This window comes from Actinoplanes philippinensis (assembly GCF_900113015.1).
In the GTDB taxonomy this organism is placed as follows: domain Bacteria; phylum Actinomycetota; class Actinomycetes; order Mycobacteriales; family Micromonosporaceae; genus Actinoplanes; species Actinoplanes philippinensis.
This window is the reverse complement of sequence record NZ_FONV01000002.1, coordinates 684,874-789,403: the sequence shown is the minus strand read 5'-3', so window position 1 is coordinate 789,403 and position 104,530 is coordinate 684,874. Positions and strand designations below refer to the sequence as shown.

The 104,530-nt window shown below is 70.7% G+C and carries 89 protein-coding genes and 2 tRNA genes (1 of these 91 cut by a window edge); 51 read left to right on the top strand and 40 right to left on the bottom strand.

All coding sequences use genetic code 11. The annotated features are described in order from the left end of the window. Nucleotides 1–91: 91 nt before the first annotated feature. On the bottom strand, nucleotides 92–1,657 hold the full coding sequence (locus tag BM290_RS07015) for a methyl-accepting chemotaxis protein (RefSeq protein ID WP_093611137.1): 1,566 nt from the start codon (nucleotides 1,655–1,657) through the stop codon (nucleotides 92–94). Nucleotides 1,658–1,702: 45 nt separating this feature from the next. On the opposite strand from BM290_RS07015, the gene BM290_RS07010 reads away from it, so the two are divergent. The 8 genes from BM290_RS07010 to BM290_RS47140 all read left to right on the top strand — a co-directional run bounded on the left by BM290_RS07010 (nucleotide 1,703) and on the right by BM290_RS47140 (nucleotide 12,016). Next, nucleotides 1,703–2,932, top strand: a complete 1,230-nt coding sequence (locus BM290_RS07010; RefSeq protein WP_093611135.1) for a deoxyguanosinetriphosphate triphosphohydrolase — start codon at nucleotides 1,703–1,705, stop codon at nucleotides 2,930–2,932. A gap of 18 nt (nucleotides 2,933–2,950) precedes the next feature. Then, the gene (dnaG, locus tag BM290_RS07005) at nucleotides 2,951–4,816 is read left to right on the top strand and encodes a DNA primase (protein WP_093611133.1); all 1,866 of its coding nucleotides are present in this window, start codon (nucleotides 2,951–2,953) and stop codon (nucleotides 4,814–4,816) included. Further along, nucleotides 4,813–5,343, top strand: a complete 531-nt coding sequence (locus tag BM290_RS07000; RefSeq protein WP_093611131.1) for a hypothetical protein — start codon at nucleotides 4,813–4,815, stop codon at nucleotides 5,341–5,343. The genes dnaG and BM290_RS07000 overlap by 4 nt, the downstream gene beginning before the upstream one ends. Before the next feature lie 33 nt (nucleotides 5,344–5,376). Next, nucleotides 5,377–6,300: an ABC transporter ATP-binding protein gene (locus BM290_RS06995; RefSeq protein ID WP_093611129.1), complete on the top strand. Its 924-nt coding sequence runs from the start codon at nucleotides 5,377–5,379 to the stop codon at nucleotides 6,298–6,300. Further along, the gene (locus BM290_RS06990; protein ID WP_093611127.1) at nucleotides 6,300–7,058 is read left to right on the top strand and encodes an ABC transporter permease; all 759 of its coding nucleotides are present in this window, start codon (nucleotides 6,300–6,302) and stop codon (nucleotides 7,056–7,058) included. The genes BM290_RS06995 and BM290_RS06990 overlap by 1 nt, the downstream gene beginning before the upstream one ends. A gap of 41 nt (nucleotides 7,059–7,099) precedes the next feature. Beyond that, on the top strand, nucleotides 7,100–7,912 hold the full coding sequence (locus tag BM290_RS06985; protein ID WP_093611125.1) for an ABC transporter permease: 813 nt from the start codon (nucleotides 7,100–7,102) through the stop codon (nucleotides 7,910–7,912). Nucleotides 7,913–8,425: 513 nt separating this feature from the next. Further along, complete coding sequence (locus BM290_RS06980) at nucleotides 8,426–9,547, top strand: YihY/virulence factor BrkB family protein (protein ID WP_093611123.1); 1,122 nt, start codon at nucleotides 8,426–8,428, stop codon at nucleotides 9,545–9,547. Nucleotides 9,548–10,900: 1,353 nt separating this feature from the next. Continuing rightward, nucleotides 10,901–12,016 (top strand): hypothetical protein, encoded by a 1,116-nt coding sequence (locus tag BM290_RS47140; protein WP_143133641.1) that lies wholly within the window; start codon nucleotides 10,901–10,903, stop codon nucleotides 12,014–12,016. Nucleotides 12,017–12,069: 53 nt separating this feature from the next. Here the strand turns inward: BM290_RS47140 and BM290_RS06960 are convergent, their stop codons facing one another. After that, complete coding sequence (locus tag BM290_RS06960; protein ID WP_093611121.1) at nucleotides 12,070–12,411, bottom strand: hypothetical protein; 342 nt, start codon at nucleotides 12,409–12,411, stop codon at nucleotides 12,070–12,072. Between the two features lie 204 nt (nucleotides 12,412–12,615). Here BM290_RS06960 and BM290_RS06955 point away from each other — a divergent pair. From BM290_RS06955 to BM290_RS06930, 7 genes are all read left to right on the top strand, one after another. Then, nucleotides 12,616–12,691, top strand: a tRNA-Asn gene (locus BM290_RS06955). Nucleotides 12,692–13,335: 644 nt separating this feature from the next. After that, nucleotides 13,336–14,601, top strand: a complete 1,266-nt coding sequence (locus BM290_RS06950) for an NAD(P)/FAD-dependent oxidoreductase (protein WP_093611274.1) — start codon at nucleotides 13,336–13,338, stop codon at nucleotides 14,599–14,601. A gap of 21 nt (nucleotides 14,602–14,622) precedes the next feature. Then, entirely contained in the window at nucleotides 14,623–14,793 is a 171-nt protein-coding gene (locus BM290_RS48160) for a hypothetical protein (protein WP_177319608.1), read from the top strand. A gap of 50 nt (nucleotides 14,794–14,843) precedes the next feature. Next, nucleotides 14,844–14,917: transfer RNA gene (locus BM290_RS06945), tRNA-Ile, on the top strand. An 88-nt stretch (nucleotides 14,918–15,005) separates the two neighbouring features. Next, nucleotides 15,006–15,317 (top strand): hypothetical protein, encoded by a 312-nt coding sequence (locus tag BM290_RS06940; protein WP_093611119.1) that lies wholly within the window; start codon nucleotides 15,006–15,008, stop codon nucleotides 15,315–15,317. Further along, nucleotides 15,314–16,453: a hypothetical protein gene (locus tag BM290_RS06935; protein ID WP_093611272.1), complete on the top strand. Its 1,140-nt coding sequence runs from the start codon at nucleotides 15,314–15,316 to the stop codon at nucleotides 16,451–16,453. The genes BM290_RS06940 and BM290_RS06935 overlap by 4 nt, the downstream gene beginning before the upstream one ends. Before the next feature lie 44 nt (nucleotides 16,454–16,497). Continuing rightward, nucleotides 16,498–18,858 (top strand): DEAD/DEAH box helicase, encoded by a 2,361-nt coding sequence (locus tag BM290_RS06930; protein WP_239143418.1) that lies wholly within the window; start codon nucleotides 16,498–16,500, stop codon nucleotides 18,856–18,858. A 167-nt stretch (nucleotides 18,859–19,025) separates the two neighbouring features. Here BM290_RS06930 and BM290_RS47135 read toward each other — a convergent pair whose 3' ends face one another. Next, nucleotides 19,026–20,255, bottom strand: a complete 1,230-nt coding sequence (locus tag BM290_RS47135) for a helix-turn-helix domain-containing protein (RefSeq protein WP_342352034.1) — start codon at nucleotides 20,253–20,255, stop codon at nucleotides 19,026–19,028. A 361-nt stretch (nucleotides 20,256–20,616) separates the two neighbouring features. Between BM290_RS47135 and BM290_RS06920 the strand changes: the two genes are divergently transcribed. Together BM290_RS06920 and BM290_RS06915 are read left to right on the top strand one after the other, a co-directional pair. After that, nucleotides 20,617–20,892 carry a type II toxin-antitoxin system Phd/YefM family antitoxin gene (locus tag BM290_RS06920; protein WP_093611115.1) on the top strand — a complete coding sequence of 92 codons (276 nt, stop codon included), beginning with the start codon at nucleotides 20,617–20,619 and terminating at the stop codon, nucleotides 20,890–20,892. Next, nucleotides 20,889–21,146: a Txe/YoeB family addiction module toxin gene (locus BM290_RS06915; RefSeq protein WP_093611113.1), complete on the top strand. Its 258-nt coding sequence runs from the start codon at nucleotides 20,889–20,891 to the stop codon at nucleotides 21,144–21,146. The genes BM290_RS06920 and BM290_RS06915 overlap by 4 nt, the downstream gene beginning before the upstream one ends. Before the next feature lie 365 nt (nucleotides 21,147–21,511). Here the strand turns inward: BM290_RS06915 and BM290_RS06910 are convergent, their stop codons facing one another. Further along, nucleotides 21,512–22,525 (bottom strand): restriction endonuclease, encoded by a 1,014-nt coding sequence (locus BM290_RS06910; protein WP_143133639.1) that lies wholly within the window; start codon nucleotides 22,523–22,525, stop codon nucleotides 21,512–21,514. Between the two features lie 69 nt (nucleotides 22,526–22,594). Then, nucleotides 22,595–23,362, bottom strand: a complete 768-nt coding sequence (locus BM290_RS06905; protein WP_093611110.1) for a hypothetical protein — start codon at nucleotides 23,360–23,362, stop codon at nucleotides 22,595–22,597. A gap of 484 nt (nucleotides 23,363–23,846) precedes the next feature. Between BM290_RS06905 and BM290_RS06900 the strand changes: the two genes are divergently transcribed. The 7 genes from BM290_RS06900 (at nucleotide 23,847) to BM290_RS47130 (ending at nucleotide 32,045) form a co-directional block, all read left to right on the top strand. Further along, a complete protein-coding gene (locus BM290_RS06900) occupies nucleotides 23,847–26,705 on the top strand; it encodes a hypothetical protein (RefSeq protein ID WP_093611108.1) in 2,859 nt (952 codons plus the stop codon). 127 nt (nucleotides 26,706–26,832) lie between these two features. After that, complete coding sequence (locus BM290_RS06895) at nucleotides 26,833–29,376, top strand: CHAT domain-containing protein (protein WP_093611106.1); 2,544 nt, start codon at nucleotides 26,833–26,835, stop codon at nucleotides 29,374–29,376. Between the two features lie 13 nt (nucleotides 29,377–29,389). Then, entirely contained in the window at nucleotides 29,390–29,785 is a 396-nt protein-coding gene (locus BM290_RS06890) for a hypothetical protein (protein ID WP_143133638.1), read from the top strand. Nucleotides 29,786–29,804: 19 nt separating this feature from the next. Continuing rightward, nucleotides 29,805–30,185: a YbaB/EbfC family nucleoid-associated protein gene (locus BM290_RS06885; protein ID WP_093611101.1), complete on the top strand. Its 381-nt coding sequence runs from the start codon at nucleotides 29,805–29,807 to the stop codon at nucleotides 30,183–30,185. Beyond that, nucleotides 30,182–30,487: a type VII secretion target gene (locus BM290_RS06880; protein WP_093611099.1), complete on the top strand. Its 306-nt coding sequence runs from the start codon at nucleotides 30,182–30,184 to the stop codon at nucleotides 30,485–30,487. Before BM290_RS06885 ends, BM290_RS06880 begins: the two co-directional genes overlap by 4 nt. After that, on the top strand, nucleotides 30,484–31,707 hold the full coding sequence (locus BM290_RS06875; protein WP_093611097.1) for a WXG100 family type VII secretion target: 1,224 nt from the start codon (nucleotides 30,484–30,486) through the stop codon (nucleotides 31,705–31,707). The genes BM290_RS06880 and BM290_RS06875 overlap by 4 nt, the downstream gene beginning before the upstream one ends. A gap of 122 nt (nucleotides 31,708–31,829) precedes the next feature. Further along, a complete protein-coding gene (locus BM290_RS47130; RefSeq protein WP_143133637.1) occupies nucleotides 31,830–32,045 on the top strand; it encodes a hypothetical protein in 216 nt (71 codons plus the stop codon). Between the two features lie 205 nt (nucleotides 32,046–32,250). On the opposite strand, the gene BM290_RS06865 is transcribed toward BM290_RS47130, so the two are convergent. After that, nucleotides 32,251–33,438 carry a cytochrome P450 gene (locus BM290_RS06865; protein WP_093611093.1) on the bottom strand — a complete coding sequence of 396 codons (1,188 nt, stop codon included), beginning with the start codon at nucleotides 33,436–33,438 and terminating at the stop codon, nucleotides 32,251–32,253. Between the two features lie 119 nt (nucleotides 33,439–33,557). On the opposite strand from BM290_RS06865, the gene BM290_RS50565 reads away from it, so the two are divergent. From BM290_RS50565 to BM290_RS06850, 3 genes are all read left to right on the top strand, one after another. Then, the gene (locus BM290_RS50565) at nucleotides 33,558–35,933 is read left to right on the top strand and encodes a putative bifunctional diguanylate cyclase/phosphodiesterase (RefSeq protein ID WP_275413186.1); all 2,376 of its coding nucleotides are present in this window, start codon (nucleotides 33,558–33,560) and stop codon (nucleotides 35,931–35,933) included. Nucleotides 35,934–35,994: 61 nt separating this feature from the next. Further along, the gene (locus BM290_RS06855) at nucleotides 35,995–37,560 is read left to right on the top strand and encodes a helicase-associated domain-containing protein (protein WP_143133636.1); all 1,566 of its coding nucleotides are present in this window, start codon (nucleotides 35,995–35,997) and stop codon (nucleotides 37,558–37,560) included. Between the two features lie 67 nt (nucleotides 37,561–37,627). After that, nucleotides 37,628–38,191, top strand: coding sequence for a Uma2 family endonuclease (locus BM290_RS06850; protein WP_093611087.1), 564 nt, complete (start codon nucleotides 37,628–37,630; stop codon nucleotides 38,189–38,191). A 9-nt stretch (nucleotides 38,192–38,200) separates the two neighbouring features. Here the strand turns inward: BM290_RS06850 and BM290_RS06845 are convergent, their stop codons facing one another. The 3 genes from BM290_RS06845 to BM290_RS06835 form a co-directional block, all read right to left on the bottom strand. Beyond that, entirely contained in the window at nucleotides 38,201–39,262 is a 1,062-nt protein-coding gene (locus BM290_RS06845) for a DUF2293 domain-containing protein (RefSeq protein ID WP_093611085.1), read from the bottom strand. 191 nt (nucleotides 39,263–39,453) lie between these two features. Beyond that, nucleotides 39,454–40,377 (bottom strand): nucleoside hydrolase, encoded by a 924-nt coding sequence (locus BM290_RS06840; RefSeq protein WP_093611083.1) that lies wholly within the window; start codon nucleotides 40,375–40,377, stop codon nucleotides 39,454–39,456. Then, nucleotides 40,374–40,745: a VOC family protein gene (locus tag BM290_RS06835; RefSeq protein WP_093611081.1), complete on the bottom strand. Its 372-nt coding sequence runs from the start codon at nucleotides 40,743–40,745 to the stop codon at nucleotides 40,374–40,376. Before BM290_RS06835 ends, BM290_RS06840 begins: the two co-directional genes overlap by 4 nt. 45 nt (nucleotides 40,746–40,790) lie before the next feature. On the opposite strand from BM290_RS06835, the gene BM290_RS06830 reads away from it, so the two are divergent. Further along, the gene (locus tag BM290_RS06830) at nucleotides 40,791–43,970 is read left to right on the top strand and encodes a DUF4132 domain-containing protein (protein ID WP_093611079.1); all 3,180 of its coding nucleotides are present in this window, start codon (nucleotides 40,791–40,793) and stop codon (nucleotides 43,968–43,970) included. On the opposite strand, the gene BM290_RS48155 is transcribed toward BM290_RS06830, so the two are convergent. Continuing rightward, nucleotides 43,903–45,243: an NAD(P)/FAD-dependent oxidoreductase gene (locus BM290_RS48155; RefSeq protein WP_177319607.1), complete on the bottom strand. Its 1,341-nt coding sequence runs from the start codon at nucleotides 45,241–45,243 to the stop codon at nucleotides 43,903–43,905. The two genes, BM290_RS06830 and BM290_RS48155, sit on opposite strands and share 68 nt — an antisense overlap. 145 nt (nucleotides 45,244–45,388) lie before the next feature. Here BM290_RS48155 and BM290_RS06820 point away from each other — a divergent pair, with 145 nt between their 5' ends. The 4 genes from BM290_RS06820 to BM290_RS06805 are packed head-to-tail and all read left to right on the top strand — an operon-like array spanning nucleotide 45,389 to nucleotide 50,993. Continuing rightward, a complete protein-coding gene (locus BM290_RS06820; protein ID WP_093611075.1) occupies nucleotides 45,389–46,966 on the top strand; it encodes an SPFH domain-containing protein in 1,578 nt (525 codons plus the stop codon). Then, entirely contained in the window at nucleotides 46,963–48,252 is a 1,290-nt protein-coding gene (locus BM290_RS06815; RefSeq protein ID WP_093611073.1) for an SPFH domain-containing protein, read from the top strand. The genes BM290_RS06820 and BM290_RS06815 overlap by 4 nt, the downstream gene beginning before the upstream one ends. Before the next feature lie 15 nt (nucleotides 48,253–48,267). Then, nucleotides 48,268–50,259: a prolyl oligopeptidase family serine peptidase gene (locus BM290_RS06810; protein WP_093611071.1), complete on the top strand. Its 1,992-nt coding sequence runs from the start codon at nucleotides 48,268–48,270 to the stop codon at nucleotides 50,257–50,259. Between the two features lie 2 nt (nucleotides 50,260–50,261). Beyond that, nucleotides 50,262–50,993 (top strand): endonuclease/exonuclease/phosphatase family protein, encoded by a 732-nt coding sequence (locus BM290_RS06805; RefSeq protein ID WP_177319606.1) that lies wholly within the window; start codon nucleotides 50,262–50,264, stop codon nucleotides 50,991–50,993. On the opposite strand, the gene BM290_RS06800 is transcribed toward BM290_RS06805, so the two are convergent. Further along, nucleotides 50,983–51,771 carry a metallophosphoesterase family protein gene (locus BM290_RS06800; RefSeq protein WP_093611268.1) on the bottom strand — a complete coding sequence of 263 codons (789 nt, stop codon included), beginning with the start codon at nucleotides 51,769–51,771 and terminating at the stop codon, nucleotides 50,983–50,985. The genes BM290_RS06805 and BM290_RS06800 overlap by 11 nt on opposite strands. Nucleotides 51,772–52,145: 374 nt before the next feature. On the opposite strand from BM290_RS06800, the gene BM290_RS06795 reads away from it, so the two are divergent. Next, entirely contained in the window at nucleotides 52,146–53,606 is a 1,461-nt protein-coding gene (locus BM290_RS06795) for a glycoside hydrolase 5 family protein (protein WP_093611067.1), read from the top strand. Nucleotides 53,607–53,671: 65 nt separating this feature from the next. Beyond that, nucleotides 53,672–54,142, top strand: coding sequence for a hypothetical protein (locus BM290_RS48150; RefSeq protein WP_177319605.1), 471 nt, complete (start codon nucleotides 53,672–53,674; stop codon nucleotides 54,140–54,142). 415 nt (nucleotides 54,143–54,557) lie between these two features. On the opposite strand, the gene BM290_RS06785 is transcribed toward BM290_RS48150, so the two are convergent. Then, complete coding sequence (locus tag BM290_RS06785) at nucleotides 54,558–56,498, bottom strand: putative bifunctional diguanylate cyclase/phosphodiesterase (protein WP_177319604.1); 1,941 nt, start codon at nucleotides 56,496–56,498, stop codon at nucleotides 54,558–54,560. 136 nt (nucleotides 56,499–56,634) lie between these two features. Here BM290_RS06785 and BM290_RS06780 point away from each other — a divergent pair, with 136 nt between their 5' ends. The 3 genes from BM290_RS06780 to BM290_RS06770 all read left to right on the top strand — a co-directional run bounded on the left by BM290_RS06780 (nucleotide 56,635) and on the right by BM290_RS06770 (nucleotide 59,404). Beyond that, nucleotides 56,635–57,678, top strand: coding sequence for a sugar ABC transporter substrate-binding protein (locus tag BM290_RS06780; RefSeq protein ID WP_093611063.1), 1,044 nt, complete (start codon nucleotides 56,635–56,637; stop codon nucleotides 57,676–57,678). Between the two features lie 38 nt (nucleotides 57,679–57,716). Next, complete coding sequence (locus BM290_RS06775; RefSeq protein WP_093611061.1) at nucleotides 57,717–58,580, top strand: GDSL-type esterase/lipase family protein; 864 nt, start codon at nucleotides 57,717–57,719, stop codon at nucleotides 58,578–58,580. Nucleotides 58,581–58,696: 116 nt separating this feature from the next. Beyond that, entirely contained in the window at nucleotides 58,697–59,404 is a 708-nt protein-coding gene (locus BM290_RS06770; protein ID WP_093611059.1) for a hypothetical protein, read from the top strand. On the opposite strand, the gene BM290_RS06765 is transcribed toward BM290_RS06770, so the two are convergent. The 8 genes from BM290_RS06765 to urtA all read right to left on the bottom strand — a co-directional run bounded on the left by BM290_RS06765 (nucleotide 59,395) and on the right by urtA (nucleotide 67,216). Then, nucleotides 59,395–59,961 (bottom strand): TetR/AcrR family transcriptional regulator, encoded by a 567-nt coding sequence (locus tag BM290_RS06765; RefSeq protein ID WP_093611057.1) that lies wholly within the window; start codon nucleotides 59,959–59,961, stop codon nucleotides 59,395–59,397. The two genes, BM290_RS06770 and BM290_RS06765, sit on opposite strands and share 10 nt — an antisense overlap. Next, complete coding sequence (locus tag BM290_RS06760) at nucleotides 59,958–60,596, bottom strand: TetR/AcrR family transcriptional regulator (RefSeq protein WP_093611055.1); 639 nt, start codon at nucleotides 60,594–60,596, stop codon at nucleotides 59,958–59,960. The genes BM290_RS06765 and BM290_RS06760 overlap by 4 nt, the downstream gene beginning before the upstream one ends. Then, nucleotides 60,596–62,272 carry a purine-cytosine permease family protein gene (locus BM290_RS06755; protein ID WP_218163279.1) on the bottom strand — a complete coding sequence of 559 codons (1,677 nt, stop codon included), beginning with the start codon at nucleotides 62,270–62,272 and terminating at the stop codon, nucleotides 60,596–60,598. Before BM290_RS06755 ends, BM290_RS06760 begins: the two co-directional genes overlap by 1 nt. A 164-nt stretch (nucleotides 62,273–62,436) precedes the next feature. After that, nucleotides 62,437–63,120 carry an ATP-binding cassette domain-containing protein gene (locus BM290_RS06750; RefSeq protein ID WP_093611051.1) on the bottom strand — a complete coding sequence of 228 codons (684 nt, stop codon included), beginning with the start codon at nucleotides 63,118–63,120 and terminating at the stop codon, nucleotides 62,437–62,439. A 1-nt stretch (nucleotide 63,121) separates the two neighbouring features. Beyond that, complete coding sequence (urtD, locus tag BM290_RS06745) at nucleotides 63,122–63,871, bottom strand: urea ABC transporter ATP-binding protein UrtD (protein WP_093611049.1); 750 nt, start codon at nucleotides 63,869–63,871, stop codon at nucleotides 63,122–63,124. After that, nucleotides 63,868–64,959 (bottom strand): urea ABC transporter permease subunit UrtC, encoded by a 1,092-nt coding sequence (urtC, locus tag BM290_RS06740; RefSeq protein ID WP_093611047.1) that lies wholly within the window; start codon nucleotides 64,957–64,959, stop codon nucleotides 63,868–63,870. The genes urtD and urtC overlap by 4 nt, the downstream gene beginning before the upstream one ends. Beyond that, nucleotides 64,956–65,840 carry an urea ABC transporter permease subunit UrtB gene (gene urtB / locus BM290_RS06735; protein WP_093611266.1) on the bottom strand — a complete coding sequence of 295 codons (885 nt, stop codon included), beginning with the start codon at nucleotides 65,838–65,840 and terminating at the stop codon, nucleotides 64,956–64,958. The genes urtC and urtB overlap by 4 nt, the downstream gene beginning before the upstream one ends. A 77-nt stretch (nucleotides 65,841–65,917) precedes the next feature. Next, nucleotides 65,918–67,216, bottom strand: coding sequence for an urea ABC transporter substrate-binding protein (urtA, locus tag BM290_RS06730; protein ID WP_093611045.1), 1,299 nt, complete (start codon nucleotides 67,214–67,216; stop codon nucleotides 65,918–65,920). Nucleotides 67,217–67,442: 226 nt separating this feature from the next. On the opposite strand from urtA, the gene BM290_RS48145 reads away from it, so the two are divergent. Both BM290_RS48145 and BM290_RS51025 read left to right on the top strand, forming a co-directional pair. Then, complete coding sequence (locus tag BM290_RS48145; RefSeq protein WP_177319603.1) at nucleotides 67,443–67,892, top strand: rhamnogalacturonan lyase family protein; 450 nt, start codon at nucleotides 67,443–67,445, stop codon at nucleotides 67,890–67,892. Between the two features lie 22 nt (nucleotides 67,893–67,914). Beyond that, nucleotides 67,915–68,031 carry a DUF6250 domain-containing protein gene (locus BM290_RS51025; RefSeq protein WP_373871038.1) on the top strand — a complete coding sequence of 39 codons (117 nt, stop codon included), beginning with the start codon at nucleotides 67,915–67,917 and terminating at the stop codon, nucleotides 68,029–68,031. On the opposite strand, the gene BM290_RS06720 is transcribed toward BM290_RS51025, so the two are convergent. Next, nucleotides 68,003–68,458, bottom strand: coding sequence for a protein-tyrosine phosphatase family protein (locus BM290_RS06720; protein WP_203779181.1), 456 nt, complete (start codon nucleotides 68,456–68,458; stop codon nucleotides 68,003–68,005). The two genes, BM290_RS51025 and BM290_RS06720, sit on opposite strands and share 29 nt — an antisense overlap. 173 nt (nucleotides 68,459–68,631) lie before the next feature. Here BM290_RS06720 and argS point away from each other — a divergent pair, with 173 nt between their 5' ends. Next, the gene (gene argS / locus BM290_RS06715; RefSeq protein WP_093611041.1) at nucleotides 68,632–70,275 is read left to right on the top strand and encodes an arginine--tRNA ligase; all 1,644 of its coding nucleotides are present in this window, start codon (nucleotides 68,632–68,634) and stop codon (nucleotides 70,273–70,275) included. Between the two features lie 105 nt (nucleotides 70,276–70,380). Then, entirely contained in the window at nucleotides 70,381–72,162 is a 1,782-nt protein-coding gene (locus BM290_RS06710) for a bifunctional metallophosphatase/5'-nucleotidase (RefSeq protein ID WP_093611039.1), read from the top strand. Between the two features lie 38 nt (nucleotides 72,163–72,200). On the opposite strand, the gene BM290_RS06705 is transcribed toward BM290_RS06710, so the two are convergent. The 3 genes from BM290_RS06705 to BM290_RS06695 form a co-directional block, all read right to left on the bottom strand. Continuing rightward, nucleotides 72,201–73,091, bottom strand: coding sequence for a hypothetical protein (locus BM290_RS06705; protein ID WP_177319602.1), 891 nt, complete (start codon nucleotides 73,089–73,091; stop codon nucleotides 72,201–72,203). Nucleotides 73,092–73,186: 95 nt separating this feature from the next. After that, nucleotides 73,187–74,662, bottom strand: coding sequence for a serine/threonine-protein kinase (locus tag BM290_RS06700; protein WP_093611037.1), 1,476 nt, complete (start codon nucleotides 74,660–74,662; stop codon nucleotides 73,187–73,189). Between the two features lie 107 nt (nucleotides 74,663–74,769). Beyond that, on the bottom strand, nucleotides 74,770–75,147 hold the full coding sequence (locus BM290_RS06695; protein WP_093611035.1) for a hypothetical protein: 378 nt from the start codon (nucleotides 75,145–75,147) through the stop codon (nucleotides 74,770–74,772). 291 nt (nucleotides 75,148–75,438) lie between these two features. Between BM290_RS06695 and BM290_RS06690 the strand changes: the two genes are divergently transcribed. Then, a complete protein-coding gene (locus tag BM290_RS06690) occupies nucleotides 75,439–75,783 on the top strand; it encodes an STAS domain-containing protein (RefSeq protein WP_093611033.1) in 345 nt (114 codons plus the stop codon). A 6-nt stretch (nucleotides 75,784–75,789) separates the two neighbouring features. On the opposite strand, the gene surE is transcribed toward BM290_RS06690, so the two are convergent. From surE to BM290_RS06675, 3 genes are all read right to left on the bottom strand, one after another. Next, nucleotides 75,790–76,656, bottom strand: a complete 867-nt coding sequence (gene surE, locus BM290_RS06685; RefSeq protein ID WP_239143415.1) for a 5'/3'-nucleotidase SurE — start codon at nucleotides 76,654–76,656, stop codon at nucleotides 75,790–75,792. Beyond that, a complete protein-coding gene (locus tag BM290_RS06680) occupies nucleotides 76,653–77,597 on the bottom strand; it encodes a PfkB family carbohydrate kinase (RefSeq protein WP_239143414.1) in 945 nt (314 codons plus the stop codon). The genes surE and BM290_RS06680 overlap by 4 nt, the downstream gene beginning before the upstream one ends. 105 nt (nucleotides 77,598–77,702) lie before the next feature. Then, nucleotides 77,703–78,620, bottom strand: a complete 918-nt coding sequence (locus tag BM290_RS06675; protein WP_093611029.1) for a cation diffusion facilitator family transporter — start codon at nucleotides 78,618–78,620, stop codon at nucleotides 77,703–77,705. A 180-nt stretch (nucleotides 78,621–78,800) separates the two neighbouring features. Here BM290_RS06675 and BM290_RS06670 point away from each other — a divergent pair, with 180 nt between their 5' ends. Then, nucleotides 78,801–79,679 carry an SMP-30/gluconolactonase/LRE family protein gene (locus BM290_RS06670; protein ID WP_239143413.1) on the top strand — a complete coding sequence of 293 codons (879 nt, stop codon included), beginning with the start codon at nucleotides 78,801–78,803 and terminating at the stop codon, nucleotides 79,677–79,679. Here BM290_RS06670 and BM290_RS06665 read toward each other — a convergent pair. Both BM290_RS06665 and BM290_RS06660 read right to left on the bottom strand, forming a co-directional pair. Beyond that, nucleotides 79,676–81,802 carry a HelD family protein gene (locus tag BM290_RS06665; RefSeq protein WP_093611025.1) on the bottom strand — a complete coding sequence of 709 codons (2,127 nt, stop codon included), beginning with the start codon at nucleotides 81,800–81,802 and terminating at the stop codon, nucleotides 79,676–79,678. The genes BM290_RS06670 and BM290_RS06665 overlap by 4 nt on opposite strands. Nucleotides 81,803–81,985: 183 nt before the next feature. Continuing rightward, complete coding sequence (locus BM290_RS06660; RefSeq protein ID WP_093611023.1) at nucleotides 81,986–82,933, bottom strand: alpha/beta fold hydrolase; 948 nt, start codon at nucleotides 82,931–82,933, stop codon at nucleotides 81,986–81,988. 181 nt (nucleotides 82,934–83,114) lie between these two features. On the opposite strand from BM290_RS06660, the gene BM290_RS06655 reads away from it, so the two are divergent. After that, nucleotides 83,115–83,732: a carbonic anhydrase gene (locus BM290_RS06655; RefSeq protein WP_093611022.1), complete on the top strand. Its 618-nt coding sequence runs from the start codon at nucleotides 83,115–83,117 to the stop codon at nucleotides 83,730–83,732. A gap of 108 nt (nucleotides 83,733–83,840) precedes the next feature. Here BM290_RS06655 and BM290_RS06650 read toward each other — a convergent pair whose 3' ends face one another. Beyond that, the gene (locus BM290_RS06650; protein ID WP_093611020.1) at nucleotides 83,841–84,167 is read right to left on the bottom strand and encodes a hypothetical protein; all 327 of its coding nucleotides are present in this window, start codon (nucleotides 84,165–84,167) and stop codon (nucleotides 83,841–83,843) included. A gap of 244 nt (nucleotides 84,168–84,411) precedes the next feature. Here BM290_RS06650 and BM290_RS06645 point away from each other — a divergent pair, with 244 nt between their 5' ends. Beyond that, on the top strand, nucleotides 84,412–84,903 hold the full coding sequence (locus tag BM290_RS06645) for a DUF3145 domain-containing protein (RefSeq protein ID WP_093611019.1): 492 nt from the start codon (nucleotides 84,412–84,414) through the stop codon (nucleotides 84,901–84,903). Between the two features lie 95 nt (nucleotides 84,904–84,998). Next, nucleotides 84,999–86,732 (top strand): glycoside hydrolase family 3 protein, encoded by a 1,734-nt coding sequence (locus tag BM290_RS06640; protein ID WP_093611017.1) that lies wholly within the window; start codon nucleotides 84,999–85,001, stop codon nucleotides 86,730–86,732. A 409-nt stretch (nucleotides 86,733–87,141) separates the two neighbouring features. Here the strand turns inward: BM290_RS06640 and fabF are convergent, their stop codons facing one another. The 5 genes from fabF to BM290_RS06615 form a co-directional block, all read right to left on the bottom strand. Continuing rightward, the gene (gene fabF, locus BM290_RS06635) at nucleotides 87,142–88,368 is read right to left on the bottom strand and encodes a beta-ketoacyl-ACP synthase II (RefSeq protein WP_093611015.1); all 1,227 of its coding nucleotides are present in this window, start codon (nucleotides 88,366–88,368) and stop codon (nucleotides 87,142–87,144) included. Nucleotide 88,369: 1 nt separating this feature from the next. Further along, the gene (locus tag BM290_RS06630) at nucleotides 88,370–88,612 is read right to left on the bottom strand and encodes an acyl carrier protein (protein WP_092547088.1); all 243 of its coding nucleotides are present in this window, start codon (nucleotides 88,610–88,612) and stop codon (nucleotides 88,370–88,372) included. Between the two features lie 56 nt (nucleotides 88,613–88,668). Beyond that, nucleotides 88,669–89,619 carry a beta-ketoacyl-ACP synthase III gene (locus BM290_RS06625; protein WP_093611013.1) on the bottom strand — a complete coding sequence of 317 codons (951 nt, stop codon included), beginning with the start codon at nucleotides 89,617–89,619 and terminating at the stop codon, nucleotides 88,669–88,671. Next, complete coding sequence (locus tag BM290_RS06620; protein WP_093611011.1) at nucleotides 89,616–90,545, bottom strand: ACP S-malonyltransferase; 930 nt, start codon at nucleotides 90,543–90,545, stop codon at nucleotides 89,616–89,618. Before BM290_RS06620 ends, BM290_RS06625 begins: the two co-directional genes overlap by 4 nt. A gap of 159 nt (nucleotides 90,546–90,704) precedes the next feature. Further along, nucleotides 90,705–91,859, bottom strand: a complete 1,155-nt coding sequence (locus tag BM290_RS06615; protein ID WP_239143417.1) for a PucR family transcriptional regulator — start codon at nucleotides 91,857–91,859, stop codon at nucleotides 90,705–90,707. A 323-nt stretch (nucleotides 91,860–92,182) separates the two neighbouring features. Here BM290_RS06615 and BM290_RS06610 point away from each other — a divergent pair, with 323 nt between their 5' ends. Both BM290_RS06610 and BM290_RS06605 read left to right on the top strand, forming a co-directional pair. Next, nucleotides 92,183–92,407: a hypothetical protein gene (locus BM290_RS06610; protein ID WP_093611007.1), complete on the top strand. Its 225-nt coding sequence runs from the start codon at nucleotides 92,183–92,185 to the stop codon at nucleotides 92,405–92,407. A 72-nt stretch (nucleotides 92,408–92,479) separates the two neighbouring features. Then, complete coding sequence (locus BM290_RS06605) at nucleotides 92,480–93,082, top strand: TetR/AcrR family transcriptional regulator (protein ID WP_093611262.1); 603 nt, start codon at nucleotides 92,480–92,482, stop codon at nucleotides 93,080–93,082. On the opposite strand, the gene BM290_RS06600 is transcribed toward BM290_RS06605, so the two are convergent. The 3 genes from BM290_RS06600 to BM290_RS06590 all read right to left on the bottom strand — a co-directional run bounded on the left by BM290_RS06600 (nucleotide 93,063) and on the right by BM290_RS06590 (nucleotide 97,567). Beyond that, nucleotides 93,063–93,728: a hypothetical protein gene (locus tag BM290_RS06600; RefSeq protein ID WP_093611005.1), complete on the bottom strand. Its 666-nt coding sequence runs from the start codon at nucleotides 93,726–93,728 to the stop codon at nucleotides 93,063–93,065. The genes BM290_RS06605 and BM290_RS06600 overlap by 20 nt on opposite strands. A 301-nt stretch (nucleotides 93,729–94,029) precedes the next feature. Next, on the bottom strand, nucleotides 94,030–95,436 hold the full coding sequence (gltX, locus tag BM290_RS06595; RefSeq protein WP_093611003.1) for a glutamate--tRNA ligase: 1,407 nt from the start codon (nucleotides 95,434–95,436) through the stop codon (nucleotides 94,030–94,032). 25 nt (nucleotides 95,437–95,461) lie between these two features. After that, nucleotides 95,462–97,567: a methyl-accepting chemotaxis protein gene (locus BM290_RS06590; protein WP_239143412.1), complete on the bottom strand. Its 2,106-nt coding sequence runs from the start codon at nucleotides 97,565–97,567 to the stop codon at nucleotides 95,462–95,464. A gap of 95 nt (nucleotides 97,568–97,662) precedes the next feature. Between BM290_RS06590 and BM290_RS06585 the strand changes: the two genes are divergently transcribed. After that, nucleotides 97,663–98,196, top strand: a complete 534-nt coding sequence (locus BM290_RS06585; RefSeq protein ID WP_093610999.1) for a dihydrofolate reductase family protein — start codon at nucleotides 97,663–97,665, stop codon at nucleotides 98,194–98,196. Nucleotides 98,197–98,256: 60 nt separating this feature from the next. Here BM290_RS06585 and aceE read toward each other — a convergent pair whose 3' ends face one another. Together aceE and BM290_RS06575 are read right to left on the bottom strand one after the other, a co-directional pair. Then, complete coding sequence (aceE, locus tag BM290_RS06580) at nucleotides 98,257–100,995, bottom strand: pyruvate dehydrogenase (acetyl-transferring), homodimeric type (RefSeq protein ID WP_093610997.1); 2,739 nt, start codon at nucleotides 100,993–100,995, stop codon at nucleotides 98,257–98,259. A 170-nt stretch (nucleotides 100,996–101,165) separates the two neighbouring features. Continuing rightward, nucleotides 101,166–101,570, bottom strand: coding sequence for a secondary thiamine-phosphate synthase enzyme YjbQ (locus BM290_RS06575; protein ID WP_093610995.1), 405 nt, complete (start codon nucleotides 101,568–101,570; stop codon nucleotides 101,166–101,168). A gap of 187 nt (nucleotides 101,571–101,757) precedes the next feature. Between BM290_RS06575 and BM290_RS06570 the strand changes: the two genes are divergently transcribed. Both BM290_RS06570 and BM290_RS06565 read left to right on the top strand, forming a co-directional pair. After that, nucleotides 101,758–104,139 (top strand): transketolase C-terminal domain-containing protein, encoded by a 2,382-nt coding sequence (locus tag BM290_RS06570; protein WP_093610993.1) that lies wholly within the window; start codon nucleotides 101,758–101,760, stop codon nucleotides 104,137–104,139. Between the two features lie 99 nt (nucleotides 104,140–104,238). Then, nucleotides 104,239–104,530, top strand: partial view of a DUF3052 domain-containing protein gene (locus tag BM290_RS06565; RefSeq protein ID WP_043525386.1) — the 5' portion only. It continues 140 nt past the right edge of the window; 292 of the gene's 432 nt are visible here — the first part of the coding sequence; the start codon lies at nucleotides 104,239–104,241; its stop codon lies beyond the right edge, outside the window.

Here is a 104,530-nt window from a genome sequence, read left to right as displayed (position 1 = left end):
CGCCGCGATCTGGCACAACCGCGCCACCGGCCAGCCCTTGACCAGGTCCTTGATCGCCTACGACCACTGACCTGAGTTAGGACTTACTCGTCTAGTACCTGAACTGCCCGATCAGGCCCCGGATCTCGTCGGCGGCCGTGCTGACCAGGCCCGCCGAGTTGCGGGTGGTGTTCGCGCCCTCCGCGGTGAACGCGCTCGACGACGTGATGTGCGAGACCGTGCCGCTGATGTCCGAGGCCGCCGCCTGCACCGCGCCGACGTTACGGGCCAGCAGGTCGGTGGTGGCCGACTGCTGCTCGACGGCGGCGGCGATGGTCCGCTGACCGTCGTCGATGCGGGCGATGACCGCGGTGATCGCCTCGATCGCGTCCGCCGTGCTCGTCGTCATCTCCTGGATCGCGCTGATCTTCGCGGTGATCTCGCCGGTCGCCCGCGCGGTCTCCCCGGCCAGATCCTTGACCTCGGTCGCCACCACCGCGAATCCCTTGCCGGCCTGTCCGGCCCGGGCCGCCTCGATGCTCGCGTTCAGCGCCAGCAGGTTGGTCTGCTCGGCGATGTTCGTGATCATCCGGACGATGTCGCCGACCTCCTGGCTGGCGTCGTTCAGCCGGCCGACCGCCTCCGCTGTCCGGTTCGCGCTGGTGGTCGCCTCGTGCGTGGTCGACGCGGCGGTCGCCGTCTGCCGGGCGATCTCCCGGATCGACGCGGACAGTTCCTCGGTGGCGGCCATCATGTCGCCCACCGAGCCGGACACGTGCACCGCCGAGCTGTCGGCGTTGCGGGCCTCCGCCGACGTCCGCTCCGCCGACCCGTCCAGCTCTCCGGCCAGCTTCTGCAACTCCACGCTGGCCTCGCTGAGGCGGGTCACCCGCTCCGCGGTCGCCGCCACCGTGCCCTGGATCTCCGTCATCGCCTCGTTGAGGGCCTGCGCCATCTCGCCGAACTCGTCGCGGTGGACGATCGGCGCCCGTACCGTCAGATCCCTTCCGGCCAGCGTCCGCAACGTCTCGCGCATCCTCTGTAACGGCTGCCGCACCGCCCGCACGGTCATCGCGCACACGGCCAGCGTCAGCAGGATCGCGATGGCCGCCGCCCACTGGATGAAGGTGGAACTGGTGTCCCCGGTCTCCCGCCCGTGCGCGCTGGCCCCGTTGACCTCCGCCAGCACCGCCTCGTCGAGTGCGCCCAGGCGCTCCTCCAGCGCCGAGAACTGGGCGAGGAAATCGGTCAGCGACCGCTGCGCCGCGGCCCGGTCGGTCGCCGCGGTCTGCACCGCGGCCTTCGCCAGATCGCCGTACTTGATGATCTCCGGGCGGGTCGTCTCGTAGTCGCCGCGCAACGACGCCGGAACCAGGCCGGCCGCCTCGTCGAACTTGTCCAGCATCGTCTGCGCGTGCTCGGACACCGCCTCGACCTCGTACTGCTCCCGCTGCTGCGCGGTGGTCGCGAACATCGCCGACATCACGTCGGCCCGCAGCGCGTCGTGCATCATGTCGGCGTTCCACTGGCTGCTCATCGCCGAGCTGACCCGGGCGATCTCCTCGTTGGCGGCGCTCTGGTCGTCGGCGTTGCGCACGGCGAACCCGGTCACCAGCGCGACGGCGACGAGACCGGTGGCGCCCTGCGCCACGAGACGGCCGACAATGGAGATCCCCACGGTTGACCCATCGGCAACCTGGACATCCGGCTTAGTCTGGGGATCATGACGGCCGCCGACGCCCAGAGATGGGCAGCCGAGCCCGCCAAGGACAGCGGGTACGGACGTACCCCGTACCAGCGAGACCGGGCACGGGTGTTGCACTCCGCCGGGTTCCGTCGCCTGGCCGCCAAGACCCAGGTGCACACCGCGGGGTCCGACGACTTCCTGCGGACCCGGCTCACCCACTCGCTCGAGGTCGCCCAGATCTCCCGGGAGATGGGCGCCCGCCTCGGCTGCGATCCCGACATCGTCGACGTCGCCGGGCTCGCCCACGACCTCGGCCACCCGCCGTTCGGCCACAACGGCGAGGCCGCCCTCGACCTGGCCGCCCAGCCGTGCGGCGGCTTCGAGGGCAACGCCCAGACGCTGCGGGTGATCACCCGGCTGGAGGCCAAGGTCCCCGGCGCCGGCCTCAACCTGACCCGCGCCACCCTCGACGCCTGCTCCAAGTACCCGTGGTTCCGCAAGCCCGGCCACCGCAAGTTCGGCGTCTACGACGACGACCGGCCGGTCTTCGAGTGGCTCCGCGACGGCCACGACGACGAGCGCCGCTGCCTCGAGGCACAGGTGATGGACTGGGCCGACGACGTCGCGTACTCGGTGCACGACGTCGAGGACGGGGTGCACGGCGGCTACATCACGCTGCGGGCGCTGATCGACGACCCGGCCGAGCGGGCCGCGCTCTGCGCCGACGTGGCCGCCACCTACTCCGACGAGAGCCTCGACGACCTGAGCGCCGCCCTCGACCTGCTGCTGTCCGACCCGGCCGTGACCGGGGTCGCCGGGTACGACGGCGGGTACGACTCGCTGATCGCCCTCAAGCGCATGACCAGCGTGCTCACCGGCCGGTTCGTGGCCTCCGCGGTCGGCGCCACCCAGAGCCGCTACGGCACCGAGCCGCTGCGCCGGTACGCCGCCGACCTGATCGTCCCGCGGACCGTCCGCAACCAGTGCGCGCTGCTCAAAGGCATGGCGCTGCGCTATGTGATGCGCTTCCGGGCGGCCGAGGAGTGGTATGCGCAGCAGCGCACCCTGCTGACCGAGCTGGTGCACGCGCTGACGCGTACCCCGGAGAGGTTGGATCCGCTCTTCCGGCCCCTGCACGCGGCCGCCCCGGACGACGCGGCCGCCCTGCGGGTGGTGATCGACCAGGTGGCGTCGCTGACCGACCACGCCGCGGTGGCCTGGCATTCCTCGATCGTCGGGACACGACGGGACCCTGCTGGCGGCTGACGGGCCGGGCGAGGCAGGATGTATGCCGTGGCGGAACGGGTCAAGGACGAGGACATCGCACTGGTCCGCGACCGGACCTCGATCGTCGACGTGATCAGCGAGACGGTGACGCTACGGTCGGCGGGTGGCGGCAACCTGAAGGGGCTGTGCCCCTTCCACGACGAGAAGACCCCGTCGTTCAACGTCTCTCCTGCCCGAAATGTCTATTTCTGCCACGGCTGCGGCCAGGGCGGCGACGCGATCAAGTTCCTGATGGACGCGGAGCACCTGTCGTTCATCGAGTCGGTCGAGCGGCTGGCCGGCAAGGCCGGGCTTCAGCTGCGCTACGACACCGAGACCGGCGGGCCGGCCACCCCGCGGCCGCAGACCGGGCAGAAACAGCGGCTGATCGCGGCGCACGCGGCCGCCGTCGACTTCTACCGGGACCAGCTCGGCTCGCCCGGCGCGCGCAAGGCCCGCGAGTTCCTCGCCGAGCGCGGGTTCGGGCGTGACGCCGCGGAGAGATACGGGTGCGGTTTCGCTCCCGACAGCTGGGACGCGTTGAGCAAGCACCTGCGGCTCAAGGGCTTCACCGCGGAGGAGCTGACCGCGGCCGGGCTGTCCAAACCGGCCCGCTCCGGCTCGCTGATCGACAGGTTCCGGCGCCGCCTGCTCTGGCCGATCCGGGACCTGAGCGGCGACGTGATCGGGTTCGGCGCGCGGAAGCTGTTCGACGACGACGACGGCCCGAAATACCTGAACACGCCGGAGACGCCGATCTACAAGAAGTCGCATGTGCTCTACGGCATCGACCACGCGAAACGGGAGATCGCCAAGCGCGGGCGGGCGGTGATCGTCGAGGGCTACACCGACGTGATGGCCTGTCACGAGGCGGGCGAGCCGACCGCGGTGGCGACCTGTGGCACGGCGTTCGGCGTCGACCACATCCAGGTGCTGCGGCGGCTGCTGATGGACAGCGACAGCTTCACCGGCGAGATCATCTACACCTTCGACGGGGACGCGGCCGGGCAGAAAGCGGCGCTGCGGGCCTTCGAGGAGGATCAGCGCTTCGTCGGGCGTACCTTCATCGCCGTCTCGCCGGACAACATGGACCCCTGCGAGCTGCGGCTGGCCCGCGGCGACCTGGCGGTCCGCGACATGATCGCGGGCCGGGAGCCGCTTGTCGACTTCGCTCTGCGGCAGACCATCTCGCGCTTCGATCTGGACACGGTGGAGGGCCGGGTCGAGGCGATGCGCCGCGCCGCGCCCCTGGTCGCCAAGATCAAGGACCGGGAGAAACGTCCGGAGTACGCGCGGAAGCTCGCCGGCGACCTCGGCATGGACCTCGACCCCGTCCAGCGGGCGGTGAACAACGCTCTGCGCGGGGAGGCCGCCGAGCAGCAGCGCGCGCCCCGGTCCCCGGCGGCCGCCGACTCGCCGCAGCGGCTGGTCGAGCGGGAGGCGCTGAAACTGGCGCTGCAGGAGCCGGTGCTGGCCGGCCCGATGTTCGACGCGGTCGGCCCGGAGAACTACGGCGATCAGGTCCTCCAGTCGGTGCGCGAGGCGGTCGCCCAGGCGGGCGGGGTGTCCTCGGCGACCGGCGGCGTGGTGTGGATCGAGAAGGTCCGCGACGCGTGCGCCGACATGGGCGGCCAGATGCTGGTCGGCGAGCTGGCGGTGGAGCCGCTCTATGTCGACGGGCCGGTCGACCCGCGTTACGTGCAGGTCACCCTGGCCCGGTTGCAGGGCGGCGCGCTGGCCACCCGCATCCGTGACCTCAAGTCCAAGGTGCAGCGCCTGAACCCGGTGGCCAACAAGGACCAGTACCTGGCACTGGCCGGGGAGCTCTTCTCACTCGAACAGCAGGCACGGGCCCTGCGCGAGCAGGCGGCAGGTGAACTGTGAAGCTCTTCCGACGGCGTCCCTCTCTTCCGGCCGCGTCCCGGCCCCCGCTCGCGGCGGAGGAGCGCGTGGTGGCCTGGTGCCAGGTCGCCGAGTCGCCGGAGGACGTGGTGGTCGCCACCAACCACGGGCTCTGGCTGCCGTCGGCGGTCGATCGGCTCGGCTGGCACGAGATCCACAAGGCGGCCTGGTCCGGGCGGGAGCTGCGGATCACCCCGGCCGAGACGGCCGTCGAGCGCGACGGCTACACCGTGCTGGTGGACGGGCCGGTCGTGTCGTTCCTGCTGCTGGAGCCGGGGGAGCTGCCCGACCAGGTGCGGGCGCGGGTGACCCGCTCGGTGGCGTACACCTCGCACCACTCGCTGCCGGCGGGCGCGGTCCGGGTGGTGGGCCGGCGGGTCCCCGGGCGCAACGGGTTGAGCTGGGCGGTCCGCTACGACTCCGGCACCCCGGTGGACGCCGACGAGGTGCTCGCGGCGACCGACGAGCTGGTCGGGGCGGCGCGGTCGGCCACCGAAGCCGTCGACTGAAAAACTGTCGTACCCCTTCCGTAGGGTCGGGGCGTGAACTCCCTCATCCACGCGCGCGGGCTCGTCAAGCGGTTCGGTGACTTCACCGCTGTCGACGGCATCGATGTCGACGTGCGGGCCGGGGAGGCGTTCGGCTTCCTCGGGCCCAACGGCGCGGGCAAGAGCTCGACCATGCGCATGATCGGCTGTGTCTCCCCACCGTCCGGCGGGGAGCTGCGGATCCTCGGCATGGATCCGCGGCGCGACGGCCCGGCCATCCGCGCCCGGCTGGGCGTGTGCCCCCAGCTCGACAACCTCGATCCCGAGCTGACCGTCCTGGAAAATCTGGTGACGTATGCGCGGTTCTTCGGCATCCCGCGACGGGCGGCCCGGGAGCGCGCCGCCGAGCTGCTCGACTTCGTGCAGCTGGGGGAGCGGGCCGGCAGCAAGGTCGATCCGCTGTCCGGCGGCATGAAACGACGGCTCACCATCGCCCGGGCGATGATCAACCAGCCCGACCTGGTGCTGCTCGACGAGCCGACCACCGGGCTCGACCCGCAGGCGCGGCATCTGGTGTGGGAGCGGCTGTTCCGGCTCAAGCAGCAGGGCGTGACGCTGGTGCTGACCACCCACTACATGGACGAGGCGGAGCAGCTCTGCGACCGGCTCGTGGTGATGGACGGCGGCCGGATCGTCGCCGAGGGCTCACCCCGCGAGCTGATCGAGGCGCACTCCACCCGTGAGGTGGTCGAGCTGCGGTTCCCGACCGACGACCAGGGGACCTATGCGGGCAAGCTGGAGGGCATCGGCGAGCGCGTCGAGGTGCTGCCCGACCGGGTGCTGCTCTACGTGGGCGACGGCGACGGGGCGCTGACCGAGGTGCACCGGCGGTCGCTGAGCCCGTCCAGCTCACTGGTGCGCCGCAGCAGCCTGGAGGACGTGTTTCTCCGCCTCACCGGCCGGACCCTGGTGGACTGATGACGCCGTCGGTCTACGTCCTGGAGTATCACCTGGTCAACTATCGGCGCACCTGGCGGTCGAGCGCGTTCTCGTCGCTGGTGCTGCCGCTGCTCACCATGCTCGGTTTCGGCCTCGGTGTGGGCAGCTTCGTCACCGGCGGCGTCGAGGGCGTCCCCTACCTGCAGTGGATGGTGCCGGGCCTGATCGCCAGCACCGCGGCGCAGGTGGCGGTCGCCGAGTCCACCTGGCCGGTGATGAGCTGCTTCACCTGGGTGAAAAGCTACTTCGCGCAGGCGGCGGCGCCGCTGCGCCCGGCCGACATCCTCGGCGGCCACGTGGCGTTCATGCTGTTCCGGGTGCTGGCCAGCGCGGCGGCCTTCCTGATGGTGGCGTTCTGTTTCGGCGCGCTGCGGTCCGGCTGGTCGCTGCTGGTGCTGCCGATCGCGCTGCTGCTCGGGGCGGCGCTCGCGCCCCTCGTGGCGGCCTACACGGCCTCGGTGACCACCGATATGTATCTGGCGGTCCTGTTCCGTTTCGCGGTGCTGCCGATGTCGCTGTTCTCCGGCGTCTTCTTCCCGATCGAGTCGCTGCCCACCGGTCTGCGCTGGGTGGCGCTGGCGCTGCCGCTCTCCCACGGTGTCGACCTGAGCCGGGCCGCCACCCTCGGGCTCGATCCCGGCCCCGGCGCGGTGTGGCAGGTGCTCTACCTGCTGGCCTGGGCCGTGGCCGGCTGGTTCCTGGCCTCCTGGCGCTATCGGCGACGGCTGGTGATCTGACGTGTTGTCCCTGATGCTCCCCCAGCGGCTGGTGATCTGACGTGTTGTCCCTGATGCTGCCCCGGCTGCTGCCGGCTCTCGACGGGATGGCCCGGCGCTCGGCCGCCGTGGCCGGTCGCAACGTCGCCGCTCTCCGTACGGCGTATTGGCTCGTCCTGCTCGGTGGCCTGCTGGAGCCGGTGTTCTATCTCTTCTCGATCGGTGTCGGCGTGGGCGCGCTGGTCGGCGAGATCCCGTTGCCCGGCGGCCGGCTGGTCGGCTACGCCGAGTTCGTGGCGCCGGCGATGCTCGCGTCGTCGGCGATGAGCGGCGCGCTCACCGAGACCACCTTCAACTTCTTCGGCAAGATGAAATTCATGCGGCTGTACGAGGGGATGCTCGCCACCCCGGTCCGGCCGATCGAGATCGCCCTCGGTGAGCTGTCGTGGGCGATGCTGCGGGGCAGCCTCTACTCGGCGGCCTTCCTGGTGATCATGGTGGCGATGGATCTGACGACGCCGCTGCGGGCGCTGGCCGCGTTCCCGGCGAGTGTGCTGGTCGGGTTCGCCTTCGGGGCGCTCGGCATGACCGTCTCCACCCTGATCCGCGGCTGGCAGGATTTCGACATGATCAGCGCGGGCATGTTCGTGCTGTTCCTGTTCTCCGGCACGTTCATCCCGGCCACCGCCTACCCCGACGTGTTGCGCTGGATCGTCGAGGTCACCCCGCTGTACCGCTCGGTCGACCTGATCCGCGGCATCAGCCTGGGTTCCCTCGGATTCGTGCAGTTGCTCGACGTCCTCTACCTGCTCGCGATGCTCGTCGGGGGCCTGTTCGTGGCCGGTCGCCGGATGGAGCGGCTGCTGTGCCGATGAGCCACCCTGACCCGGACGGGACATCGCGGGTGGAAACGGGTTAGGGAAGCCGTTCCTGCGGGCAACAAAACCGCAGGTCGCCAGCGCGCACAGCGGGCGGCCGGCGCGATCCGTGCCGGGTGTGCCGGGCCGCGCCGTCCGTCACCGCGGTGCGTCGGCGCGGCCGGCCGTTCGGTCCGTCACGGCGGCCCGTTACGGCGGTTCGCCGTCGCGGTGTGCTGTTTCGGTCAGCGGCTCGTGTCGCTGTCGTCGCGGTTCGCCGCTTCGGCTCGCGGCTGTGGCTTTGGTCGTTGCGGTTGGCTGGTTCGGCTTGCCGTTGTGGCTTTGGTCGTTGCGGTTGGCTGGTTCGGCTCGCCGTTGCGGCCCGGCCGTTTGCGGTTTGCCGGCTCGGTTTGTCGGTTCGGCCTTTGGCTTCGGCCTCTGGTTCGGGCCTTTGGCTTCAGCCTGTGGGCTGGGCCTTTGGTCCGGTCCTTTGGTTTCGGCCTTTCGCTTCTGCCCGGAGGGAACCCCGATATGAAACTTCGACACAAGGCTGACGAGCAGCCGTCAGGGGCCGTCGGCACCGATCGCGCCGCGGACGAGGCCCGCCGCAGAGGTGGGACCGACTACGACGTGGCCGCGGCGGCCACCGCGCGAACCGGTGAGGACCGCGACATCGACCTGGCCGCCCCCGGCCCGGACGAGGGGCCGGACAGCCCCGCCCAGCTGAAGGGCAAAGGCATCGTCGCCGCCGTCAAACGCACCTTCAAACAGTTCTCCGAGGACAACGTCTCCGACTGGGCGGCGGCGCTCACGTACTACGGCGTGCTGTCGATCTTCCCCGCCGCCGTCGTGCTCGTGTCGCTGCTGGGCATGCTCGGCAACGACGGGCAGAAGACGGTCACCGACGCGGTCAACGACCTCACCCCCAACGCCCAGCTCCGCAGCCTCGTCGACACGGTGCTCACCCAGGTGGGTGACTCCGGTGCGGCCGGCTTCGCCGCGATCATCGGTCTGGTCGTCGCGTTCTGGTCGGCGTCCGGCTACGTGGCCGCGTTCATGCGCGCGTCCAACGCCGTCTACGACGTGCCGGAGGGCCGTCCGATCTGGAAGACCCTGCCGATCCGGGTGGGCGTCACCGCCGTCATCGGCCTCATGCTGATCGCCTCCGCCGCCATCGTGATCTTCACCGGCGAGCTGTCCCGGGTCGTCGGCGAACGTCTCGGTTTCGGCGGCGTCGCCGTCACCACATGGAACATCGCCAAGTGGCCCGTCCTCGTCGTCCTCGTCAGCCTGATGTTCGCCCTGCTCTACTGGGCGTCGCCGAACGCCAAGACTGGCGGCTTCCGCTGGATCACCCCCGGCGGCATCTTCGCAGTCGTGCTATGGGTGGTCGCGTCCGGAGCGTTCGCGTTCTACCTGGCCAACTTCGCGAGCTACGACAAGACGTACGGCACGCTGGCCGGCGTCATCGCCTTCCTGGTCTGGCTGTGGATCTCCAACATGGCGATCCTGCTCGGCGCCGAACTCGACGCCGAACTCGAACGAGGCCGAGCCATCGCCGCCGGCCACCCCGCCGACGACGAGCCCTTCCTGGAACTGCGAGACACCCGCAAGATCAAGAAGGGCAGCGAGCACGGCCTGAGCCAGAACTGACTGCCGGAAAACGGCGCGCCCGCCTCTCCAGGCCGGCGCGCCGTTTTCCGTTCGGCGCGCTCTCTGTTGCGCCGCGAACTGCCCGTTCCCGTCGCGGCGCATCGCCCTGTCCCGACCTGAGCGCTGCCCATTCCTGGCGGTCACGCTGCTTTCTTGGTCGGCGTGCTGTTTTCCGAGACGGTGTGTCGCTCCGCTCTTCCCGGCCTGCGCGCCGCCCGTGGGCTGTCGGATTTCCTCGCGGTTTACGCCGTTGCGCCGCCGCATCGCCCGCTGCCTGGCCGTTGCGCGGGGTTGCCGCTGGGCTTCGTTGGCTGTGGGCTCCGCTGTCTCGTCGCTCGTGCTTCCGGGTTCCTCCGCTGTCCGGTCGCTTCGCTGCCTCGCTGTGTCGTTGCTGTGCCGCTTTGCTGCCGTGCCGCCCGCCGCCTGGTCGTCTCATCACGCCGTTGCGTCGCCGTCTGCCGCTTTGTCGGCCCGCAGCGTTACCGCTGTGCTTCGTTGGCTGGCGACCCTCTGCCTTGTCGCCTGCTTCCGGGTCGCTCGGTTGCCTCGTTGGCTGGTGGCTCCGCTGTCTCGTCGCCGTTGCTTCCGGGTCCCTTCGCTGTCTGGTCGCTTCGCTGTCTCGCTGTGTCGTTGCTGTGCCGCTTTGCTGCTGCGCCGCCCGCCGCCTGGTCGTCCCACCACGCCGTTGCCTCGCCGTCCGCCGTCTTGTCGTCCCGCAGCGTTGCCGCTCCGCTATTTCGCTGCCTCGACGCGTCGTCGTCTTGCGGTAGCGGGGAGCGGGCCTGTGGGAACGGGAGAACCGGGGAGAGCGGGGAGCGGGGAACGCCGTCGTTAAAAGCCGGCCCGCCGAGCGTGAGGGGCCAGCAGCCCCCGAGGGGGGTGAGAGGACAACGAGGGTAGTGGGGAGGGGTGCTGATGCGCGGGGCGTGTTCACGTGCATTCGCACGGTGGGGCGACGGCACGCGGCGGACGCACGCGCAGCCGAACATTGCATGTCCGTTTGTGCGGAGTTTGAACAAGCAGGCTGTCCGACTATGCCAGTTCGTGACCGTTCGGTGACGGCTACTCGCTGGTCACCCCCGGCGAAGGGATTGGCGTGTTTCAATGAAAGTGGCCGCTCTGGATCATGTTCGTGCTGGTTGCCGGGTCGCACGGGGGGTGCGCCGGTGATCCGGTGTGCGGCTCAGGCTCGTACCCGAGGGCAGGCAATCCACGGATGGAGGCGCTGATGACAACCCGGCGGGGCCAGATCAGCCGATCAGGAACGGACTCCGACATGGTCCATACTGGAGCCGTAAGCGCGTGCGAATGCACGTGCACCTGCACGGGTGACCTCGTCCGGGGAGGAATTTGATGCGGCTTCGACATCCCTCCGGCCGGATCGTGCACCTCAGCTGCGGCCTCAGCCTAGACCACGCGGCGGACGTCTCCACCGCGATCGATCGGCTGGACGCCGCCAACGCGGCATTACGCGGGCACTTCGGCACCGGCGCCCTCACCGTGGCGCTCAGGTTGCCGTTCCGGCTGGCTGCCGCCCTCGCCGACGACGGGCGTGCCCGTACCCGGCTGCGTGCCGAACTCGACGCCCGCGGGCTCGAGGTCGTCTCGTTGAGCGGGACGCCCGGTCACGAGGGCGGCGCCGCCGACCCGGCCGGCGCGCGCAGCCTGGCTGGCGGGAGTGGCTCGGCCGGCGGGAGCAGCCTGGCTGGCGGGAGCAGCTCGGCCGGCGGGAGCAGCCTGGCTGGCGGGAGCAGCTCGGCCGGCGGGAGTGGCTCGGCCGGCGGGAGTGGCATGGTCGGCGAGAGCAGCCTGGCCGGCGGGAGTAGCCCTGCCGACCGGAGTGGCTCGGCGGACGGGAGTGGCTCGGCGGACTGGAGCGACCCGGTCCGTGTCCGGCGCACTCTGGAGCTGGCCCGGATCCTCGTCGACCTGCTGCCGTTCGAGGAGGTTCGCGGCGCGATAGCCACGTGTGGACTGGGTCGTTCCGACGAGTGGGATGACGGGCGGCGGAAAGCGGGCGCACGGCACCTGTCCCGTCTCTCCGGCGGGCTCGCCGATCTGGCCTGGCGGGTGGGGCGTGCGGTCCGCGCCGGTTTTCAGCCCGGCCCCGGCAAAGTGCTCGACAGTCCCGAGCAGACCGTCGCCGCGCTCAGCCGGATCGACAAGGACCGGCTCGGCATCTGCCTCGACCTGACGACGGTGCTGCGCGACTGGCCCGGCCCGGAAGCCGGCATCGACCGGATCACCGACGCGGGCCTCTCCGTCATCACGGCGCGGATCAGCGATCCGTCGGCCGCCTGGCAGCCCGTGCTCCGGCACCTGCTCGCCGCCGACACCGCGCGCACCGAGTATGTGGACGTCGACATCACCGGCACCGACGAGCAGCGGGGCGTCGCTCTGGCGTACGTCCTCGAAGAAATGACCTCTCTCGGTCTCGTGCCGGAGCAGCAACCCTGCGCCGCGCCCTGATGGCACGCCTCGGCGCCGCTCCCGCCGGGGAGCGGCGCCGTGGTTGACCGGCGTCAGTAGGTGGTGCTGGTGCTGCTGCTGGTGGTGCTGCCCTTCGGGGCGGCGGTGAGGGAGTCACTCGGAGCGAGCAGCTCGTCCGTGGTGTCCGTGCTCCGGCTGGTGGTCCCGGTCGTGTTGAGCTTCTCACCGAGCTTCGACGACTGCAGCTTGTCCTTGCCCTCGGTGTAGAGCTTGTTGGCCTGCGCCTGGGCGACGCCGGCGGCCTCCTGCACCGTGGGGTGCTCCCAGAGCTTCTGCGCGCTGGCCCGGATCTCTTCGTACTTCTCCCGGCCGGCACGGCTTCCCATGACGAAGCCCGCCGCGAGGCCGGTGAGGAACATCAGCTTTCCGCGCATGGTGGCGGCTCCTTCCGTAGTTCGACGCGCGTGCGTCTGCGGGGGTGCATACCCATCCTGCCGGGGCGATACTCCCCGTATCCCGGTTTCCCCCTGGCTGTCGGCCCGCCGGGCGAGCGAGGGGTATCCCGTTCGCGGGGCGTCGGGGTGGTCATGTAGTCTGTTCTCCGTCGCCAGGGAAACCGGGCGGCGAGCAGTGAACTATCCCCGATAGCTCAATTGGCAGAGCAGCCGGCTGTTAACCGGCAGGTTATAGGTTCGAGTCCTATTCGGGGAGCCATCAACCAGGCCTTGTGGCCTGGTTTTTGTGTTTCTGAGGCCGTGCGGATTGCGCGGCCTTTCGCGTTCCAAAGCTCGACAGGTTCCAGCTCACCACACCGCTGGGCTGGCCGCGCTGGGCGGCTTCGAAGCGGCTGCCGGGCGTTCCGGTGTTCCATGGGCCGGCCATGATGCGGCGGGCGATGCGGCGGGAGACGCCGAGGCGGGCGGCGGCCTCGTCGTCTCGGGTTGGGGTCGGTTCCACGGCATACAGGTCGCGGGCGGCAGGGGCCGGCGGTACTACGGCGACCACTGGACCGACATGATCGTGCACCGGGCAGCGACGTGTCGGTGCGCAACACCCGAAGCGGCGGGTGGGTCGTGATCACGGGGTGGGGCCGGCGCCACGGACTGAACGTGACGAACGGTCTCGGGCGCCTCTGCCTCGCCTGACCTTCCCATCAGCCCCCGCCGGCTCCGGAAGTGAGGGCCTCGGCATGTGGGTCGCTGAGCGCGGGACGGTGATCCTTCTGGATCGGGTTCGGGTAGCCGTACCCCCGCGGGGGTTTGATCCTCCGGCCTCCGGCCGCCTGTCGCTTTCGCCTCCTCCGCGGCAGTTGCCCGGGTACGCTGGGCATCGCGTTGATTGCAGCCAGTGAGGTGGACATGTCGCAGCCGGTAGAGGTGGACGTCGTCATCATCGGCGGCGGGCTCGCCGGGCTGTCCGCTGCCCGCCGGCTGGACCGGGCCGGCGTCGAATGGCTGCTGGTGGAAGGCTCCGACCGGCTCGGCGGGCGGGTCGCCACCGATGTGATCGACGGCTGGCGGATGGACCGCGGATTCCAGACGCTCAACACCGCCTACCCACGGCTGCCCGCACTCGTCGACATCGATGCGCTCGACATGCGCTACTTCACCTCCGGCGTGCTGGTGCGCCGCTGCGGCGAGCTGCACCGCCTGGAGAATCCGCTGCGTGAGCCGCTCGCCACACCGCAGACCCTGATCTCCGGCATCGGCACTCTCACCGACCGGCTCAAGTTCGCGGCCCTCGCCACCCGGTGCGCCACCCTGCCGGTCCACCGCCTCCTCGACATGCCGGAGGTCACCACCCAGGAGATGCTGCGTGCCGCCGGCCTCTCCCACCGGATCATCGAGGAGGCGCTGCGGCCGTTCTTCTCCGGCGTCTTCGCCGACCGCTCCCTCGACACGTCCAGCCACGTCGCCGCCATGGTGCTGCGCTCGTTCACCCGCGGCCGGATCGGGGTGCCCGCCGCCGGCATGGCCGCGCTGCCCGCCGCGATCGCCGGCCCGCTGCCGTTCCCGCAGCTCCTGATCGGGGCGCGGGCCCTCGCCGTCGGGCCCGGCATGGTCGTCACGGAGGGTGGCGAGGTCCGTTGCCGGGCCGTCATCGTCGCCACCGACCCGGCCGGCGCGGCCGCCCTGCTGCCCGACCGGCTGCCCCGGCCCGACGTGCACAGCCTCACCACGTTCTACTTCGGCGCCGACCACGCCCCCATCGACGAGCCGATCCTTCTGCTCGACGGCGACCGGCGCGAGATCATCGCCAACAGCGTCGTGATGAGCAACGCCGCACCCGAATACGCCCCCGGCGGCAAAAGCCTCATCGCGGCCACCGTCGTCGGCATCTCGGCGCCCTCCGGCGCCTCCGAGACCGTCATCCGGGTCGAATTGTCGAGGATGTACGGGGTGCCGGCCGACGACTGGGACCTGCTCAGTGTGGTCACCGTGCCGCAGGCCCTGCCCGCCGCCCGCCCGCCCCAGACCCGGCTCCGCAAGCCGATCCACCTGGGCGACCGTCTCTTCGTCGCCGGCGACCACCGGGACAGCCCGTCCATTCAGGGTGCGATGGCCGGCGGCTGGCGTACCGCAGGAGCAGTCCTGGCGTCACTCGGCGCCCGGGTCGGGGTTTAATGCCCGTTTCAGGGGGTTTCAATGAGCGACATCAACCCGGAGAACTACGCTGAATTCACCACCCAGGACGGTCCCGAATGTCCCAGTTGCTGTGACGAGGAGACGCCCCGGGTGGAGGATCTCCAGCCACCGGACATGGTCGAAGATCCTCGGCGACAGATCGTTCTTCAGCCGAAATCCCTGGTGCGGTGATAGATCGCTAGGCTCGGGGGCGGGGCACGGGATAGGATCGCCGCCGGTACGGGGCGGTAGCTCAGTGGGTTAGAGCAGTCGACTCATAATCGATCGGTCACGGGTTCGAGTCCCGTCCGCCCCACGTTGATCTTGCATGCGAACCACAGCCCGGTGGTTCGCTGTCGTCGGCTGCTGGCGAATTGCCGGAGGCGGTTCTCTATTCTGCGCGGGTGTCTTCGCTCAGTGATACCGAGATCGATGCCTTGATCGCCGAAGCGGTCGTGGACTGCTATGACGAGCATGAGCAGCTCAGTGGCCTCTTTGCCATGATCGAGGGCAATCTGGCGGTGCCGTTCGACACCGAGGTTCTCGGTGTGCCGGTGGTAGTCCGGAAGGTGGATCTGCGTTCGTCGGAGATCGTGGCGATCTGCCATCGTGGCCGGCTGCGGCAGGCGATCGGGATTCTGGACCTTCCGTTGCCGGATCCTGTGCCCGATGGGACGCAGTGGATCGAGGCGTACCGGCGGTGGGCGGGCCGGTGAGCGAGTACCAGTACTACGAGTTCGTAGCGCTCGACCAGGCGCTGACGGCGAAGCAGCAGGGCGAATTGCGGGCGGTGTCATCGCGGGGACGGATCTCATCGTCGAGTTTCGTCAACGACTACCAATGGGGCGATCTGAAGGCGGATCCAGCCAAGTGGATGGAGCGATACTTCGACGCGCACCTGTATCTGGCGAACTGGGGCACTCGACGGATCATGCTGCGGTTGCCGAAGGCGGCACTGGCGCCGGAGACGGCGGAGGCGTTCTGTGTCGGGGAGTCGGCCGGCTGCTGGGCGACTCGTACCCATGTGATCCTCGATCTTCATAGCGAGGACGAGGACGGTGACGACGAATGGTGGGACGAGGAAGGACGGCTGGCGGCGATCGTGCCGGCCCGGGCAGAACTGGTCGGCGGCGATCGGCGGCTGCTGTACCTGGCCTGGCTGCTGTGTGTGCAGAATCGGGAACTGGACGATGACGAGCCGGAGCCGCCGGTTCCGGCCGGGCTGGCGAAGCTGAGCGGGCCGTTGCAGGCCCTGGCGGACTTCCTTCGCCTGGATCCCGATTTGCTGGACGCGGCGGCCACGGCGAGCCGGCCGCTGGCCGAGAAGAAGCCCTCCGCCGCCGAGTTGCGCCGCTGGGTGGCGGGTCTGGCGGTGGCGGACAAAGACGCCGTACTGCTGCGGGTGCTACGTGGCGATGCCGGCTTGCTGCAGTCGGAGTTGCTGCGGCAGTTCCACGGTGTGACGGAGGAGTCGCCTGCCGGAGAGGGGCGGACCGCCGGGGACCTGCTCGCTGCCGCTGAGGAACGCTGGGCTGCACGGCAGCAGCAGAAGCGGGAACGAGAAGCGGCCGAGCGTCAGCGTCGTGAGGAAGCAGCCGCTGCGGCCCGCGAGCAGCGTCTGGACGATCTGGCACGGAACCTGGTCCGAGCCTGGGATCAGGTGGACGAGTTGATCGCGACGAAGCGCCCGAAGGACTACGACACGGCGGTCACCCTGCTTTTGGATCTTCAGGCGCTGGCGGTACGGGAGGGTGAGATCTTCGAGTTCGCGGAGCAGATGACGCAGTTGCGGGAGCGGCATGCGCGTAAGCCGAGTCTGATCGACCGTTTTGACCGGGCCCGGCTTGACTGAGTCGGCTGTCGGGCTTGCGGCGGCCGGCGTGTGAAGATTGGCCGGTGGTGTCCGTTGACGCGGTGACTGAGGACGAGGTCGCTCGGCTGCGTCGCGAGCTGGAGCGGTTACGGACGGAGAACCATCGGCTGTCGCGTCTGCTGGAGCTGCGGGGCCAGGACACCGCTCCGGCACCGGAGCAGCTCGCCGCGATGGCCACGCCGGGACCGGTCACGATGGCGTCGCCGGTGCCGGAGAAGCTGGCGTTCTACGCCAGCCTGTTCCGGGGGCGGCGGGATGCTTATGCGAAGCGCTGGGAGAACAATCGGCTCGGTACGGCGGGATGGTCTCCCGCGGTGGCGGGCGGCTGGCGCAGGGGTATGGACCGGCGCACAGCGGCCTATCTGCCGCTCACCGCGGAGGTGGTTGCCGCCCATCTGGTCGGTGACGTGTTCATGGGCCTTTATCCGCTGTTCACCGACAACACCTGCCAGTTCTTGGCGGCCGACTTCGACGGCAGCACCGCGATGCTCGATGCGCTGGCCTATTGCAAGGCGGCCCGTGGCAGTGGTGTGCCCGCGGCGTTGGAGATCTCCCAGTCGGGGCGTGGAGCGCATGCTTGGATCTTCTTCACCGACCCGATCCCCGCGACTACGGCCCGGTCGATAGGAACGGTTCTGCTGCACGAGGCCATGGTGCTTCGGGGCTCGATGGACCTGCGGTCGTACGACCGGCTGTTCCCGAACCAGGACGTTCTACCGGACGGAGGCCTCGGAAACCTGATCGCTGCCCCGCTGCAGGGCAGGCGCCGCAAGGACGGATTGACGCTCTTCCTCGACCTGGCAACTCTGGAACCGCACGAGGACCAATGGGCCTTCCTGTCGGTCCTCGACCGGCTCAGTCCTGGCGACGCGGAGAAGGTGGCCCGTCGTGCAAAACAGGCCGCGGTGGGCACCGGCGTCGTGAAAATGAGCAGGTCGGACGCCACGAAGGTCCATCCGCCCCTATCGATGACGGTGCAAGCAGAACTCGCCGCGGGCCTGAGTATCGACACCTCGCAACTGCCGGCGGCCGCGCTGGCTACGTTCAAGCACGCGGCCTCGCTGGCCAATCCGAAGTTCCATGAGTTGCAGCGGCTCCGTAAGTCGACCTGGGACACGCCGCGATTCCTCCGCGGGTACGACCTCACGCTAGACGGCCGCCTCGTCCTCCCACGAGGGCTGCGGCACACCGTCGGGCGAATCGTCGAGGATGCCGGATCCCGGATGGTGGTCACGGATACGCGGGATGCCGGCCGTGAGATCGAGGTTGTTTTCACCGCCGAGTTGACGACCAGGCAGAGCGCCGGGGTGGGTGCGATGCTCGCCCACGACGACGGCATGCTGGTGGCGCCACCGGGCTCCGGCAAGACCGTCATGGCCTGCGCCATGATCGCCGAACGTGCCACCTCGACCCTGATTCTTGTCGATCGCAAAGCATTGGCCGAACAGTGGCGATCACGCATCGAGCAGTTCCTCGGCGTACGACCGGGTCAGATCGGCGGCGGCCGGCGCAAGCTCACCGGTGTCGTGGATGTCGCGATGCTGCCCTCGCTGGCCCGGCGTGCCGACGTCGCGGACCTCACCGCCGGGTACGGGCACGTGATCGTCGACGAATGCCACCACCTTGCTGCCGCCGCGTACGACCATGCGGTCAAGCGGATCGGCGCACAGTTCTGGCTCGGGCTCACCGCGACGCCGTCCCGCCGGGACGGGCTCGGTGAACTCGTGACCTGGCAGCTCGGCCCTGTTCGGCACACCGTGACCGACGAGGACCCGGATACGCTCGCCGCCGTCTGGCAGGAAGAGACCGGTCCGCGACGCCTGTTGTTCGTGCACGAGACCCAGTTCCGGGCTGATGATGAGGACCTGTCGTCACCGGGCGCACTGGCGGCCGTTTACCGCTCCTTGATCGGGGACGAAGCACGAAACGCCCAGATCGTCGACGACGTCGCGGCTGCCCTCGCCAAGGGGCGCAACTGTCTCGTGCTGACCCGTCGGGTCGCCCATGTCGAAACTCTGGCTTCGCTCCTCGCGGATCGCGGACATCAAGCACTTCTGTTGCAGGGCGGCATGACCACTGCGGATAGGCGTGCGGCAGTCGACCGGCTCGCCGTGGCGAAGGCCGGCGACGGGATCCTGGTCATCGGCACCACGCCGTTCATCGGTGAGGGTTTCGACGCACCCGTACTCGACACCCTGTTCCTGGCCGGTCCGATCTCCTTCGACGGCCTGCTGATCCAATGCGCCGGCCGGGTCATCCGAGCGGCGCCCGGCAAGGACGTCGCGGAGGTGCACGACTACCACGACCCGGCGACGCCGATCCTCGCCGTTTCACTGCAGCGTCGTATGCCCGGCTATCGGGCGCTGGGCTTCGTCAAACCATAGCGACGTTTCGGCGCACCTTGCTCAATGCGAGAAGCTCATTAGTAGAGGTATCGGCAAAGAGATGATGGTGATCTCGTTGGCCCCAAAGGCGTACACCGGGGTGTATGCCTTTGAGGCGACGGGAACGGAGTCCAGCAAGGTTTGAAGGATTTCGGCTGATCCCGGGATCAATTTAGTCGGTTGGCTTCCGGGTCGCCGCGGAGCAGCGTGACTGCGGCGTTGATCGTGACAAGAATGGCGTCTTCTGGCAGATCGGTCACTATCATGATTTCTGCCAGGGATAGGCGATCGTGGAAATGAAGATAAATGATTTCGCGCCAATCGGCCGGCATTTCTCGTAGGCGTCGCACCGGTTCACTTTCGGCTGCCGGCTCGGAAGGGAGGAGATCGACGGCCTGCTGAAGCAGGAAATCCAGTTCATCGCCCCCGACGTGCACGCATGCGGCTCGCGCACGCTGAACTTCGCCGATGAGGCTGGCGCGGAGGTCCGTGTGGTCAGCGACTTCGTCGTCGCTCGGGAGGCGCCCGAGACGGGCGAATAGTGCTTCCTCTGCTTCTCGTACTGTTTCGTCGTAATCGCGAAGTATCGTGGCTGTGCCGGTGTGTCGGTTGCTGGCAGCAAGGGCGCGGACCAGTCCGCGGATGCTGGTGTTGAGATAAGCCAGCATGAGTCCCTTTTGTGGATCGTGACGTCGGATAGTGAGTGCTACCGCCTCTCCCCAGACCTCCTCTGCGTATTCTGGGCGGCGGATCTTCCAGGCGGCATTGAGGGCCATCCGTCGCGCCTCGGGCGCCAAATCTGCTGCGAGAGCATTTTCTAGAATTCTGCGTTGAGGGTCGGCAGTTGGATGAAGTCGTGCCTTCTCCAGGTTGTGCCGAAGTTTGTTGTCCAGCGGCGTCGGGCGAAGAACAGGGAAAGCGGCGACCACGGCTTCGACGGTGATGGAGGCCGGCAGCACCCGGCTCAATCGATTCAGATAGTCCAGGTCCGGGATGTGACCGTGCTCTGCCGCGGTGACTTCGTCGACGGTCACGCCCAGCTTCGCGGCGAATTGGTCCCGGGTGCGCCGTAAGGAAACGCGCAATGCAGAGAGGTACTCATGAAGCGGCTTCCGGCGGTAGCGGGACGGCTGAGGGCATTCGCCTCGACGGATTCCGAGGAGAGGCGCAATCTCCTGAAAGGTGAGGTCGGCCAGGGGTGCCTTGTCCAGCAGGTCGAGTAGAAACCTTCGGGAGGGACATCTTCGGCCGGCGAGGTAGTCGTTGATGGTTGTCGGTGAGTATCCGGTGAGCCGACCGATCTCCGCGGGCGTCATGTCCAGTTCACGGCAAGCCCATGCGATGTACCGTTTCGCTGCGCTGCGGCGAGACCGGCCTCGCCCGTCCTTATCGGGCATCATGGATTGAGGCACAGCGGAAAGTTAGAACGTCCGTTCGGCTGGTCGGCGCACACTGTGTGCGGCAATCGAAGTTCTTCGTAGGGTTTGCGCCGGCAAGGACATCCCCGAGGGGTGACCCTCACGATCAGCAGGGCCGATCCTGGCTGCTTCGCTGCCACGTCGTGAGTCTGGACACCGAGCACTCGGCTACATCCGATCATCCATGGCACCTGCTGGTGCCATCTGGGGCCGGTCGATGGCGGTATCGACTCCGGGGCTGCGCCCCCACATGCCGAGGAAAACAGAACGTTCTGCGGTTGGCCCCTGTCGCTTGCCTTCCGTAGGAGTACAGTTTTATGTACGTCCCATGGAGGTGTAGATGCGAACGGTGAACTTCACTCAGCTGCGACAGAACCTTGCCGCTGAACTCGACAGCGTGGTCGACGACGCCGAAGAACTGGTGGTGACCCGTTCCGGGCACGAACCCGTCGTTATCGTGCCGCTGGCCGAGTATGAGTCGATGAAAGAGACCGAGTATCTGCTCCGTAGCCCCAGCAACGCTGAAGCCCTGCGCCGATCGATGGCTCAGCTGGACCGAGGCGAGGGCCACGAGCGGGCGCTCATCGACCCGGACGTGGCGCAGGACGTGGCGTGAGGCTGATCTTCTCCGCGACAGCTTGGTCGCAGTACCTCAGTCACACGGACCGTAAGCTGATCAAGCGGATCAACGACCTGATCGCGGACGTCATGCGCAACGGCTACGAAGGCATCGGTAAGCCCGAACCGCTTCGTGGAGAGTTGTCCGGCCTCTGGTCGCGTCGAATTGACCGCGAGCACCGGCTCGTTTATCGGATCAAGGATGGCGACGTTGAAATTGCCGCCTGCAAATACCACTACGGTGCCAGGTGAATCTAGCCGGAGCTTGGTCGAGGCGTCATCTCGTGACAACTCTTCCTAGAGCGGCCCGGCGAGCCGAGGTTTGCGGATCTTAAACTCTTGACTGTCTTGTCTTGCGTGGGGCAGCGGGCATGACACGGATCAAGCCGCGTCGCGTTGTCACGCCGACGGAAGCGTTGCCTCCCGGCCGACCCGTGAACTGGTCAAGCGTCCCTCCGGCGGGTGGCCGGTGATGGCCAAGTGATTCGCATGGTGCAACGTCCGGCCCACCATTCCCGCTCCGGGGCGACCCCCGGACCCCGCGTCACGGTGGCCGCGCTGACCCGGGGTTCGCTGCGGGCTGCGACCGGCCCCGCTCCTATCCCGGGCGACCGGCCTCAAGCGTGCCCTGAGGCCGATCGGACCCGTGCGGTGGTCTGGCGTCTACTCGAAGAAGTCTTCGTCGAGCCCGGCGCAGAACAGGTTGGTGCCCTGCAGGTCGACGCGTCTGCTGCCCTCTTGAGAATGAACGTCTGTTCCTCCTGTACTTCGACGTTGTGCAGGACCATGAGTTCGGCGAGCCGGGCGCCGTCGATGAGCACAAGTCGAGCGGGTACCCGCTCGGCGTAGTCCTTCGCCTCCGTCGTGAAGCGGCTCGTCGTGATGAATATGCCGCGGTCCGCTTGTGCTCCGTGCAGCGCTCCGACGAAAGCTTGGATATCCGGCCGACCTATGGAATGTCCACTGCCGTATCGTTTTGCTTGGACATATACGCGATCCAGGCCCAGCACGTCCTGCCGGATCACACCATCCAGTCCGTGGTCGCCGGTCTGCCCGAGATGCTCGGCTGCGCCTGCCTTGCCTCCGTAGCCCATCGCGGTCAGCAGTTTGAGCACCAGATGCTCCAGAAATGCGGGCTCCCTCTCCTGTATGCGGTTGATCAGATCAGCTGCAATCGCTGCGTTGGCTTCCTCCACGGCATTGGCCAACTGCTCCTTGGGCGTCCCCTTGCCGGGCGCGAGTTGCTCCGTCGGGACCTCGGTCTCGGATGAGTCCTGGCGAGTGAGTCTGGCTCGCACCATGAACTCGCGGAACTCGGGATATCGGGCCAGGAGTCCGTTGTCGACTGAAGGCGGTGCTTGAACCAACAGATCCCGGCCTCGATCGGTCAACTCGACCATGCCTCGCCGCGGCCGCCGCAACACGCCGGCTTGCGACAGGTACGTGACTGCCCAGTGGACTCGACTGTTGAAGACGGGAGCTCCACTGCGGATCTTCAATCCCAGATCTTCCTCGGTCAGCCCGAGAGTCTCGGCGAGCACATTCCGCAGGTCGGCGATGCGGTGTTCCTTGCCGTCGGCGACCGAGCGAAGGACTGGCAGCATGAGACCTTGGTAGTCAGGAACTGTCACGACCGCACACTCTAGGCGGCCGACCGCGGGACGGTATGGATGGTTCGGATCCCATATCTCGTCGGCTGTTCAGTCTGGGTCGGGGAACGGTGTCGCATCGCCCCTGCTGACGTCGGCGAGTGCGGTGATGGCACGTTCCAGGCCCCAGCGTGGATCGAGGAGGGGTCGCCTCTCCCATGCTTCGTCGATGTCGGAGAGCCTGTCGCGAAGGTCGCCATGCTCATCGGCTGGAGCCAGAATGGCGACGATCCTGGGAATGCTGATCCAGTAGCCGCCGATATGGCGCCATTCTCGTTCCCACCAGAATTCCTTACGCCGGCCGTTGCTGATCGGTCCCATCTGTTCGAAGTACGGCGTTATCTGGAATACGGGATCGGCGGCAAGTAACGTGCGATCGATCCTGCCGTCTTCGACAGTGGCCCGGCGCAGCGCGTTGTCGATCATCAAGTTGATGTTCTTCGCGGGCCAGGTGCGTCCGCGGACGGTGATGTCGGTGTACCAGACCGGGTTGCAACCGGTTTTCCGGGCAGTCGCCCTGGTGATGACAAGACCGTATGGCTCGAACTGCACTCCGCGACCGTTGATCTTCTCCAGCATCATCCATGTGTGCTCAAGAGGCGTTTCGGTGAAGCACACCGCCTTCTGTGAGACGGAATCGGCTAGAAGTGGTTCGTATTTGGAGGCGGGGCCAAAAGGGTTACGCGCCTCGATGAACTTGTCCTCCGCCATCGCGAGCAGATTGTCGCGAGCATTGCCCTGCATTCCGTCCCGGGTGAGATGCACCAGAAAAGTCGACAGGTCGGTTCGCCGTTGCAGAAGGTTCTCGATAGCGGTCATCCGTAGGCCTGCACCTGTCGTTGCCGCGGTTGCCGCCTCGCTTCTGGTGGGCGCCCGTACTGTTGGGCGTTGCCGGTACCGACATGGTGAGATCGTTCGGCTGTATCGACCCTCATGCATGCACAGTATGTGTACTGAGAGCAACATTTCAACCACTGTGAGTGCTCATGGTTGGAGTGTCAGACCATTCCCGGATGGCGTGGCTGAGCAACTCTCCGCGAGGGCTGGTCACGAGGGCGTCGCCGGTGGAGGGTGGCCAGCCCGCGGGTGTGGACCGGCGTCCGACAGCCACTTGCACGGGAACCGATCGCCCCGTGCCGTTCGGATCTCCGGCGGGGAGTTCGCGTCGTGGTCGGCGCTCGGTGCGCGCCCGGGGAGTGGCTCGCTGGAGGGATCGATGCCGCCCCCTACGGAGTCGGCCGGCTCCCTACGATGAGGCGCATCAGCGTCTATGGAGGCGCTGCATCCAGGGGGAACAATTCATATGAAACGCTGGGGTGCGGTGATCGCTCTGACGATCATCGCTGCCACGACCGCCGTGGTGCACGGCGGTTCTCCGGCCATGGCCGCCGAATCGGCCGACCTGTCGCTGACGAGCTGGGCCTATGTCGACTCGCAGAGTCCGCGGGCGAAGGTGGTCGACGCGGCCGTCACGCCGCCGGTCGGCACCTCGCACGACGACGCGCAGCGGGCGCACACCTACCGGTCCTATTTCACCTACGACCTGACCGGCATCAAAGACACCGTCGTCCACAGTTCGTACCTGTCGACGACCGAGACGGCCGTCACGGACTGCTCCGTCCCGGTGACCGTCGAGGTGTGGCGGACCCGGCCGGTCAAGGACAACACCAGCTGGCTGCGGCCGCCGGCCGAGCTGGAGAAGCTGGCGTCCGCGGCCCGCGGGGCCGGTTCCCGGTACTGCCCGAGCTTCTTCGGCCTCGACATGGTGGGCACATTGAACGCCGCGCTCGGCCGCCACGAGAAGAGCATCACGCTGGAACTCCGGATCACCGCGGCGCAGGAGGCCACGCCGAACACCGGCCGGACGTACGAGAAGCCTCGCCTCAGCGCGACGGTCAACCATCCGCCCCGGGTGACCGACCAGCACCTCATCTATCCGGACCGGGGCTGTGGCACTCTCGCCAAGCCGTCACCGGCGACGCGCAACACCTACTTCTCGGCCACGGCACGCGACGCGGACGAGGGCGACCATGCGTCTCTGCTGTTCGCAATCTGGCCGGTGGACCACCCTGATCAGCGCCGTGAGTTCCGCAACTACTACAGCACCGACCTGAGCCAGTACGCCCATGGCACGGTCCTCGCCTGGCAGGCGCAAGCCAGCGACTACTACGACGCGGGGCCGTGGAGCCGGACGTGTTACATCGTCATGGACACGATCGGGCCGGCGGATGCCCCGAAGGTCTCGTCGCGGACCTACCCCGAAGGTGACACTCCGGGCGGCGGCAGCGGCATCGAAGGGACGTTCCGCTTCGACGCGGCCGGTGACCGGGACGTGGTCGCCTTCGCCTGGCGCGACTCGCTGGGCTCCTCCGGGCGGATCGCGGCCCGGCACCCGGGTGGCAAGGCGATCCTGAAATACACCCCGCAGCTGCGGTTCGAGACCACTCTCGTGGTCAGCTCGATCGATGCGGCCGGCAACGGCGGGCCGGACCGGACCTACCGATTCCGGGTCGCCGAGACGGCCCCGCGCGTCGACGTCACCGTGAACGGGGTCGGGCTGCCGAGCACGATCACCTTCGTCGCGGCGAAGCCGGAGACCACCGCGTTCGGCTATCAGATCGGGAACGGCGCGGAGGTCCGGCTCCCGGCGGTCGACGGCCGGGCGACCGGTTCGGTCACGTTCACCACCCGGGGCACCGCCGAGGTGGCCGTCCGCAGCTACGCCAAGAACAAGCTGATCGGGCAGGACAAGGTGCAGGTGTGGGTCACCGACGCCCCGGGCGTCGAGTCGGCCGAGTTCACCTGGGACACCGATCAGGTCGCGGGTAAGACCGGCTCGTTCACCTTCCGGCCCCGCAACAGCGACGTTGCCGCCTACGAGTACTACCTCGACGACGAGTGGAAGACCATCCCGGCCGCGGCCGACGGCACCGCTGTGCTGACCTGGACGGCGACGCCGGGCTGGCATTCCATGGTCGTCCGGTCGATCGCCTCGGACGAGTCCCGGTCGTTGGAGGCCGACTACCAGTTCAACATCATCGATACCAGGCCCACCGCGTACGCCTACGAGCTGAGTAACTGGCCGCGCCGGGACGGCGTCGGCGTGCCGCTGGAGATCGAGCTGGGAAGTCGCCTGCCGAACCTGACCGGGTTCGCCTACCGATTCGACGGTGGCCCGGAGAAGACGGTGTCCAACGAGGGCAATCCGTACGCCACCATCACTGTCACGCCCCGGCACGCCGGTGACAACAGTGTGGTCGTCGAGGCGTTGCTGGCCGACGGCACGCGGTCGCCCGCCACCACGTACACGTTCGGCATCTGGTCCGGTCCCGTGGTGACGTGGGCGCCGGAGGGCAGCGGGACCGTCGGCCGGCCGGTGACGTTCACCTTCCACCCCGGGCTGCCGGATGTCGCCTCCTACCGCTACTCGGTCGACGGCGCCGACGAGCAGACGATCCCCGCCGGGGCCGACGGCACGGCGACGGTCACGCACACGCCGCAATCGTGGGGATACAGCGAGGTACGGGTCACGAGCGTGGGCTCGGACGGGACCGAGTCGGATCTGCGGGCGGCGCCGTTCGACGTTCGCGACAACCGGGTCGACGTGTACAGCACGTACGACTGGTCGCGCCGGGGCATCGGCTGGACCGGGTACTTCTACTTCTACACCCAGCTGTTCGGCGAGGTGACCGAGTACCAGTACCGCGTCAACGACGGCCCCGAGCAGATCCTGCCGGCCAGTACGGACGGCACGTCGACGCTGGTCGCGGTTCCGTTCGACCGCAACGGCACGAATGTGATCCACGTCCGGAGCCGGACGGCGGGTGGTGAACTGTCGCCGGTGACCGACTACGAGTTCACCGTCGGCGACGCGCCCTACGTCGTCAGCGAGCAGTACCCCGACAGCAGCTGGTCCGGCGGTGGGGGAGTGCCCGGCACCTTCGAGTTCAGCGGCGGCACGCCGGGGATCGTGTCCTTCTCCTGGCAGATCGACGACGGGCCGGTGACGGACGTGCCGGCCGACAGCACCGGTGCGGCGTCGATCACCTACACCCCGCCGGCGAACTTCGAGTCACACACCCTGTCGGTGACCGGTCACAAGGCCGACGGCACGGAGACCGGCACGACGCGGTACTACATCTACGTGTCCAACCACGCCTGATCACGCCGGGCCCGCGGTCACGTGCCGGGGCCCGGCGTTCCGTCCTCATGGGACACTCGGTGGCGGAGGTGCCCGCCATGTTCGGTCGCAGTCGCAAGCGTGAAACACCGTCCGACCCTCCGGCGTCTTGAGCGGCATCCCGGACCCGTGGGGGTCGGCACTCCATCAGACGCTGCTCGCCGCCTGCTCCGAGGCCGAACGGCGGCACACCGCGTACGAGCAGACCGGTCGCCTCTCCGATCTGGAGTCGGCCGTCGCGATGTTCAGCACGGTGCTCAAGCACGCGCACGACGTCGACGTGCGCAGCACCGCGATGAACGGGCTCGGCATGTCCTTGTGGTCGCGGTACGAGCGGTTCGGTGATCCCGGCGACCTGGACGCCGCGATCGGGTGGTTCCGTGCGGCGCTCGCGATGTACCCGGGCGAGCACACGCCGGCCGTTCCCTCGTTCCATGCCAACCTGGCCGGGGTGCTGCGCCTGCGGTGGCGCCGCACCGGCGACGACACCGACCTGGTCGCGTCGGTCGCGGAGGCCCGCGCCGCCATGGCGGCCACCGGCCCCGGCCACCCGCGACGTGCGTGGCGGATGACCAACCTGGCCGACGGCCTGCTCGCGCTGTCGGTGCGGCACGACGACTCGTCCGCGCTCGCGGAGGCCGTCGACCTTCTCCGCGAGGCCGTACGGATCGCCGGGCCGGGCGATGAGGCGGCCGGCATGCGGTCCAACCTGGCCGAGGCCCTGCGGCTGCGGTATCGATCCACCGGCGGCCGTGACCGGGCCCTGCTGGACGAGGCGGTCGAGCACGGCCGGGCCGCTCTGGCCATGGCGCCGCGGCACCCGTTGCGGCCGCGCTTCCAGGCGAACCTGGCGCTGGTGCTGCTCGACCGGTTCGCCGCCCGGCGCCGCCCGCCCGACCTGTCCGAGGCCGCCGGCCTGGCGCAGCAGGCGGTCGACGCCACCCCGGCGGGGCACCCCAACCGCGCCGAACGGCTGATCACCTTGAGCGGGATCCGGCGGATGGAGACGGCTCGCGGACGGTCCCCGGGCGGGCTGGTCGAGCTGGCGCGGGACGCGGTGGCCGCCACGCCGCGGGGGCATCATCTGCGCTCCGACGCGTTGCTCGGTCTGGGGTGGGCGCTGGCGTTCCGGTTCGCGGCCGGGGACGCCGCGGCCGGGGACCGCGCCCGCGAGCTGTTCCGGCAGCTGGCGACCGACCCCGCCGTCCAGGTCCGGGCCCGGGTGGCGGCGGCCCGGCAGTGGGCGAACACCGCCCTGCTCCGGGGCGACCTGTCCGAGGCGCGGACCGCGTTCGACCTGGCGGTGACGTTGCTGCCGCGGACCGCGCCGCGCCGGGTGACCCACGCCGACCGGGAGCGGCAGCTCTCCTCCTTCGCCGGCCTGGCCCGGGACGCCGCGGCCTGTGCCGTCCGGGCCGATGAACCGGCCGACGCCGTGCGCCTGCTGGAACACGGCCGGGGAGTGTTGCTGGGACACGCGCTCGACACCCGTACCGAGCTGACGGGTTTGTCTCCTGACCTGGCCGGACGGTTCGTCGCGCTGCGCACGGCGCTGGACCGGCCGGAGGGTGCCGGGTTCAGTGCGAGCGCCGGCGCGGGCCCGGAGTTGCCCGGCGAGGACCGGCACTCCCTCGCCGCCGAATGGGACGCGCTGATCGACGAGATCCGGGCACAGCCCGGCTTCGCCACATTCCTGCGGCCACCGCCGACCGACGACCTGATCGCCGCCACCGGCGTCCACGGCCCCGTCGTCGTGCTGAACATCAGCGGCCTGGGCTGTGACGCCCTGCTGATCGACGGCCGCATCCGGGTGGTGCCGCTGCGGCTGACGCTCGGCGAGGCGACACAGCGGGCTCTGCGGTTCCGGGCGGCGGTCGCCGAACGTGCCGGCGAGACCCTGGAATGGCTCCGCACCGAGGTGACCGGCCCGGTGCTGGACGTCCTGGACCCGCCGCCGGGCAGCCGGCTGTGGTGGGTGCCGACCGGCCCTCTCACCACACTGCCACTGCACGCCGCCGTCGCCGACCGGGTGGTGTCCTCCTACGCGCCGACGGTCCGCAGCCTGGTCACCGCCTGGCAGGCGCCGCCGGCCGGCCCGGTCGCCGACCCGCTCGTGGTCGGCATGCCGACCACACCCGGCCTGCCCGCGCTGCCCAGCGTGCCGGCGGAGACCGCGGCCCTGCCACCCGGCCGTGTCCTGACCGGCGAGGACGCGGTACGCCGGGTGGTGCTGGACGCTCTCCCGCACCACTCGTGGGCGCACTTCGCCTGCCATGCGGTCAGCGCCGCGGACGGCTCGGCCGACGGCCACCTCGTTCTGCAGGATCAGCTGACGGTCTCGGACATCGCCCGGCTGCGCCTGGACCACGCGGCCCTCGCCTACCTGTCCGCCTGTGACACCGGCGTCCCCCGTGAGGACCTCGACGACGAGGCGCTGCACGTGGCCGGCGCCTTCCACATGGCCGGGTTCCGGCACGTGATCGGCACCCTGTGGTCCATCCGAGACAGTGTCGCCGCCGAGGTGGCGGCCGGGTTCTACGCCCGTCTGGACACCGCCGACGACGCGGCCACCGCGCTGCACGAGACCGTGCGCGAACTCCGGGCGGAGCACGGCCCCGCGGCGTGGGCGCCGTACATCCACTTCGGTCCATGACACGATGGCCGGCGTGACCGATCGACCCGACGCCGACCGCGGCGCCACCGAGCTGATCCTCGGCGCCCTGGCCGGCTCCGTCCTGCTGCCCTTCCTCCAGGCCGTCGCGACGAAGGCCGGCGAGGACGCCTACCAGGCGATCCGTGACCGGCTGCCCTGGCACAGCCGCCGGAAGGCGCAGGCCGAGCTGAAGGACATGGGCGTCGTGAGTCTCGCCGCCCGTGACGCGCGAGTGGTGCTGCAACTGCCGGAGCGGGTCACCCCGGTCATGGCGGCCCGCCTGGAGAACGTGCGCCTGCCCGTCGACCGTCCCGGCTGGGCGGTGGTGAGCTGGGACGACGCCCAGTCACGCTGGGTGGTGGAGCACGTGAGCGAGCCGCCGCCGTCGGCCACCGCGGTCGACACGTGAGGCGGGGGAGGGCGAGCACATGCCGGTGAACGATGTCGACGCGGCCGGGGAGTGGCTCGGCTCGTGGGCCTCGCAGGTGGATGCCCGGGCACAGCGTGCCGTCGAGCTGTCGCGGCGGGTCGCCGCGCTGACCGGTACGGCCGAGGGGCGCGACGGGGCGATCCGGGTGCGGGTCGGCTCGTCCGGGCAGGTGGAGGCGCTGGACCTGGACGACCGGGTGCACGAGCTGTCAGGTCCACGGCTGGCCGATGAGATCATGGCGGTGATCCGGCGGGCGCAGTCCGCGCTGTCGGCGCAGGTCGTCGAGCAGGTGCGGGCCACCGTCGGTGCGGACAGTGAGGCCGGGCGGGCCGTCATCGATTCGTTCGAGGCCCGGTTCCCGGCGCCGGACCGGCGATGAGCGCCGGCATGCGGTTCCCGGCCGAGGCGGTGCGGCGCCATGCCGACACGGTCGACGAGGCGTCCGGGCAGATGGCCCTGGCCAGGTCGGCGGTCCATGAGGTCACCATCGACCGGCAGGCGTACGGGGAACTCTGTCAATTTCTGCCCGCCCTGCTCGATCCGCTGTTCGAGGGCGCGCTCGACGTGCTGAGTGATGCCGTCGACGCGCTGGCCGAGACGGCGTACGGGCTCCGGGCCACTGCGGCGACCATGGAGCACACCGACGCCGACAACGCCCGCCGGATCAGCGGGTCGTCGTGAGCAACCCGCTGATCGCCCCGGCGCAGGACACCACCACCTGGTCGACCGGGCTGGGCCTGGTCGAGGACGCGCACCAGCTCAGTGATGGCATTCGCAACGGCAGCTGGGTGGACGTCACCCTCGGCGGCGTGACCGGAAGCCTGGACGCCCGGGCGCTGGCGGTGGACCCGCTCGGGTCGCTGTTCGCCTGGGGCGTTGGGTGGCTGATCGAGCACATCCAGCCGCTCCGGGACGCCCTCGACTGGCTGGCCGGCAAGCCGGGCGAGATTGCCGCACATGCGTCCACCTGGCGAAACATCGCGGCCGCCGCGGCGGAGACCCATCAGCGGTACGCCGCCGCCGTCCGCACCCAGACCGGTGACTGGCTCGGCGCCTCCGGTGACGCCTACCGCGCCCACGCCGGTGAGCAACTGGCCGCCATCGAGGGCATCGCCACGGTCACCGGCGCCGTCTCGTACGCGGTCGAGGCCGCGGGCCTGCTTGTCGGCCTGGTACGGGAGATGGTCCGCGATCTGATCGCCCAGTTCGTGGCAACCCTCGCCGTCCGTCTGCCGCAGTGGCTGGCCGCCGAGGGCGTGACACTGGGTCTGGCCACCCCGGTGGTGGCCGGCCAGGTAGCCACCCTGGTCTCCCAATGGACCCACCGCATCGAGCAGGTCCTCCGCGCCCTGCTGACCAGCCTCCGCACCCTCAGCGGCAGGCTCAACGACCTGTCCGCCCTCCTCACCCGACTGAAGGCCGTCCTCACTCGCCTTCGCCGGAGCGACCCGATGGCCACCGCGTCGGGCCGCGACGGGAGTATCCCGGCTGAGGACCTGGAGATCGGCCTGTTCCGGACGGGCGACGGGATCGTCCGCAACGGCGTGAGGATCCTCATGACGAGGGAGAACGTGCTGGCGGTCGCGGCGAAGTTCGGTATCGACATGAAGGGCGTCCGCTTCGGGTTGGACAAGATCCGTAAGGGGGCGGGGCCGGGCAGGGAGTTCTACGGGGTGACCATGCCGAACGGCGACATCAAGCTTGCCCGTGACGCGTTCATGAGCGAGGAGCAGTTGGCCCGGACGCTCGCTCACGAGCGATTTCACCTCGACGAGCTGCGCCGTGGAGTGGCCTTCCCCTGGAAGGAAGCGGACCGTGCGGCCTCCGAGGTTCGCGCCTTCGCCTATGAGGAACAGTGGTGGCAGTCCAAGAAGCACCTACTCGACCCGGAGCAGAGCTGACGATGCGTGAGATGACAGAGTCCAACCGCCGGTGGGAGGCGTGGTTCGAGACCTTCTCGCGCATCCGGGAAGCGTGGCCGGCTCGACTCGATGCCCGGTGTCCGGACGGTGATCAAGGCCGGATGCACATCACGTACACCGGGAGCCCCGAGTCGCGGATCGGGTTCGCGACTATGTGGTGCGACGTGGGCCACCACGGCATCTTTCTTCCGCGCGTCGGCATTCCGGAAGGCGCTGAGATGCTCTCCTTCGACGCGACAGCGGAGGAACGAGCCGCTGTCATCCCGGAGATCGACCTGATCCCCACCGACCCCTACACCCCGGACGACGGCGAATGAGCCGGCTGACGCCGTGGAGACAGCCGTGGAACGTTGGTCGCCGGCCGCAAGGTGACGGAGAGCGCGGAGGCCGTGCGACAGGGGCCACGTTCGCGAGCTGGAGGTCTTCGGAGCCGGAGCTCGCGTCCGGGTGCCCGTCGCCTGCTCGAACCGAGCTGGATCTCTGCTTGTGGGGACCGTGCTCGTCCGTGGGTGAGGGGACGGGCTATGCCGCCGCTGGGAAGGTCACGGGGAGGATGTCGGGGCCGTGGGTGCCGAGGGCCGGGCGCCAGGTCACCTCGCCGGTGATCTCGGGTGGGCCGAGACGTCTGGTCAGGATGGGGAGGGCCTCCTCCAGCTGGGCGTGGGCCAGGGCCGAACCCAGGCAGTAGTGGGGGCCCGCTCCGAACTGGAGCAGCGGGGCCTCGCGGGTGGCGGTGATGTCGAAGGTGCGGCCGCCGGGGTAGGCGCGTGGGTCGCGCTGGGCGGCCTGCACGGCCACCGTCACGAAAGTGCCGGACGGGATCGGCAGGTCCCGGAAGGTGAAGTCCTCGACGGCGCGGCGGAACACGCTCGCGGCGGACGGGCGCCAGCGCATCGCCTCGTCGACGGCTCGGGCGGCCAGGCCGGGGTCGGCGCGCAGCATCGTCCACTGGGCGGGGTGCTCGGCGAACGAGACGAGAGTGTTCGCGATCTGGGCGCGGGTGTTGTCGTGGGCGCCGAAGACCAGGGTCACCAGCAGGTTGCGCAGCTCCTCGCGGCTGACCGTCTCGTCGTCGCGCCAGGCGGCGACCATCCGGGAGATCAGGTCGTCGGCGGGATGGCGGGCCTTCTCGTCGATGAGGGTGTCGATGTAGCCGTCCAGGCCCGCGACGGCCCGTTCGACACGGGCCGCGGTGGAGCCGTCGGCGGCCAGGGCGAAGATCAGGCCGATGTCGCTGGACCAGACGCTGAAGACGTCGTGGTCGGCGGCGGGCACCCCGAGCAGCTCGCTCATCACCGCGAGCGGCAGCCGGTCGGCGAAGGCGGCCACGAACTCGGTCTCGCCGGCGCCGGCCAGCTCGTCGGCCAGTGTCTCGACCGTCGCCCGGACGAACGGCCGCAACCCGTCGACGGTGCGGGGCGTGAAGGAACGCGCGACCAGGCTGCGCAGACGACGGTGGTCGGCGCCGTCCCGGTTGACGATCATCGGGACCCACCAGTCGTACACCGGCCCGGAATTGATCCCGTTGCGTTGCAGGTAACCGTCGCCGCCGTGGTCCAGCCGGCGGTCGCGGAGCAGCTCCTGCGCCTCCGCGTGACGCAGCACGAGCAGACCGATCGGGGTGTCGGCGAACCAGCCGGCGTCCTGGGCGGCCAGAACCTCCGGCGACGTGAAGTCGAAATCAGCGGCGATGACGTCGAGGAACGGCATCCACCGAGTGTGCCGCGCCGGTCACCAAGAGCGGAATGCCGGAAGCGCCGGGACGTATCGGTGAACGTCGAACGTTCGGGGGAGATCCGGTCCACATCGGGACCGCTAGTGTCTGGCCCGTGACGCGGAACGGGCTGGGGCTGACGACCTACGTACGGGCCACCGTCGCGGTCGCCGCGCTCGGCGCCGTCTGGTGTGTGGCCTTCCTGACCACCGGCGTCGGTATCGAAGCGTTTGCCTACGTCTTCGTGCCGGCCGGTGGCGCGACGGCGGCCGTGGCCGTCCGGCACGCGATGCGGGAGACCCGGCCGGGGGCCGCGGATCCGGTCGCCCGGCGGTTCTGGCGGGCCGTGCTGGCGGCGGTCGTCCTGATCACGGCCGGGTACGCCTGGCTCGCGGTGGACATGCTCACCCACGCCGACCAGGCCCGGACCCGCAGCATGCCGGCCCCGGCCGCGGCCCTGACGGCTCTGGGTTTCCTGCTCGCCTTCGTGGCGCTGGCCCGGGTGCCGGTCGTCGTCCCGGGCGCCGACCGCTGGCGGATCGCCCTGGACCGGATGATCGCCTTCCTCGGCTGCGCGGCCGTGCTCTGGTATGTCGGCCTGGCTCCGATGCTGTCCGCCCGCGAACCGTGGAGCCGGCAGGCGATGCTGCTGGTCGGGCTGGGTCTGCTGGTCGCGGTCGGTGCGGCCACGAAGGTGTCCTACATCGACGGTGGACCGGTCGACCGGGTGGCGATGCGGCTCGTCGCGGCCGCCGGCGGCATCCCGGCCGGGGCGGTGTCGGTGCTGGCGGTGCAGTTCGGGTACATCGCGAGCGTCCCGGCGCAGGCGATCGTGATGCCGCTGGCCCCGGTGCTGATCACCCTCGCCGTCGTGGCGCAGAGCCGCGCCGGTCGGCGACCGCCCCGGGATCCGGCCCGCCACGGGGCGCTTCTGCCGTACCTCGTCATGATCTTGATTGATGTGCCGTTGATCGCCGTCGCTCTCGGCGCGCCGCTGCGCTGGCCGGTGCGCGTGGTGCTGGTCGCCGCCGTCGTGGTGACCGCCCTGGTCATGGTCCGGCAGTACCTCGCCTCCCGGGAGACCGCGCGGCTGCTGCGCATCGCGCGGATCCAGGAGGAACGCCTCCAGCACGAGGCCGGGCACGACGGCCTGACCGGGCTGGTCAACCGGGCGCTGTTCCGCGAGCGGCTGACCGCCGCGCTCGCCGCGAACGGCCCGGTCACGGTTCTGGTGATCGATCTGGACGACTTCAAGACCGTCAACGACCTGCTCGGACACGGTGTCGGCGACATGCTGCTGGTCGCGGTGGCGAGGCTGCTGCGGGCCGAGACCCCCGACGACCATCTGGTGGTACGGGTGGGAGGCGACGAGTTCGCGGTGCTCCTGACCGGGGCGGCCGCCGCACCGGAGCAACTCGCCCGGCGGCTGCTGGACGCGTTCGCGCAGCCGGTCGGCGAGCACCGGCTGCTCGTGCAGGCCAGCATCGGCATCGCCACCGCCGCGCCCGGCGCCACCGTCGACTCGGTGCTGCGCGACGCCGACGTCGCCGTGTTCCTGGCCAAGCAGCGGGGCAAAGCCGGTTTCGTGCGCTATGTGGACGGCATGGCCGAGCCGGTCCTGGCGCACATGCAGCTCGGCGGCGAGTTGCGGCAGGCACTGGACAACGACGAGTTCCGGGTGGTCTACCAGCCGATCGTGCGGCTCGACTGCAACCGGGTGATCGGGGTCGAGGCCCTGGTCCGCTGGCATCACCCGACCCGCGGGATGGTCAGCCCGGCCGACTTCATCCCGGCCGCCGAACGGACCGGCCTGATCGTGCCGCTGGGCCGGTTCGTGCTGCGCGAGACGTGTCGTCAGGCGGTGGCCTGGCTGGCCGAGTTCGGCCCGGACGGGCTGCAGGAGGCGGGACTGAACGTGTCCGCCCGGCAGTTGCACGACCCCGACTTCGTGTCCGATGTGGCCGCCGCCCTCGCCGACACCGGGCTGCCCTGCGAACGGCTGGTCCTGGAGGTCACCGAGTCGGCGGTGCTACGTGGCACGCGGGTGTCCCGGGCGCTGTGCGAACTCGACCGGATGGGCATCCGTCTCGCCCTCGACGACTTCGGCACCGGGGAGTCGTCGCTGAGCCTGCTCCGCGCGTTCCCGGCCGCGATCGTCAAGCTGGACAAGTCGTTCGTGGACGGCATCGAGATCGACGACGGGCAGCCGGCCGCCGCGGACGCCCGCAAGGCGGTGGCCCGCGCGGTGATCCAGCTCGCGCACGCGCTCGGCCTGGACACCGTCGCCGAGGGCATCGAGAGCTCCGAACAGGTGGCGGCGCTCCTCGACCTCGGATACACCGTCGGCCAGGGATACCACCTGGGCCAGCCGATGACCGCCGACGGCGTCTCCCGGCTGCTGGCCCTCCAGCGCGGCACGCCGCCACCGGCCGGGAACGCCCGCGACAGCGGCCGGGGCCGGGACGCCCGCGCCGGCCGGACCGGCATCTGACGATCACCCGGAGGGCGTACCGATGAACCGCCCTGCCCCTGCCGCCTTCCAGGTTGAAACCGTGCAGCCTGCCGCGTCCCTCACCGCCCACCTGCGGATCCTCACCGCCGAGCAGATCACCGAGCTGGCGGACCTCCCGGTCCTGTCCTTCAGGCATGCCGGACTCCGATTCGGTACGCCCGGACTGCCGCTGCCGTGGGCCGAGGAACGCGGGCTCGTCGTGTCGGCGTGGGGCGTCATCCAGATGCCCCGCGAGGTCGCGCTCGCGCTGCGTGGCAACGGCTCGGCCCCGTTCGACCCGCGGGCCACCGCCCTGCGGCTCACGCCGGTCGCCACCGAGGTTGTCGAACAGGAGGCGGCGGCCGCGGCTGCCGAGACCCTCGCCGCCGTCACCGCGGTCGTCCAGATCATGAGCAGCGGCCCGGTACCCCTGCTCAAAACCGGTGGCATGGGCGTCCGCGAGTTGCGCCGGATCGCCAAAGCCGCGGGACAGGACGAGGACCGCGCCCGATTCACCATCGAGCTGATCGCCGCCGGGGGGCCGGCCGAGGCCTCCGACGCCGGGCTCACCCCGATCGCTTCGTACGACGACTTCGCCGCCATCGAGCCCGCCGACCGGCTGCTCGACCTTGTCGACGACTGGCTGACGATGCCCGCCTGCCCGCTCGCCCCCGCCGATCCCGGCGACCCGGCCTCCGCCCGGGTGCTCTACTGGGACGAGCACGAGGAGTACACCCTCGTGCCCTTGCGGGGGCTGTTCCTGCGCGCGCTCGCCGAGGCGGTGCCCGAGGGAACGGCCACCAGCCCGGACGGCCTCGCCGAACGGATCGCCTGGCAGGGGCCCGCCATCAGCGACCGGGCCGACGACGACCTGGACCGGTACGTCACCGGGATCTGGCGGGAGGCGCACGTGCTCGGCCTGCTCGCCCACGGAACACCGACGGCGCTGTGCCGGGCCCGGCTGTCCGGCGGGCCCACCGCCGCCCGCGACCGGGCCGAGGCGATGCTGCCACGGCCCCTGGACGCGGTCCTGCTGCAGAACGACCTGACCGCTGTCGTCACCGGCACGCCGTCGGCCGCCCTCCTCGAACTGCTCGACAGCGCGGCCGCGCCGGAATCCCGCAGCGGCGCCTGGACCTGGCGGTTCTCGCCGGCGAGCGTGCGCGCGGCCCTCGACGCCGGGCACACCGCGGAGGAGTTGCTGGCCCGCCTGGCCGCGGTGGCCGACGGTGGCCGCGTGCCGCAGACCCTGAGCTACCTGATCGACGACCTGGCCCGCCGGTACGGGCGGGTCCAGGTCCGCCCCACCGGATCCTGCCTGTGCAGCGAGGACACGACGCTGCTCACCGAGATCCGCAACACGCGCTCGTTGAGACCGCTCGGGTTGGTCGCGCTCGCCCCGACCGTGCTGGCCAGCGCGAAACCACCGGCCGAGACGCTGGCCGCGTTGCGTGCCGCCGGATACACGCCGGCGAGCCTCCAGGCCGACGGCAGCCCGGCGATCGAGATCCGGCAGCGGCGGCGCGCCGCCCCGGCGCCGGACACCGCCGATTTCGACGACGACTTCCCGGCCCTGCACGACCCGGCCGAGGTCGCCCGGACCCTTCTCGGCCGCCGCGGCCGCTGATGTTCGCGGCGCAGGCGTTCGGCGTGGGACGCTGGAGGAAGAGACACCCGGGAGGTGAGGCGATCCGATGAGTGTCGCGTTGCTGGAGCACCCAGAGCCATGGAGCGAGGAAGAGTTCTTCGGGCTGGGTGAGACCTCGAATCGGATCGAGTTGATCGATGGGAGCCTGTGGGTGAGCCCCGCGCCCGGCAAGCGTCATCAGCACCTCGCATTCCTGCTGGCCAGAGGGCTTTATGCCCCGGCTGAGCAGGCCGGACTACTGGTGTTGCAGGACGTCAACCTGCGGCTGGCAACCGGAAGGATCATGCAGCCGGACGTCGTGGTGGCCGATACCGACGATATCGGCACCACCGTGGAGGCTGCCGAGGCCAAGCTGGTGATCGAGGTGGTGTCACCGAGCAATGCCGGGACGGACCGGCTGCTCAAACCACAGCTGTACGCGGCAGCGGGCATCGGCTGGTATCTGCGGGTCGAGCAACCGGAGGACTCGGTGGAGTTGCACCTGCAGCGCCTGGCCGGCGATCACTACGTGCCGGTGACGGTCGCGGTTCCCGGGCAGGAGCTCGCCTCGGCCGAGCCGTTCCCGTTCGCGTTGGAGGTGGCGTCCCTCCTGGGCCGCCGCCGTGGCTGAGGTGGCCGGTCAGGTCAGGGTGGCGCGCCAGCGGGTGAGGACGTGGTCGATGTCGGACCGGATGCGGGCGCGGGCCTCGTCGCGGGGGACGCCGGACATCAGCAGGTCGTCGTAGGGGGTGTCCTCGTGGCGGATCGAGGCGATCACGGCGCGGGTGACCGCGTCCGGGTCGAGGGCGCGGCCGGCGGCGCTGCGGCCGACCCGGCCACTGCCCCGGATGCTGGTGTGGCGGCTGATCTCGTCGGCGCGGGCCGGTGGGCAGCCGGGGAACATCGCGGCGATCAGCTCGGCCAGCCGCTGCTGGAACGTCTCGTCGGCGGCCTCCCGGCGGATCCGGTCGCGGTCGCGGCGGCGGGCCCGGGCCTCCTCGTCGGACAGGCACTGCTCCTCGGCCTGCTCGACGGCCGCCTGTTCGACGAGCAGACCCCGGCGTTCATATCGTCGGCGGGAGCTGTTGAACCGGACCACGACGGCGGACAGCCGGCTGGCCTGTTTGGCGCGGCGGGTGAGGGCCGCGTCGCCGGACGGCAGGAACACCAGGTGGTCGAGGTCGGCGCAGGTCAGGCAGACCGGGCCGGCATCCTCCATGATCAGCATGCCGTCGTCGGTGGCAGCGCAGACGGCGCAGGTGAACGGCTTGGACGGCAGCACCACGACCAGGTCCGGCGGCTTGCTCTGCCGGGTGGTGAGCCGCTCCCGCTGGCTGTCGGTGAGGTCGGCGGAGAGCCAGTGCGTCCGGTACGCGGCCTCCCGCTCCGGGTCGCCCCCGGCGGTGAACCGCAGCGGCCGCCGGTCGCGCGCCGCGGCGACGTAGTCGATCTCGCTGGGCCGCAGCCCGCGGCTGTCCACCCAGCGGCGGAACACCTCCAGCGCGTCGGCGAGCCGGTCGGGTGACACCGCGGCGATCGACTCCAGGTCGGGCACACGGCCCTGCCGCCAGTCGGTGACGCGGCCGGGCGGCAGCCAGCCCATCCCGGTGAGCACGTCGACCGGGCTGACCTGACGCTGCCGGCCCAGCGCCTCCTCGGCGGCGGCGATCACCCGCCGCTCCAGCTTCGTGGCGCCCTGCATGCGCGCATGCTACTGCCCGAGCCGCCGGGCGGCGACCGACCGCCCCCGGCGTGCGCGGCGTGTCACCGGCCGAGCCGTCCGGCGGCGACCGACCGCGCCCGGGGTGCGCCGCGCGTCACCGGCCGAGCCGTCCGGCGGCGACCGACCGCGCCCGGGGTGCGCCGCCCGTCACCGGCCCGCTGTGCCGCCCGTCATCGGCCGAGGTTGGCGACGGCGGTCATCAGCAGCCGCCAGAAGGCGTCCACGTCCAGGCCCACCGCGACGTCCACAGTCGACGGGCGGCCGGTACGGCGGTGCAGGTCCACCACCGTCGCGCCGCGGGTGTACGTGCCGGCCAGTTCGACGGCGACCGGCGCGGTGACGGTCCGTACGATCGACGGGTCGAGGACCCGGGCCACCGCGATCGGGTCGTGCACCGGTGGATGTTCGAAACCGAACGCCCGGTGGTACGCGGCGGCGAAATACGTCATCAGCTCCGCGCACACCCCGCCGAGCCGGGTGCCCAGGCCCCGGAACTCCGCGATGACCTCGCCGGTGGCCAGCGCCTGATGGGTGACGTTGAGGCCGATCATCGTGGCCGGCACCCCGGACCTGAGCACGATGTCGGCGGCTTCGGGGTCGGTGACGATGTTGAACTCGCCGTACGGCGTCGTGTTGCCCCGCTCGGTCGAGCCGCCCATGAGGACGATCCGGCGGATGCCCGGCGTCACCTCGGGATGGCGGCGCAGCAGCAGCGCCACGTTGGTCAGCGGTCCGAGGGCGACCACGGTGACCGGCTCGGCGGCGCCGGTGATCAGCCGCCGCATCAGCTCGACCGCGTGCACGTCCGCCACGTCGGCGACCGGCACGTCCAGGTCCGGCCCGTCGAGACCGGTGGCGCCGTGGATGTCCTCGGCCACGGTCAGCTCACCGACGAGCGGCCGGTCACAGCCGGCCGCCACCGGGATGTGCCGGGCCCCGGCGAGGGCGAGGACCCGCTGCGCGTTCCGGGTGGTCTTGTCGAGTGTCTGGTTGCCGGCGACGGTGGTGACGCCGAGCAGCCGGGCCCGCGGGTCGCCGACGGCCAGCAGCAGCGCCAGCGCGTCGTCGTGGCCCGGATCGCAGTCGATGATCACCGGAGCGGGCGGTGCTCGATCAGCCCGACCAGGTTGCCCTCGCTGTCGCGGACGAAGGCGTGCACCTCCTCGGTTCCGGCCGGTCCGAGGCGGTCGTCGGTGTGGGTGAAGATGACGTGCGGCTCGCTCTCGACGGCCGTGCCGGCGGCGCGCAGGCGCTCGACCGTGGCGGCGACGTCGTCGACGAGCAGGTAGTGCAGGGCGGACGGCGCGCCGGTGTCAAGCAGCAGCCGTAGTCCGTTCAGGTCGAAGAAGACGAGACCCGGCGGGTCGAACGACGCGACCGGCGGCGCGCCCAGGAGATCGGTGTAGAAGGCGGTGGCGCGCGGCAGGTCCGCGGCGTGCTGGGCGATCTGAACGGCTCGCACGATGGGACGACTCCCTCGGAGGACGACGGTGGCTAGGGTGGCGCGGTGACGTCTTGGAGCGCACCACCAGCCTCGCACGCACCGCGGTCGTGGACCCCGGAGGACACCGGATTCGACGACCACCGGGACGGGCTGGTCGTCTCGAGCTGGCTGCGCTCGGTGACGCCGCCGCGCCGTGGCGGGCTCCGGACGGCGATCCGCCCGCTGCCCGGCGCCGACGAGGCGTGGGCGGGGCTGCGCCACGCGATCTGGGCGCAGGACCGGGCGATCCGTGACAAGTCGAACGAGTCCTCCCGGGTGTGGCAGCTGGTCACCTCGCCGGAGTCCGGGGACCGGGCGCTCGGCGGACGGCTGCTCGGCCCGGACGCCCGGATCGGGTCGGAGGCCGAGGACGTCGCGCTGGCCCGGGCGGTACGAGAGCGGTTCCAGTATCTCGACGAGAGCATCGACGACCGGCTGGCCGACTTCCTGGTGGCCGGGCACGGGCTGCCCGAGGCGTGCCGGCGGGTCCTGCTCGGGTTCCGGTCCGATCTGCCGTACGTCGGCGCCGGGGTCTTCGGGCGTCTCCGCGAGCTGCTGGTCAGCACCGACGACGCCACCTACGCGCGGGCCCGGGACGTGTTGCTGGACGTCCGGGACCGGATGGCCGAGCAGCTCAGCGGCAACACCCGTGCCGACCTGTTCTGGGCGGTCAGCTACCTGCTGCCGATCGGCCCGCAGTCCGGCGCGGAGGAGCGCGACGCCCACGCGGAGGCGATGCGGCACGTCGGCGAGTTCGGCAACTTCAACGTGCACGCGTCCGGGCTGGCCTCCGGCGGCCTGGACACCCTGGAGCGGTTCCTGCACGCCAACCGGAAGGTGCGGCACGAGTTCTTCGGCGCCACCGGCCCGCGCCTCTACCTGGCCGGGATGCTCGACGTCGCGGGCGGCGAGGCAGGGCCGGTGCTGAGCCGGATGCGGCCCGCCTACCCGTTCCACGACGACGAGTACTACAACGGGCTGTGGTGCACCCTGCTCGCTCACGTCGACCACGACGCGGCGCGGGCGGCGCTGGCCGGTGAGCGGGAGGCCGGTCACGCCTGGGCGACCGGTCTCACCCCGGTCAAGGAACGGGAGCATCCGGGCGTACCAGATGGATCGCCGTGTGCTTATCAGCCGCCGGAGGCGGCGCGGCCGACGTGGCTGGACGTGGCCGTGCCGGTCGAGCCGGTCCTGCGTTTCCGTGCCGAGGAGCGTGAGACCGCCGAGCGGGCCGGGGTCTACGAGGACGCGATCCAGTGGGACGGCGTGCCGATCGGCCGCTGCGACACCGCCGCCGTGACCGCCTGGCTGGAGCACCGCGAGCATTTCGCGATCCCGACGCCGCTGCCCGCGCTCGCTCTCGCGCCGGAGTGGACGCACGAGCGGCTGATGGCGCTCGGCTTCGAGAACTTCCACTACTGGGTGTCCAGACTGACGCCGATGCTGCTGCTCCGGCACGGGATGAGCCACGTCGCGCCGCTGCTGGCCGCCTTCGAGGACGGCCGGAGCGCCGAGCCGGCGCTGGAGGCCGCGCAACCGGTCGGGCACCCGTCGCTGGCCGGGCCGATCGTCCGGGCCTTCGCCGTCAAGAAACAGCGCCGCCTGGCCCGGTCCTGGCTGCTGCGGCATCCGGAGCACGCGGCCGCCGGAACCGTCGCGCTGTGGACCGCCGACCCGGCCGACGACGCGACCGGCCGGGTGCTGCGCTACCTCGACACGCAGGGTCACCGTGCGCTGCTGCTCATCCAGGCCGGCGACCGGGCCGCCGAGCTGACCGCGTTCCTCGAGCGGGACCCGCTCGAGGCGCCGAGGGCGAAGAAGCCGAAGATCCCCGCGTATCTCACCGACCAGCCGCTGCCGCCGCTGATCACCGCCTCCGGCGGCCGGTCGGCCCCCGACGAGCAGGACCATTTCCTGGTACGGCTGGCCACCTGCAACACCGACGAGGTGCATCCGGTGGTTCTCGCCTCCCGGGACCGCTGGACGGCGGCGTCGCGGGCCGCGTTCGCCGACGCGCTGTTCGACCGCTGGGTGGCGGCCGGGGCGCCCGCCGCCGACGGCTGGTGCATGCAGGCCGTCGGCCTGATCGGTGACGACGCCGGCGCGCGCCGTGTCGCCGCGCACGCCCGCCAGTGGGCCGGCACCCGGGCGGCGGCCCGTGCCCAGGCCGCTCTCGACGCGCTGCGCCACCGTGGGACCGACGCCGCCCTCATCGAGTTGAGCCTGCTCGCCGAACGGTCCCGGTTCCCGGTGTTCAAGAGCGTCGCCCGCGCGCACATCGAGGCGATCGCCGACCTGCGCGGGCTCACCTCGGACGAACTCGCCGACCGGCTCGTGCCGCTGCTCGGGCTCGACGACGAGGGTGGCGGCACGGTCGAGGTCGACGCCGGGACGTTCCGGATCGCCTTCGACGAGCGGCTCCTGCCGGTGCTGCGTGACGACACCGGCCGCATCCACGCCGACCTGCCGAAACCGGCCCGCGGCGCGGACCGGGTCAAGCAGAAGGCGGCGAAGGACCGGCTCACCGCGCTGCGCAAGGAGGCCCGCTCGTCGGCCTCCCTGCACGTGGCCCGCCTGGAGCGGGCGATGTGCGCGCAGCGGCGGATCCCGGCCGGCATCTTCCTCGACCGGTTCGCCGGCCACCCGTGGATGACGCACCTGGCGCAGCGCCTGATCTGGGGCGTCCTGGTCGACGGGGTTCTCACCGGCACCGTCCGGGTCGCCGAGGACGGCACCCTCGCCGACGCCGGCGACGAGCCGGTGACCCTGCCCGGCGGGTCGAGCGTCAGCGTGCTGCACCCGCTCGACGCGCCGGACGGGGTGTTCCCGGCGTGGGCCGAGGTGTTCGGCGACTACCAGCTGCTGCAGCCGTTCGCACAGCTCGACCGGCCGGTCTGGACCGACGTCGCGGACCTGGACCGGTTCGGCGGGCGCAAGACCACCTACGCGATCCTGCGCGGCCTCGAACGACACGGCTGGACCCGCTGGTACGACGCCGCCGTCCAGATGGCGAAACCACTCGGTGGCGGCGCCTTCGCGATCCTCGGCACCGACCCGGGCTGGCACGCCTCGGACACCGTCGACTCGGCGCTGCCGCAGACCGTCACCGGCGTCACCCTGTTCGGCGGCGACGGGATCACGCTCGGCGGCCTGCCACCGGTGGTCTTCTCCGAGCTGGTCCACGACCTGCGCGTGCTGGACTGAGCAGCACCCGCAGCACCCGGCCCGGCGCCAGCAGGTGGCCGGGCCCGGCCAGCATGTTCGACACCCGCAGGAACGCGGCGCCCAGATCCGTGTCGTGGACCGCCGCCGCCCGGTACCGCCGCAGGTAGGCGTCGAGCGGCCGGTCCACGGCCCGGCGGCGGCCCTCGACCTCCGGGAACCGCAGGTCGGTGGCGGTCGCCATCGACCACGGCGAGTCCACCAGCCGGGCGGCGCCGGTGAACCAGCGGCCGGCGCCGGCCGTCCGGGCCAGCGCGAGGGCCTGCAGCGCGGCGACGGTGATGCCCTGGCCGTAGATCGGGTTGAAGCTGCAGACCGCGTCCCCGACGGCGACCAGACCCCGCGGCAGGCGGGGCATCCGCTCGTAGTGGCGGCGCACGCTGGCCGGGAACCGCATCCGGACCGGATCGCCGAGCGGCTCGGCCGTACGCAGGAAGTCGCTGATCTCCGGACCGGGCAGGGACTCGGCGAACGCCCGGACCCCGGCGTCGTCGTCCGGCGGCTCCTCCCCGAGGATCCCGCCGAGGAACAGCACCACCCGATCGTTCTCCTGCCGGACCGTCACGCCGGTCCGCGGCATCCCCGGGTACGGCGCGTTGATCACCGCGAACCCGATGCGCTCCGGGTCGTACCGGTAGTGGCGGGTCGAGTAGACGACATCGGTGCGGACCGTGCTGACCGGCACCTCGCCGTACCCCAGGTCGCGCAGCCAGACCGGCAGGCGGCTGGCCCGGCCCCCGGCGTCGACCACCAGATCGGCCTCGATCGTGCCGCCGACGGTCCGGACCCCGCACACCCGGCCGTCCCGCGCCCGGCCGCCGCGCGCCGGATCCTCGTGCAGCAGACCGGTCACCTCGGCAGCGTCGGTGACGGTCACCGACGGCAGCGCCCGCACCCGCTGCCGGACCAGGTGTTCCAGCAGCGGCCGGGTCACCCCGTAGACCGGCATCGACGACCGTGCCCGGCGCATCGGCTGCCCGTCCAGATACCAGAGACAGTCGGCCTGCAGGTCCCCGGTCGGCACCCCGGCCGTGAGCATCTCCGAGGTGAACCCGGGAAACAGCTCGTCGAGCACCATGCTGCCGCGGGCCAGCAGCGCGTGTGCCTGCCGGCTCTGCGGCACCCCGCGCCGGGCCGCCGGCCCCTCCGGCAGGTCGTCCCTCTCCAGCACGGTGACCCGCTCGAACGCCACGCTCAGCGCCCTTGCGGCCAGCAACCCGCCGACACTGCCCCCGATGACCACCGCATGTCTCACTCCACGGATGATCCCGGCCGGCATCCGGCGCCGGCGGCGTTTCGCGCACCCGTCAGGCTCCTGGCGTACCGGGCCGCCACCACCCGCTTCGGTTGAGCGGCCTGGATAGCATCTCGGGTTCTACAGCGACGGATGAGGGGGGACCGTGGCACGTCTCCAGCAGGGATTACGCAAAGCGGCCAAGGCGATCGCGGAGGGGGCCGATCCTCGGGCCGTGGCGGTGGAGGAGGCTCGCCGGCTGGGCAAGGCGGTGGCGTCGGGGCAGCTGGATCTGGGGGTCGATCCGGTCGACTTCCCGGCGGCGCGGGACCTCGGCGGCAGCGTCGACACCGTCATGGAGCAGCGGATGGTCGCGCTGGACGAGGCGGGGGAGGTGCTCAACCGCAGCGAGCTGCGCCGGCAGGACGGCGAGCAGGTGCACGTCATCTGCCCGATGGTGATCCCGCGCGGCCGTTCGCTGGTGACCATGCTGCCGGTGCTGCTGCTGCCGGTGATCGGGGTGGCGGCGGCCGCGGCGATCGGGGTGGCCGGCGGCGACGTGCTGACCAATCCCTGGTTCGGCGTGCACTACTGGGTGCTGTCGCTGCTGGCGGTGGGCTTCGTCTGGTGGCGGCAGGGGATGGTGATGGTGCCGGACGGCTGTGCCGCGCTGATCACCCGGTTCGGGAAGCTGGAGCAGGTGGTCGGGCCGGGCCGGATCATCCTGCTGAACCCGTGGAAGCGGGTGTCGTACATCCTGAACACCACCCGGGAGTACCCGTTCAACGCCCCGGTCCGGGAGGCGCCGACGAAGGGCGGGGTGAAGGCGTCGATCGACCTGTTCATCCAGTTCCGGATCAGTGACCCGGTGGAGTTCGTCTACACGCTCGGCGCGGTCCGCGGTTTCGAGGAGAAACTGGGCAACGCGGTCAGCGAGACGATCCGCAGCCTGATCTACGAGCAGTCGGCGGCGGACATCTACAACATGGTCGGCGAGGAGACGGGCCGTCTGCTGGACCAGCTGAACCAGCAGTTCCGTCCGGCGGTGGAGCTGACCAACGCGAACATCACGCACGCCGAGCCGTCCGACCGCAAGTACCGGATGGACCTGGCCGCGCCCGAGATGGTGCGGGTGGCCAAGGACGCCTACACCCACGAGTACGCCCTGCAACTGCGCAAGGAGCAGGACGAGGGCGACCTGATCAAGGAGCTGGCCAGCCTGCAGGAGACGCTGTCGGCGATCCAGGCCGACATCGCGCAGTACCAGGCGCAGATGGACACCGCCCTGGAGCGGGAGACGAACCGGGCCGAGGCGCTGGCCCGTCAGCGGTACATCCTGGCCGAGTCGGAGGCGAAGGCGAACGCGGCGCTGCTGGAGGCGCAGGCCCTGGACATCCGCGCGGTGACCGTGGCCGAGGCCCCGGAGATCCTGGAGTACCGCTACCAGCGGGAGGTCCTCGACCGGCTGGAGGCGGTGGCCGGGCACCTGCCGCGGCTGGTCCGGATCGGCGGCTCCGCCGACCCGAACGGCGCGGTCGGCATCGACCTGCTGCAACTGGCCCGCGAGATGGTCGGCGAGCGGGGCAGCGAGCTGTTCACCGAGGCGGACATGGCGGCCATGCGCACCCGGCTGGCCGAGGTGGCGCAGCGTATCGCCGACCGCGAGCAGGAGATCAACGCGTTGCGCGACGCCGGCCGGCCGGCCGTTCCGGCCGTCGAGGTCGAAGAGGAGAACCAGGCATGAGTACGGCTACCAAGGGCCGCAATTCGACCATCAGCGAGGTGGTCGCGCCGTGGAGCGACGTGGCCCGGCTGCTGCGCGGCGGCGAGGCCGGCACCCTGGTCCCGGTCGTCATCCCGAAGCATCGCCGCCGGCTCGGCTGGCTGGCCCCGCTCTGGCTCGGCCTGCTGGCCCTGCTGTCCGGGGTGATGTCCACGATCCGTGGTGACGCCGGTTTCCCCGGCTTCCTGGCGTACCTCTCCGGCGTCCTGTTGCTGCTGGCCGGGGCGCTGTGGTGGTGGCGCAGCTCGATCGTGGAGATCGAGCAGGGCACCAACGGCGTGCTGACCCGGTACGGCGCGGTCTCCCGCACCCTGGAGCCGGGCCGGCACTACCTGTGGCACCCGTGGTCGCGGGTCGCGTTCGTGGTCGACGTGGCGACCGAGATCCCGTACTCGGCGCCGGTGATGGCCTGCCCCACCCGGGAGAACGTGCCGCTGCGCTCGATCGAGTTCTTCCTGAAGCTGCGGATCACCGACGCGGTCCTGTTCGTCCGGACGATCGGGGCGGGCAACTTCGACCTGGTGCTGTCCAGCGCCGTGCAGGACGCGATCCGGCAGCGGGCCCGGATGGTGCAGACCGAGCGGGCGTACGACCTGCGCGGCTCGGACGTGGCCGACATGCAGGATCTGCTGAACCGGCAGCTGGACCGGTACGGCGTACGAATCACCGGCTGCAACATCCCGGACGTGCAGCTGCCCGCCCAGTACCAGCAGCACCTGGCCACCCGGGAGCGGGTGGCGAAGGAGAGCGCCGCCTACGAGCAGGAGTGGGGCCTGACCCGCAAGCGCCGGATCGACCAGTTGCAGATGGACATCGAGCGGGCGAAGAAGGTGCGCGACGCCCGGATCGTCGAGGTGAAGGCGTCCCTCAACAAGGCCCGGGAGCAGGTCGCCCAGCTGCTGGAGGAGCAGGAGACGAACGCGCAGCGGGTCCGGTTCGAGATCGAGACCCGGGGGCGCAGCGGCCTGATCGCGGCGGAGAACGAGGCGAAGGCGCAGCAGCGGCTGGCCCAGGCCTACCGCGACAACCGGGCGGTCCTGCAGTACGAGCTGGCGCTGCGCCGGCTCGAGGTGGGCGCCGAGCTGGCCGGCAAGGCGCCCCAGCCGGTGGTGGTGCGCACCGACGGTGACGGCGGCGCGGACACCTCCGCGCTGGCGACCCTGCTGGCCGCCCAGTTGCTGCCGCGGCCGGCCGCTCTGCCGTCCGCGGACCGCCCGGCCGGCGGGGTTGGCAACGACGCGGCTTGATGCCATCGTCGACCGATGATCGACGATGCGTATCTCTGGCTGGAATCTCTCGACGAGCCCGAGGCGGCCCGGTGGGTCGCGGAGCGCAACGCCGAGACGCTGGCGGCTCTGGCCGATGAGGACTTCACGCGGACGAAGGACGCGATCCGGGAGGTGCTGGACAGCAGCGACCGGATCGCGTTCCCGAGCTGGTGCGGTGACGGCTTCTACTACTCGTTCTGGAAGGACGCCGAGCATCCGCGTGGCCTGTGGCGGCGGACCACCGCCGAGCAGTACCGGCGGGACGAGCCGGAGTGGGACGTGCTGCTCGACGTCGGCGCGCTGAACGAGGCCGAGGGCGAGAACTGGACGTGGAGCGACGTGACGGTGCTGCGGCCCGGCCACGACCGCTGCCTGATCAGCCTGTCCCGCGGTGGCGCGGACGCGTCGGTGGTCCGCGAGTTCGACCTGGTCCGCCGGGAGTTCGTGACCGACGGGTTCGTCCTGCCGGAGGCGAAGTCCGACGTCGGCTGGATCGACGCGGACCACATCTTCGTCGGCACCGACTTCGGGCCCGGGTCGCTGACCGCCTCCGGCTACCCGAGGGTGATCAAGCGGTGGCGGCGGGGCACCCCGCTGGCCGAGGCGGCGACGGTGTTCGAGGGGCGCGTCGACGACATCGTGGTCCGCGCCCACCACGACGCCACCGAGGGCTACGAGCGGGACATCATGATCCGGCACCCGACCTTCTTCACCAGCGAGTATCACGTGGGCCCGACGGGCGGCCCGCTGGAGCGGGTCGACGTGCCGGAGGACGCCGACTGCCAGGTGCACCGGGAGTGGCTGCTGGTCCGGGTGCGGACACCGTGGACGGTCGGCGGTGTGACGTACCCCGGTGGGTCGTTGCTGGCCACCCGGGTCGGCCGCGATGACTTCACCGTGCTGTTCCGGCCGGACGGGCGCAGCTCGCTCAACAGCTGGTCGTGGACCCGCAACCACCTGCTGCTGGTCACCATGACCGACGTGCGGACCGAGGCGCACGTCCTCACCCCGGGCGAGCCGGAGTGGACCCGGCAGACCCTGCCCGGCGCCGGGGAGTACGCGCAGGTGTGGATCGTCGACACCGACCCGGATCGCGACGACTCGTACCTGATCGCCGCCGAGGGCTTCCTGCGGCCGACGACGCTGAGCCTGGGCACGGTCGGCGGGCCGGTCGAGGTGCTCAAACGGCAGCCGGCCTTCTTCGACCCGGCCGGGCTCGAGGTGCGGCAGTTCTTCGCCACCTCGGCCGACGGGACCCGGGTGCCGTATTTCGTGGTCGGCGGGGAGAAACCCGGTCCGGCGCTGCTCAGCGGGTACGGCGGTTTCGAGATCGCGCTGACTCCCGGCTACGACGCGGTGATCGGCCGGGGCTGGCTGGCCCGGGGCGGCGCCTACGCGGTCGCCAACATCCGGGGCGGCGGCGAGTACGGGCCGGACTGGCACCGGGCCGCGCTGCGGGAGAACCGGCTGCGGGCGTACGAGGACTTCGCCGCGGTCGCCGCCGACCTGGTCGCTCGCGGGATCACCACGCCGGAGCAGCTCGGCATCACGGGCGGCAGCAACGGCGGCCTGCTCATGGGGGTGATGCTGACCCGCTACCCGGAGCTGTTCGGCGCGGTGGTCGCGTCGGTGCCGCTGCTCGACATGCGCCGTTACACCAGGCTGCTGGCCGGGGTCTCCTGGGTCGCCGAGTACGGCGATCCCGACGTGCCCGCCGACTGGGAGTTCCTGCGCGAGTACTCGCCGTACCAGAACGTGCGGGCCGGCCGGTCGTATCCGCCGGCGATGTTCCTGACCTCGACCCGCGACGACCGTGTGCATCCCGGGCACGCCCGCAAGATGGCCGCCCTGATGCGAGAGCAGGGCCACGAGGTCTCCTACCACGAGAACGTGGAGGGCGGGCACGCCGGCGCGGCCGACAATGATCAGGCCGCCACGATCCGGGCGCTGGCGCTGGAGTTCCTCTGGCGCAGGCTGGCCCGCTGACCGTGCGGCTGCTGACCTTCAACACGCTGTTCCGCGGTGACGTGCGGGCGCGGTTGCGGGCGCTCGGCCCACGGCTGGAGCGGGGCGGCCACGACGTCGTCTGCCTGCAGGAGGTGATGTACCGGCGCCACGCGAGCCTGATCCGCTCGCTGACGCCGAGCCTGCGACATGCCGCCTACACCGGGTCGGTGCTGCTCAAGGGCGGTCTGGTGGTGCTGTCCCGGTGGCCGATCGTGGCCCGCGAGCATTCCGGCTACCCGCGGACCGGGCCGGCGCGGCCGGAGTTCCTGATGCGCAAGGGCGCCCAGATCCTCACGATCGCCACCGGTGACGGCGACGTCGTGGTGGTCAACACGCACCTGTCGGCCCGCCTGGACGAGCGCTACACAGCCGTCCTGAGGTCCGAATTCGATCATCTGGCGGAGCGGCTGGCGACGATCGACCGGGCGACTCCCCTGGCAGTTGTCGGCGACCTCAACGTGTCCCGGACGTCGTCGCTGCTCACCGGCTTCTTGGCGGCGGCCGGGCTGCGGGACGTGCTGGCCGGCGACCCGCGGCCGACCTACCGGCCGTCGCCGGACTGGCCGTCGCCGACGGCCCTCGACCATGTGCTGGTCCGGGCGGTGCCGCGGGCCGAGGCCCGTTTGACCTTCCAGGAGGAGGTACGCCTGGACGACGGCCGCCCCGCGTACCTCTCCGACCACTACGCCGTGGAGGCCGAGCTCATCTGGTGAACAGCACCACCCGGGCGTCCACGTTGACGATGTGACCGCTGCCGAGCGGCGCGACCGGCCGGCTCCAGTGGACGTGCCCGCACAGGGTCAGCGCCGGCGGACGCCGCTCCAGCAGGGTGCGCAGGGCGGGCCGGCCGGGCTGGTCGGGGCCGGTGCCGCGCGGGCCCTCGTGCAGCAGCAGCACGTCGGGTGGGGGCGAGCCGGCCTTCTCCACCGTGGCCAGGAACGCTTCCTCCGTACGCCGGAATGGTTGTGAAGGGTCTCCGATGACGCCGCTGACGCCCGCGACGGTGAGCCCGCCGTGCTCACGCCGGGCTCCGTCGAGCAGGGCGACGCCGGGGCCGAGCCCGCTCACGCCGCCGGTGACCAGGTCGTGGTTGCCGGCGATGCCGAGGACCGCCGGGCAGCCGGCGGCGAAGGCCGCCCACACCTCGTGCACGTCGCCGGACGCGCCGCGGCGGTCGGCGTTCGGCGCCGAGTAGAGGTCGCCGGTGAGCAGCACGGTGATGTCGCGGGGCGCCGGCAGCAGGCCGCTCTCGCCCCACAGCCGCAGGTATCCGGCGAGGGCGACGCCGAGCAGGACCGGTCTCCCGTCGTCGGGGGAGACGGCGATGCCCTGGAGATCGCCGGTGGCGAGCAGCGCCGGGCAGCCGGCCGGCAGCGTGTCGACCCGGAGGCTCTCGACGGCGAGTTGCAGCGTCCGGGTGGCGCCACCGGGACCGGCCGCCCGGTACGGGATCGTCGCCAGCCGCTTCGGCCGGTCGTCCAGCAGGCGCATGTCGTTCTCCCCGTCCACGCATCAGGTCGACAGCCATCGAATCGTGGTTTGTGGATCACTGCAACCGATCTACCCGTCCTGCACCTCCGCGGGGGTGAAATCGGCGGGCGTCGCCGGTGGACGGCGGCTGCTCGGTCGATGCTGGACGGGGAGCCCGGTTCGGTTGCGCGGCAACCGATCCGCAACGCCGGGACGCATCGCGGGGAGGGCGAGTGCGCCGGACCGGTCCGGACGGCAACCTGACGGCAACGTCCGAAGAGGGCGCACCCGGTCTGCAACCACTTTGCCATCAGCCGGAAGCTGCAGGAACCGACGCCGGAGCCGAATGAGAGGTCACCCCCGAAAAGCAACCTTGCGAGAGGCATCGATCCCCCATGAGCAGCTTCCGTGTTCGCGCCGGCGTCCTCGCCTCCACCGTTCTGATGAGTCTCGGTCTCGCCGCCGCGCCCGCCCTCGCGGTCGGGGAGACTCCCACCATGACGGACCGGATGGCCGCGGTGCAGACGGCCAAGTCGCTCAACTACTACCCGTCGGACGCGGGCTGGTCGGCGATGTGGACCGGGTTCGACGCCGTCAAGATCGACGCCGACCTGGCGAAGGCCGCCGGGCTGGGCGCCGACAACGTGCGGGTGATCGTCTTCCCGCAGGCGTTCGGCTGGCCCACCCCCAAGCCGGAGTACACCGAGAAGCTGCGCAAGTTCATCAGCATCGCCGAGGCGCACGGCCTCACCGTCAAGGTCACCCTCTTCGACTGGTGGGCCGGCTACAACGAGGTCACCAACAGCGTCAACTGGGCCAAGTCGGTCCTCGCGCCGTACGTGGACGACAGCCGCGTGATCGCCGTCGAGCTGAAGAACGAGTTCCAGCCCGGCGACGCCGCCGCTGTCACCTGGATCAAGCAGGTGCTCCCGGCGATCCGGGCCTGGGCCCCGGCCATGCCGCTCACCCTCTCGGTCGACGGCGGCACCGGCGCCCCCGGCATGGCGCAGATCAAGTCGGCGCTCAGCGCCACCCCGCTCGACTACTACGACTTCCACTTCTACGGCTCCTCGGAGCGGGCGCTCGCCGAGATCCGCAAGGCGCAGGCCGCGGTCGCCCCGGCGCCGGTCGTGATCGGTGAGACCGGTGTCAGCAGCGCCGTGGTCAGCGAGGGCGAGCAGGGCGCCTACCTGGCCCGGGTGTTCCGGGCCGCGGCCGAGACCGGGGTCCGCTCGGTGTCGCCGTGGACGCTGAACGACTTCGCGAGCGGCGCCATCCCGGCCAACTCGCAGGTCTCCCAGATGCCGGCCCAGTACAAGTTCGGCCTCTTCCGCGCCGACGGCTCGCCGAAGTTCGCCTCGACCGTGGTGAGCAGCTGGTGGACCACCGGCACCGTCCCGAACAGCCTGCTCAACCTCGGTTTCGAGGCGGCCGCCGGCGACTCGCCGTGGCGGGTGGCCAACGCCGACGCCGGCGCCCCCGTGATCGTCTCCGACGTCGCCCGCACCGGTGCCAAGTCGGCCCGTTTCGCCGGCACCGGCCGTACCACTGCCGGCCTGCCCTCGCTGGTCACCTCGCCGATCACCCCCGTGCAGGCCGGCTACCGCTGGCGCGCCGAGGCGTACGCCCGCGGCGTCAACGCCACCGGCATCACCGAGATCGCGCTGAGCTGGTTCGACGTCAACGGCAAGTGGATCAGCCAGAACACCTCGAACCGCCTGCCCGCCGGGAACTCGTCGTGGACCAAGCTGGTCGTCGAGGCGGCCGCCCCGGCCGGCGCCACCAGCGTCCAGCTGCACCTCAAGTCGGGTGACAACACCGGCTCCGTCTGGTTCGACGACGTGGCCGTCTCCTGACCCCAGGAGAAAGAAGAGGAACCCGGGCGGGTGCCGCGACAGCGGCGCCCGCCCGGGTCGTTTCCGTGGCAGGTCCTTCGGCGCCGTCCTGCTCGCCGTCGGTGCCGGTGGTGTACCCGCCGAGCCGGCGGCCGTCGGCGTTGAAGGCGCTGACCTCGTACCCCTTCGCCGTCCGGCACCGCGGCAGCTCGACCACCTCGCCGCCGGCCGCGATGATCGGGCGCCGGTCGCGCTCGGCCGGCCCGCCGGCGATCCGGCCGTTCATGGCGGTCAGGTTCGGCGACACGCTCCTCGGCGGCTCCTCGTATCTGCCGTCGGCGATCGGGCCGTTCGTGGCGGTCAGGTTCGGCGACACGCTCCTCGGCGGCTCCTCGTATCTGCCGTCGGCGATCGGGCCGTTCGTGGCGGTCAGGTTCGGCGACACGCTCCTCGGCGGCTCCTCGTATCTGCCGTCGGCGATCGGGCCGTTCGTGGCGGTCAGGTTCGGCGACACGCTCCTCGGCGGCTCCTCGTACAAGCCGTCGGCGATCCGGTAGCGCAGCGAGGTGTAGTACCGGCTGCAGCTCGCCGATGAACGCCGGCCCGACAGCGCCGCCGGCACGGCCGGCCGTGACCGCACCCTGGCGCCCGCCGTCGGTGGGCAGCCGGACGACCGTGCAGCCGGTCGGCGCCGCGGGCGCCGGGCTCGGCGTGGCGGTGACCGCGGGTCGCGGGGCCGGGGCCGCTCGGGCGGCGGGAGCAGCAGCCGGACCTTCCACCAGCCCCGGCGCCGGTCGTCGAGGAAGACCCGGACCGGCATGGTGTGCACGTAGGCGTCCACGTCGTCCACCCGCCCGATCCGCGGCCACCGGGCGTACAGCGTGGTCAGCGTCCGGTCCGGCGGCGGCTCGCCGGGAGAACGGAAAACGCCCCCGGTGACGGTCACCGGGGGCGGATCGGGGCGCTATGGGTCTAGACGGTCTCCAGGGCCGGCCGGCCGAGCCAGGCCATCAGGTCGGACGCGCGGACCGGGCGGCTGATGTAGTAGCCCTGGGCGTACGTGCACCCCATGTGGCCCAGCAGGATCAGGGTCTCCTCGTCCTCGACGCCCTCGGCCACCACGTCGAGGTCCAGGGCGCGGGCCAGCTCCAGGACGGCGCGGACGATGGCGGTGCCGCCGTGCGAGCCGGAGAGCGTCCGGATGAAGCTGCGGTCGATCTTCAGTTCGTTGAGCGGCATGCTCTGCAGGTACGACATCGACGAGTACCCGGTGCCGAAGTCGTCCACCGACAGCCGGACACCCATCGCGCGCAGCTCGGTCAGAATCTTCGAGGCGCGTACCGGGTCGTTGATGATGGAGGTCTCGGTGATCTCCAGGGTGAGCGCGCCGGGCGCGACGCCGGAGGCGGCGAGAGCCTTCGCGACACGGTCCGGGAAGGTCTCGTCGAGCAGGCACACCGTCGGCACGTTGACCGCCACCGGGAGCGGCGTGTCCTGGGCGCGCCAGATCCGGTGCTGATGCAGGGCCATGGTCAGCACCCGGTCGGTGAGCGGCACGATGATCTCGTTCTCCTCGGCCTGCGGGATGAACTCGCCCGGCTGGAGCAGCCCGCGGACCGGGTGCTCCCAGCGGATCAGCGCCTCCACGCCGACCACCCGCCAGGTCTTCGTCGACACCTTCGGCTGGTAGTGCAGGACCAGTTCGTCCTCGTCGATGGCCCGGCGCAGCTCGCCGATCAGGCTCAGCTGCTGGGAGCTGTGGTTGTCGGCCGACGGGTCGTAGACCGCTACGCCGAGCCGGTTGCGCTTGGCCGTGTACATCGCGATGTCGGCGTGCTGGAGCAGTTCGGCCCCGGACGAGCTGTGCAGCGGGTAGACGGCCGCGCCGATGCTGCCGCTGATGTCGACGGTCACGCCCTCCAGGTCGGCCGGCCCCTCCATGGACTCCAGCAGCCGGCGCGCTATCTCCGAGCAGTGCTCCGGGGAGTCGATCTCCGGCATCAGCACGGCGAACTCGTCGCCGCCGAGCCGGGCGACCGTGTCCGAGGTCCGGACCGCGGCGGTCAGCCGGTCCGCGACTTCCTTGAGCAGCAGGTCGCCGGCATGGTGGCCGAGGGTGTCGTTGACCTCTTTGAACTTGTTGAGGTCGAGCAGCAGCAGGCCGACCGACTCCTGCTGCTGCTTGGCGACCCAGAGCGCGGCGTCGATCTCGTCGGCCAGCAACGCCCGGTTGGCCAGGCCGGTCAGCTCGTCGTGCAGCGCCCGGTAGCGGCTCTCCACGGCCTGGCCCTCGATCCGGCGCTGGTGGGTGAGCAGGATCGACGCGCAGAGCACGAGCAGGAGGAAGTCGGTGCTGCAGACGACGGCCGCGGCAAGGCTGAGCTTCTGGTTGAACTCGTCGGCGTCGGCCAGGTAGGCGTCCATCGCGAGCCGGTGCCGGGTGACGTTCGCGTTGGCCATCTTGCGCAGCATCGAGGAGCCGAGAGCGGCCTGGTCGGCGAGCAGTTGCGTGTAGTCGGGGTCGCTGGTGGAACGGCGTACGTCGATGAGGGTCTGGGTGAACGCGCCGTAGGCGTCGGTGGCCAGCGCGGCGTTCTGCACGTCCAGGTCGTCACCGTTGCGCGACTGCCAGGCCAGGCCGGGACTGGCCGAGTGCAGGGCGCTGTCCAGCAGGTCACGGCCGAACTTCTTGGCCACCACGTAGCTGTTGAGCGCCTCGGTCTCGACGCTGATGTTGACGTCGAGTTCGGCCCAGTGATCGCTGATCTGCGAGACGTGCCGGACGTGACTGGTGGTTCTGGCGTTGGTGGTGATGCTGATCGCGGCCAGTGCGGCCAGCGCGAAGACACCGACCGCGAGACCGATGACGGCAGCGCGCGCCACGGCCTTGCTGCGGAAAACCTTCCCGAGCACCCCGATACCTCCACAGAACATCCCGATGCGGGCCCCTGGGAGGGACCGCTCGCGGTGCTATCGATCGGCTGAACCGACGCCCGGTTAAAGGAGATCCCCCATACTGACTTGAAGAAGGCGCGAACATGGAACAGCTATGAAATATCGGATCTTTCGCTCTGCACTGGTTCTGCTGCTCCTGGGCTCGGCGTCGTGCACGAAGCAGAACGACAATGAGGGCCATGTCCCCATGGTCGGCTTCGTGGTGGCCAACAAGCAGCTGAACTACTCCCAGGAGATGTCACTGGGTTTCATCGCCGGGGTGAACGAGGTCAAGGGCGTCAGCCTGCAGGTGGACGGGCCGAACATCATCGACGGCCCCCGGCAGCTCGCCCTCTTCCAGGAGATGCGCAAGACCGCCCCGGACGGCATCGCCGTCTTCACCCTCACGCCGGACCTGTTCGCCGAGCCGATGGCCGCGGCGATCAGTGAGGGGATCCCGGTCATCGCGGTGGACAGCCCGGCCCTGCCGTCGGCCGGCGTCCAGCTGTTCATCGGCAACGACAGCTACGAGCTCGGCCGCCTGCTCGCCCGCAAGGTGATCACCCAGCTTCCGTCGAACGCCACCGGCAAGGTCGTCCTCGGCACCTCCTCGCCCGGCGTCTCGGTGCTCGACCGGCGGGCCATGGGCATCCGTGACGAGTTCAAGGAGCGACTTCCCACCGTCAGCGTGTTCGGGCCGTTCGACACGAAACAGGAGGTCGAGGCGAACATGGAGGCGTGGGAGACCCTGGTCAAGGCGAACCCGACGGCGCTCGCCTTCATCGGCACGAGCGACGCCGACGGCTGGAATCTCGCCGAGATCCGCCGCCGGGAGATCGCCTCCTGGGTGGCCGGCGCCTTCGACATCGACCCCAAGTCGCTGGCCGCGGTCAAGGCGGGCGACCTGATCCTGGTCTCGCCCGAGCACTACGTGAAGGGCGCCGTCGCCGGCCGGCTCCAGGCCGAGCACGCCAAGACCGGCAAGGCGCTGCCCAAGGGCTGGTTGTACGTGCCCGGCCTCGCCGTCGACCGGTTCAACGTCGACGAGATCCTGGCCCGGCAGGCGACCGTCGCGACCCGGGCCAAGGCCCTCACCGCCGAGGTCGACAAGGTGCTGAGCGATCCCGCCTACCTGCGCCCGATGTCCGAGGTGAGCTGACCCGCCGGCGGGTGTGCCCGGTGAGGCATGGTTGAGGGGTGACTCGTCGATGGCACGTCCCCGCTCTGGCTCTGCTCGCCGTCTTCGCAATGGCCTGTGGCGAGGCGGGCAAGGCCACCCCGGGATCCTCCGGCAAGCCCGAGCCCACCCGGCCGGCAACCGGCTATCCGGCCTCGATGGTGGCGCTCGGCGACTCGATCACCGCGGGCCTCGGCGCCTGTCTCGCCTACGTCGCCTGCACCCGCAACTCCTGGTCCACCGGTGACAACGAGGCCATCCAGAGCCACTACCAGCGCATCCTGGAGAAGAACGACGCGATCAAGCGCCATGCCGACAACCTGGCCGTCCCCGGCGCCGAGGCCGACGCGCTGGACGATCAGGCGCGGCGGGCCGTCGCGCGGAAACCGCAGTACGTGACGGTGCTGATCGGCGCGAACGACGCGTGCGCCGGCCGGGTGCAGGACATGACGCCGGTAGCGGCCTTCCGCGAGGAGGTCGACAAGGGGCTGGCCCGGTTGAAGAAGGGACTGCCCAAGTCCCGGGTGCTGGTGGTGAGCATTCCCGATCTCTACCGCCTCTGGCAGGTCGGCCGGGAGAACGAGAAGGCCGCCGAGATCTGGAGCCGGGGCCGCATCTGCCCGTCGATGCTGGCCGAGCCGACCTCCACGGCCGCCGCCGATCAGGAGCGGCGGGAGAGCGTCCGGGACCGGATCGACGATTACAACACCCAACTGCGACAGGCCTGCCGGGCGTACGGGGAGCGCTGTCGCTGGGACGGCGGGGCGGCGCACCGGGTCCGTTTCGAACTCGGCCAGCTGAACCAGTTCGACTACTTCCACCCGAACGCGGAGGGACAGAAGAAGCTGGCCGATGTGGTCTATCCCGGTCGCTTCACTTGGTGACCGACGTCACAAAACGGCAATTTGGCATGAGCTTTCGCGGCTTCGGGTGATTTCGGCACGTACCTCCGGGAGATATGCAGGCCACAGAAACGCCTGAGGACGCTGAAAGGAGCCCGATGGCCACCTGGGTTCTCGTGCCGTGCCTGGGCCAGCTGCGTACCGAGCTGAATCGGATCGCGCCGAACCGGGACAAGTCCAGCGATGGCACCATCGGCGACTCGGCGCACCAGAGCCGCGTCTCCGACCACAACGACGACGAGGTCGGCAACGTCCCGATCCGGGACGCCGACTCCAAACACGAGGTCCACGCCCTCGACCTCGACACCGACCTGCGCGAACCCAACCTGACCATGGAGATGGTGGTGCAGCACGTGGTCGCCCGCTGCCGCAGCGGCGCCGAGAAGAGGCTGCGCTACGTGATCTACAACCGGCGCATCTGGGAGGCGTCGAACGGCTGGAAGCAGCGCTCGTACAGCGGCGACAGCCCGCACACCGAGCACGCCCACTTCTCCGCCTCGTACGTGACTTCGCTCGAAGCCTCGACCGCTTCCTGGCATCTGGAGGACATCCCCGTGGCACTCACCGAAGCCGACAAGAAGTGGCTCGCCGCTCAGATCGACAAGGCCGCGACCAGCGCCGCCGAGCGGGTCTGGAAGACCAAGTGGAACATCAACTTCGAGCCGGGCACCGTGCCGTACGTGGCTGAGGCCGGATCGATCCTGGCCCACGTGCCGGGCGAGCACGCCCGTGCCGAGGCCGCCCTCGCCGAGATCGACGCCAAGGTCGACAAGCTGCTCCCCGGGGAACCGTCCACTCAGGTGTGACGGATGCCGTCGAGGACGGCCTCCGCCGCCCACGCGGCGGCGTCGGCGATGTCCCGCCGGTCCATGCCGAACTCGCGGCGCAACGTCACCCAGGTCCCGACCGAGTCGAGGTGCGACAGCGCCGCGACGATCGCCCGGCGCCGCGCCGGGTCGAGGGCGGGCGCCTCGGCGTCCAGCAGCCGTTCGAGCTGCTCCCGGCCCGGCGACGGCGATGCGCCGCTCACCCCGCGCATCGCCGTCTCGGCGACGACGTGGGCGAGTTCCGGCCGTGCGTCGTACCGCTCCATCGCCTCGCGGATCGCGAGGGGGATGTCGAAGATCGACCGGGACTCCTCGCGGGCGAACAGCGTGGCCTCGATCCAGGCCGCGGTCGCCAGCAGCAGATCCACGCGGGTGGGGTAGTTGCGGAACACCGTGCGCTCGGCGATGCCGGCCCGGCGCGCGATGACCCGGTACGACACGTCGTCACTGCCGAGCTCCTCGATCAGCTCGGTGTAGGCGGCGAGGATCGACTCCTGCGTGCCGCTCAGCGCCGGGACCGCCGCCGGCCCGGTCACGGCTCCGTCCTGCCCGGGCCGGGCCTTGACACGAGCGGCTCCGTCCTGCCCGGGCCGGGTGTTGTCGCACGTGGCTCCGCCCAGGTCGCGGCGGGCAGGCGGGCGAGCACGGCGCCCACGGCCTGGTCGAACGCGTCGCAGATCTCGCCGGCGTCCAGGTCGAAGCCGGTGCGCAGCCGGGCCCAGAACATCGCCGACGAGAAGTAGCGCAGGGACGCCGCGACCCGCCGCCGATCCCGCCGGTTGAGCGCCGGCGCCGCCACGTCGAGCATCGCCTCGATGGCCCGCGTGATGTAGGCCGGCTCGGTGTCGAGAGTCGGCGAGATCGCGGCCGCCCGCGCGCCGACATACGCATACGCGGGCGACGCGTCGAAGGCGCGGAACCGCTCGTGCACGGCGGCGTGGAAATCGGACACGGTCACGAACGGCGGCAGCGGGAAACAGGTCCGCTCGATCCAGTTCGAGAGCGCGGCGAGCAGGTGCGCGCGAGTCGGGTACTGGCGGTAGATCGTGCGTTCCGAGATGCCGACCTCGTCGGCGAGGGCTCGATAGGAGATGTCGTCGAACGTGCGCTCGCGCAGCAGCACGGCGGCGCTCGCGAGAATCGCGGTCGCGGTGTCGACCGGCTCCTCCATCACGTCTCCCTCTGTCGGGCGGCCGCCCGGCGCGGGGGTCCGGTGACTTCCGGCGGGAGCACATAGCGATCGGAATCGTCGAGCGTGAGCGCCAGCGACGAGACGTACTGCACCTCGCCGTGCGGTCCTCTCTCGGCCGAGGCCAGCATATCCGGCCGCTCGAACGTGTAGCCGGTGACATGGCAGCGCAGCCGCTCGCCCGACGGGTTGCCGTGGTCGTCGAACCGGGGGGAGTCGATACCGTCCGATCGGCGGCGCAGATAGTAGCGCCCCCGCGTGGCGAGGGCCGTCACCGGTGTGGCCACCACCGCGACGCCGATCGCGATGAGCACCGAGAACGGTCTGACGGCGGCGCCGAACACCCCGGCGAAGGCGAGCAGCGACAGCACCGAGGCGAGCCCCACCGACACGAGCCCGACCGGGTTCCAGCCGTGCAGCATGCCGCGGCGGAACTCCGGGAAACGCGGCGAGATGCGCAACACCCACTTGTTGACCGCGATGTCGGTGGCGATCGTCACGAGCCACGCCATGACGACGTTCGCGTAGAGGCTCAGCACGAACGAGATGAGGGTGAAGACGTCCAGCATCATCAGCACGTACGCGATCACGAGGTTGAACAGCACGAAGATCGTGCGGCCCGGGTAGTGCTTCGCCATCCGGGTGAAGACGTTCGACCAGGCGAGCGAGCCGGAGTACGCGTTCGTCACGTTGATCTTGACCTGCGCGACCACGATGAGCACCAGCGCCAGCACGATCGCGAGCCAGTCGGGGACGAGGGTCTGGTACATCACGACGAACTGCTTGACCGGCTCGGTGGCCTGATGCCCGAGGGTGGGCTCGACCCGTACCAGGAGATAGACGGCGAGAAACACCCCGATCACCTGTTTCGTGCCGCTGAAGACGACCCATCCCGGGCCGGCGAAGGCGAACGACGTCCACCACGAGCGGGCGTTCGACGGCGTACGCGGCGGCATGGCGCGGAGGTAGTCGATCTGCTCCGCCAGCTGCGGGGTGAGGGCGAAGCACACGGCCGCGCTCGAGACCACCGCGCCGAAGGTGATCGAGCCGTCGGAGTCGCCGGTGAACGAGGTGAAGGCGCGTACCGCCTCGGGGTCGGACACGACGATGTACAGCAGCGGCAGCAGGGCCAGGGTGAGCCACAGCGGCGTGGTCCAGAACTGCAGGCGCTCCAGCGCCCGCATGCCGTAGATGACGATCGGGATCACCACGACCGTCGAGATGAGATAGCCGAGCCACAGCGGCATCGCCGTGGCCATCCGGAGGCCCTGCGCCATGATGGCGCCCTCCAGGGCGAAGAAGATGCAGGTGAAGCCCGCGAAGATCACGGTCGTGATGATGGAGCCGTAGTAGCCGAATCCCGCGCCACGGGCGATGAGGTCGAGGTCGAGGTTGTAGCGGGCGGCGTAGTAGGCGACCGGCACGCCCACGATGACGATGACGACCGACGCGAACACGATGCCGAGCACGGCGTTGGCGGTGCCGTGGTCGATGCCGATGCTCGCGCCGATCGAGAAGTCGGCGAGGAACGCGATGGACCCGAGAGCGGTCGCGCCGACGGAGGCCGCGCTCCAGCGCCGGAAGGTGCGCGGCACATAGCGGAACGCGTAGTCCTCCAGGCTGTCCTCCGCGGCCGCGCGCGCGTTGTCCGTCGACACAGGGCAAATTTCGCTGTCCGGTGTTACGGCGGCGTTGCCGGTGTGAGTCATGCTGTGCCCTCATTGGCATGCCCTCCCGGCCCTCGCCTGCGAGGTTCGCGGTTCGGCGCGAGTTCGCGGTTCGGCGGGAGATGGTGCCGCTCGGTGCAGTCGGTCATGCCGGCTCAGATCGCCATGGCGGCCCGCACGGTGGAGGTGGCCGCCTTGCCGCCCTCGCCGGTCTGTGTCACGTGACCCGAGGCGAGCACGACGTAACGCTCGGCGGCCTGCAGGGCGAAACCGATGTGCTGCTCGACGAGCAGCACGTGCATGCCCCCGGCGGCGAGCTGCATGATGGTCTGCTCGATCTCGGCGACGATCGTCGGCTGGATGCCCTCGGTCGGCTCGTCGAGGATGAGCAGCTTCGGCTCGGTGATCAGGGCGCGGGCGATGGCGAGCTGCTGGCGCTGTCCGCCGGAGAGCAGGCCCGCCTTCCGGGTGGCGAACTGGGCCAGCGCGGGGAAGCGGTCCAGCTGCGCGTCGACGAGGGCCCGGCCCTCCCGGCGTCCGTCGGCGACGAGCTGCAGATTCTCCAGTGTGGTGAGCTGGCCGAACGACTGCTGGCCCTGTGGCACGTACGCCATGCCGCGAGCGACGCGCCGGTTGGGGGCGAGCGACGTGATGTCCTCGCCGTCGAACAGCACGCGGCCCTTCGACGGCTTGATGAGGCCGATCGCGAGACGCAGCAGGGTCGACTTGCCGGCGCCGTTGTGGCCGAGCACGGCCACCACCTTGCCGGACGGCACCGTCACGCCGTGCAGCACCCGCGTACGCCCGTACCCCGCTTCGATGTCGGTGAGTTCCAGCATGTCAGCCCTCCGTCATGGCGTCTGCGGTGCCCAGGTAGACCTCTTGCACCCGGGGGTCGGCCTGCACCTCGGCCACCGTCCCCTGGGAGAGCACCCGGCCCTGGTGCAGCACCGTCACGCGGGTGGCGTACCGGCGCATGAAGTCCATGTCGTGCTCGACCACGAGCACGATCCGTTTCGCCGCAATGCGCTGGAGCAGCTCGCCGGTCGCGGTGCGCTCGTCCTGGCTCATGCCGGCGACCGGCTCGTCGAGCAGCAGCACCTTCGCGTCCTGCACGAGCAGCATCGCGATCTCCAGCCACTGCTTCTGGCCGTGCGACAGGATGCCGGCCGGCGTGGTCAGCTCGCCGGCGAGCCCGGTCTCCTCCAGCGCCCGCTCGATCGCCGGGTCGACGCCACGACGGGCCCGCAGCAGCGAGATCGCGGGACGGTGGCGGCCGGCGGCGATGTCCAGGTTCTGCAGCACGGTCAGCTCGTCGAAGACGCTCGCGGTCTGGAACGTGCGGCCCACCCCGAGGCGGACGATCTTGTGCACCTGCCTGCCGAGCAGCTCCTTCTCGCCGAGCCGCGCCGACCCGGTGCCCTTGGTCAGCCCGGTGATGGCGTCGATGCAGGTCGTCTTGCCCGCGCCGTTCGGGCCGATCAGGAACCGGACCTCGCCGGGGTGCGCGTCGAAGGAGACGCCACCCACCGCGACGAAACCGGAGAACTCGACGCGCAGGTCCGTGACGACAAGGGAAGCGTCGGTCATGACCGCACCTCTTCGAGTTCGGGGGTGGCGGCCGACGGGGCGGCCTTCTGCTCGGGGCGCCGGCGCGCCGCCGCGAACCTGGCCGGCAGCGACGACAGCCCGTTCGGCAGGAACAGGATCACGACGATGAACAGCAGGCCGAGGATGTAGGTCCAGCCGTCGGGCCAGGTGGAGCCGAGGCTCGACTGTCCCCACCCGACCGCCATCGCGCCGAGCGCCGGCCCGAAGAGCGAGGCGCGGCCACCGAAGGCGACCCCCGCGATCATGAGGATCGAGGCGGCGGCGCCGATCTCGGCCGGGGTGATGATGCCGACGATGGGCACGAACATCGCGCCGCCGATGCTCGCCATCAGCGCGGAGACGACGAAGGCGACGAGCTTGACGTTGGCCGGGTCGTAACCGAGGAAGCGCACCCGTTCCTCGGCGTCCCGGGTGGCGACGAGGAGCTCACCGAAGCGGCTGCGGTAGAGCTGCCACACCACGAGCAGGCACACGACGAGCAGCCCGGCCGCGATGAGGAACACCATGATCTTGTTGGCCGGGTCGTTCAGCACGAAGCCGAAGAAGTACTTGAAGTCGCTGAGCCCGGTGTCGCCCCCGGTCTCGCGGATCGTGGAGCTGATCAGGGTGGCCAGCGCGACCGCGAGCGCCTGCGTCAGGATCGCGAAGTACGCGCCCTTCACCCGGCGCTTGAACAGCGCGTACCCGAGGATGCCGGCCACCACCACCGGAAGCAGCACGATCGCCAGCAGGGTGAACCCCGCGCCACGGAACGGCTCCCAGAACGCCGGGAGCGGCGCGAGCGGGTCGTAGAGCACCATGAACCCCGGGACCCGGTCACCGGCGGACTCCAGCGTGAGGTGCATGGCCATCGAGTAGGCGCCGAGGGCGAAGAACACCCCCTGCCCCATCACGAGCATTCCGCCGCGGCCCCACGCCAGGCCGATGCCGACGGCGGCGATGGCCCAGCAGCAGTACTTGCCGAGGTTGTTGAGCCAGTGATCGGAGAGCACGAGGGGAGCGACCGCCAGCAGCAGGACGGCGAACACCCCGATGCCGCCGAGGGAGATCCACGGTTTCTTTGTCATGCCAGACTCCTGGTTCGCACCGTGAACAGCCCCTGCGGGCGCAGTTGCAGGAAGACGATCACGAGGATGAAGGCGAGCACCTGCGCCAGGCTGCCGGTCGTCCAGTAGGCGAAGTAGGAGAGCGCGACGCCCACCGCCCACGCGGCGATGATGGTGCCCTTGAGCTGGCCGATGCCACCGGCGGCGACGACGAGGAAGGCCGGGATGATGTATTGCGCGCCCATCTGGGAGTTCGTGCCACCGATGAGCGACGCGGCCACGCCGGCGACCCCGGCCAGACCCGACCCGGTGAAGAAGGTGAGGCGGTCGACGGTGCGGGTGGAGATCCCGGAGGTCTCGGCGAGATCCCGGTTGTGCACCGTCGCCCGGATGCGGCGGCCGAACGAGGTGTGCTTGAGCCAGGCCGACAGCGCGGCGACACAGACGGTCGCCAGCAGGATGGTGAAGAGCTGCCGCAGCGGCCAGTCGTAACCGAGGACGGTCAGCTGCCCGTCGAGCCAGCCGGGCTTCTCCACCGGGACGCCCTGGGACGGGAAGATCTGCAGCGCCGCCTGCTGGAGAATCAGGCTGACCCCGACCGTGACGAGCAGGGTGTCCAGGGGCCGGCGGTACATCCACTGGATGATGGTGACCTCCAGCAGGAGGCCGAACAGGCCCGCGACGACGAAGGCGACCGGCAGCGCCACCGGGATCGACAGGTCGCTGGCGGTGATGACCTGCTGGACGAGGTAGGCGGCGAAGGCGCCGAGCATGAGGAACTCGCCGTGGGCCATGTTGATCACGCCCATCTGCCCGAAGGTGAGCGAGAGGCCCAGCGCGGCGAGCAGGAGCAGCGCACCCTGTGCGCTGCCGTTCAGCAGCGGTGCGATCAGTGCGTCCACGTGCACTCGCTCTCTCTAGCGTCTCAATGGAGGGGGAGGGGCCGCATGCCGTCGGTGACACGCGACCCCGTGGGTGATCAGCCCGCCGCGTCCGTCAGCTGCTTGCGGATGTCGGCCGGGAACCAGTCGTAGCCCTCGAGGTACGGGTCCGGCTCGATGAACTTGTCGGAGGCCCAGGCGATGTCGAACTGGTTGTTCGCGTTGATCTGGCCGATGTGGCCCGGCTTGGAGATGTGGTGGTTGTCGCCGTCGAGCGTGACCTTGCCCTCCGGCGCGTCGAACGTGATGGTGTTCTTCTTCGCCGCGGCGTTCACCGCGTCGACGTCGAACGAGCCGGCCGCCTCGACGAGGGCCTTGTACAGGTACAGCGAGATGTAGGCGGCCTCCATCGGGTCGGAGGTGACACCGCTGCTGTTGGGGTACGCCTTCCAGCTCTCGATGAACTTCGGGTTGGTCTCGGTCTTGAGCGACTGGAAGTAGTTCCAGGACGCGTAGTGGCCGGTGACCTCGTGACCCATCGCCGGCGCCTCCTCCTCGGCGATCGACACCGAGATGATCGGCGTGGTCGCGGCGGTGAGGCCGGCGTCGTAGTACGCCTTGACGAAGCCGACGTTCGACGAGCCGTTGATCGTGTTGAAGATGAAGTCGGGCTTGGCCGCCACGATCTTCGCCACCTGGCTGGTCCAGTCGTCCTTGTCGAGGGGCACGTACTCCTCGCCGACGATCTCGATGCCGAGCTTGGCCGCGTACAGCTTGATGATCGCGTTCGCGGTGCGCGGGAAGACGTAGTCGCTGCCGGCCAGGAACAGCTTCTTCACCCCGCGGGAGGCGAGGAAGTCCATCGCCGGGATGATCTGCTGGTTTGTGGTCGCGCCGGTGTAGTAGATGTTCGGTGACGACTCGAGGCCCTCGTACTGCACCGGGTAGAAGAAGAGGCCGTTGTGCTTCTCGACGACCGGCTTGACCGCCTTGCGGGAGGACGAGGTCCAGCCGCCGAAGATCGCGGCGACGCAGTCCTGGGTGAGCAGCTTCTCGGTCTTCTCCGCGAAGGTCGGCCAGTCGGTGGCGCCGTCCTCCTGGACGTAGGCGATCTTCTTGCCGAGGATGCCGCCGCCGGCGTTGATCTCGTCGGCGGCCATGTGCAGCACGTTGGAGACGGTCTTCTCGGAGATCGCCATGCCGCCGGTGAGGGAGTTGAGGAAGCCGAGCTTGACGGTGGGGCCGGAGGTGTCGACGCAGCTGGGCGCCGCGGACGTCGCGCTGCCGGCCGCTTCGTCGCCGGCCCGGGCGCCACAGCCGGCGAGCACGAGGGCCACGGTCGTCCCGATGGCGCCCATGGCCGTGAGCGTGCGCAGCCGCTTGCTGGTAGTGGACATATGTGAGAACTCCGTTCCTGCTCCAGGTGAGAGCAGATTGGCCCGGAGTCATTGCTCTGACATTTCTTAATTGTTCCAACTCTGTAGCCGACTGATCGGCGCTGATGCGTATCCCCTGAAAGAGTGCAGAGATGCAGCGTCAGGGGATGTCAAAGTTCTGCCATGATCGGTGTGGGTGCGACCGGCGTGGCATGGTTCTGACATCGCGTCCCCTACCTTGCGGCGCATGAGAGCGATCATCGCCGCCGCGGCCGGCGGCAACGCCGCGAACGATCCACCGCTCGCCGCGATCAGCGGCTACGGCGGCGTGGCCGGCGGCCTGGGATTTCGACGGCCGCGACCTGACGCGGAAATGGACATTGGTCAGGACCGAGGGCACCAGCTGCGGATCGTCGACGTCGGCCAGGACGGCCACGACGACATCGCGGACGGTAACTGCGTCGTCCCCAGCGATGGCACGCTCCGTTACGTCGTCGAGGGGTCGGTCCATGGCGACCGGTTCTACATCGGCGACCTCGACCCGAAGCGCCCCGGCCCGGAGGGCTACGCGATCCAGCAGACCGAGGGCGGCTTTTCACCACGAACATCCCGGCCGGCGTCAAGCTCTACACTCTGGCCCACAACCCGGCGTACCGGCTGGGCCGGACGGTGCGTGGCTACCTGCAGTCGACGCTGACCGCTAATACAGCGACGACCGGCTGGTCTTCGACCGGACCGACGCCACCCCGTACGACAGCGGCTGGTTCGCCTTCCGCACGGTCGCCGGCCACTTCCGCATCGAGGACTTCACGATCTGGCGTTCCCCGGCGGGCTGAAGCGCTTGACGAACCGCTTCTGCCAGGGCGTCTCCACCGCATGCCGGTGGTAGTGCCGCCGGACGTAGGCCACCGCCTCGCCCGGCGGCACGCCGTCGAGAACGGCGAGACACGCCAGCGCGGTCCCGGTCCGGCCGATACCTCCGGTGCAGGCGATCTCGACCCGCTCACCGTCCGCGCGGCGCAGGGCTTCCGTCAAGACCTCAGTGGTGTACGCCCGATCGCGCGGCAGCCAGAAGTCGGGCCACCGCACCCACCGGCTGTCCCACCCGAACTCCGGCGGCGCCGCGCCCTGCAGGTAGATCCCGAGGTGCGGCGGGTGCCCGGTCGGCATCGCGGCCCGCAGGCCCCGTCCGCGGATCAGCCGTCCGGACGGCAGTCGCAGGATTCCGGCGTCGTCCTCGTCCCACCCGGTCATGGAACGCATAGTGCCAGGCGGGCTATAGTTGCCGCATGTCCTGCTTCAGCGTGCTCGTCAGCGAGCGACGCCGGCGTCCTCACGGCCGCCGCTGAAGCCATGCTCTCCTCCGGCGGGTCGACACCCGCCGGAGCCGGAGAAGGCACCGGTCCGACCCGTCCTGATCATCGACGGAGTCGACAATGAATCTCGAATCCCTTCTGCACGACCGGCTCGCCCCCGCCTTCGCAGCGGTCGCCGGCCACCCCGTCGATCCGGCCGTCCGGGCCTCGCCGCACGCCGACTTCCAGTCCGGCGCGGCCCTCGGGCTGGCCCGGGAGCTGGGCCGGCCGCCCCGGGAGATCGCCGCCGAGGTGGCCGCCGCCGCCGACCTGGCCGGGATCGCCGACGTCGCCGTCTCCGGCCCCGGCTTCCTCAACCTGACCCTGACCGGCGACCTGATCGATGCGGCGCTGCGGGCCGCGGCTGCCGACGAGCGGCTGGGCGTCGCTCCGGTCACCGCGCCGGAGCGGATCGTCGTCGACTACTCCGGCCCCAACGTCGCCAAGGAGATGCACGTCGGCCACCTGCGGTCGACGATCATCGGGGACGCGCTGGCCCGGACCTACGAGTGGCTGGGTCACGACGTGATCCGGGTCAACCATCTGGGCGACTGGGGCACCCCGTTCGGCATGCTCGTCGAGCACCTCGTCGACCTGGGCGGCGGGAGCGACCACTCGATCGGCGACCTGACCGCGTTCTATCAGGCGGCCCGGGTCAAGTTCGACACCGACGACGACTTCCGGACCCGGGCCCGGCTGCGGGTGGTGGCGCTGCAGTCCGGTGACCCGCTCTCCCGGGACCTGTGGCGGGAGCTGGTCGCCCGGTCCGAGCAGTACTTCCTGGACGTCTACGCCCGGCTCGGCGTGACCCTGGGCCCGGACGACTTCGCGGGGGAGAGCCGGTACCAGGGCGATCTCGACGCGGTGGTGGCCGGCCTGACCGAGAAGGGCCTGCTGACCGAGAGCGACGGGGCGCTCTGCGCGTTCCCGGCCGGGTTCACCGGACGGGACGGCGCCCCGCTGCCGCTGATCGTGCGGAAGGCCGACGGCGGTTTCGGGTACGCGGCGACCGACCTGGCAGCGGTCCGGCACCGGGTCGGGAAACTCGGCGCTGACCGGATGCTCTACGTGGTCGGCAGCCCGCAGCGGATCCACTTCCAGATGGTCTTCGCGGTCGCCCGGGAGGCCGGCTGGCTGCCGGACGACGTGATCGCCGAGCACATCGGGTTCGGGTCGATCCTGGGCTCGGACGGCAAGATGCTGAAGAGCCGGGCCGGCGACACGATCAAGCTGGCCGCGCTGCTCGACGAGGCGGTCGCCCGGGCCACCGCGCCGGCCGTCGGCATCGGCGCGATCAAGTACGCCGACCTCTCCGGCGACCGGATGGGCGACTACGTCTTCGACTGGGACCGGATGCTGGCCAGCACCGGCAACACCGGCCCCTACCTGCAGTACGCGCACGCCCGGATCCGGTCGCTGTTCGCCAAGGCCGGCAGCGGGCCGGGCGAGGTGGCGGTGACCGAGCCGGCCGAGCGGGACCTGGCGCTGGCGCTGCTCGGGTTCGAGCCGGCCGTCCGGGCCGCCGCGGCCTCGGCCGAACCGCACCGGCTCGCCGTCCACCTGCACGGACTGGCGATGGCGTTCTCGGCCTTCTGGGAGAGGTGCCCGGTGCTGCGGGCCGAGGGCTCGGTCCGGGCGAGCCGGCTGGGGCTGGCCGACCTCACCGCACGGACCCTCCACACCGGAATGTTTCTGCTGGGTATCGAGGCCCCCGACCAGATTTGATCTTCACGCAACCAGCGGTCCATCGACCGATCTGCTTACCGGCCGTTAGGGTGCACCTTTGGGCGCCCACGAGGCGCCACCTGATCTGATGCTGAGAGGTCCGCAATGTCCAATCCGACAGGCGTTTCCCGGCGAAGTGTCCTTGCCGCGTCCGCGGCCGGCGTCGCCGCGCCGCTGATGGTCTCCGGGGCGGCGCAGGCTCACCAGGGCGGCGGTACGACCACGTACCGCCTGACCGTGCTGGGTACCTCCGACACCCACGGGAACGTCTACAACTGGGACTACTACCGGGACGCCGAGTACGACGACAGCGCGCACAACGACGTCGGCGTGGCCAAGCTGGCCGCCCTGGTGAACAAGCTGCGCGCCGAGGCTGCCGGCCCGGTCCTGGTGCTCGACGCGGGGGACACGATCCAGGGCACTCCGATGGCCACCTACTACGCCAAGCAGGAGCCGATCACCGCCACCGGTGAGAAGCACCCGATGGCCCGTGCCATGAACGTGCTGCACTACGACGCCGTGACGCTCGGCAACCACGAGTTCAACTACGGTCTGCCACTGCTGAACCTGTGGATCCGGCAGCTCGGGTTCCCGGCGCTCGCCGCGAACGCGATCAGTGTCAAGACCGGGCGGCCGGCTTTCACCCCGTACGTCATCAAGAAGGTCTCGCTCGGCCGGCACGCGCCGACGTTGCGCGTCGGCATCCTCGGTCTCACCAACCCGGGGTCGGCGATCTGGGACCGGGCGAACGTCGAGGGGAAGATCGAGTTCACCGACATGATCGCCACGGCGGCCAAGTGGGTGCCGATCATGCGGGCCCGCGGCGCCGACGTGGTGCTGATCTCCGCGCACGGCGGCGACAGCGGCACCAGCAGCTACGGCCCCGAGCTTCCGAACGAGAACCCGACCGCGCTGATCGCCGAGCAGGTGCCCGGCATCGACGCGATCCTCTTCGGGCACGCGCACCGTGAGGTCCCGCAGCGGTTCGTCACCAACCTGACGACCGGCGAGCAGGTGCTGCTCTCCGAACCGTCGAAGTGGGGCCAGCGGCTGACGAAGATGGACTTCGACATCACCCGCGTCAAGGGGAAGTGGAAGATCACGTCGAAGGCCGCGGCGTCGCTGAACACCAACACCGTCGAGGCCGACCCCAAGGTCCTCGCCGTGGTGAAGAAGCAGCACGACAAGACCGTGGCGTACGTCAACCAGGTCGTCGCCGCCTCCACGGTGGAGCTGTCCGCCGCGGCCAGCCGGTACGTGGACACCCCGATCCTCGACTACATCAACCGGGTGCAGACCGACACCGTCACGGCGGCGCTGGCCGGCACCGAGTACGCGTCGCTGCCGGTGCTGTCGATCGCCGCGCCGTTCAGCCGGACCGCGGTGTTCCCGCAGGGTGAGGTGAAGATCAAGGACGTCGCCGGGCTCTACATCTACGACAACACCCTGGAGGCGGTCGTGCTGACCGGCGCCGAGGTGAAGGCGTACCTGGAGTACTCGGCGAAGTACTTCCTCACCCACGCCGTCGGCGCCCCCGTCGACCCGGAGACGATCAGCGACGCGGCCGTGCCGGACTACAACTACGACGTATTCTCCGGCGTCGACTACGACATCGACATCAGCAAGCCGGTCGGCAGCCGGATCACCCGCCTGCAGATCGGCGGGGCGGACGTGCCCACCGACGCGCGGTTCGTGGTCGCGGTCAACAACTACCGGCGCTCCGGCGGCGGCAGCTTCCCGGGGATCGTGAAGACCCAGGTCTACAACGCCCAGCAGGAGATCCGCCAGCTGCTGATCGACTGGGCGCAGGCCAAGGGCCGGATCGACCCGGCCGACTTCTTCGTCGCGAACTGGCGGCTCGTCCGCGAGGGCGTGCCGGTCTTCTGACACGTTCGGCCGGCCCGGGCGTCCGGGCCGGCCACACGTCACTCCTTCTCCCGCCAGTTGCCCTCGGTGTCGGCGTTCACGTACATGCCGTTGGTCTTGCCGGTGGACAGCTCGAACGTGCACAGGTAGGTGCGTACGCCCTCGGCGTCGCGGTCGCTGTCGCTCGTGCACTCGACCGCGGAGACGACACCGAACTTCTTGGTGACCCGGCTGTCCGAGACCAGCGACGTCTGCAGCTGCTCGGTCAGCCCGGACTCCTGGTGGTAGTGATACAGCGGGATCGCCACGTTGATCACCGTGGCCCACCAGAAGGCGGCTCCGGCCACCAGCGTCACCGCGAAGGCGATCCAGTACGGGCGGCGCGGCCGGCCGTACCGACGGGCCTGCGACGAGCGGCGCAGCACCGAGATGATGCCGAGCGCGCTGAGCACGAACGTCCACGCCACCACCGGCCGCCACGACGGCGCCACCGGCCGGTTCAGGTCGTGCACCTCACCGGGGAACCGGACCAGCAACTGGCCGTGCTTGTTCTGCGGGGAGCCGTAGGGCGCCACCGTCCCCCCGAACAGCGGGGCGGTGTGCGGCGCCGGCGGCGGCTCCGGTTCCGGCTCGGGTTGCCCGGCCCAGGGCGGCGAGCTCGGATAGTGCCCCGGATCCGGCGCCTGCTGACCGGGCCAGGGCTGCGCGGCGTGGTGACCGTGCTGCGGCTCCGGCTGACCGTTCCAGGACTGCGGCTCGGGCTGGCCGTTCCAGGACTGCGGCTCCGCCGGCTGACCGTTCCACGACTGCGGCGGGTACGGGGCCTGCTGTGGCTCCGGCTGTCCGGCCCAGGACTGCGGTGGGTAGGGGGCGTGCTGCGGTTCCGGTTGCCCGGTCCATGGTGGGGCGCTCGGGTAGTGCCCCGGCTCCGGCGGAGTCTGGACTGTCATCGTGGTGCGACCTCTTCCCGTAACGGCCCGGCAGGTTCTCCGTGCCGCAGGACACATCGGCCGCGGGCCGCCCGAGTTGAGGCTTCGGTTGTATTTCAGGTGCCGAGGGCCGCACCCAGCACCGGCGGGATCACGGGCGTCGACGGGTCCGGGTCGGGGCTGGGGCTCTCGCTGCTCTTGGCCGGGCTCGGCGACGGCGAGGAGGGGCTCGGTGACGGCGAGGTGGCGCTCGGCGAGGGTGACGAGCTGACCGACGTGCTGGCCTGCGGTTTCCGCGTCTTGCTGGTGGACGGCTTGACGACGATCTCCGTCGACTCCGACGGCGTGGGGTCGCCGGTGGGGTCGTCGGACTCGCCCGGCGCCGGGATGTCCTGCGGGCCCTGGTTGCCGCGGGGGTTGTTGCTGCTGGGCGTCGAGGGCGTGTCGTCATCCAGCGCGATGGCCACCCCGAGACCGCCGGCCAGCACGAAGAAGCCGAGGATCACGAACATCAGGATCCGCTGAGCCCGCGACTGGTCCGGTTTCGACACCGGGAACGGCGCCGGCGCCACCACGCTGCGCTGGGCCGGGAGCGGCCGGGGCGCGGCCGGGCTGATCGGCGCGGTCGGCGCGTGGTTGCCGGGGTAGCCGGTGGCCGGGTAGGCGCCGCTGGGGTAGCGGGCCGCCGGGTAGGCGCCGCTCGGAACCCGGGCCGGGCTCACCGGGGCGGTCATCGACGTGCCGGTCAGCCGTTTCCAGTCGATCGGCCCGGCCACCGCGAACGCCGCCTCGGCGAACTCGGCGGCGCTCTGGAACCGGTCGGCCGGCTGCTTGGCCATCGCCCGGGCGATCAGCTCGCGCACCTCGTAGGGCACGTGGTCGGGCAGCGGGTCCGGATCGTCCTCCAGATGACGCAGCGCCACCTGCAGCGCGTTGTCACCGTCGAACGGGGGCCGGCCGGCGATGCAGTGGTAGGCCACCGCACCCAGCGCGTAGATGTCGGTGGCCGGCGTCAGATTGCCCTTGGCGACCTGCTCCGGCGCCATGTAGAGGGCCGTGCCGACGATCGCGTTGAGGCCGGTGACGCTGGTCATCGCGGTGGACCGGGCCACCCCGAAGTCCACCAGGATCACCGCGCCGGTCGGTTTCACGATCAGGTTGCCCGGCTTGACGTCGCGGTGGACGATCCCGTTCTCATGGGCGGCGTGCAACGCGTCGGCCGCCTGCGCCACGATCGCCATCGTCTCGGCGACCCCGATCGGGCCCTCCTTGACCCGGCTGGAGAGCGGGTCGCCCTCGACGAAGGCCATCACCAGATAGGCGACCTTCTCCGGGCCCTCGTAGTCGCCGTCGCTGGCGTAGTCGTAGACCTCGACCACACCGGGGTGCCGGAACGCGGCCATCATCCGGGCCTCGCCGTAGAAGCGCGCGGCGAACTCCGGGTCCTCCAGCATCGCCGTGCGCAGCACCTTCACGGCGACGGTCCGGCCGAGCACGACATCGGTGCCCCGCCAGACGTCACCCATCCCGCCGGTGGCGACGCGGTCGTCCAACCGGTAGCGGTTGTCCAGGAGGCTTCCTGCACTGAGCACCAGCGGGACCTTATCTGTAGGAGTTCAAGCCGAATGCCGCTCAACTGTACAGAGCCGGGGCTCAACATGGGAGAGCAGCAAGGGGCGGCCGGAACGGCCCCGAAAGGTCAGTGGTCGTCGTACGTCGGGGTGACCACGACCGCCGTCTCGGCCAGTTCGATCTCCTCGTTCTCGGCCTGCCGCTCGATCGCGGCGCGGGCGGTGCTCGCCACCGCCCAGCCCACCACCACGCCGAACAGGCCCACGCCGGCGATCAGCGCCCAGGGGCGGGCCGGACGGCGCCCGGCCAGCGCGTCGGCGGCCGCGGCGGCGCGCGAGACGGCCTCGTCGGTGACCGAGGTCACCCGGTCGCCGGCTCGTGCGGCCAGCCGCCGGCCCTTGCGCCCGGCCTTCCCGGCGCTGTCGCCGGCCGTGGTCCAGGCGCTGGAGAGGTGCTCCCAGGCCTCCTCGGCGGTCCGTTCGGCCCGGTTCTTCCTCGCGAACATCGTCCGTCACCTCCTGCGCAGGGTCATTCAGGGCTGTTTCCCGCCGGCCGTGCCGGCAAACGTCCGTTGTGGACGTCATCACGGTTGCAAAACGATTTGACGGCCCGCAGTAGTGTTGACGAGGCTCACACGGGCCACTCAGGTGACTAACAGGTTCGGGGCCTAACCTTTCGGGCAGTTTCACCGAACCTTTCGGGGGTAACCCTCGCCGCCCTGCCCGGGGCCGGCGCTGTGGCCGCCCGCGTATAGAAGGAACAGCACCCGGACCTGCCGGGTGGGTGGAGGGAAGACGTGACGCTGTCGATAACGACGTCGACGCTGGCCGACGGCGCGGTGGAGGTCTCACCGCGAGGCGAGATCGATGTCGAGAACGCGTACGAGATCCGCGAGGCCGTGGCAACACAGCTGTCCAGCGGATCACCCGTCCGGATCGAGCTCAACATGCGGCACGTGACCTTCATCGACTCGGTGGGCATCAGTGCCCTGGTCGCCGCGTTCCAGCTGGCCGGTGTGAGCGGCGTCAAGCTGGTCGTGACCCGACCCAGCCGGTTCGCGCACCGCCAGCTCTGGGTGACCGGCCTGCTCGGCCTCTTCGGCAATCCACAGCCGTTCGACGAGGAGACGGTCACCGCCTGACCCGTCTCAGTAGGCCGGGCTCTGCACCAGCACGCCCTCGACGTTGATCCGGATGCTCTGGTCCTCGTGGGGCGCCCGCAGCGGCGTGACCACGGCGAAGTTCTCGGCCAGCGCGGCCAGGTCGGTGCCGGCGTCGAGGTTCTCCTCGGCCGCCTGCACCGCCGTCCGGACGTAACCGTCGCCCGCTTCGGCGATGCTCATCTGCACCTGGCCGAAACGGGCGAGCGACGCCTGCCGCAGCCCGCGGATACCGTCGACGTGCAGGTCGGGGACGTTGAGGTTGTAGACGGTCCCGGGCGGTGTGTGCATCAGTGACGGCAGCAGCTTGATCGCCATCTCGGCGCCGCTGATCCAGTGGTGCTGCTCGTCGTCGATGGTGTCGAGGGCCGCGATGGCGGCGCCGCCGCTCGCCGCGCTGGCCGCGGCCGGGGTGAGCACGTCCAGCGAGACGGCCAGCCCGTGCAGGCCGGCGTGCGCCGCGGTGAGGCAGGCGCCGACGGTCCCGGAGTGCACCACCGCGGCGCCGGCGTTGGCGCCCCGGTTGATGCCGGAGAGCACCACGTCCGGGGCGGGCCCGAAGGCGTCGCGCAACGCCAGCAGGACGATGTAGGCGGGGGAGGCGGCCACCCCGTACGCCGGGATGTTCTTGCAGCCGGTCAGCTCCCGGGCCTCCGAGACGATCTTGCCGTCCTGGACGACAGCGGTCATCGAGGCGCTGGCGCCGCTCGACTCGCTCAGCGGCGCAGCCACCACGACCTCGTATCCCGCGTGCGCGGCGGTACGGGCCAGCGTGCGGATGCCCGGGGACTCGATGCCGTCGTCGTTGGTGATCAGGATTCGCATTCGCTGGTGATTGCCCGCTGTGGGGGTCATGATGCCTTCTCTATGGGGGTCAGCCGGACCCTCTCGGTGAGGACCCGGACCGCGTCGACGTGCCCGGTGCCCAGGCCGTGGCGGGTGACGTTGAGGGCGCCGGCGGCCGCGCCGGTGCGGACCGCCGCTTCCATCGGGCCGCCGTTGGCGAGGGTAGCGGCGACCCCGGCGGTCATCGAGTCGCCGGCGCCGCGGTGCTCGGCCGGGGTGAGCCGGGGCAGCGCGACGGTGTAGATCTCCTCGTTGAAGAGCGCCAGCGCGCCCATGTCGGCGCGGGAGACCAGGACCGTCTCGGCGCCCGCCTCGTGCAGCTGGACCAGGGCCTTGGTCAGGGCTCCGGTGCTGCCGTCCGGGGCCATCCCGTCGGCGATCAGCTCCTCGTGACTGATCTTGAGCACCGAGATCCCGGCCTCCAGCACGGCGGCCAGGTGGCGGCTGCACAGGTCGGCGATGACCTGGCAGCCGTTGGACCGCAGATCGGCGGCGAGACGGCCGTACACCTCGGGTTTGATGACCGAGGGATGGGCCGGGCCGCTGAGGATCGCGATGCCGGCGCGCAGGCCCTCGGCCAGCGTCAGGTTGTAGAGCTCGTCGAGCTCGTGCCGGGAGAGCGGGCTGCCCGGCCGCTCGGCGATCTCCTGCCGGCTGCCGCCGCGGCGGTCGTGCACATACCACCCGCTGCCGTGCTCCCGCCGGACCAGCCGCAAGGTCACGCCCGGCAGCTCGCCGAGCAGTGGCGCCAGCACCCGCCCCACCTCGCCGCCGGCGGCGGTGCAGAGCGTCACCTGCGCCCCCAGCACGGTGATCATCCGGGTCTGCCAGATGCCTTGACCACCCGGATGGACGTGCAGTTCCGGCTCGTCGTGGTGTTGCTCGATGGTCACCGTCAGCTGTGGGGCCGGCGCAAAGACCATGACACGCCCGTCACTCATGTCTCGCATTGTTATCTTTTTGCGCATCCGGCGTGGCGGTTCGCAAAAAGTACAGATGCCGTGTGTATGGCATGACCCGATCGTCCCTCGAAACCGGGGATGATCGCCACCACCTCACCAGCTGATGGGGGTGCAGTGGCGGCCCGCGCCGGCCGGTTCCACCTGAAGAGTGGCGTGGTCGATGTGGAAGTCCTCGTGCAGCGCCTCCCGGGCCACGGTCAGCACCGCGCCCAGCTCGGCGGCCGGGTCCAGGCTGAGGTGGGCGGAGGCCACGTCCATGCCCTCGGTCAGCGTCCACACGTGCAGGTCGTGCACGTCGCAGACGCCCGGGACGGCGGCCAGCCGGTCGCGCACCGCGGCGATGTCGAGGTGCTCGGGGGCGGCCTGGACCAGGATGCGGACCGCGGACCGGCCGAGCGCGAAGGTGCGCGGCAGGATCATGAGAGCGACCAGGACGGCGACGATCGGATCGGCATACGCCCATCCGGTGCCCCAGATGATCAGGGCCGCCACGATGACCCCGGCCGAGCCGAGCAGGTCGCCGAGCACCTCCAGATACGCCCCGCGGACACCGATGTTCTCCTTGGCCCCGGAGCGCAGCAGCGCGAACGCCGCCACGTTGGCCGCCAGGCCGCCGACCGCGACCAGCAGCATCCACCCGGCCGGCACGTCCGGCGGATCGGTGAACCGCTGGACCGCCTGCACCAGCACGAAGCCGGCGACGAGGGTGAGCAGCGCCGCGTTGGCGAGAGCGGCCAGCACCTCCAGGCGGTAGAGCCCGAAGGTGCGGCCGGAGTCGGTGCCGGCGCGGTGGGCCGCGGTGATGGCGGCCAGGGTCATCGCGATCGCCAGCACGTCGGTGAACATGTGGCCGGCGTCGGAGAGCAGCGCCAGCGAGCCGGTGATCCAGGCCGCGATCGCCTCGACGACCATGAAGACGGTGAGCAGCCCGGCGGCCCACCAGAGCCGGCGCCGGTGGTCGGCGCCGCTGCTGATCAGGTCTCGGGTCCCGTGGTCGTGGCCGGCTCCCATGGAGTCCACCTTCCGTCGTCCGGCGGGCCGTCGCCAATGTATGCGGACATTGCTATATATGCAATCAGTTGTGTGTGCCTTCACGCCCGAACAGAATCTTGATGACCCGTTCTGCATAGGAAAGGAAGTTTCGTGCTTCGCCGTACCCTTGCGAACGTTCTCTGCCTCACCGCCGTTGCGGTGACCGTATCCGCCGCGCCCGCCGCCGCGGCGCCGACCAGCCCACTGCCCGCCACAATCACCCTGCCGAGCGGCTTCCAGCCGGAGGGCATCGCGATCGGCGACCGGCCGTACGCCTACTTCGGCTCCCGCGCCGACGGCGACATCTACCGCGTCGACCTGCGCACCGGCGCGGGCGCCACGTTCGCCGAGGGCCCGGGCACCCCCTCGCTCGGCCTCAAGATCGACGGCGGGCGGCTCTTCGTGGCCGGCGGCGCGGGCGGCGACGCCCGGGTGATCGACCTGCGCACCGGCGCCGTGCTGCGGTCCTACCAGCTACGGCCCGCCGCGGACGGCCCGTTCATCAACGACGTGATCGTCACCCGGGACGCCGCCTGGTTCACCGACTCGCGCAGCCTCACCCTGTTCAAGCTGCCCTTCGGCCGGCACGGCGCGCTGCCCGCGGAAGCCGTCGCGGTGCCGCTCACCGGCGACATCGAGCTGCAGACCGGCCTCAACGCCAACGGCATCACCACCACGCCGGACGGCCGCGGCCTGATCATCGTCCAGTCCGGCACCGGATTCCTCTTCCGGGTCTCCACCGGCGGCGTCACCTCGCGGATCGACCTGGGCGAGGAGACGCTGGTCAACGGCGACGGCCTGTGGCGGCGCGGCCGGGACCTCTACGTCGTGCAGAACCGGCTCAACGTGATCGCCAAGGTCACGCTGGACCGGCGCGGCGCCTCCGGCGAGGTCGTCTCCCGCACCGGCTCCGAGACGTTCGACGTGCCGACCACGATCGCCGAGTACGGCCGGCGCCTCTACCTGCCGAACGCCCGCTTCACCACGCCGTCGACGCCGGAGACCACCTACAACGCGGTCGCCGTCCCGATCCCCTAGTCGTTCGGCAGCCAGCCGGGGTTCGTGCCCACCGTGGTCAGCCGCTGCGTCGCGCGGGACAGCGCCACATACAGGGTGCGGACCCCGGCCGGGTCGGTCGCGATCTGCGACGGCTCGACCAGGACCACCGAGTCGTACTCCATGCCCTTGGCCTCCAGCGCGGTCACCACCTGCACCCGCTCCGGCAGCCCGGCCACCCAGCCCGCCACCTCGTCGCGCCGTGGCACCGGCATGATCACGCCGATCGTGCCGTCCACCTCGGCGAGCTGCTTCTCGGCCAGCTCACGGACGGCTTCCGGCAGGCCGGGGACGCCTGAGACGACGTCGGCCGGCGCGACGCCGGTGCTGCGCACCGCCGAGGGCAAGGGCAGATCGGGCATGATGGTACGGATGACCCGAGCCGCCACCTCGAAGATCTCCGACGAGTTCCGGTAGTTCGTGGTGAGCGCGTAACTGTTGCGCTTGCGGCTGCCCAGAGCACGGTCACGTGCCCGGTCCAGCTCGGCCGGGTCACCCGACCACGCGGTCTGTGCCGGGTCGCCGACGATCGTCCACGAGGCGTAGGAGCCACGCCGCCCGATCATCCGCCACTGCATCGGCGACACGTCCTGCGACTCGTCGACGACGACGTGCGCGTACTCCCGGTAGTCCTCCTCCCGCTGCACCTGCTGGGCGCGGGCCGCGGCCTGCCGGTCGGCGTAGGTGCTGACCTCCTGGATCCCGTCGCGCACGTGGAACGGGTTCTTCGTCTTCTTCTGCGGCTGCCGGGGGCGGCCCATGATCTCGTCCAGCTCGTCCAGCAGCGCCACGTCGGCGATCGTCGGCCCGTGCTCGGCGAGGGCGTCGAACGAACCCTGCAGGGTGGCGATCTCCTCCCGGGAGAGCACGCCGTTCGCGTACGCCCGGAGCCGTTTCGGATCGGCCAGCCAGCGCAGCACCCGCATCGGTGTGAACCGCGGCCACCACGCTTTCAGGAACTCCCGGAAGTCGTTGCGATCGGCCAGCTCCGACTCGAACTCGCGCTTCTCCGGCAGCCGTACCTTGGCGTCGCGTGCCTGAGCCCACAACGCGTCGAAGACGCGGTCGAAACCGTGCCCCCGGACCTCGTTGCGCCGCGCCCCGCGCTGCAGCGCCGCGCGCCGGATCCGGTCCAGATCGTTCGCGTCCAGCCGCAGCAGCGTGCCGTGGTAGAGCAGTTTCAGCTCGGTGGGGCCGCCGGGCACCGCGTCGTGCGAGGCCCGCTCCAGCACCCGGCGCATCCGCAGCGAGCCCTTGATCGAGGCCACGTCGCCCGGGTCGACCCGCGTCGCGTCCCAGCCCGGCACCAGCGAGCCGAGCGACCGCAGGGTGGCGGTCTCCTCGCCGAGCGACGGCAGGACGGTCGCGATGTACTCCACGAAGACGCCGGACGGGCCGACCACCAGGATGCCGCCGCCGGCGAACCGGCTGCGGTCGGAATACAACAGGTACGCCGCGCGGTGCAGGGCGACAGCGGTCTTGCCGGTGCCCGGGCCGCCGGTGACGATCGTCACGCCGGAGGCGGGGGAGCGGATCGCGTCGTCCTGCTCGCGCTGGATGGTGGCGACGATGTCGCGCATCCCGCGCCCGGTCGCCTTGGCCAGGCTGGCCAGCAGGGCGCCGTCGCCGACCACCCGCATGCCCTCGGGCGCCGCGTCCGGGTCGAGCAGGTCGTCCTCGATGCCGGTGACCCGCTCCCGGGTGGACTGGATCATCCGGCGGCGGACCACGCCGAGCGGATCGGCCGGGGTGGCCCGGTAGAACGCCGCCGCGGCGGGCGCCCGCCAGTCGACGACCAGCGGCTTCGCATTGTCGTCGCGGATGCCCATCCGGCCGACGTAGTGGGTGGCCCCGGTCAGCAGGTCGAGCCGGCCGAAGACCAGGCCCTCGTGCTCGGCGTCCAGCGCGTGCCGGCGGCGGGCCTGATGGAAGACCATCGCGTCCCGCTCGACCAGGGCGCCGAACGTGCCGACCCCGGCGAGCTGATAGCCCTCCTTCTCGGCCCGGGAAGCATCCCGCCGCAGCTGCGTGAGACGGGCGTAGACCCGGTCCACGTGCTCCTGCTCGACCGCGATCTCCTGCTCCAGGACGGTGGTGTCGCTCAAGTCCGCTGTTCTCCCTCTCGTGGCGCACCACCACACGCGCGGAGGCGCTCGCGCGAAGGGGGCAATCGAACTTACTCCTGCCCGTGCGCCCGCGTCGAACGAGCCCGGCGGTCACGCAGAAGTTCGAACTTCCCAGGATCGTCGCCGAATCACTGCGAGGTGTGCATTTCCTCGGAAAACGAACTACGCCGCCCGGCGGCAGCGGGCCTGTCCGATGGTCGGCTTGGCCGGCCGCCGGTCCCGCTTCGCCTGGCGGGCCGCCCGGCGCACCAGCGTGACCAGAGCCGCCGACACCTCGGCCGGCCGTTCCAGCGGCAGCATGTGCCCGGCGCCCGGCACCACGGTCAGCTCCGCGCCGGGCAGCGCCGTCGCGATCGACTCGGCACAGGCCGGCGGGGTCAGCCGGTCCCGCGAGCCGACCAGCACCGCGGCCGGCAGGTCGCCCAGGCCGGCCAGGGTGTCCAGGCGCTGCTGGGTGCCGATCGACTCACGGAAGCCGCCGATCGAGCGCAGCGGCGCCCGGCCCAGCCCGCGCATGGTCAGCATCATCGCCTCGTCGGCGCACTCGTCGCCGAAGAGCAGCCAGCGCAGCGCCGGGCGCAGGGCGGGCAGCACCACCCGGTGCGGGCGCCAGGCGCCGGAGCGGGCGAGCAGGCCGGCGCCGAGGGTCTCCCCGGCCCGCAGCAGCGTAGCCAGCTGGCCGGGCAGGCCGTACCGGGTGTGGGTGTGGCCCTCGGCCGTCGTCGAGACCAGCAGCAGGCCCTTCACCCGCTCGCCGAACTCGGCCGGGTGGCGGTGCGCGTACTCCATGATCGTCATGCCGCCCATCGAGTGGCCGGCGAGAACGACCGGGCCGTCCGGGGCGTACCGGCGGATCACCTCGGCCATGTCGTCGCCCAGCTGGGCCAGGGTGGCCGAACGCAGGTGGGTGGCGCTGGAGCGGCCGTGACCCCGGGTGTCGTACGCGATCACCCGCGGCGCCTTGTGCCCCATCTCGCCGAGCGCGGCGATCTGCTGCCGCCACGTCCGCCGGTCCTGGCACCAGCCGTGCGAGAGGACCACGGTGACCGGCGCGTCAGGGGGGCCGGTGACGGAGACGTGCAGCTGCACGCCGTCGGCGAGAGTGAGCATGGGTACCTCCGTGAGGGTCACGGTCCCCGCAGTACCCGCGGGTAATAAGCATCACTCGTGATCTGAAGTATTACCAGCATGTTTCCGGAGGAGTTTTGCCTCTACCGGACGAGTGGTGACGGGACAGTGAGTTACCTCGCAAACACTTCACCCGCGAGCCGTGGCAGCGAAAATCCCTAACATGACGGCCACTCGTGACGCCCAGGTCAGCACGTCCTCCGCAGCCATGAGCGAACTCATCGCCGGCAACAAGCGTTTCGTCTACGGACGTCCCCGCTACGGCCACGATGTCGCGCGGGCAGCCGCCACCGCGAACGGGCAGAAGCCGCATTCGCTGGTGCTCGGCTGCATCGACTCGCGGGTCCCGCTGGAGGCGATCTTCGACCAGACATTCGGCTCGATCTGCGTGGCCCGCTCCGGCGCGCACGTGCTCGACCGCTCCCTGATCGGGTCGATCAACTTCGCGGTCGCCGAGCTGGGCGTCTCGCTGGTCCTCGTGGTCGGCCACAAGCGCTGCGGGGCGGTGCACGCCACGGTCGAGGCGCTGCGGGCCGGCGCCACCCCCGGCGGCGACGTGGGCTACGTCGGCTACCTGGTCGACGAGCTTGCCCCGGCGGTGCAGGCGGTCGGCCTGGAGGGCGAGGACACCGATGAGCGGGCGGTCCGGGAGCACGTGAGCCGTACCGTCGACCGGCTCCGCGACGTGCCCGAGCTGGCCGCCGAGATCGCGGCCGGCCGGATCAAGGTGGCCGGCGCCGTCTACGACCTGGACAGCGGGTGGGTCGAGTTCCTCCCGTGATCCCTGAGCACGCTGCCATGATCTCGGATCTGCTGCCGTGATCCACTGATCATGCGAAAAGGCGCCTCCCGGTCGAAACCGGGAGGCGCCTTTGTCGTGCTGCTGAGATCAGCCCTCGAACACGCCGGCGTCGACGAGACGCTTCTCGGTGTCGGCCCAGCCGTGCTCCGGGTTCTTCTCGTGCAGGGTGACCAGCTCCGCGCGGATCTTGGCACCGTGGCCGGCGCCGGTCAGCACGCGGATCTCCTCGACGAAGGCGTCCGAGTCGGTCTTGAGGTGCGCGGTCTTGCCGTTGGTCAGGTTCCGCACGTACGCGAAGCGGCCGTTGGCGAGCGGGATGAGGTACTTGTACTCACCGAGCACGCTGAGGGCGCCACCGCTGCCCTGGCCGGCGCGGACTGATGCGCGGGCGGTCTTTGAAGTGTTGCTCGCCACGGCGGTACTCCTTGAAGGAAATCTGGAAGGCAGAAAAAAGGCCGTGGCAACTCTACACGACGGCCCCGCGACCATACCGTCAGAGCAGGTAAGGCCGTTGGGCAGGGTATGCCACTACGACGGCTCCCATAGTCGATGTTGCGGATTCTCTGGCGCACCATCCGTACCAACCGGCATCATGGGACACGATCAACCGCGGTCGAGGTCGTAGGGGAAGACGCACCTCGGTCTCCGGGAGGTCACCGTGCCAACGTGTGGCGTCGTATACGTCCACTCGACCCCACTCGCCGTGTGCCAGCATGTCGAGTGGGCGATCGCGCGCGTCCTGACCGCGCCGGTCAACCTGCAATGGACCGTGCAACCGGTCGATCCGAGCATGCGCCGAGCCGAGTGCAGCTGGACCGGCCGGGCCGGCACTGGCGCCGAGCTGGCTGCTGCCCTGCGACAGTGGCCCATGATCCGATTCGAGGTAACCGAGGAGCCCAGCCCGGGTGTCGACGGGGAACGGTTCATGCACGTTCCCGGCCGAGGGCTGTTCCACGGGGTCATGGGCGCTTCGGGCGACATCCAGATCGGTGAGGACCGGCTGCGCGCCATCATGTCCTCGGTCCGTGCGCCCGAGGCGCTGTCGCATGCGCTGGAGAAGGCGCTCGGCACCGCGTGGGATGTGGAGCTGGAGCCGTACCGGTACGCCGGCGACGGCGCTCCGGTGACGCTGCTCACCCGGGTCGGCTGACAGTCCTGCTCGACGCGGGCGGGGCAAATCCCCCTGAAGCATGCCCGGAGCACGGTGGCGGTGCGAAGTGGCGACGTTTGTCGTGAACTGGTTCGATGGCGATCGTGAGAAATCTGGCGCGTGCTCTGGTCGTACCCCTGCTGCTGGGTCTGGGGGCGTGCGGCGACGAGCCGGAGCCCGCGGCAGCCCCGCCGGCCACCGCCGGGTCGCGCCCGTCCTCGACGGCCCCGGAGAGCGCGCCGGCCACCCCTGCCGGTGACCCGGCCGCGCGGGCCGCCGAGATCGTGCGCCGTCTCAGCGACGAGGACCTGGCCGGCCAGGTGCTGATGCCGTATGCCTACGGCAGCTCCGCCACCGACGTCGACGAGGACAACGCCCGTGCCAACCAGGGTCTCGGCGGTGTGAACACCCCCGCCGAGCTGATCGCGAAATACCGTCTGGGCGGCCTGATCCTGGTCAGCTTCACCGTCGACGACCCGACCAGCAAGACCAACCCGACCACCAATGTGGAAAACCCGAAACAGGTCCGCGAGCTCACCGCCGGCCTGCAGGACGCGGCGCTGAAGCTGCCGGCCGCCGCGCCCCTGATGATCGGCATGGACCAGGAGTACGGCACGGTGACCCGGGTCACCGACGGTGTGACGGTTCTCCCGTCCGCGATGGCCTTCGGCGCCGCCGGCCGCCCCGAGCTCACCGAGGCGGCCTGGCACGCGGCCGGCCAGGAGATCGCCGCGATGGGCGTCACCGTCGACTTCGCGCCGGTCGCCGACACGCTCAACCCCACCGGCGGCGGGGTGATCGGCTCCCGCTCGTTCGGCAGCGACCCGCGAGCCAACGCCGACCAGGTCGCCGCCGCCGTCCGGGGCCTCCAGTCGGCCGGTGTCGCCGCCGCCCTCAAGCACTTCCCCGGTCACGGCCACACCACCGCCGACAGCCACGACGAGCTGCCGGTCATCGGCCAGAACCGGAAGAAGTGGGAGGAACAGGACCTGCCGCCGTTCGGCTCCGGCATCCGCGAGGGCGCCGGCGTGGTCATGTCCGGCCACCTCGACCTGCAGTCCGTCGACAAGGGCGTGGCCGCCACCTTCTCCCACAAGATCATGACGGAGGTGCTGCGTGGTCAGCTGAAGTTCACCGGCGTCGCCGTCACCGACGCCATGAACATGGCCCCCGCCAAGAAGTGGCCCGCCGGGGAAGCCGCCGTCCGCGCCCTCAACGCCGGCAACGACATGCTGCTCATGCCACCGGACATCGGCGCCGCCCGTGACGGCATCCTGGCCGGCCTCAAGAACGGCAGCCTCAAACGCGAACGCCTCACCGAAGCCGTCACCCGCATCCTCACCCTCAAGTTCCGCACCGCGCAGACCCCGCAGCCGGAACTCTCCGCGATCGGCTCCCCCGCCAGCCAGCAGGCCGTCACCGCCCTCGACGCGGCAGCCGTCACCGTCCTTCGCGGCCGCTGTTCCGGCCCCCTCGCCGACGGCCCGGTCTCGGTCACCGCCCCCGCCAACCGCGAGGTCGCCCGGGTCAACCTGGTCAAGGCGCTGCAGGAGGCCGGCGTCCAGGTCCAGTCCTCCGGCGGCGCCGTCATCCGCCTCGTCGGTTACGGCGACCAGCGCGTCGACCTCGACGACACCGCGGCGATCACCGTCATGATGGACTCACCCGGCCTGCTCGCCCAGGCCACCACGCCGACCCTCGTCGCCACGTACTCGTCCAGCAAACTGTCGATGACCGCCCTGGCCGCAGTCATCGCGGGAAAGGCGAAGGCGCCCGGCCGGTCACCCATCGCGGTCGGCAAACTGCCCCGGAGCGCTTGCGCCAAATAGCGGGGGTACGGGTCACCCCGCCCCAACCGCACCATCGCCCGTTCCGGGCCTGCCCCGCGACGCCGACCGAACCAGCAGCCGAGTTCCCGTGGGCAGCAGCGTCTCGTGGCAGCTCTGGAAGCCGGCCGGACGGGTTGGTAAGGGCGTGGGAGGGCTTCAGGTGGGTCTCGCGGCGGCTCTGGGAGCCGGCTGGGGTGAGGGGCGCGCCTGGGTGGGGGTGAGGAGGCGGGCGTGGTGGGGCGGTGGGCGGCGGATTCAGCCCGGCGGGCGCGTTTCGGCCGGGACCGGCTGGGGCGTCGCGTGGTGGTTCGGGGCGGCGCTTGTTCGGCGGGAGGTGTGGCCGTACCCCCTGATGTGGTTCCGCCGTTCCCCGGGGTCGTTGATGGACGCCCGGGGACCGGCAGGGGGATCAGGCGCGGGTGAAGACGAGGGCCACGTTGTGGCCGCCGAAGCCGAACGAGTTGTTCATCGCCGCCTGGATGTCGGCGGACCGTGCCTTGTGGGCCGCCACCTCCAGGTCGAGGCGCTCGTCGGGGTCGTCGAGGTTGATGGTCGGAGGGATGATGCCGTCCCGGAGGGCCAGGATCGCCGCGATCGACTCCAGCGCGCCGGCCGCGCCGAGAAGGTGGCCGGTCATCGACTTGGTCGAGGTGAGGATCGGGTGGCTGCCGATGGCGGCGCGGATGCCCTTGATCTCGCCCATGTCACCGACCGGGGTCGAGGTGGCGTGCGCGTTCACGTGGTGGATGTCGGAGCCGGTCAGACCGGCGTCCTCGATCGCCATCCGCATGGCACGGATGCCGCCGCGGCACTCCGGGTCGGGCTGGACGATGTCGTATCCGTCCGAGGTGACGCCGGCGCCGGCGAGACGCGCGTAGATCGTGGCGCCACGTGCGATCGCGTGGTCCGCGCGTTCCAGGATCAGCGCGCCGGCGCCCTCGCCGAGGACGAAGCCGTCGCGGCCCTTGTCCCACGGGCGGGAGGCGCGCTCCGGCTCGTCGTTGCGGGTCGACATGGCCCGCATCGAGGCGAAGCCGGCGATGGGCAGCTGGTGGATGACGGCCTCGGTGCTGCCGGCCACCACCACGTCGGCGCGGCCGAGCCGGATCAGGTCGAGACCGAGCGCGACCGCCTCGGCGCCCGTGGCGCAGGCGCTGGCCATCGCGCGGACGCCGGCCCGTGCCTGGAGTTCGAGCCCGATGTGCGCGGCGGGGCCGTTCGGCATGAGCATCGGCACGGTGTGCGGGCTGACCCGCCGCGGGCCGTGCTGCTCGAGGATGTCGTCCTGGTCGAGAAGGGTGATCGCGCCCCCGATGCCGCTGCCGAAGCTGACGGCGAGACGCTCACGGTCGAGGTCGGTGTCGGCGAGACCGGAGTCGGCCCACGCCTCCTTGGCCGCGATCACGGCCATGGCCTCGGACCGGTCCATCCGGCGCAGCCGGACCCGTTCGATGACCTCGGACGGGTCGACCGCGAGCTGCGCGGCGATCCGCACCGGGAGGGAACCGGCCCACTCCTGGGTGAGGTGACCCACCCCGGAGCGGCCGGCGAGCATGGCGTCCCAGGTGGACGCGACGTCCCCGCCAAGCGGGGTCGTCGCGCCGAGCCCGGTGACGACGACGTCTACGTTGCTCATGTCAGTGGTTCGCCTCGATGTAGTTGACGGCGTCGCCGACGGTCTTGAGGTTCTGCACCTCGTTGTCCGGGATCTTGACGCCGAACTTCTCCTCGGCGGCCACCACGACCTCGACCATGGAGAGCGAGTCGACGTCCAGGTCGTCGGTGAAGGACTTCTCCTCGGCGACGTCGTCCGGGTTCACCCCGGCGACCTCCTCGAGGATTTCTCCGAGGCCGGAGGTGATCTCTGCGCGAGTAGCCATTGTGGGAATCTTTCCTCTCGATGGTGCGGACTTGCGACGGTCAGGTGAAGCCCGCCTTACGGGCAGCGGACGACCTGGCCGGCGTAGGTGAGGCCGCCGCCGAAGCCGAAGAGCAGCACGGGCGCCCCGGAGGGCAGCTCCCCGCGCTCGATCAGCTTGGACAGGGCCAGGGGGACGCTCGCGGCGGACGTGTTGCCCGACTCGACGAGGTCCTTGGCGACGATCGCCTCCGGGCTCAGGCCGAGCCGCTTGACGATGCCGTCGATGATCCGGGTGTTGGCCTGGTGCGGGACGAAGGCGGCCAGCTCGGACGGGGCGATCCCGGCCTTCTCGCAGACCTCGATCGCGAACGGCGCGAGAGCGGTGGTGGCCCAGCGGAACACCGCCTGGCCCTCCTGCTTGATGTAGGGCTGCCACCCGGCGATCTTGAGGGCCTCGCCCTTCTCCGGGGTGGAGCCCCAGACCACCGGGCCGATCCCGGCAGGCTCTCCGTCCGGCACGGCGGTCAGGACCGCCGCTCCCGCGCCGTCGCCGAAGAGCACCGCGGTCGTACGGTCGGACCAGTCGGTGATGTCGGACAGCTTCTCCGCGCCGATCACCAGGGCGTTGCGGGAGGCCCCGGCCCGGATCGCGTGGTCGCCGGTGGCGAGCGCGTAGGAGAACCCGGAACAGGCGGTGTTGACGTCGAACGCGCCGGGGGCGTTGATCCCGAGGCGATCCGCGACACGGGTCGCCACGTTGGGGCAGCGGTCGATCGCCGAGCAGGTCGCCACGATGACCAGGTCGATGTCGGAGGCGGTGAGCCCGGAGGTGGCCAGCGCCTTCTCGGCCGCGAAGGTGGCCATGTCGGCGACCGACTCGCCGTCGGCGACCCGTCGCTCGGCGATGCCGACCCGGTCCCGGATCCACGCGTCGTTGGTGTCCAGAGTGCTGGCCAGGTCGTCATTGGTGATCACCCGTGACGGCTGGTAGTGGCCCATCGCGAGGATGCGGGAACCCGCGGTCATCGTGCGTCTCCTTCGGTGCGGGCGATCAGATCGAGGGCGGCCGGCAGGTCGTCCGGGGTGTTGAGCGTGACGATCTCGGGGGCGCCGTCGCCCTTGAGCTCCCGCTTGACCAGGCCGGCGAGGGTGCCGGCGGGGGGCAGCTCGATGACGCCGGTGACGCCGAGGTCTTTCAGGGCCCGCATGCACAGGTCCCATCGGACCGGCGCGGTGACCTGGCGGATCAGGCGCTGCAGCATCTCGGCGCCGGCGGTGACGGCGGTGCCGTCCAGGTTCGACAGGAGCCGGCGGGCCGGGTCGTGCACGGTGACGCCGCTCGCGGCGGCGGCCAGCGCGGTCTCGGCGGGCGCCATGAAGGGCGTGTGGAAGGCGCCGGCCACCGCGAGCGCGATCACCCGGACCTTGGCCGGCGGCGCGGCGGCGAACTCGGCGAGCGCGGGCAGCGAGCCGGCGGCGACGATCTGGCCGGCGCCGTTGCGGTTGGCCGGGAACAGGCCGTGCTTCTCGATGGTGGCGACCACCTCGTCCGGCTCGCCGCCGAGCACGGCGCTCATGCCGGTGTCCTCGAGGGCGCAGGCGGCGGCCATCTCCCGGCCCCGGATCCCGGCCAGGGTGATCGCGTCGCCGGCGGTGAACACGCCGGCCAGGGCGGTGGCGGCCAGCTCGCCGACGCTGTGCCCGGCGATCACGCCGGCCCGCTCCAGGGGCAGCTGCTCACCGGCCAGCAGGGCGGCGGCCACCAGCAGAGGCTGGGTGCGCGCCGTGTCCTTGATCTCCTCGGCGTCGGCGCGGGTCCCGAGGTGCAGCAGGTCGACGCCGGCGAGGGCGGACCACTCGGTCAGGCGGGCCTCGGCGTGCGGGAGATCGAGCCAGGGGGTGAGGAAGCCGGGCTTCTGGGAACCCTGGCCGGGTGAGAGTACGGCGAGCACGTCCTCGACTCTTCCGGATCCAGCGGCTTTCCGGGGTAGCCGGGCACGACCAAACCCTACGACCAGCGTTGTAGGGTTCCTACAAAACAGAGGTGTTCTTGGGTCACTTCAGCCACATTTATACCTCCTCTGATCGTGTCGAATAGTGAGAGATCCCGGTCACGTTGCCGGGTCCAGACGGCCGATGGTGAGCGCCAGGCGCAGGGTGAAGGCGTCCCGGCCGTCCAGGGGGGAGAGCCCGGCGACCTCCGCGACCCGCCGCAGGCGGTAACGGACCGTGTTCGGATGTACGTAGAGCTCGCGGGCCGCGCTCTCCAGCACGCTGCCCGAGGCGAAGAACGCGTCGAGGGTCTCCAGCAGTCCGCTCCCGGCCCGGGCCAGTGCTCCGAAGACGTCGTGCCGCAGCTTGCGCCGGGCGTCCATGTCGCCGGAGAGCACCCGCTCGGGCAGCAGGTCGTCGGCGGCCACCGGGGACGGCGCACCGGGCCAGGCCGGCGCCGCGCGGAAACCGGCCAGCGCGGCCCGCGCCGACTCGGTGGCCTGGTCCAGTGACGGCACCGCCGGGCCGACCACCACCGGGCCCTCGCCGAACCCGCTGCCCAGCGCGGACGCGGCGGCGACCGGGTCGGTGGCCCCGCCGACCACCACGACCAGACGGTCGCCGTGCACCCCGGCGATCACCTCGAGACGCGCCCGCCGTGCGGCCCGGTAGACGGCGTGCAGCACCGGCGTGATGTCCCCGCCGGGGGAGCGGCCCACCACCACCGCGACCGGCGGGGCGTCCGCCCAGCCCAGCGCGGCCGCCCGGCTGGCCAGCACGTCGGAGGAGTCACCTCGCAGCAGCGCGTCCACCAGCAGGGCCTGCAGGCGGGCGTCCCAGGCGCCGCGGGACTCGGCGGCCCGGGCGTAGACCCGCGCGGCTGAGAAGGCGATCTCCCGGGAGAACCGCAGGATGGCCTGGATCAGCGCCTGCTGCTCGCCGGACTCGGCGTACCCGGGCACCTCGGCCTCGGCCACGTCGACGGTCACTTTGATCATCTCGACCGTGTGGGTGAGCGTGATCACCCGGGCCAGCGCGCGGGGTGCCGCGGCGAACACCTCGTCGGAGATCTCGGTGCTGGCCGCGACCGTCCCGCCGGACCGCAACCACTCGACCAGAGATCGAACACCCGCCTGTGCGACGAGCATCACCCAGGAACGTTGGTCGGCCGGGAGTGCCCGGAACCAGGGGAGGGTTTCGTCCATACGCGCGACCGCCGCGCTGGCCAGGCTGCCGGCCTGCCGCTCGATGCGGCGCAGAGTGCCCGGGGCCAGGGGTTTCGCCGGGTTATCCGGCCTGCCCTCGGCCGGTGTGCCGGTGTCGGTGTCTGCCACGGGCACAGGGTTGCACGCCGCGGCGCGGGCCGCCCGGTTGCCTCCGAGTGGGTGACATATGACGGAAATGCGGCTGGTGAGGTTTTTGAGGGCTTTTGATGACATTTGACCGGCGTAGCGGTGCGCCTCTCCCGCGATTTCGGTCGGTGACCTGGCATCGTGTCGGACGGCGGTCCGACCGGGGGTTAACACCGGACGTCATGGTGCCGATGAAGAGTCGGTGCCGGGAAGCCGGCGCCCAGCGCACGGATCGAGGAGGCGAGATGATGGAACGGGACGACGCGTTCGCGTGCTCCGAAAGGGATCCCGCCCTCGACGATTCGCCGGCAACCCCGCCGGCCGACGAGGAGCTGATCGTGGACCCGGGCACCGGACGGGTCGGATGCCGCACCGAGCTGCGCGGGTGGGCCGGAGCGCACCTGCACGGCGCGGTCCGCCCCCGCAGGCGTGCCGCCGGCCGCGGCCGTCCCCCCGGCCGCTGGTGCTGAGCCTGCCCCGTACGGGTGAGTGACGGGCGCGTTTCCGCGATCGGACGGGGCCGGACTGGTCAGGTTGGCGTGGTGGACGACAAGAGACGGCAGATCCTGGATCAGGCGCTCGCGCTGGTGGACGAGCGCGGGCTGGCGGCCATGTCGATGCGGGCCGTGGCGGAACGCGTGGGGCTCACCTCGATGGCGCTCTACCCGTACGTCGGGGGCAAGGACGCCCTCCTCGACGGCCTGGTCGACCTGCTGCACCTGGAACTCGGTGGTTATGTCGGCGGGAACCCGGCGGACCTGGACTGGCGGCACCGGCTGTCCGCGCTGGGCCGGGCCGTGCGCGCCCTGGCCCGCGCCCACCCGAGCGCCTTCCCGCTGCTGCTGAACCGGTCGGCCGCCGGGCCCTCGGCCTCCTGGCTGGCCTCGGCGCTCCAGGGCATCCTGGCCGACGCCGGCGTGCCGGCCTCCGAGGTGCCCCGCCAGGCCCGGCTGATCTGCGCGTTCCTTCTCGGGTACACCACCGGCGAGGTCACCGGCGGCCTGCCCGGATCGTCCCCGGAAATGCTCGAGGGCGCCGCCGAGTTCGACGCCGACCTGGAAGACCTGATCGGTATGGTCGAGAACTCAGCGACGCCCCGGACGAGCGTGGAACAGCCGGACGACGTCAGACGCGCCGGCGGATGAGGAACGCCATCCCGGCCAGCCCGGTCAGGATGACCAGCAGCACCGCCCCGTTGAGCAGGAACAGCCGGCGGAACTCGGCCAGCGCCTGGCTGACCTCCTCCATCGGATTGACCCGGTCCACCGCGAGGTCGGTGCCGACGCCGCCACCGATACCGCCGTGCACCACGTCCGGCTTGATCTCCAGCGGTGCGCCGCCCATGCGCAGCGACTCGGGCATGGAGAGCCGGCCGTAGAACCAGGCCTCGGTCTGCTTGCCGCCGGCCGGCTGCTTCGCCGGCCGATGTGCCCGCGGACCACCCTGGGCCAGCGGGTACAGGTGGTAGAGCTGGCTCGGTGCGTCCTTGACCAGCAGGGTCAACGTGTATTTCGGGCCCAGCTGGGCCGCTTTCGGCGCCGAACTCGACGACGACGCCGACGCCAGCCAGTCCACCTCGCTGGTCAGCATCTGGAACAGCCGAGGCCGCTCGTCCTGTCGGACCAGGACGGTCTCCTCGATACCGTTGCCGACGAGCTGCAACGCATCCGCTTTCGGAGGCGCTTTCGGCGCGGCCTGTGCCGCCCCCGGCGCCCCTCCCAATGTCAATGCCAGCGCGACGACTGCTCCCGCAGCCGCCGTCACCAGCCTGGTGATCGCCCCCCGCACCATCCGACCTCCCCGCCTGTGGATGGACATGGCCCACTCAACCCGCTGCTCGTGCCCGGCGGTGGAACCGGAGTCACGGCCACAGGTCTCCAGCCTCCCTGGGCGCCGCCCCGCTCGCATCTCGAGGCGGGGTGAATTGGAGCCATGTGGGGATGACCGCGGAGACGGGAACGGCCGTTGATCAGCCGCCGAATAGTACCCACTCCGCGCAATAGGCGGGGGTGGTGGTCACCCTGGTGACGGAGAGCGTCACCGCATTCGACGACCGGCTGTGGCGCGCCGGCCGTCGAATGCGGTAAGCGCCTCAGAGACGCGCTCTAGCAGCGGAAATGCGCGCCAGCGTGCGCTCGCGGCCGAGCAGTTCGATCGACTCGAAAAGCGGCAGGCCGATGGTGCGGCCGGTCACCGCCACCCGTACCGGCGCCTGGGTCTTTCCCAATTTGAGACCTCGCGCCTCACCGACCGCCTCGAGTGTCGCCTTCAGCGTTTCGGCGGACCAGTCGGTCAGGGCGCCGAAGGCGTCCGCGGTGGCGTCGAGGATCTCCGCGGCGCCGTCCTTCATGGCCTTCGCCCAGGACGCCTCGTCGTGGACCGGCTCGTCCAGGAAGAGGAAGTCGACATTTTCCACAATCTCGGACAAGACCGCGATCCGGGTCTGCGCGAGCGGGGCGATGGTGGTGAACGTCTCGGCGTCGAATTTCGCCGGATCCCACGGCGGGGCCGGGATCGTCTCGGTGCCGGTCAGCCACGGCGCGCAGACCTGGGTGAACTCGCTCGGGGTGAGCGCCCGGATGTACTCGCCGTTGAACGCCCGCAGCTTCTTCACGTCGAAGAACGCCGGCGCGTGGTTGACCTCCTCGATCCGATACTCCTCCTCGATCACCGACCACGGGACGATCTCGCGGTCGCCGGTCGGGGACCAGCCGAGCAGCATCAGGTAGTTGCGCATGGCGGCGGCCAGGTAACCCTCGTCCCGATACGACTCGAGGGCGACCTTGTCGCGGCGCTTCGACAGTTTCTGCCGTTTCTCGTTGACCAGGACCGGCACGTGGCCCCAGACCGGCGGCGTCGCGCCCAGCGCCTCCCACAGCAGCTGCTGTTTCGGCGTGTTGGGCAGGTGCTCCTCGGCGCGGAACACGTGGTTGATCCCCATGCTGAGGTCGTCGACCACGTTGGCCAGCAGGAACACCGCCGAGCCGTCGCTGCGGGCGATGACGAAGTCCTCGATCAGCCGGTTCTCGAAGGTCGGCTTGCCGCGCACCAGGTCCTCGACCACGGTCTCGCCCTCGTCCGGCGTCCGGAAGCGCAGCGCCCGGCCCTCGCCCGGCCCCAGCGCCCGGTCGCGGCAGAAGCCGTCGTAGCCGGTGTGCTTGTTGCCCGAGCGGGCCACCACGTCGTCGCGGGTGCAGTCGCAGTAGTACGCCTTGCCCTCGCCGTAGAGACGGGTCGCTGCGGCGGTGTGGTCGGCCGCGTAGGACGACTGGAAGTGCGGGCCCTCATACGTCCCGCGCTCGATGCCGATCCAGTCGAGCGCCGAGATGATGCCCTCGGTCCACTCGGGCCGGTTGCGGGCCGCGTCGGTGTCCTCGATCCGGAGCACGAAGACACCGCCGTGCTGCTGGGCGTAGATCCAGTTCTGCAGGGCGGTGCGGGCGCCGCCGACGTGGAACATGCCGGTCGGTGAGGGTGCGAAACGTACGCGAACAGTCACCGCCCCAGACTACCGACCGACCGCCTCACACGGTGAAGCGCCCGACCAGGCCGGTGAGACGCTGCGCGGTGGCGGTCAGCTCGTCGGCCGCCCGGTGCGACTCCGCCACCGAGTCCCGCGTGCTGCGCATCGCGCCGTTCACCGTACCGATGCCGTCGGCGATGTCCCGGCTGCCGCCGGCCGCCTCGGAGATGTTGCGGGCCATCTCGGCGGTTGTCGCGGCCTGCTCCTCGACCGCCGTCGCGATCGCCGTCTGATAGTCGTTGACCTGGGCGATCCGCGCCGAGATCGCGTCGATCGCGGTGACCGCGCGGGCCGTGTCGGCCTCGATCGCGGCGACCCGGCCGGTGACGTCCTCGGTCGCCCGGGCGGTCTCCTGGGCCAGCTCCTTGACCTCGCCGGCGACCACCGCGAAACCCTTGCCGGTCTCGCCCGCGCGGGCCGCCTCGATGGTGGCGTTCAGGGCCAGCAGGTTGGTCTGCTCGGCGATGGTCGCGATCAGCTGCACCACGTCGGTGATCTTCGCGGTCGAGGCCCGCAGCTCGGCGATGACGTCCGCGGCCGCCGCGGTCAGTCCCACCCCGTCCCGCCCGGCCTGCGCCGCCTCCTGGGCGTTGTGCGAGATCTCGGCGATCGACGCGCCCATCTCCTCGGCGCCGGCCGCCACCGTCGCCACCACGTGCGACACGCTCTCCGCCGAGGCGCTCACCGTGTCGGCCCGGCCGGCCGCGGTGTCCGCGGCGGCCGACATCGCGCCGCCGGTGGCCGTCACCCGCCGGGCCGTGCCGGCCACCTCGTCGGAGGCGCCGGTCACCTCCTGCATCACCGTGCGCAGCTCGGTCACCGCGGTGTCGAGCGCGGTCGCGGCCTCGCCGATCTCGTCGCGTCCCCGATCGGCGATCCGCACCGTGAGGTCGTGGTTGGCGAGCCGGGTCAGCGCCCCGGTCAGCCCGGCCATCCGGCGTGAGATCCGGAACGCCTGCAGGTACGCCGCGGCGGCCCCGGCCACCGCCAGCAGCACCGCGGCGATGACGAACGACGTCAGCATCGTGCTGCGCCCGTCCCGGACCGCGGTGACCGCGGCGTCGGCGTCGGCGTCGTAGCCACCCAGAGCCACCGCCCACTGGTACGGCGCATAGAACGCGACAGTGGTGGTGGTGTCGCCCGCGGGCGCCCCGGCCGACCCGGGTAGCTGGTACTCGGCCTGCCAGGTGGCGTCGCCGGCCAGTTCCGTGGCCTTGGTGACGATCTCCTCGACGTACTTCGTGCCGGCGGCGTCGGTGGCGTCGAGCACGGTCTGTCCCGCGGCGCCGGAGATGCTGGAGGCGACGATCCGGCCCCGGTCGGCGGCGGCCGTGCTGTAGATCGAGACCCAGCCGTTCTTCTGGATCTTCATGGCGCTGATCGTCGCGGTCAGGTTGACCAGGGCCTCGGCCTGCGGCACCCCGACGTAGAGCGCGCCGATCACCGCGCCGGCCGCGTTCTTGATCGGGTCGTAGACGGACACGAACGGCGTGCCGACCACCAGCGCGACGCCGCGGTACTGCTTGCCGTCCTTGATCGAGGCGGCCACCGCGTTCGGTTTGCCGTCCGCGCTGGCCGGGATGTACGTCCCGATCGCCCGGGTGCCCTTCGCCGACTTCACGGTCGTGCCGACCCGCAGCAGGTCGCCGTCCGCGTTCATCCGCTGGAAGACGGTGATCGTCGCCCCGGACAGCCGTTTCGTGTCGTCGACGAACGGTGTGGTGCGTTTCAGGTCGGTGTTCTGCCCGAGCCAGGCGCCGCCGATCTCGACCCGGGGCAGGCTGACCGTCGTGGTCGCCTGGTTCACCTGGTTCACGGCGGTCCACGTGACCCGTTCGCTGCCGAACCGCATGCCGCCGTTCTGCGCGAGGAACGCCGAGGCGCTGGCCATGCTCCGGTCCATGCCCTGCTGGATCTCGTCGCCGACGGTCCGCACCAGAGCGCTGACGTCGGTGGCGCTCTGGGTCAGCGCCGCGGTGTTCTGCCGCAGCACCTCCCGCTCGGTGTTGTCGGCGAACCGGCCGCTCTGCCAGGCGCCCACGGCGACCAGTACGAGCGCGGTCACCAGGACACTGCCCAGGCCGAGCAGGAGCAGTTTGTGCCTCATCCGGAATCCCACCCCTGGATCATTGCGCCGCTACCACCGGGCTGCCCGCTCGTTGCCGTTTTCAATGGGCAGCTCGATGTGACGAGGTGGGAACGATGGGCAAGATCGTGGCGGTGGAGTACATGACCCTCGACGGCGTTTTCGAGGAGCCGGTCTGGAGCGGGCCGTACTTCAACGACGAGCTCGGCGCGTGGCAGGCCGACAACCTGCGGGAGGCCGACGCGCTGCTGCTCGGTCGCAAGACCTACGAGGGACTCAAGGCGGTCTGGCCGCGGATGGCCTCCGAGACCGGTGACTTCGGCGCCAAGATGAACGGGATGCCCAAGTACGTGGCCACCCGGACGCTCACCGAGCCGGAGTGGAACGCCACCTTCCTCGAGGGCGACGTGGTCGAGGCGGTGGCGAAGCTCAAGACCGGCTCGGAGACGCTGATGCTCAACGGCAGCGGGAGCCTCTTCAACCTGCTGACCGAACACAAGCTGATCGACGAGTACCGGCTGATGATCTACCCGGTGGTGGCCGGCGAAGGCCGCCCGCTCTGGGAGCCCGGGGCGGCGGTCACGCTGGCGCACAACGGCAGCTGGCGCTCGGCCACCGGTGTCGAGGTCATCGGCTACGTGCCCGCCTGAGACACCGCGAGGGGGGGCCGGATCGGCCCCCCTCGGCAGTTGCCTCCTACGATCGCGTCCCTACGAGTCGCCGCCGGTCTCGCCCACCGGCGCGGCGTTGACGTCGTCGATCGCATACTTCTTGGCGGCCTCGGCCGGCACGTGCGCCGGAACCTGGCCCCGCAGTGCCAGCTCGCGCAGCGTCGCCACGGTCACCGACTCGCCGTCCACGTGGAAGTGGCGGCGCAGCGCGTGCCGGGTGTCGCTCATGCCGAAGCCGTCGGTGCCCAGCGAGGTGTAGCCGTTCGGCACCCACCGGCTGATCAGGTCCGGTACGGCCCGCATCCAGTCGCTGACCGCGACCGACGGGCCCTCGGTGGCCTCCAGTTTCTGCTGGATGTACGGCTTGCGCGGCGCGTCGCTCGGGTGGAGCAGGTTGTGCTCCTCCGCCTCGATCGCGTCGCGGCGCAGCTCGGTCCACGAGGTGACCGACCACACGTCGGCGCTGACGCCCCAGTCCTGGGCGAGCAGCTCCTGCGCCTTGAGCGCCCACCGCATGCCGGTGCCGGAGGCCAGCAGCTGCGCCTTCGGTCCGTCCTTCTGCGGGCTCTCGCTGAACCGGTAGATGCCCTTGAGCAGGCCCTCGGTGTCGAGGTCCGCCGGCTCGGCGGGCTGGATGGCCGGCTCGTTGTAGATGGTGAGGTAGTAGAAGATGTTCTCCTGCTTCTCCCCGTACATCCGGTGCAGGCCGTGCTCCATGATGTGCGCGATCTCGAACCCGAACGCGGGGTCGTAGGAGACCACCGCCGGGTTCGTCGCCGCGATCAGCAGCGAGTGCCCGTCCTCGTGCTGCAGGCCCTCACCGTTGAGCGTGGTCCGGCCGGCGGTGGCGCCGAGCAGGAAGCCACGGGTCATCTGGTCGGCGGCCGCCCACAGCTCGTCGGCGGTGCGCTGGAACCCGAACATCGAGTAGAAGATGTACAGCGGGATCATCGGCTCGTCGTGCGTCGCATACGACGTGCCGGCCGCGATGAAGCTCGCCGTGGAGCCCGCCTCGTTGATGCCCTCGTGCAGGATCTGGCCGTTCGTGGCCTCCTTGTACGACAGGAACAGCTCCCGGTCGACGGAGGTGTAGGTCTGGCCGTGCGGCGAGTAGATCTTCTTGGTCGGGAAGAGCGAGTCCATGCCGAAGGTACGGGCCTCGTCCGGGATGATCGGCACCCAGCGGGCCCCGAACTCCTTGTCCTTCATGAGGTCCTTGAGCAGGCGGACGAAGGCCATCGTGGTGGCGACCTTCTGCTTGCCGCTGCCGCCCTTGAGGCCGCTGAACGCCTTCGAGTCCGGGATCGCCAGCGACTTCGGCTTGGTCCGCCGGCTCGGGATCGAGCCGCCCAGCTCACGACGGCGCTCCATCATGTACTCGTACTCGTCGGACTTCTCACCGGGGTGGAAGTACGGCGGAAGGTACGGGTTCTCCTCGAGCTGCTTGTCGCTGATGTCGAGGTAGAGCCGGTCCCGGAAGCCCTTGAGGTCGTCCAGGGTCAGCTTCTTCATCTGGTGCGTGGCGTTACGGGCCTCGAAGTGCGACCCCAGCGTCCAGCCCTTGACGGTCTTGGCCAGGATCACGGTCGGCTGGCCGGTGTGCTCGGAGGCCGCCTTGTAGGCCGCGTAGAGCTTGCGGTAGTCGTGGCCGCCGCGCTTGAGGTTCCAGATCTCGTCGTCGGTCATGCCCTCGACGAGCTTGCGGGTGCGCGGGTCACGGCCGAAGAAGTGCTCCCGCACGTACAGCCCGGACTCGCCCTTGTAGGTCTGGTAGTCGCCGTCGGGCGTCACGTTCATCAGGTTGACCAGCGCGCCGTCGGTGTCGGCGGCGAGCAGCGAGTCCCACTCGCGGCCCCAGACGACCTTGATCACGTTCCACCCGGCGCCGCGGAAGAAGGCCTCCAGCTCCTGGATGACCTTGCCGTTGCCGCGCACCGGGCCGTCGAGACGCTGCAGGTTGCAGTTGATCACGAAGGTGAGGTTGTCGAGCTCCTCGCGGGCGGCCAGGCCGATCGCGCCGAGCGACTCGACCTCGTCCATCTCGCCGTCGCCGAGGAACGCCCAGACGTTCTGCTGGCTGGTGTCCTTGATCCCGCGGTTGTGCAGGTACCGGTTGTACCGGGCCTGGTAGATCGCGTTCAGCGGGCCGAGGCCCATGCTGACCGTCGGGAACTCCCAGAAGTCCGGCATGAGGCGCGGATGGGGGTACGACGGGAGGCCGCCACCCGGGTGCGACAGCTCCTGCCGGAAACCGTCCAGCTGGTGGGTGGTGAGCCGGCCCTCCAGGAACGCCCGCGCATACATGCCGGGGGAGGCGTGGCCCTGGTAGAAGATGTGGTCGCCACCGCCGGGATGGTCCTTGCCCCGGAAGAAGTGGTTCATGCCGACCTCGTAGAGGCTGGCGCTCGACGCGTAGGTCGAGATGTGCCCGCCGACGCCGATCTCCGGCCGCTGCGCGCGGTGCACCAGCATCGCCGCGTTCCACCGGATGTAGGCCCGGATCCGCCGCTCGACGAACTCGTCACCCGGGAACCAGGGCTCACGCTCCGGCGGGATGGTGTTGATGTAGTCCGTGGACGTCAGTGGCGGCACGCCGACCTGTCGCTCCCGGGCCCGCTCCAGCAGGCGCAACATCACATAACGGGCTCTTTTCGCGCCGCGTTCGTCGATGACTCCGTTGAGCGACTCGACCCATTCGTTGGTCTCTTCAGGGTCGATGTCGGGAAGCTGGCTCGGCAGGCCATCGCTGATCACCGGGCGCTTGCGCTCCGTGGCCACAGGCAATCCTCTAGGTGTGAGTGTCGGAGTCCGGGCGACCCTTGGTGGCGAATCGCGCGGAGTAGGCCTCCATCCTGCCCCCTTACGGTGTGCGTCGTCACGTCTACCCGGTGTCTCAGCGATGCTCGACACACGTACTGACCAGTAACTTTGTGCGGGGGCCTCCGGCCTCAGCCTTCCAGGAAGGAGAAACGCACCTGCCGGATCGGGTTGTCGCCGTTGGTGTCCACCAGGCAGATCGACTGCCACGTGCCGAGCGCGATCTGGCCGTTGATCACCGGCAACGTGGCGTACGGCGCGATCCACGCCGGAAGCACGTGATCGCGGCCGTGGCCCCGCGAGCCGTGCCGGTGCTGCCACTTGTCCTCGGTCGGCAGCAGCTCGTCGATCGCCGTCAGCAGGTCGTCGTCGGAGCCCGCCCCGGTCTCGATGATCGCCACCCCGGCGGTCGCGTGCGGCACGAAGACGTTCAGCAGGCCGTCCCTCTCGGACTGGACGAACGACGCCGCCTCGCGGGTGATGTCCACGACAGCGGGGGAGCCGCCGGTCCGTACGGTGATCAGTTCGGTGCGCATCCGCCGAGCCTATGTGTACAGATCGAGCAGCAGGAACACGGAGGCGACGCCGGCCAGCCAGCACACGCACTGCGCCAGGCGCACGACGGCGCACCACAAGATCATGTCGTCGAGTACACCACCGGGTGACGGCCCGTGTGTCCCAGATCGATCGTTCTCGCAGTGGCATCACCGGCCGCGGTCGGGAATGCTGAATTGCGTGACCACTCCGCAAAGCCTCGACGAGCGGTTCCGCGATGCGGTTTCGGCCCTTCGACCACCGGAGTCCGGGCGTGCCCCCGGTGATCCGGTCCGCGACGGCGCCGGCCTCACCGGCGCCCTCGCCCGGGAGCTCTTCGACGCCCAGCTGACCAGCCGCCACCTCGACCTCGCCGCGCGCTGGCTGCGCAGCTTCAACGAGGGCTTCCACACCGGCGGGTCGTCCGGCCACGAGGGCAACGCCGCGGTCGCCGCGGCGCTGCGCGGCGACGACCCGGCACTGCTGCACCATCGTTCGGCGGCCTTCTATTGCGTACGGGCCACCGCCCACCCCGGCGCCGCCGGTGACGACCCGGCCCGCCGCCTCGACGAGGCCGCCCGTGACGTGCTGCGTGGTGTCGTCGCCTCGGTCCGCGACCCGATCACCGGCGGCCGCGACAAGATCTTCGGCAATCCCGCTCTGCACCTCATCCCGGCGCTCTCCTCCTCGGGCGGCCACCTGCCCCGCGCCGTCGGCCTGGCCCACGCCCTCGGCCGGTCCGCGCCCGGTCCATCGGCGTCCCGTCCCTCCGCGCCCGGTCTTTCCGCGCCCGGTCTTTCCGCGCCTGGTCTTTCCGCGCCCGGTCCATCGGCGTCCCGTCCCTCCGCGCCCGGTCTTTCCGCGCCCGGTCCGTCCGCCTCCGGCGGCTCACCGTGGCCCGAGGACGCCGTCGTGGCCGCCTCCTTCGGCGACGGCGGGGCGGGCGGCGCCGGGGCCACCGCGGCCCTGCACGCGGCCGGCCGTCTCGCGCTGGCCGGCCAGCCGGTGCCGCTCCTGCTGATCTGCGAGGACAACACCCCCGGCCGGCCCGGCGCCGACGGGTGGACCGGCGCGGCCCTGCGTGGCCGGCCCGGCGTGCGGTACACGTACGCCGACGGGTGTGATCTGGCTGCGGCGTACGACGCCGCGGTCGAGGCCGTGGCCTTCGTCCGCGCCGAGCGCCGCCCCGCCGTCCTGCACCTGTCCACCGTGCTCCTGCTCGGCAGCCCCGGCGACCCGGAGCCCGGCGACGGCCTGGACCGTGACCCCCTGATCAGCGCCGCCCGGCTGCTCGTCGAGGCGGGGCTCTACGGGCCGGACGAGGTGATCACCCGTTACGACGAGATCGGCTGGCAGGTCCGCAAAGCCGCCGAGGAGGTGCTCGGCGAGCCCAAGCTCACCTCCGCCGCCGAGGTCGTCGCCTCGCTCGCGGCCCGCCGCCCGCTGCGCGTCGCGCACGCCGTCACCGAGACCGCCGGCCGGGCCCTCGGCGCCGGCGCGCCCGGACGGCTGCGCGCCTTCGACGGCCGGCTCCCCGAGGACGCCGGGCCGATGACCCTCGCCCAGACCATCACCGCCACCCTCACCGACGCCCTCGCGGCCCAGCCCGGCCTGCTCGTCTTCGGACCCGCCACCACCCGCGGCGGCCGCCACGGCGTCACCACCGGGCTCGCCGCCCACGACCCCGAGCGGGTCTTCGACAGCCCGCCCGACCCCGCCACGATCCTCGGGCTGGCCGCCGGCGCCGGACTGGCCGGCCTGCTCCCCGTCCCCGAGCTGGACGGTCTCGCCGCCCTGCACGGCGCGGCCGAGCAACTGCGCGCCGAGGCGGCCGGCATGGCGTACCTGTCGGCCGGCGCCTACCGCAACCCGCTCGTGCTGCGCGTGCCCGGGCTCGCCCAGCCGTACGGCATCGGGGGCCACCTCGCCAACGACAACACCGTCGCCGCGCTCCGGGACGTCCCCGGCCTCGTCGTCGCGGTCCCCGCCCGCGCCGCCGACGCCGCGCCGATGCTCCGCTCCTGCCTCGCCGCCGCCGAGGCCGACGGGACCGTCAGCGTCTTCCTCGAGCCGGTCGCCGTCTACCAGACGAGGGACCTCTATCAGCAAGGCGACAGCGAATGGCTCGCCCCCTACTCGGCCCCCGGCGCGTGGGCCGACGAGCACATCCCGATCGGCCGGGCCCGCACCTACGCGCTCGGCACCGCCCAGGACGTGACCATCGTGACGTACGGCAACGGCGTCCGGATGTCGCTGCGTGTCGCCGCCCGCCTCGCCGCCGACGGATACGGCGCCCGCGTCGTCGACCTGCGCTGGCTCAACCCACTACCCGTCGCTGACCTGGTGCGCGAGGCGAACGTCACCGGCCGCGTCCTGATCGTCGACGAGACCCGGCGCTCCGGCGGTGTCGGCGAGGGCGTCCTCGCCGCGCTCGTGGACGGCTCGTTCGTGGGATCCGTGCGCCGCGTCGCCGCCGCCGACGTGCCCGTTCCGCTCGGTCCGGCTGCCCAGCACGTCCTCGTGGGAGAGGATGCCATCACACAGGGTGCCCACGCACTGCTGGCACGGTAAATTGCCACACACTCGGTGCGCCACTTGCGCACCGGCTCCGGAATGTGTGGACTACCCCCAGGTTCCGGAACATTTTCGACGGCTAGGAGGATTTGGACAGTGAGCGCGACCGCGGGTCAGGCCGACGGCGTACGTAGCCTGGCGGACCGGTTCGGCCTGGAGCCGAACATGGTGGTCATGGAGATGGGATACGACGACGATGTCGACGAGGATCTCCGTGACGCCCTGACCGAACGCGTCGGTGACATGGTCGACGAAGACACCGACGAGGTCGTCGATGCGGTGCTGTTGTGGTACCGCGACGGCGACGGTGACCTCTTCGAGATCCTCACCGATGCCCTCGGCCCCCTCGCCGACAACGGCGTGGTGTGGCTGCTGACCCCGAAAGCCG

Excerpts from the sequence above, each read along its gene's own strand:
- BM290_RS07010 (WP_093611135.1), top strand. The coding sequence starts at position 1,703 with ATGACGGCCGCCGACGCCCAGAGATGGGCAGCCGAGCCCGCCAAGGAC.
- dnaG (WP_093611133.1), top strand. The coding sequence starts at position 2,951 with ATGTATGCCGTGGCGGAACGGGTCAAGGACGAGGACATCGCACTGGTC.
- BM290_RS06990 (WP_093611127.1), top strand. The coding sequence starts at position 6,300 with ATGACGCCGTCGGTCTACGTCCTGGAGTATCACCTGGTCAACTATCGG.
- BM290_RS06980 (WP_093611123.1), top strand. The coding sequence starts at position 8,426 with ATGAAACTTCGACACAAGGCTGACGAGCAGCCGTCAGGGGCCGTCGGC.
- BM290_RS47140 (WP_143133641.1), top strand. The coding sequence starts at position 10,901 with ATGCGGCTTCGACATCCCTCCGGCCGGATCGTGCACCTCAGCTGCGGC.
- BM290_RS06960 (WP_093611121.1), bottom strand. The coding sequence starts at position 12,411 with ATGCGCGGAAAGCTGATGTTCCTCACCGGCCTCGCGGCGGGCTTCGTC.
- BM290_RS06950 (WP_093611274.1), top strand. The coding sequence starts at position 13,336 with ATGTCGCAGCCGGTAGAGGTGGACGTCGTCATCATCGGCGGCGGGCTC.
- BM290_RS48160 (WP_177319608.1), top strand. The coding sequence starts at position 14,623 with ATGAGCGACATCAACCCGGAGAACTACGCTGAATTCACCACCCAGGAC.
- BM290_RS47135 (WP_342352034.1), bottom strand. The coding sequence starts at position 20,255 with ATGCCCGATAAGGACGGGCGAGGCCGGTCTCGCCGCAGCGCAGCGAAA.
- BM290_RS06920 (WP_093611115.1), top strand. The coding sequence starts at position 20,617 with ATGCGAACGGTGAACTTCACTCAGCTGCGACAGAACCTTGCCGCTGAA.
- BM290_RS06905 (WP_093611110.1), bottom strand. The coding sequence starts at position 23,362 with ATGACCGCTATCGAGAACCTTCTGCAACGGCGAACCGACCTGTCGACT.
- BM290_RS06900 (WP_093611108.1), top strand. The coding sequence starts at position 23,847 with ATGAAACGCTGGGGTGCGGTGATCGCTCTGACGATCATCGCTGCCACG.
- BM290_RS06885 (WP_093611101.1), top strand. The coding sequence starts at position 29,805 with ATGCCGGTGAACGATGTCGACGCGGCCGGGGAGTGGCTCGGCTCGTGG.
- BM290_RS06880 (WP_093611099.1), top strand. The coding sequence starts at position 30,182 with ATGAGCGCCGGCATGCGGTTCCCGGCCGAGGCGGTGCGGCGCCATGCC.
- BM290_RS47130 (WP_143133637.1), top strand. The coding sequence starts at position 31,830 with ATGCACATCACGTACACCGGGAGCCCCGAGTCGCGGATCGGGTTCGCG.
- BM290_RS06865 (WP_093611093.1), bottom strand. The coding sequence starts at position 33,438 with ATGCCGTTCCTCGACGTCATCGCCGCTGATTTCGACTTCACGTCGCCG.
- BM290_RS06850 (WP_093611087.1), top strand. The coding sequence starts at position 37,628 with ATGAGTGTCGCGTTGCTGGAGCACCCAGAGCCATGGAGCGAGGAAGAG.
- BM290_RS06845 (WP_093611085.1), bottom strand. The coding sequence starts at position 39,262 with ATGCAGGGCGCCACGAAGCTGGAGCGGCGGGTGATCGCCGCCGCCGAG.
- BM290_RS06815 (WP_093611073.1), top strand. The coding sequence starts at position 46,963 with ATGAGTACGGCTACCAAGGGCCGCAATTCGACCATCAGCGAGGTGGTC.
- BM290_RS06810 (WP_093611071.1), top strand. The coding sequence starts at position 48,268 with ATGATCGACGATGCGTATCTCTGGCTGGAATCTCTCGACGAGCCCGAG.
- BM290_RS06800 (WP_093611268.1), bottom strand. The coding sequence starts at position 51,771 with ATGCGCCTGCTGGACGACCGGCCGAAGCGGCTGGCGACGATCCCGTAC.
- BM290_RS06795 (WP_093611067.1), top strand. The coding sequence starts at position 52,146 with ATGAGCAGCTTCCGTGTTCGCGCCGGCGTCCTCGCCTCCACCGTTCTG.
- BM290_RS06780 (WP_093611063.1), top strand. The coding sequence starts at position 56,635 with ATGAAATATCGGATCTTTCGCTCTGCACTGGTTCTGCTGCTCCTGGGC.
- BM290_RS06770 (WP_093611059.1), top strand. The coding sequence starts at position 58,697 with ATGGCCACCTGGGTTCTCGTGCCGTGCCTGGGCCAGCTGCGTACCGAG.
- BM290_RS06760 (WP_093611055.1), bottom strand. The coding sequence starts at position 60,596 with ATGGAGGAGCCGGTCGACACCGCGACCGCGATTCTCGCGAGCGCCGCC.
- BM290_RS06750 (WP_093611051.1), bottom strand. The coding sequence starts at position 63,120 with ATGCTGGAACTCACCGACATCGAAGCGGGGTACGGGCGTACGCGGGTG.
- urtD (WP_093611049.1), bottom strand. The coding sequence starts at position 63,871 with ATGACCGACGCTTCCCTTGTCGTCACGGACCTGCGCGTCGAGTTCTCC.
- urtC (WP_093611047.1), bottom strand. The coding sequence starts at position 64,959 with ATGACAAAGAAACCGTGGATCTCCCTCGGCGGCATCGGGGTGTTCGCC.
- urtA (WP_093611045.1), bottom strand. The coding sequence starts at position 67,216 with ATGTCCACTACCAGCAAGCGGCTGCGCACGCTCACGGCCATGGGCGCC.
- BM290_RS48145 (WP_177319603.1), top strand. The coding sequence starts at position 67,443 with ATGAGAGCGATCATCGCCGCCGCGGCCGGCGGCAACGCCGCGAACGAT.
- BM290_RS06720 (WP_203779181.1), bottom strand. The coding sequence starts at position 68,458 with ATGCGTTCCATGACCGGGTGGGACGAGGACGACGCCGGAATCCTGCGA.
- argS (WP_093611041.1), top strand. The coding sequence starts at position 68,632 with ATGAATCTCGAATCCCTTCTGCACGACCGGCTCGCCCCCGCCTTCGCA.
- BM290_RS06710 (WP_093611039.1), top strand. The coding sequence starts at position 70,381 with ATGTCCAATCCGACAGGCGTTTCCCGGCGAAGTGTCCTTGCCGCGTCC.
- BM290_RS06705 (WP_177319602.1), bottom strand. The coding sequence starts at position 73,091 with ATGACAGTCCAGACTCCGCCGGAGCCGGGGCACTACCCGAGCGCCCCA.
- BM290_RS06695 (WP_093611035.1), bottom strand. The coding sequence starts at position 75,147 with ATGTTCGCGAGGAAGAACCGGGCCGAACGGACCGCCGAGGAGGCCTGG.
- surE (WP_239143415.1), bottom strand. The coding sequence starts at position 76,656 with ATGACCCCCACAGCGGGCAATCACCAGCGAATGCGAATCCTGATCACC.
- BM290_RS06680 (WP_239143414.1), bottom strand. The coding sequence starts at position 77,597 with ATGCGAGACATGAGTGACGGGCGTGTCATGGTCTTTGCGCCGGCCCCA.
- BM290_RS06675 (WP_093611029.1), bottom strand. The coding sequence starts at position 78,620 with ATGGGAGCCGGCCACGACCACGGGACCCGAGACCTGATCAGCAGCGGC.
- BM290_RS06660 (WP_093611023.1), bottom strand. The coding sequence starts at position 82,933 with ATGCTCACTCTCGCCGACGGCGTGCAGCTGCACGTCTCCGTCACCGGC.
- BM290_RS06655 (WP_093611022.1), top strand. The coding sequence starts at position 83,115 with ATGACGGCCACTCGTGACGCCCAGGTCAGCACGTCCTCCGCAGCCATG.
- BM290_RS06640 (WP_093611017.1), top strand. The coding sequence starts at position 84,999 with ATGGCGATCGTGAGAAATCTGGCGCGTGCTCTGGTCGTACCCCTGCTG.
- fabF (WP_093611015.1), bottom strand. The coding sequence starts at position 88,368 with ATGAGCAACGTAGACGTCGTCGTCACCGGGCTCGGCGCGACGACCCCG.
- BM290_RS06630 (WP_092547088.1), bottom strand. The coding sequence starts at position 88,612 with ATGGCTACTCGCGCAGAGATCACCTCCGGCCTCGGAGAAATCCTCGAG.
- BM290_RS06625 (WP_093611013.1), bottom strand. The coding sequence starts at position 89,619 with ATGACCGCGGGTTCCCGCATCCTCGCGATGGGCCACTACCAGCCGTCA.
- BM290_RS06610 (WP_093611007.1), top strand. The coding sequence starts at position 92,183 with ATGATGGAACGGGACGACGCGTTCGCGTGCTCCGAAAGGGATCCCGCC.
- BM290_RS06600 (WP_093611005.1), bottom strand. The coding sequence starts at position 93,728 with ATGGTGCGGGGGGCGATCACCAGGCTGGTGACGGCGGCTGCGGGAGCA.
- BM290_RS06590 (WP_239143412.1), bottom strand. The coding sequence starts at position 97,567 with ATGAGGCACAAACTGCTCCTGCTCGGCCTGGGCAGTGTCCTGGTGACC.
- BM290_RS06585 (WP_093610999.1), top strand. The coding sequence starts at position 97,663 with ATGGGCAAGATCGTGGCGGTGGAGTACATGACCCTCGACGGCGTTTTC.
- BM290_RS06575 (WP_093610995.1), bottom strand. The coding sequence starts at position 101,570 with ATGCGCACCGAACTGATCACCGTACGGACCGGCGGCTCCCCCGCTGTC.
- BM290_RS06570 (WP_093610993.1), top strand. The coding sequence starts at position 101,758 with ATGCTGAATTGCGTGACCACTCCGCAAAGCCTCGACGAGCGGTTCCGC.